Raw genomic sequence first — 114,416 nt, 5'->3', positions numbered from 1 at the left:
TCCAACCAGCCGCTGAGGCCCGTTGCGGTCGACCGCATAAACCTCGTCGGTGAGATTGCGAACATAGGCAAATACCGACCAGCCGGCATCCGACGACAGTTCGCCGCGCAAGCCGAACAGCGTATAGGAGGGCACCCGCGACGAAGCCACATTGCTCAGACGTTTGAATTCGGCGCTCTTGTGGCGCGCATCCAACGTCGTCGTGAACTCCAGCCCGCCACCAAGCTGAAGCTTGTGAACGAGCGATGCGTTGCCGGTCTTGTGCGGCGCGGCCGGAAGATCGTTGCCGAGATTCGCCGCCACCTGCGCAGGTGTGCCGATGAAGTCGGTGATCCGGCTGTCGAGCAGCGTGCCGCCCGCCTCGAAACGCAGGCTGTGCAGGTCATTGTCGATCAGATTGAACCCGACCTGCAAATCGACGCCGTAGAGGACCGATTTGCCGACGTTGATGCGAATGTTCGGCGTAGTCGTCCCCGGCGGCGAGCCGGCCGGAGGCGGAAGCTGCGTGAACGCCTGCAATTCGGACAGATCATAGTAGAAGGCGTCGACCGAGGCGTAGAAGCGGCCATCGGTCGAAACCTTCAGCCCCGCTTCATAGGCTTTGACCTTTTCAGGCCGGAGCGGCAGTGCTTCCACCGGGCTGAAGATCGACGATCCGTCGAAACCGCCCGCCTTGTAGCCCGTGCCATAGGAGGCATAGATCTTGACCTCGTCGATGGGCTTGTAAGACAGCGTCAGCCGTCCCGAGAGATTATTGTCGCTCGTCTTGTTGTCGAAGAACACCGGTATTGCGGGAAAGCGCGCGGGGGCCACCGAAACGCCATAAGGATTGAGATCGATCGTCGATCCTGCGAAGCGGGCCTTGTCGTCGGTATAGCGAAGACCGCCGGTCACCGTGAACTTGTCGGTGATCGGCCAGTCGACCTGACCGAACACAGCACGGCTCTTGCGTGTTTGCCTATAGTTGGTGCGAACGATCGACGCGGCGGAGTCGGTCTCGTCGAGGTCGGTCAGGAAATCGACCGTGTCGTTGACCCCGTAAACGCCGACAACCCAGTTCGCCGGGCCGATGTCGCCCGCGAGACGGGCCTCGATCGACTTCTGGGTCACGCGGTCGCTGAAATCATAATCGAACGCCCGGAACGGGCCGCCGGTGGTGCCATTCACGGAGCGCTTGCCACGTTGATAGCCAAGGACCGTCGTGAAGGTGATATCATCCGTAAGCGGCTGCTCGTAATTGAGCGACCCGCCGGTCATCCGGATGTCGCGCGTGGCATAGAAGGACGAATAGAAGGTGTAGGGATCATCATCGGGCTCGAGGAAGCCGTTGTTCGAGACACCCTGAACGCTGTCCGAAACCTGATTCTCGCCCTGATCGCGGCTCGTGAACACCTTGAGCTTGAGCCTGCCGTCGGTAGGCATGTTCCAGAGCAGCGTGCCGCGGATCGCCATCATGTCGCGGTCGCCCCATCCGTCGCGCGCGCCCGGATCGGGAATGGCCGGCGTGCCGGCAAAAAACTGCCTGCCGGCGAACGAGCCAGCGCCCTTGCCGTTCATATAACCGCCGCCCCAATCGCCGACCACGGCGATGCGCGCCGAGATATCGTCCGTGAGCGCGCCGCCGACCGCGGCCTCGACGCGATATCGCCCGTAGCTGCCGAACTCAGCCGTCCCATATCCGTTCAAATCCTTGCCCGGATCGCGGGTGATGACGTTGATCACGCCCGCGGTGCTGTTGCGGCCATAGAGCGTGCCCTGTGGGCCCTTCAGCACTTCGACGCGTTCGACGTCGAAGAAAGGAAGTGATAGAAAGAGGTTGGACGTCTGGTAGACATCGTCGAGGTGCAACGCCGCCGACGAACTGCCGTTCGGGCGATAATCGTCGCTGCCGCCGAGACCGCGCACCGAGATGACCTTGGACGCGCTGCCGCCGAAATCGGACGTGATGCTGACGCCGGGCGTCTGTTCGACGATCCCTTCGAAATCGCTAACCCCGCGCTCCTCGATATAAGCGCCGCTGAAGGCCGAGATCGCCGCCGGAACGTCCGCCAGGCGCGACGCGCGCTTCTGAGCCGTCACGACGATGTCCTGACTGTCGCGCTGACCTTCTGGAATCGATGATGTTTCCTGATTATCGCTCGATTGTGCATAAGCCGGTGCTGCGCCGACGAGCGCGACCGCAGCCGCCGCCCCCGCAAAAACCAGCTTTTCCTGCAAACGAAGCTTCGCCCTTTTAGACATGCCTACCTCCCATTTCCCTTTGTCTATTATCAAATCGGCCTCTTCGGACCGTCGCGATTTTCCCGGGCTGGGAGGCCTTGGCCTGCGCCACCTTCTCCGCCCGTAACCTTCACGCCCATTTTTGATACGCGATTCTGAATCAGGAATCAATACGGATTCCAAAATCACTTGCATCGGCCCATCCGCTAATCCTAGTATCGCCGCCGAGCCCGCGACGAAGGATCGCGGCAAAGGGGTATGAGGATGAGAGATCTGACGGGCACTCAAAGCGCGCCTGCCTATGGCGGACGAACCGCCATATTCGCCGTTGCCGTGCTGACGATGGTGAGCTTCTTCAACTATATGGACCGCATGGTCCTCGCCGTGGTGCTCGAGCCGATGAAGCACGAGCTCGGCCTCTCGGATTCGGAGCTCGGCCTGCTCTCGGGCGTCGCCTTCGCGGTGGTCTATGCCACGATGGGCATTCCGCTCGGCCGCCTCGCCGACCGCACGAATCGCACGCGCCTTCTCGCGGTCTGCCTCGGCTTCTGGAGCATCATGACCTTCACGACCGGCCTTGCGCGGAATTTCACCCAGGTCTTCATGGCGCGCGTCGGCGTCGGTATCGGCGAAGCCGGATGCGCGCCCGCGGCGCATTCGCTGATCGGAGATTATTTCCCGGCCCATCGACGTGCCATCGGGATCAGCCTCTTCCAGGCCGGGGGGATCGCCGGGGTGAGCATCGGACTGATGGTCGCGGGGGCGATCGCCCATTCCTATGGATGGCGCGCCGCGCTGATGGTCGCGGGCCTTGCCAGCCTGCCGCTCGTGGTCCTGCTGCTCATGTTGCCCGAGCCCACCCATGAGTCGGCCGAAGTGGGGCAAGCCACCAAGGAAAGTCTCTGGGCGTCGCTCGCGATCCTTCTTCGCCGCCGCGCCTTCCTGCATCTCAACCTCGGCCTCGGCATCAGCTCGTTCGGCATCTACGGGATCGGACAGTGGCAAACCACGTTCCTCATACGCTCGATGGAACTCGACCTCCAGGTCGCGGGCTTCTGGTCCGGGCTCTCGCATGGCACGGGCGGGATCATCGGCGTCATCGGCGTCGGCGCGCTGACATCCTATCTGATGCGCCGCGATCATCGATGGGAACTCTGGATCCCGGCCGCGGGCTATAGCGCCTCTGCCCCGGCCTTTGCCGCGGCTTTCCTTGCGACCGACTGGAAGCTTTGCGTCGTGCTGCTGACGGCAGGGGTCGCGCTGTCGCTTTCGACGAGCGGCGTCGCGCTGTCCGCGCTGCAAAGCTTCGCCGAGCCCTGGCGCCGGGGAACCGCGGTTGCCGTCGCGCTGTTCACATCGGCAATGATCGGGCTTGGCCTCGGTCCCTACAGCATCGGCTTGCTCAGCGACCTTCTCGCGCCGACGCAAGGTGTCGAGAGCCTTCGCTATGCACTCCTCGCGTCTTGCATCAGCCTGGTGTGGGCCGGCTGGCACTTCATGCTCGCATCGCGCTGGGCCATCAGAGATCGCGTATGAAAACGCACCCTTAAACAGCAAATAGCGCGCCGCAGCGCCATGCCGCTGCGGCGCAATGCGTCCGTCACTCGCGCGCCCTTGGCCCCGGGATTGCTTTAGGACGAGATAGCGGATCGGGGCCGGCAGGCGACTTTGAACGGCTGACCAAGGGCCCTTCGCTTCCGGCCTCGCCTTGCCGGGCCCGCTGGCTCCGCGAGGAGCCCGGCAATCCCGGCGTCTCCACAGAAACAGCCGCGCTGCGAGGCTTGTGCGGACGATCTCCGTGAAATGCGCTATGCCCCCGCGTGCGCGGGAAAATCGTGGACCGGGATCGATAGCGACGACGTCAAGCCGCCGTTTTCTTCCGCCGCACGATCGTCTGGGCATTGGTATATTCGAGGAGGCCATCGAGCCCGCCCTCGACGCCGACGCCCGACTGCTTCATGCCGCCGAAGGCCGCCGTCGGAGAGAGATGCTGGGTTTCGTTGACCCAGACGGTGCCGCTCGCGATGCGCTCTGCGATCGCGAACGCTTTGTCCTCGTCGCGGCCCCAGACCGAGCCGCCGAGACCATATTCGCTGGCATTGGCGCGCGCGACGACATCGTCGAAGTCGTCGAACTTGATCAGCGGCAGGACGGGGCCGAACTGCTCTTCCTGGACGATGCGGCTGTCCTCGGGCGGGTTGTCGAGGATGGTGACCGGGATGAAATAACCGGGCACATCGGCCGCCTCGCCGCCGACAAGAAATGTATAGCCCTTGTCCCTGGCATCCTCGATCAGCTCGAGAACGCGGGCGTATTGCGCGGCATTGTTGATCGGGCCGATCTGCGTCCCCTGCTCCGAGCCATCGCCGACCTTCACCGTGCTGGCATAAGCGACGAGCGCATCCTTCAGCGGCTCGTAGATGTCGCGGTGCACATACATGCGCTTGGTTGCGACGCAGATCTGGCCGTTGTTGCGGAAGGCGGCCCAGAACAATTCCTCGGCGACTTTCTCGACATCGACATCGGGCATGACGATCGCGGCATCATTGCCGCCGAGTTCGAGTGTCACGCGCTTCAGCGTCGGCGCCGCCGATTCCATCACGCGGCGGCCGGTCGCGGTCGATCCGGTGAAGCTGATCTTGTCGAAGCCTGGATGGCTCGTCATCCAGGGGCCAAGCGCATCGCCGCCGCTGATGATGTTGAGCACGCCTGGCGGCAGCAGATCCTTCACCAACTCGCCGAACTTCAGCGTCGAGAGCGGCGTGAACGGCGAGGGCTTGAGCACCATCGTATTGCCCGCGAGCAGCGCGGGGCCGACCTTGAACATCGCGAGCAGCAGCGGAAAGTTCCACGGCGAAATCGCCCCGACCACGCCGAGCGGCACGTGCCGCGTCTCGCTATAGCGCTCGGCGCTGTCCTCGTTGACCGTCACCGGCATGTCGAGGCTGGCGGCGCCCATCAGCCAATAGCCCGCTCCCATGATCTCGCCCGCAGCCTCGGCGTGCGGCTTGCCCTGCTCGGCGGTGAGCAGGCGCTTGAGCGCGTCCGCTTCTGCCATAACCGCCCGTCCCATCGCATTGAGCGCCGCCTTGCGCTCGGCGATCGGCGTTGCGGCCCAGTCCGGAAAGGCGGCGCGCGCCGCAGCGATGGCGCGATCGAGGTCATCCTTGCTCGCATCGGGGGCACTGCCGATGACCTGCTCGGTCGCCGGGTTGAGCACGTCGAAACGCGCGCTGCCTCCGTCGAGCCTGCCGCCGATCAGCATCGCATAGTCGCAGTCGAATTCCATCGTCACTCTCCGCTTGTCTGTGTTTCAGGGGATCAGCACGACCTTGATGCATTCGCCGCGCGCCTGTGCCGCGACCGCTTCGTTGATCTGGTCGAGGGGGAAGGTCTTGATGAGCCGATCGAAGGGAAAACGCCCGGCGGCGTGATGCGCGATCAGTTCGGGGATGAAGCTTTGCGGATCGCTGTCGCCCTCGATGATCCCGATGATCCGGTGCCCGGGCGTCATCAGCGCGGTGATCCGGATATTGAGCGCGGCGTCGGCTTTCGACGGCACCCCGACGAGGCCGATCGCGCCATGGCTGCCGAGCGCCGCAAGCCCCGCCTCGATGACGGGGACGACGCCGCTGGTGTCGAACGCAAAGTCGAGGCCGGCGGGGACGATCGCGCGGAGCGCCGCGGCAAGCTCGCCCGCCTCGGCGGGGTCGATGACATGCGTCGCACCAAGCTCTTGTCCGATATTGCGCCGCGCCGCGATCGGTTCGACAAGAATGATCGTCGCGCAACCCTGGATCACCGCGCCCATCACCGCCGCGAGCCCGACCGGGCCGCCGCCGAAGATCGCGATACTCGATCCCGCCGGACAGGCGAGCGAGTTCATCACCCCGCCCGCGCCCGTCTGGAAACCGCAGCCGAGCGGCCCGAGCAGTTCGAGCGCGACCTCCGACGTATCGACTTTCACGACGTTGCGTGCGCGCGTCACGGTGAGCGCCGAGAAGGAGGACTGGCCGAAGAAATGCGAGGTGACGCGTTCGTCGCCCTTGGCATAAGCCGTCGACCCATCGTCGAGCCGCATCCCCGCATAGTTCAGCGGGACAAAATTCTGGCAATAGCTCGGCAGATGCTCGACGCAGCGCGGGCAGGCACCGCAGCTCGAAAAGCCGACGACGACCGCGTCGCCCACGCTCAGCCCTTCGACGCCTTCGCCGATCGCCTCGATCACCCCGGCGCCTTCATGGCCGAGGATGCCCGGCAGCGCGAACGGTGCGAACTGGTCGCGGAAGATGAGATCGGTATGACAAAGGCCGACGCCAGCTATCGCCACGCGCACTTCGCCCGCGCGCGGTGCTTCGACCTCGATCGTCTCGAGGGTGAACGCGCCGCCGGGCTCGCGCACCACCGCCGCCACCGCTTCGGTCATTCGCGCGCTCCCTTCCCGGCTCCGGCGATGAAGTCGCCGATCGCCGCGCGGCTGCGCGCGGACGCCTGGGTGGCCGGAAACAGGGTCAGGAAGGCGTGGAAGGCACCGGGCTCCTCGTGCCGGACAACCGGCACGCCCGCCTGCGCGAGCGCATCCGCATAGCGGGCGCCCTCGTCGGCGAACAAGTCCTGCCCCGCCGTGACGACGAGCGCGGGCGGGAGATTTTCGAGCCGTCCCGCCAGCGGCGCGAAGCGGATGTCCGAGCGGTCGGCGCGATCGGGAACATAAAGATCATAATAGGCCGCGATTTCGTCCCGCCCCATCAAGGGCGGCACGAAGGCGTGCATCGAAGCCCCGTCTACATCGCCGGCGACCGAGGGATAGATCAATATCTGCCCGTCGATCCGGGGGGCGCCGCGATCGCGCGCGATCTGCGCCGTTACCGCGGCGAGATTGCCGCCGGCGCTGTCGCCGAGCAGGAACAGCGGGCCGTCGGCCTCGATCTCGCCGACCACCGCCCAGGCGTCCTCGACCGCCGCGGGAAAGGGATTTTCCGGGGCCAGCCGATATTCCACCGATACGACATCGTGCCCGGTCAACTCGGCAAGCGAGCGTGCGAAATGGTCGTAGTCGGCAACGCTGCCGACCGTCCAGCCGCCGCCGTGAAAGAGGATGATCGTGCCGCGCGCGGCTTCTTGCGGCGTGTAGACGCGGACCGGAACGCCGCCGATGTCACAATCCTCGACACGGACCATCTCGGGCCCGCCCTTGGGCGAAAGCTGCGAGAGCAGCGCCCGGATCGGGGCGACCTCGCCGCTCAGGATGCTCGGACCCGAGCCGCCGGCCAGCGCCGCCGCGATCGCGACCATTTCGGGATCGATTGCAGGCGCGCTCACTGGAGAACGCCCGATATTGCCCCGACCATGGTCATCCTTCTCACCGATATGTCTCCCATTTCTTTCGGATCCGGCGCGCCCGCGCTCATTGCGAGCGGTCGCGCTCGGCGGTCCGCATCAGATATTTCTGGACCTTGCCCGACGGCGTCATCGGCAAGGCGTCCACGAAGCGGACGATCGCGGGCGTCTTGAAATGCGCCAATTGTCCCTTGCAATAGGCCGCGACGTCCGCGGCACCGAGCGCCGATCCCGGCGCCCGAACGATCCACGCGCATACGGCCTCGCCCAACTTCGGGTCGCTCACGCCGATGACGGCGACATCGGTCACGTCGGGATGGCTGTAGAGATATTCCTCGATTTCGCGCGGGCTGATATTTTCCCCGCCGCGAATGATCATGTCCTTCGCGCGGCCGGTGATGCGGACAAATCCCTCGCCGTCGATCGACGCGAGGTCGCCCGAGTGCATAAAGCCGTCGGCATCGATCGCGTTGGCGGTGGCCTCCGGATCGTTCCAATAGCCGCTCATCACCGAATAGCCGCGCGTGCACAATTCGCCTTCGACCCCGCGCGGCACGGTGCGCCCCGCTTCGTCGACGATCTTGACCTCAAGATGCGGCATCACCCGGCCCACCGTTTCGATCCGCGCCTCGAGCGGATCGTCGGGGAGGGTCTGGGTGCTGACGGGGCTGGTCTCGGTCATTCCATAGGCGATGGTGATATCGCCCATATGCATGCGATCGATCACGCGCCGCATGACCTCCACCGGGCAGGTCGCGCCCGCCATGATCCCGCCCCGCAGCGAGCCGAGGTCATAGGCGCCGAAGTCCGGCACGGCGAGCATCGCGATGAACATCGTCGGCACGCCGTAGCAATGGGTGCATCGCTCATTCGCGATGCTGCGAAGGCTGGCCACCGGGTCGAAGCCCGGCGCGGGATAGACCATCGCCGCACCGTGCGTCACGCAGGCGAGATTTCCCATCACCATGCCGAAGCAATGATAGAGCGGGACGGGAATGCAGAGCCGGTCGCCCGCGCGCAGCCCCGCGCGAACGCCGACCGCCGCGCCATTGTTGAGGATGTTGCGGTGCGAGAGCGTGACGCCTTTCGGCCGCCCCGTCGTGCCGCTGGTGAACTGGATATTGACGGCGTCGCGCGGGTCGGGGGCGACATCGTCCAGGATCGCCAGGTCGCCCGACGATATATCGTCAAACCGCAGCCATCCCTCGGGAGCCGGTTCGTCCAGCATGATACGCCATTCCAGCGCGGGCGCCTCGATCTGTGCCAGTTCCTCGGCATAATCGATGTCCTTGAACCCCTTGACGCTGACCAGCGCGCGGGCCTGCGAGAGCGCCAGCACATGCGCGAGTTCCTGCCGGCGATAGGCGGTGTTGAAGGTGACGAAGACCAGTCCGGCGCGCGCCGTCGCAAATTGCAGCAGGGTCCAGGCCGCGCAATTGGGTGCCCAGATCGCCACGCGGTCGCCGCACCGCAGCCCCAGATGCAGGAGGCCCGCCGCCAGCCGGTCGACGCGTGCGTCGAAGTCCGCGAAGGACCAGCGCACACCCTCGGCGCTCGATATGAGCGCATCAGCTTGCGGCCAGTCCGATGCGGCCTGGCGCAGCGCTTCGCCGATCGTGATTTCCAGCAACGGGCTATCGCCGGGACCTTCGACATAAGCGTCCGCAACGCCGCTTGCCGCATCTCCGAGGCTCGTCGCGCCCGTCATCACTCTCTCCTCTTCGTCATTATTTGCCGTCAACATGGGCTGTCGGGGGTCATTCATCTTGACATATTGCGCCTCGATCATGACAAGCTGCGCCAAAGGAGAGGATCGTGGACGACGCCGACGCCGGAGCGCTGCGCCAGTTCATCAGTTTCGCGCGCATGTCGGGACTGGATCTGGATGCCATTCTCGATGACGAACTGCGCGCGATCGCGGCGTCCGCCGCGCACGCCGAACGCGTGCCGGCGCATGCGATCGTCGATATGCTCCAGATTTGTGCGGCCGTCGCGGGGCGCCCCGACCTCGGCGTCGCCTTTGCCCAATGGGGCAATATTCGTGGCTACGGCCCCTTGAGCCTGCTGTGGGACCATTGCCCGACGATGGCCGACGCGATCCGCGTGAACGCACGCTTTGGCGATCTCGAGAGCCGGGCGGTGACGTCGACGCTCGACAGGGACGGCGACGAGGTGGCGATCCGGCACGTTCTCCTGGTCCCGGCACGCTATGGAGGAACGCAGTTCATCGAGTCGATCATGCTTCTCTCGACCCGGCTCGGGCGGCTCATTCTGGGGGAAAACTGGTCGCCGCTTCGCGCCGAGTTCCAGCATTCGGCGCCGGGCGACTACCGCATCCACCGCCAGCTGTTCCGCTGTCCCCTCGAATATGGCGCCGAGCGGTCGGCCGTCGTCGTCAGCCGCGACGACATCCGTCGCCCCACCCCGCACGGCAATGCCCATCTACTGGCCTTTCTGGAGCAGCATCTCGAAAGCGTCCGGCGCGCGATGCCGGTCGATTTCGTGGGCCAGGTGGATCAGATGATCGCCGCCAATCTGGCATCGGGCGAGGCGAGCATCGCCCGCATCGCGATGCTGCTTCGCGTGAGCCGCCGCACCTTGCAAAGAAGCCTCGAGCAAAAGGGGACGAACTTCAGCGAGCGGCTCGATGCGGCGCGCCGCCGGGTGGTGGACGATTATTTCCGCACTGAAAAGCGGCCGAACCTGACCTTGCTCGCTTATCGGCTGGGATATAGCGATGCGAGCGCGGCATCGCGCTTCCTGCGCACGCATATGGACATCGGCGTCCGGCAGTTCGCCGCGCGCCAGCAGGACAGCGGCGCCGTCCCGCGCCCGTAGCGCGGCAAAAAAAGAGGAAGGGCTGGCCCGATCCCCGCCGACAGGTTCGGAACCGCCCGCAGCCCCCGCCTTCGGCCCCTTGCGAGAGCTAATCCCGAGCGCCTGTAAGGCGATCGAAAGCGGGGGCCGGCGTCATGCCAAGCTCAAGCTGCGCAAAATCCACCGTCAACGACGAGTTCGGTGCCGGTGACATAGCGCGCGTCGTCCGAGGCCAGATAGAGGCAAGCGCCGGCGATGTCGTCGGGCACGCCCGGACGCCCCATCGGCACGGCAAACGCCGCCATCGGCCCGACATCCATCGGCTCGGCGCCGACGGGCGAGCGCCGCTCATCGGCTTCGGTCGCATGGAAGATCGGCGTGTCGATGATGCCGGGATGCACCGAATTGACCCGGATATTGTCGCGCGCCGCGGCGCATTCGAGCGCCACCGCCTTGCTGAAAAAACGCACCCCGCCCTTCGCGGCGCAATAGGCCGAAAGCGCGCGCTGCCCCGTCATGCCGGCCATCGACGAGATGTTGATGATCGACCCGCCGCCGCTGCGGCGCATCAGCGGGATCGCGGCGCGCGTGCCGAGAAAAACGCTGTCGAGATCGACTTCGATGCAGCGGCGCCACTGCGCGTAGCTGAGGTCGGTGACGAGCCCGAACATCGAAATGCCCGCATTGTTGACGAGGACGTCGAGCCGCCCCCAATTCTGTTCGGCATGGCCGACCACTTCCGCCCAGCGCGCTTCGTTCGCGACGTCCTGGGGGAGAAATTGCGCATCCCCGCCGATGTCGCGGGCGACCGCCGCGCCTTCGTCCGAGATGTCGGTGAGGAGGACCCTCGCGCCTTCCTGCGCGAAGCGGCGCGCGGTCGCTTCGCCGAGCCCGCTCGCAGCGCCGGTGACGATCGCGGTTTTTCCTTCGAGCTTGCCCATATCAGAATACCTTCAATCCGGCGCGGTCGCCCGCCGCACGCCAAGCCTGCAGCAGCGCCGAAAAGGCGATCGACCCATCGCCATAAGTGTCGATCAGAAGCCCCTCGTCGATGTTGCCGTCGCCGCCATAATAGCCCGGCGTGCAGGTCGCGAGGAACTTGCGCGAGCGCTGCGATTTTTCGCGGATCGTCCGGACCCAGTCATCGACCGCATCGCTCGTCGCCTCGATGCCGGCCTTGCCCTCCGACCGCGCCGCGGCGATCAGCGCGCTAATATGCTCCGCCTGTTCCGCCAGCATGTCGGTCACGTTCGGCTTGAAGCCGTTCTGGCTCAATCCCAGCATGAAGAAATTGGGGAAGCCGTCGGTGTAGAAGCCGTGAAAGGTCCGCATGCCGTTCGCGAAATGGTCGGTCATCCGCTTGCCGTCGCGGCCCCGAACTTCCATCGCGGCGCGGCGGGCATAGTTGGTGCCGGATTCGAAGCCGGTCGCGAAAATGATGCAGTCGACGGGATATTCGACGCCGTCGAAAACGATGCCGGTCTCGGTAATCCGGTCGAGCCCGCGCCCCTCGGTGTCGACCAGCGTCACATTGGGCTGGTTGAAGGCCTGGAGATAATCGTCGTGGAAGGTCGGCCGCTTGCACAGCATGCCGTACCAGGGTTTCAATCCCTCGGCCGCCTGCTGGTTGGTGACGACATCGTCGATCCGGGCGCGGATCTTGTCGCCCTTGCGAAAGTCGGCAAGCTCGGTGAGCCGCGCCAGTTCCTCGGGAGCGACGGACGTCGGATCCTCCGGCATCCAGGACGTAACCATGTCGCGGAAGAGGTCGGTCCAGCCGTCATGCACCAGGTCGACCTCGGCACGCTGCCCCGATACGAGCACATTGAAATTGTCCATCCGCTCGCGCTGCCATCCGGGCTTCAGCCCGTTAGCCCAGTCGGGATCGGTCGGGCGGTTGCCGCGCACATCGACGGTCGACGGGGTCCTTTGCACGACATAGAGATGCGCGGCATCGCGCGCGGTATAGGGAACGCACTGGATGGCGGTCGCGCCGGTGCCGATGATCGCGATGCGCTTGTCGGCAAGGCCCGTCATCGCGCCCCGGCTGTCCCCGCCGGTATAGGCATAGTCCCACCGGCTGGTATGGAATGTGTGCCCCTTGAACGTGTCGATCCCGGGAATGCCGGGCAGCTTGGGCCGGTTGAGCGGCCCCGACGCCGACAGCACCCAGCGCGCCCTGACCGTATCGCCATGGTCGGTGGTGGCGACCCAATGCGCCGCCGCCTCGTCCCAGGTCAGATCGACGACCTGGGTCTGGAACAGCGCGCGGGAATAGAGGTCGTAATGCTCGCCGATCCGGCGGGCATGTTCGAACAGTTCGGCCGCATAGGCATATTTCTCGGTCGGGACATAGCCCGTCTCTTCGAGCAGCGGCATGTAGATATAGGATTCGATGTCGCACTGGGCGCCGGGATAGCGGTTCCAGTACCAGGTGCCGCCGAAATCGCCGGCCTTTTCGACGATGCGAATGTCGGTGACGCCGATCTTGTGCAGTTCCGCCGCCGCGAGAAGGCCGCCGAAACCGCCACCGATCACGAGTGCCTCGACCGTCTCGTCGAGCGCGTCGCGGACCAGCGGGCCGTCGACATAAGGATCGTCGATGTAGCGGCTAAAGTCGCCGGTCACCTCGACATATTGGCTGTTTCCCTTGGGGTTGAGCCGCTTGGCGCGTTCCTCGGTATATTTCCGGCGAAGAAATTCGACATCGACCCCATCATAGGTCACGTCCTGCGGTAAGGCAGCCATACCCTCTCCTTCCATTCATTATGCCGGTCTCATCACCGACGTTGGCGACAAGTCTATTCCGGAAACGCAAACCGGATTTTGTCATATCGCGCCATTTGAATGACAAAAGGCGTCAATATGCTGCACCGCCGAAGCGGCGGGAGACATATGCGCACTCGGACCCCTGGCAAGCGTCATCCATTAAATCAGGAATCATACATGATTTCCGATTCAGACCATATTTGGATGAGATAGTGCTTGCCAATCGCACCGTCGCGCATATTTTGGAATCATCGTTGATTCTAAAAGTAAAATTTGAATCGACGTCCGGCATGCCGTCCGAACGCTTGCGCCGTCCCGCGAAGGGGAGGCAATGCCATCGGCCGGCGAGCCGCCATCGGGAGAGGAAAAACCATGAGTGTCACCGAAGAATTGACCGCCCAAGAGCGCCTCGCCGAAATGGTCGAGAAGCAGGAGCTCGCGGACTATGCCACGATCAAGCCGCTGTTCCTCGAACTGGAGGGCACCACGAACGAATTCATGTTCGGCCAGTGGCGCGGCGGCAGCTTTCGCGGCGAGACCACGATCAGCAATTTCTACGGCAAGCGCTTCAACTCGCCCGAACATTGCGAACCGATGCTGCGCACCGACGACGAGGGCAAGGTCTACGCCTGGGGCGACTGGGGCGAAGCGCGGCTTCGCGAGGTCGGATATTGGGGCAAGGTCCAGTCGGCCGTGATCTATGACGACCGCGCGCTGATGGACTATTTTCGCAAGGTCAACGACGACCTGGTGATCGGACTCGGCGACTGGAAGGGCAAGCCGAAGGGCTTTTTCTGGCTGATCCGGGACAAGCAGCCCGCCTGACGGGCAGCCGCCCGCACGGCAGGACACAGGGGCGCCGCGGCCAGCCGGTGCAGCAAGAAAAATGGGAAGCATGGGCCCGCGAATGCGCAAGAGCGCGGCGCGGGACCGGGAGGCGCGCGCCCGAAGCCGGGCCGCGCTTCGCGGGACGACACCCTGACAATCGATGCATCGCAAGGAGGATTTATGAACAGGCAGACGGCGATACTGGCCGCAGGGATTGCCCTGCTGGCGCTTGCGCAAACCCATGCCGCCCATGCGGCGGAGGCAGCGCAATCCGCGAGCGAAGACGGCGCGGGCGCCGAGGGTTCGGGCGATATCATCGTGACCGCGCAGAAAAAGTCCGAAAGCATCCGCGAGGTCCCGGCAACCATCCTGGTCAAGGATGGCGACCAGCTCATCGCGGCCGGCATCCGTTCGCCCACCGATCTCGGCAACGCCTTTCCCGGCCTCGTCTTCTCGCGCCTCGCAACCTCGGCGCAGCCCGCGATCCGCGGCATCACGAGCACCGCGGTCAGCAGCGCGGGCGGCATCGAGCAGCCGGTGGCGGTCTATATCGACGGTATCTACAGTGCCTCGCAGTCGAACAATCTCGCTTTCGATCCCACGATGGTCTCGCGCATCGAAGTTCTGAAGGGGCCGCAGGGCACCGTGTTCGGGCGCAACGCGGTCGGCGGCGCGATCCTCGTCTATTCGCGCGATCCCGATCTCAAGGATTTCAAGGTCGATGGATCGGTGACGCTGAGCCGCTTCGGCGGCGGCACATCGAACGCCGTCACGAACAATGAGCAGCGCCTGTTCGTCAGCGCGCCGCTCGCCGACGACCGGCTCGGTCTCAGCCTTTCGGGCGTTCGCACCTTTCATTCGGGCTTCCTGACCGACATCAGCCCTGGCTCCGACGGCCGCTATGGCCGCTCGCTCACCGAAAATCTCGCGGCAAAACTGCTCTGGGAACCGAATGCGTCCATCCGCGTCGCGCTCAGCGCCCGCTACAGCCATCTCGACATCGAGACGGGCAGCGCGATCCAGAACCGCGGTTCGCGCGCGTTGCAGCGCGATGCGAACGGCGCGCTCGTCTATCCGGACACGGTCATCGGCGAGCAGCCCTGGCAAGTCGCCTTCGACGTTCCGGCCGTCAGCCATCTCAAATCCTATGCGCTGACGCTCCGCGCCGATTTCGACAGCGATATCGGCAAATTCACCTCGCTGACGGGCTATCAGCGGGTCATGCCGTCAGGACGCGGCGACGTCGAGGGCGCCTATTCGCCGACCTGCCTTGCCGCCCGCCGCTGCCAGGACCTTCGCTGGTTCTATCGCCAGCCGCTGTTCCTCTCGCAGGAGTTCAACTATGCCTCGCGCGACTTCGGTCCCTTCTCGTTCATCGCGGGCGTCTACGGCCTGCACATCGTCAACGAGACCGAGGCCAATCTGTGGGGAGACACCTTCCTCTACCTGGCCCGCGCCAAGACCGACTCCTTCGCGGTCTATGGCGAGGGCACGCTCAAACTGACCGATCGCCTCTCGCTGCTCGCGGGCATCCGCTATTCGTTCGACACATTGTCGCTCCGCGGCACCAACATCGAGGGCGCGCCGTTCACCGAGCCCAACGAGAAGAGTTGGAGCGCCGCGACGAGCCGCCTCGGCATCAAGTGGGAAGTCACCGACAGCCTGAACTTCTATTCGACCTTCAGCCAGGGCTACAAGAGCGGGCTCTTGTCCTATTCGTCGTTCAACCAGCGCGTGAACGGCGTCATCGTGCCGCGCGCGCCCGGCGCGCCGGTCGATCCCGAGCATCTCGACGCCTTCGAGGCCGGATTCAAATATGCCGATCGCCTCTTCGCGCTGAACCTCTCGGGATTTCACTATAAATATAAGGACCTTCAGGTCCAAAGCTATGTCAACAATGCGATCGTGACGACCAATGCGGCAAAGGCGACCATCTACGGGCTCGACTTCGACGGATCGGTCAAGGTCGCGCCCGACCTCAAGCTCTCGGGCGGCGGTTCATGGCTGCCGCGCGCCCGATACGACAGCTACGCGGCGGCGCAGACCTTTCCGCTCGTCGACGGTCAGCCGGTTTCCACGAACGCCGACGCGAGCGGGCAGCGACTGATCCGGTCGCCCGAATGGATTCTGTCGGGGGGGCTCGACTATTCGCCCGAGATCGCCGGCGGCGAGGCGGACTTCCACATCGGCTACAATTATTCGGCATCCTACCGGCACGATGTCATGGGCTATATGCGGCAGGACAAATATGGCGTGTGGAACGCGTCGGCGAGCTTCACGCCGCAAGGCAGCCCGGTCCGCGCCACGCTCTTCGTGCGCAATCTCACGAATACCGCCTATGCCGCGGGGTCGGCGGTCAACGACAATGGCTATGGGGTCGCGCATGCGCCCCCGCGCGAGGTCGGCCTGACGCTCGGGTTCAAATATTAGGACGGGGCGGCGCGCGGCGGGCGGAAATGGCGCGATGCCAGCCACCCGCCGCGTCCGCGCGAATTTCAGGAAGATCGCGCGGTCGTGCTCAACTCTTCTCGCGCATGCCGGCGCGCGCTGCAGGCGCGGGGCGAACCAGCGCATCGATCTGCTCGTTCAGCGCCGCGATCGCATAATCGATGCGATCGCCCTCGCTCACCGCGCGCTCGATCACGGCGCGTCCTTCGCCGAAGCCCGCGAGGCTCGTGATCATCAGCGCGGCGCGCACGCCGGCCTCGGCCTGCGTCAGGCGGCCGCCCGCGGCGCGCTCGACAAGCACAGCCGTAAATTCGATGCCCGGTCCCCAAAGCCGCTCGTAGAGGAAGTCGAAAGCGGGACCCCGGTTCGCCATTTCGCGCTGGATGAAGAGGTTGCGGTTCGCCGCGTCGCTCGACGCGAGAAGAAAGCGGGCAAGCGCGGCCATCAACACCTTGAGCCTTGCTGCGACATCAGCGGCGGGAAGCCCGGCTTCAAGGGCCGCCTGCGCTTCGACGGCCGCAGGGTTCAACGCCTCGGAATATTGGCCTGCGATATATTGGGCACAGGCCAGATAAAGCCCTTCCTTGCTGCCGAAATAATAGGTGAGCGCCGGCAGATTCACGCCTGCCCGGGTCGCGATCTGGCGCGTCGTGACCTTTTCGAAGCCATCGGGCCCGAAGCAGTCGAGCGCGGCGGTGAGCAATCTTGCCCGCGTTTGCTCGCCCTTGGCGTAGCCGCCTTTGGGCGCGCGAAGCGGCGGCTGGGATGGAGAAGGGTTCACAGGCACTCCCGATAACATTATTATCGCTTGATAATAAATATCGCATGATACATATCTGCGGCGGACTTGTCCACGGACCGCGCCGGCCGCGCGGCGGACATCATAGCGAACAGCCGGAGATTGAAATGGAAATGATTGCACCCCAGGCGGCCGCCGTGCCGCAAGCGAAGGCCAGCGCGCTGCTTCAGCGCGCTTCCCTCGCACTCGTCGCGACCGTCTGGGCGAGCGGCATCCTGTTTGGCGCCTACATCCTCCTCTTCTTCGGCGGATCCGCGCTCGGGGGGTTGACCGCGCGGTGGAACGACGCGCTCCAGGGCCTCCATGATCCGGCCCTGCCCTCGGCGGTCATCGCGATCGGCTTCCATTTCGTCGCCGGCGGAATCTTGCTGCTGCTGGGCCCGGTGCAGCTGATCGGCCCTATACGCCGCGCGGCTCCCCGTCTCCACCGGTGGCTCGGGCGCCTCTATGTCGGCGCGGCGGCGATTGCCGGCGTGGGCGGGCTGGGCTTCATCCTCGTCAAGGGAACGATCGGTGGAACGGTGATGGATATCGGCTTCGCGATCTACGGCGCGCTCATGATCCTTTGCGCCGAACGCGCCTTCACCCATGCCCGGCAGCGCCGGTTCGACGCCCATCGGGCCTGGGCCATCCGTCTCTTCGCCCTCACCGTGGGCTCGTGGCTCTACCGCATGGAATATGCGCTCTGGTATCTTGTTATGGGCGATCTTGGCACCGACCATTTCCGCGGCTGGTTCGACGCCATCATGACCTTCTTCTTCTATATTCCCAATCTCGCCGTGGCCGAATTCTTCATTCGGGCCGGAACCGGCAAGAGAGCCGGAAAAAGCGATACCCCGGCCGCGCTCCTGCTCCTTGCGGCAACCGCCTTCGTAGCGGTGGCGACCTGGTTCTTCACCGTCTCGCTCTGGGGACCGGGCATGGCGAAGGGCATGTCGGGAATGGCGCTCTGATCGCCAGCGCCCGGCGATGCGAAAATCGCCGGGCGCCACCGGCGCGCCGCGCCCCGCACCCCGCACGGGAGGGCATTGCCCGGCGACGCGGCCATAAAAAGCCGGGGCACCGCTCTTACACGACGATCCTCAAATACGCCTAGAGATCGGCCCAGGCCGACAGGCAGTCCTGCAAGGGATGCTCGCTGGACCGGCCGGGCTGGATCGCCCCCGGGGTCTGGCTGAAACGCGGTGCGGGCGCGGGCTGGATCACGCCGTCATGCTCGACGAAGGTCCCGCGGGCCTGGTTGTGGTGATAGTGGGGCGCTTCGTCCATCGACAAGATCGGCGCGAAGCAGGTGTCGAACGGCTCGAGCAGCCGGCACCATTCGTCGCGCGATTTCGTAAGGAGCTGCGCCCCGATCTTCTGCTTGAGGGCCGGCCAGCGGGAAGGGTCCGCCGCATCGCCGAATTCGTCCGGATCGAGGCCCAGCCGCGTGATCAGTTCGCGATAGAATTGTGGCTCGATCGCCCCCACAGCGACCCACTTTCCGTCGGCGCAGCAATAGCTGTCGTAGAAATGCGCGCCGCCGTCGAGGCGATTCGCCTCGCGTCTGTCCTTCCATCGCCCGCCGGCCCGGTAACCGTAGAGCATCGCCATGAGCGAGGCCGTTCCGTCGCTGATCGCGCAGTCGACCACCTGCCCCGTCCCCGAGACGCTGGCATGGCGATGGGCGGCGAGCAGCCCGACCGCGAGGTACAGCGCGCCACCGCCGAAATCGCCGACAAGGTTCAGCGGCGGCACGGGCTTGCCCGCCGGGCCGATCGCGTGGAGCGCGCCCGAGATCGCGATATAATTGATGTCGTGCCCGGCCCGGTCGGCGAGCGGACCCGACTGGCCCCAGCCGGTCATTCGCCCGTAGACAAGCGCCGGGTTGCGCGCGAGCGCCACCTCGGGGCCGAGACCGAGCCGCTCCATGACCCCGGGACGAAAACCCTCGATCAGGATGTCGGCACGCTCGGCGAGCATCAGGCAGGCCTCGATCGCCGCCGCATTCTTGAGGTCGAGCGGCAGATGGCGGCGCCCGCGATGGGTCACGGCGTCGGGAGCCGGCGCCGGGCGGTCCCTGCGATCGACCATGACAACGTCGGCGCCGAGATCCGACAGCAGCATCGCGCAGAAGGGCGCAGGACCAAGGCCCGCGAATTCAAGGACGCGGACCCCGGCGAGCGGCCCCCTGCCCGTGGCGGCCGCGCCCGTCACAGCGCCGACGCCGCGGCTTCGCGGGCGAGTTCTTCGCGCAGCCGCCGTTTGAAGATTTTCCCGCTGTCGTCGCGCGGCAGTTCGGCGCGAAAATGGAAGGCGCGCGGAATCTTGTAGTCGGCGATCCGCCCCTTGAGCGCATGGCGGATGTCCTCCGCCGACGGCGCCGCACCGCCGTGAGCGGGCTGGATGAAGGCCGCCACGCTCTCGCCGAATTCGGCATTGGGCACGCCGATCACCGCACAGTCCGCGACGCCGGGAAGCGTGATCAGCGCGGCTTCGATCTCGGCCGGGTAGATGTTGACGCCGCCCGAGATGACCATGTCGCTGAGGCGGTCGCAGATATGGAGGAAGCCGTCCGCGTCGAAATAGCCGACATCGCCCGTTCCAAGAACGCCGTCGACCTCGAGCGCGCGCCGCTTTTCGGCATCCTTGTGATAGGTGAAACTGGGCTGGAACGTCTCGTCGATGCAGATCTCGCCCGCCTCGCCCGCCCCGCAGGGCTTGCCGGCAGCGCCCCGGATCGACAGGCGAACGCCCTCGATCGGACGCCCCACCGTCCCGCGATGCGCAAGCCAGTCGTCCGATCCGCAGAAGGTCAGCGGCCCCGCCTCGGTCGAGCCATAATATTCGAAGATCACCGGCCCCCACCAGTCGATCATCCGGGCCTTCACGTCGGGCGCGCAGGGCGCGCCGGCGTGGAGGACATTCTCCAGCGAGCTCAGATCATATTTCCGCCGGACCGCTTCGGGAAGCGCAAGAAGGCGTACGAACATCGTCGGCACGACAAACATGTGCGTGATGCGGTGCTCCTCGACGAGCTGCAGCGTCCGCTCGGCGTCGAATCGGCTCTCGAGCACCAGAAGGCCGTTGCTGCGCACCGCGGCGAGCGAAAAGAAGTTCGGGGCGGAATGATAGAGCGGCGCCGCCAGCAGCCCGCGCATCCCGGCCCGTAGCCCATAGAGCCGCTCGCGCATCGCAGCGAGCCTCGCCTGCTGCTCGCCTTTCGCCGACGCACGGCGCACGCCCTTGGGCCGCCCGGTCGTACCCGAGGTGTAGATCATGCTGTCCACCGGCGGCGCCGGCAAGCTCACGACGGGCTCGGACGCCGCAAGCGCCGCGTCCCAGGCCCGCGCCGTTTCCGAACCCGCTCGATCGACGACGAAGACGACCATGTCGGCGGGCAGCAAGCCGCGCAGCGGGTCGAGCAGATCTTGCTCGGTAACAAGGACGCGCGCGCCGCAGTCATCGAGGATATAGACGATCTCGGCCGGCGCGAAATGCCAGTTTATCGGCACGGCATAAGCGCCGATATGCTGCGCGCCGAGCATCGCCTCGATAAAGGCGATGCTATTGGGGAGAAGGACCGCGACGCTGCTGCCGGCGCCAATGCCCGCCGCGGCGAGCAGGCCCGCGGCGCGTCGGCTGCGATCCTCGAGCCCGGTCCGTGAGATGCGGCCGTCGCCGCAGATGATGATAGGCTCGCTCATATTCCTCATTCCCTCGAAAATGCCCCGCCCGCGCCGTCAGGCCGCGCCGGCGGGATCGCCCTTTTGCTCCCCGGTGCCCGCCATCCGTTCCCGGATCGCGCGGCGAAGGACCTTCCCGGCCGGGTTGCGCGGCAGGGCCGCGACGATCTCCATCGATTTCGGCGTCTTGAAGCCGGCCAGCCTCGCGCGGCACCAGCGGCGAAACTCGTCCTCGCCGAGTGCCTCGCCCGCTTTGAGCACGATCACCGCATGCACCGCCTCGCCCCACCGCTCGTCGGGCACGCCGACGATCGCCGCCTCGCGAATGGCCGGGTGCCCCGCGATGATGCTCTCGACTTCGGCGGCGTAGACATTCTCGCCGCCGCTGATGATCATGTCCTTGATCCGGTCGCAGATGAAGAGATAGCCCTCGGCGTCGAGATAGCCGGCGTCGCCCGACAGGAGGAAGCCATCCGGGGTGAACACCTTCGCGCTTTCTTCGGAGCGCTTCCAATAGCCGGCCATCGCCGCGCCGCTCCGGATCCCGATTTCGCCGACGCCGCCGGCAGGCATTTTCCCGCCCGAGGCATCGAAGATCGCGATCTCGACGCCGGCGAGCGGCTTGCCCGCGGCGCCGCGCAGATGCGGCTTGCCCGGCCCATGGTCTTCGGGCGGCAGCGCCGCGACCGTCCCCGAAGTCTCGGTCATGCCATAGACCTGGACAAAACCGGCACTGAAGACCGCCATCGCCTCGTCGAGCAAGGCGGCCGTGATCGGGCTCGAACCGTAGAGGATATGGTCAAGGCCGCTGAAGTCGGAGGTTTTCGTCCTCGGATGGTCGAGGAGGATCCGGAAAGCGGCAGGAACGAGAAAGAGCTTCTTGATGCCGCCGCGTTCGATGTGATCGAGAACAAGGTCGGGCACGAAATCGGAGAGGATGACCATCCGCGCGCCATGATAGATGGCGGCAAGCGCCGTGCCGATCCCGCCGATATGGAAGAGCGGCATTGAGACCAGGCAGACGTCATCGGCCGTCCACCGGCTCCACGCGGCGGCGGGCGGCTGTGACAGGCGCACGCAGTTGAGGCCATGATGGCTCAGCATCGCGCCTTTCGGCCGCCCGGTCGTGCCGGACGTATAGAGCTGGATCGCGACATCGTCGGGCCGGACCGGAACCGCCGGATCGCCGTCGGAGCCGCGCCTCAGCCAGTCCGACAGGGCTCCCGGGCCATCGGAGCGATCGATTATGACGATCGGCGGTTCCTGCCCGCCGCCCTCGAGCGCGGCCCGCGCCAGCGGCAGCGACGCCTCGTCCGCAAACAGCAGGCGCGCATCCGAATCCGCAAGCAGATAGGCGATTTCGGGCGGCGAGAGCCGCCAGTTCATCGGCATGAGGACCGCGCCGGCGACGGCTGATCCGATCAGCAGCGAGAAGAAGGTGTCGCAGTTGCGCGCGAGTACGGCAACACGGTCTCCCGGCTCCAGTCCCGAAGCGATCAGCGCGTTGGCGATCCGGAATGCCCCGTCTCGAAGCTCGGCATAGCTGGTCGCGCGCCCCTCGAACTCGATCGCCGTGCGATTTTCGCAGTCGGTCGCCCTGGCGCGAACAATGTCCCCCAGCGTCGGCGGGTTCGACGGATCGGTGCTTCCCGGGGCGATCATCGAGGGGCCTGCGCTTCCGATTGCACCGGAGGCACACGCATCGCCCCGCGCGCCCGAACGACCTCGGGGCGGCTCGCATTATCCCTGGGCGGGCTGCCTCTCGTCGCTCTCACCGGTCCCTCCTCCCGGCGGCCTTTATATTGCCCCACAAAATCATTCAACATAGGAAATATTGTTATTCTGCATTCAGAATTTAAGATGGTACCGTCGACGCCTTGAGAAAAGCTCTGGCACCCGGAGAAGATTCGGTGGCAGAGCCGGGGCGGAACCAACTTCTGGAGAAGACAGTGCCCGTAGCTGCCGTCGTCAACGCGATCACGATCCTGCGATATCTTGCCGGTCACGAAGGCCAGGGCGTCAACGCGATTGCGCGCGCCACCAATCTCAGCCCGAGCACCTGTTTCGGCATCCTCAAAACGCTCGTCGGCGAGGAGTTTGCGGAATTCGATCCCGGCAGCAAGCATTACCGGCTCGGCACCGCGCCCTCGCGCCTGTTCCACGTCGACACGCGATTGAGCGACTGGAGCCGCTGGCTCGAGGACCAAATGCTCGCGCTCGCCAACGAGTTCGAGACGTGCCAGGGATTGTGGGAAATTGCCTCGGAGCGCGCGGTGCTGATCGAGGTCGCCGACAGCCCGCTCGCAACGCGCATCCATCTTTCCGTGGGCCAACGTATTCCGGCGCGGATCGGCGCGATGGGCCGCTGCATCGCGGCAAGGCAGCATCTTGGGCGCGAAGACCTGCGGCGCAACATCGAGGAACTGCGCTGGCAATCGCCGCCGGCGCTCGACGATTACGCACGTAGCGTCGCCGATGCCGGCCGAGGCTGGGCGATCGACGAGGGCAATTATATCAAGGGGGTTACGACGATCGCGGCCGCCATCGCCGACCGGCAGGAGATCGTCCGGTACTGCATCACCAGCATCCTGTTCGACGGGCAATTGGCGGGGGACGATCTCGCGCGGATCGGGCAGAGAACCGCCGATCTGGCGCGGGAGGCGGCGACGCGGCTTTTCGGCGAGCAGGCGAAGGGCTGACGGCCGAGGGTCGGCAGGGCCGGCGCCGCGACCGCGGCGGCAAGCGCCCGCTAGGCCGCGCCGACCGCGAGCAGCGTCATCCCGCGCAATCGTTCGGCATCGCGCGACGGCGGGATGCCGAACGCCCGGCGATATTCGCGGCTGAACTGCGAGGCGCTTTCATATCCCACGGCAAAAGCCGCGCGGTTCGCTTCCGATCCCGTCGCAAGCAAGCGCCGCGCGGCCTGCAGGCGTAGCGACTTTTGATATTGCAGCGGGCTCATCGCGGTCGCCGCCTTGAAGTGGCGGTGGAACGAAGCCTCGCTCATTCCGGCGATCTCGGCGAGCGTTTCGATGCGCAGCATCTCGCCATAATGGCCGCGCATCCAGCCGATCGCACGGCGTATCTGTGCGAGACGGCTGTCTTCCTGCGCGATTTGGCAGAGCTGCGCCCCGAGCGGCCCTTGCAACAGGCGATAGAGAATCTCGCGCTCGCGAAGCGGCGCCAGCATCGCGATATCGTCGGGCTGATCGAGCAGCGCAAGCAAGCCCGACCAGGCCTCGATCAGCTGGCGCGTCACCGCGCTGACGGCGAAGCCCGGCCCCTGGTGCCCGCCCGCCGCCGCGCCGATCGACGCCGCCGGCATCGCCGCAATGAGATCTGCGATCACAGCGCGGTCGAGCGTCAACGCCACCGCGATATAGGGCCTGGCGGGAGACGCCTCGATGACATGGCTGATCGCGGGCAAGTCGAGCGAGGCGACGAAATAGCTCGCATGATCGTATCGCAGCACCCGGTCGCCGATCTCCACCTGCTTGGCGCCCTGCAGGATCAGGCAGGCCACGGGTTCATAGACGCTGGCCATCCCGCTGTCGGGCAAGCTTCGCGCCGCCAGCATGAGCCGCGGGATCGCGGTTTCAAAACCCTCGCGATTTGCGTGACGCAGCGCCCTTCGCCGCATCGGATCGAGAATATCGGCCATCGGCTTCCCATCGGCCGTGGCGGCTCCTGGCGCAAGCTTCGATCGGGAATTTGAAGATCGATTGATGGCAATAGGCAAGGATACGCCATGATCGGGCAGCGGTTTTCGTGGCCGCGCCGCTATCTGTGGCAAGCCCCCTCCCTCCCCCCACCCCCTTTTCAGGAGTTCATCCCATGTCCCGCTTCGATTCCAGATCCACCACCGACGAGGTGCTCGCCGGCGTCGATCTTCGCGGCAAGCGTATCCTCGTCACCGGCGTCTCGGCCGGACTCGGCGTCGAGACCGCGCGGGCGCTCGCCGCGCGCGGTGCCGATGTCGTGGGCGCCGCGCGCAATCTCGCCAAAGCCGAAGGCGCGACCGCCGCCGTGCGGGCGGCCGCAGCTGCAATCGGGAGCAGCTTCGCGTTGATCCAACTCGACCTTGCCTCGCTCGCCAGCGTCCGGGCCGCCGCCGATGCGCTCGTCGCCGACGGCCGCCCCCTCGACATCGTGATCGCCAATGCTGGTGTCATGTCGCCGGTGCTCGGGCGGACCGCCGATGGTTTCGAAACCCAGTTCGGGACCAATCATCTCGGCCATTTCACCCTGGTGAACCGCATCGCGCCGCTGATCCGCGACGGCGGACGGCTCGTCATCGTCGCATCGGGCGGGCACCGCTTTGCCGACGTCGATCTTGCCGATCCCAATTTCGAGGCCCAGCCCTATGATCCCTGGGTCGCCTATGGCCGCTCGAAGACCGCCAATATCCTCTTCGCGGTCGAATTCGACCGGCGCCACAAGGCGCGCGCTATCCGTGCGGCGGCGGTGCATCCGGGCGCCATCGCCACCGATCTTGGCCGCGACGTTCCCCCCGAGCAGATGGCAGCCCTGTTCGAGCAGATCACGGCGGCCGCCAAAGCCTCGGGAGAAGCGCCGTTCGAACAGAAATCGATCGAGCAAGGCGCCGCGACATCGGTCTGGGCCGCGGCCGTCGCCGAGGCGGATGCGATCGGCGGTCGCTATTGCGAGGATTGCCAGGTCGGAGAAATCGACGATCGCGACGGCATCCGGCCCGGCGTGCGTCCCTATGCGCTCGACCCCGATAGCGCAAAGGCGCTCTGGGCGCGGAGCGAGGACCTCGTCGGCGAGCGCTTCCGGTAACCGCGGGCGATCGGGCGGGGCCGCGGCGCCCGCCCCTTCGCCGCGAACCCACCCGCTGATCGCCGCTATTTCGCTTGAAGCGATTATCCGGAAGCGGGCATAAGGGCGGCCATGAACGACGAGACGATTTACGGGCGCAGTTTCTCGGCCTTCCTCTTCGACATGGACGGGACCATCCTCGACAGCATCGCGGTCGCGAACCGGATCTGGACAGGCTGGGCGGAACGGCACGGTCTCGACGCCGGCGCGATATTGGCAGTCGTGCACGGCGTCAGGGCCCATGACACCGTACTGCGCTTCGCGCCGGCGGGCGTCGATCCGCGCCGCGAGGCCGAAGCGATTACCGAGGCGGAAATAGGGGAAGTCGACGGGATCGTCGAAATTCCCGGCGCGGCCGCCTTCCTCGCCCGCCTCCCCGCCGAACGCTGGGCCGTCGTCACCTCGGCGCCGCGCGCGCTTGCCTATGCCCGCATCGCGGCGGCGGGGCTGCCCATGCCGCCGCTCGTCATCGGCGCCGAGGATGTCGCGAATGGCAAGCCCGCGCCCGACGGTTTCCTCGCGGCGGCGGCGAGGCTCGGGGTCGCGCCCGGCGATTGCCTCGCCTGGGAAGATTCGCCGGCCGGCATCGTGGCCGCGAGCGCGGCCGGGATGCATGTCGTCACCGTCGGCAAGGCACACGAAGCGACCGGAACCGCCGACGTCGCTATCTTCGAATATGGGTCCCTCAATCTCGTCGCGGCGCCCCAGGGGCTCTATGTCGTACGGCGTACGCACACTGACGATCGCGGCTAGGCGACCGGTTCACGAGCGATAGCGGCGGCTAGGACTTGGTCAGCGGCTTCGGCAAGTTCAAGGTGAAGGCAGCGCCCGCGCGCGAGGGCCGCAACCCGTCGACTGGCGAAACGATCCAGATCAGGCCTCCAAAAAGCTGGGCTTCAGCCCCGCGAAAGCGGTTAAAGATCGCTTGAACGGCTGACAGCATATCCCGCCGGCGTGAGCCGGCGGGACCTATCAATCGATCTCCGCAGGCTCCGGCGAGCCGATCTCGTCGTCCGCACCCGCCCCCCGCACCTCTTCACCCGGCAATTCGTCGCGGATCGCGAGATCGCCCGGCTCCATCGCGGACCCGGCCTGAGTGAGACCATCTTCCGAGCATGCTGCCGCGCAGGCAAGGAGCGGGAGAAGGCATATAAGCTTTGCTGGCAAGACAATCCCTCCGGTTGTCGGCGAGCACGGCGCCGATCGCCGTCACAAAGGGTCGAATCCGCCTCGGCGCATTTGGTTCCCGGGATAGTGCCGGGCAAATCCCGCCCATGCGAAAGACGCGCCCCAAGAGAGGCGGAGCAAGATTGGCCGACACTGCCGCTTCCGCGTGGAGGCGGGACCGAGCCCGAGCGACCCCATAGAATTTCTGCACGGCCCGAGCGACCTCGCGACTTTCCCTTCCCCCTTCACGCGGCAAGCCGGAAAGCCGGACGCGACAATCGCTCGCGTCGAACCCGGTCCGGCGCACTGCGGCATCTCGCGAGGATATCCGGATGCCGCCCCCATTCGAATTGGGGCACGCCGCGGCGGCACGCGTGCCGAAACCGCGCACCGCAGCGCAATTCTCCTATCTGGTTAGAAGGCGGCGGCACGTCGCATGACCGAAGCTCGGAAGTCACGGTCATCGAGGTGCCGCCGCAAGTAGCGGATCCGCGGCTTTTGGCCCCGGATCGGCAGGAGCGTGAGAAGTGCCAGAAAACCTGCCCCGACAGGACGAATCCGGTCGACGCGCATCTGCTAGCGAGCCGGCTCAGCGCGAGCAAGGAAAGAGATTCCACGGGCGAAAATAGCATAAATTTCTTGTTCTTAGCTTCCGCGAGTCTCTTTGAATGACGAATGTCATATTATCTTTATATTACAGTCGTCTACTATAAGTTTCTCCTTTGACGCTTATCTGAACGGGCGGACCCGAAGCGCCCCGGAGCTGGCTTGCCAAAGCCCGCGCACCGGGCCTATTCCTCGGAAAGTTTCAAAATTAAACTGAGACAGATAGCCGCTCTCGCCGGACGGCTGAGCAAAGTTCGTCGAGGAACCATACTGGAGAAGATCATGAAGGATTTGCAGAAGAGCGCCTTGATCGTCGGTGTTGGCGCAAGCGCGGGGCTCGGCGCCGCTTATGGCCGGCGCTTCGCCAAGGCCGGCTACCGCGTCGTCCTCGCCGGTCGTTCAGCAGAAAAGGTCGAGGCCTCGGCCGCTGAAATCCAGGCCGATGGCGGGCAGGCACGAGCTCTCGTAGGCGACGCGAGCCAAGAGGAGGACGCCGCGACATTTGCCGCGGCCGCCGAAGCGTGGGCACCTCTCGCGGTCGCGGTGCACAATGCCGGCACCAACCGCCGCGATTCCTTCCTCGATCTGGAAGTTGCCCATTTCGAACAATTGTGGCGCGAGCATACGCTCGGCGCCTTCCTGACCGGGCGCGAAGCCGCCCGGCGCATGGTTCCGCGTGGTGCCGGCACCATTCTCTTTACCGGCGCCACGGGGTCGATCCGCGGAAAGGCGCTGTTCGGTGCTTTTGCGAGCGCCAAGGCCGGCGTGCGCGCCCTGTCGCAAAGTCTCGCTCGCGAGATCGGCCCGAAGGGCGTCCATGTCGCGCATCTCGTCATCGACGGCGGCATTCACGGCGACCGGCTGCTGGGTGCCCTCCCCCATTTGCTCGAGGAACGCGGCGAAGATGGCCTCCTTCGGCCCGAAGCAATCGCCGACAGCGCCTTTCTCGTCCACCGGCCGCAACGAAGCGCCTGGACGCAGGAGATCGATCTGCGCCCGTGGGCCGAGACCTTCTAGCCGGGCATGGACGATCGAGCGCCAAGCCGGGCGGCGTTCCGGCAGCCGCGGCGCTTGAAATCCCGCCGCTTCAAGGCCGCGCGCCACGTCGCCTCAATCCAATGCAGGAGCCGGAGATGAACAGAATATTGTCGGATGCCATCGACGCCCATGGCGGCTTCGAGCGTTGGCGATCCGTTGCCGCGATCGGCGTCGAATCCGATAGCGGCGGCGAACTTCTCGACCGGAAGGTTGTTCAGTCGCTCGGGCCGCTCTGGATCGTCGCGGAGACGGGCGTGCAGGAATGCCGCATCGCGCCAGTGGGAAGCAATGATCGCATTGTGATTTCCAGCGCGAACCGGACGGTGATGGAGACCGGTGAGGGAGACGTGCTAGCCGAGCGCACCGACCCCCGCGCGGCGTTCGCGGGCCATGATCTCGATACGCCATGGGATCCCCTCCACGGCATGTATTTCGCCTCCTATGCGATGTGGAGCTATCTCACGGCGCCCTTCTCGCTCGCGCTGCCGGGCGTCCAGTTGTGGGACATCGATCCGATCGAGGAGAATGGCGAAACGTGGCGCGGGCTCCGGGCCGTCATGCCCGAAGGCATCGCCACCCATAGCCGCGCACAGGAATTTTATTTCGGCGCGGACGGACTCCTGCGGCGACAGGATTATACGCTCGACATTGCCGATGGATCGAGGATCGCTAATTATGCGCTGGATATCGTCGATGTCGACGGCATCAGGATCGCCTCGAAGCGCCGGGCCTATCTCTGCAACAAGACATATGACGTGCTCCGCGACCGGCTGATCATCAGGCTCGATCTGGGCAACTTCCAGTTGAACCCGCCGCGTCCGGGGCGCGGGCCGCACCCTTGAGCTCGAAAAAGGAGGCAGCGAGCCGCGAACGCTTACAGATCGGGCCAAACGCGAAGGCCGGGCAATCCGGTACCTATATGGCAGGCAGGCGCGTCCGGAGCGGCGGGGCCTACCATCATGGCGACCTCAGGGCCGCCGTGATCGCGGCGGGCCTCAAGCGACTTGCCAAACGGAACGGCGTCACGATTGGCCTCCGGGCACTCTCGCGCGATGTCGGGGTCAGCGCGACTGCCCTCTATCGCTATTTCCCCGACAAGGAAGCCCTGCTCGACGCGCTGGCCGACGAGGGACTGCGCCGCCTCGGCGCGCAGCAGGCGCAGGCATGGGTCAAAGCAGGCGGCGGCCGCGCGAGCTTTCTTGCCGCCGGCATCGCCTATATCCGCTTCGCCCATGACGATCCCGAATTGTTTCGGTTGAGCTTCACCCGGGGAAAGGGCCTGCGTTCCCGCGAGCAAGGCGGCGACGGAGCCGAGGTCGCCTATAATCTCCTGCGCGCCGGCATCGCGCAATCGCTGCCCCATTTCGAGGACCAGGCCGACAGCGCAGCGCTCCACGCCTGGGCCCTGGTGCATGGAGCCGCGATGCTGATCCTCGACCGGCGCATCGGCTGGGACGAGGCGCTGATAGCCGACGTCGTCGGCCTGACCTTCGGCGGCGCCGATTGAAGCGACGTCCTTGCGGCATCGCTTTTCGGACCTGATCGACCCTGCACCCCTCACCAGCCTGCAAGGCAGGCCTCGGGGCTGGCAAGCCTGGACTGCCGATGGGACATTTTGTCCATCCGGCAGCTAATGACAATCGCCGCAGTGCAGCCTATGGCCAGCCTCCATGGACCGGATGCGGACCTTCTTCCATCGCCGCCGCGCGCTTGCCATGTGGCTGGTCGCGCTGGCCTTGCTGTCGAAGGCGCTGGTTCCGCCGGGCTATATGCCCGGCCGCAATGGTGCGCGCAGCTTCGACGTCATCGTCTGCTCCGATCCCTCGGGACCCGTCACGCAAACGATCATCATCCCTTTCGGCGAGGAAGGCCACAAGCAAAGCGGCGACCAGCCAGGCAAAGCGTCCTGCCTGTTCAGCGCGCTGACACATGGCGCCGGCATGGCGAGCGATCCCGCGATCCCGATCGAGGCGATCGCCATCCTTCTCGTGCGTGGCCTTTCGGCAACCGCTGATCTGCCTCTTCGCCGCGAAGCGCATCTTCGTCCGCCGCTGCGCGGACCGCCGGCCGCAGTCTGACGCCCTAAAGCGACAATCGAACGAGCCGCCCGCGCCCCCGGGGCGCGGGCGGCGTTGCCGGAGTTTCAAAATAATGATCGAGATAGCGGACCGCTCCGACGAGCGGCACCGGGCTGCCATGCTGCGCCGCCGGGCGCGGGTGCCGTCCGCAAATCGCCAGCCGTCCCCAGAGCCCGAACGCCAAGACGCCGCCGATGGCCCGCTCTCCTGCCATCCGCCCCGCCGCGGCGCGCTGCGCCGCTTTCGCCGCCGATGCTGGGCGGCGATCGGCCTCGGCCTCGTTGCGCAGGCCGGCGTCGCCGTCGCCGAAAGCCGGGCCGCACCCGCCGCAGCCCCCTTCCTTCCGCCATTTCCTTTCCGGAGACCATTTGATGAACCTTGCCAGATGCGCAGCCGCCGCGGCCCTGCTCGCCGCAGCCGCGACGCCGCTTTTCGCCAGGAGCCCGCACGCCGGCTCGCTTTCCATCGAGCGCGGCTGGTCACGCCAGACCGCGCCCGGCCAGACGGTCGGCGGCGGCTTTGTGACGATCACCAATCGGGGCGGGGCGGGCGACCGCCTCGTCGCAGCAAATTCGCCGATCTCACGCGAAGTTCAGCTTCACACCATGTCGGTTGATGAGGGCGTCATGCGGATGCGGCCGGTCGGTCGCGGCATTGCCATTCCCGTCGGCAAGACGGTCGAACTCAAGCCTGGTGGACTCCATATCATGTTCGTCGGGCTGAAGCGCCCGCTCACCCCCGGCCAGAGCTTCCCCGTAACGCTGCGCTTCCAGCTGCAAGGAGCGGTCGAGGTTGATTTCCGGGTCGTTCCGGTGGGTTCGGCAGGTCCCGGGGAGGCGCGTCATGACCGGCATTGATCCCGCCGCCCGCCCGCCGATGGCGAAAGCCCGCCCTATCCTCTGGATCCTCGTCGCGATCGCCGCCGCGGCCTGCCTGTCGCTCGCGATCACGGCGAAGTCGGGCGGCGGCAAGCGCGCGGCCCCGTCGGCGGGCGCGGGCATCGGCGGTCCGTTCACCTTGACCGGCTCCGACGGCAGGACCGTCACCGAGAAAAGCTTCGCGGGCCGGCCGTTCGCGATCTTCTTCGGCTTCACGCGCTGCCCCGAGGTTTGTCCGACCACCCTCGCGCGCATGGCGCAGCTTCGCCGCGATCTCGGCAAGGACGGCATGAAATTCGATATCGTCTTCGTTTCGGTCGATCCCGGACACGACCGGCCGGCCGACATCGGCCGCTATATCTCGCTTTTCAGGACGCCGGTCCACGGGCTCACGGGAACGGCTTCGCAGCTCGCCGCCATCCAGAAGGCCTATGGCGTCTATGTGAAGAAGGTGCCGCTCGAAGGCGGCGACTACACCGTCGACCATAGCGCCGCTGTCTATCTGATGGACCGCGACGGCCGCTTCGTGACGACGATCGATTATCACGAAGGCGACAAGGTCGCGCTCGAAAAGCTTCGGCGGATCGTCGCCTGATCCGCCGGTATCCAAAGCAAACACGAGGCCAAGCCCATGCGCATTTCCTTCGTTCCGCTTGCCGGAACCCTTCTCGCCGCGCCGCCTGCGATCGCTCGGGATCCGGCGCCGGAGCTGAGCTGGACTCCCGATATCGTCGTGACCGGCGAGCGGCCGGGATATGGCGCGCCCGCCGCGACGACGACCACTCGAACGCCGACACCCGTCGAGAAGATCCCGCAATCGATCCAGATATTGACCCGCCGATTGATCGAGGAACAGGATCTTCAAAATCTGAGCGCGGCCCTCGTCAACGTGTCGGGCGTCACGCAGACGAGCCAGTCCCGAATGGCGGTGCAACCGGCGCTCATCCGCGGCTTTGCCGTGAACTATTACATCGACGGAATGCCGACCTATCAGAACCCGGCCGGGATCGGCGACCCGGCGACGCTCGTCAATGTCGCGCGCATCGAGATCGCCAAGGGGCCGGCGGCAACGCTCTATGGCGGAGGAAGCGGCGCGCCGCTTGCGGGGCTGATCAACCTCATATCGTCCGAGCCGCTGGGCCGGTTCGCGCTGGGCTTCGCGGTCCGCGCCGGACGCTTCGATACGCGCGGCGCCGAGGCGGACGTCAACTTGCCGCTCGGCGATCGCGGCGGCTTCCGGCTAGCTGGCATGATCGCATCGGCCGGCAGTTCGATTGATTTCGTCACGAGCGATCGTCTCGCGATCTTTCCGACGCTCGCCATCGACCTCGGTCCCGATACGCGGCTTGTCGTGCGCGGACGCTATAACAGGCTGGAGCAGGCGGAATATGCGGGTCTTCCGGTCGAACTTGCAGCGCCCGCGCTGCCGATCGACCGCCAGGTCTTCGCCGGTGCGCGCGACGCGCCGCGCGCAAAGGCCCAAAACGAAGCGGCAACCGCAACGCTCACGCACCGGTTCGGCGACCGCGTCGATGCCAGCCTGTCGGCAAACCGCACGGTAAGCAGGCTGGATGAATGGGGGACCTTCCCTTACGGGCGGATCGGCGGAACGCTTTATAATTTCGGGGCCGCCAATCTCGCCTCTATCAGCCGCAAGACCTTTGTCACCGGAACGATCACCGGGCGGCTCGGCGACGGCGCTCTGCGGCAGGTGCTGCTCGCCGGGATCGACTATGACACGACGCGCTATCACGCCGCGCTGACCCTCGACGAAAGCTGGGGCGTCGTCGATTATAGCCGCCCCCTGCCGGCGCGACCTTTCGGCGTGCTGCGCTCCTCGGCGCTCGGCCAGACCGATCGGCTGAGAAGCATCGCGCTTTTCGGGCAGGACCAGATCGCGATCGGCCCCCGTCTCGATCTCACGCTCGGCATACGCTGGACACGCCTCGCGCTTCGCAGCGGCGTCGCGGGGTCGCTGACCGTGACAAGGCACGACAAGGTCACCCCGCGGATCGGCGCAACCTACCGGATCGCCGACGGGATGTCGCTCTTCGCCGGCTACTCCGAAGGGTTCAAAGGCGTCGTGGCGGGCGGCTTTCTCGGCATCAGGCCGAAGCCCGAGACATCGCAGGCGTGGGAGGCGGGGTTGAAGCTGGCCGCGCCGCTGAAAGGGCTGACCGGGACCCTGTCACTTTACCGAGTGACGCGGCAAAACAAGCTGACGGCCCACCCCGCCGCGCCTTTCTCCTATCTCCAGACGGGCGAGGAGCGCGCCCGGGGGGCCGAACTGGATCTCGTCTATGAGCCCGCTCCCTCCTTCTCGCTCCTCGTCAACTATGCCCTTACCGACGCAAAGGTCACAAGAGACGAAAGACTGCCGGTCGGAGACCGGCTGCGCGACGTTCCGAAACATGCGGGGCGGCTCGCGGTCCGTTACCGCTTTCGCAGCGGGTCGCTTCGCAGCTTCGAGGTCGGAGCCGGCGTGACCGCGGTATCTCGCCGCGAACTGGCGCTGCCGAACAGCGTCTCGGTCAAGGGACTCGCATTGGTCGACGCCCAGCTTTTCCATAATTTCGGCCCGGTTTCGATAGGCCTCTCGGTCAGCAACCTCCTGGGCGCCGAGCGCTTCGAGCCCTATCAATATCTGGCCGGCGCGCTGGTTGCCCCGACCTCACCGCGCTCCGCGTTCATGACGCTCCGGAAAAATTTCTGACCCGGACGGCATCGCCTCTGTGGTCTTCGTCATGTTCAAACCCGCAATCGGCGTGGCGATCGATGTCGCCGGGATTGCCCCGAGACATGTCCCCGCGCCGCCCGTCTCGCGATCCGGATATGTCCGGGAGCAGGAGCTTCCCCCCGAATGCCGCTCCGGGCGAGAACGGTCGGTCCGCGATGACCGTGCCCTGCTCACCCGGCCATCGCGGCGCATCAGAATTTGGCGTCGAGCGAGACACCGTAGGTGCGCGGATCGCCGAGATGAACATAGTCGAAGCCGGCCCCCGACAGGTCGAGCGTATATCGCGCATAATATTTGTCGAAGATATTCTTGGCCCAGATACCGATGCCATAGCGATCGTCGGCGAAGCGGTAGGTAAGGTTGCTGTTGACGAGGACATAGCCCTTCTGGGCGGTACGATCGGTGTTGAACAGATCGAAATATTGCTTCGAGGTGTAGCTGCCGTTCACCCCCCAGCTCAGCTTGCCGTTACGGGTCTCGATTACGTCCCAGTCGAGCCCCACCGAAAGACCGACCTTAGGCGCATTCGGCAATCTGTTGCCTTCGAGCGATACACCCGTGAGGGTTCCTTCCCGTATCTTGGTACTGAGGAGCCCAAGACCCGCGTTGATCCGCACCCCGTCGACGGGACGGACGACGAGTTCCAGTTCGCCCCCGAATATCCGTGACTTCGGGATATTGATGAGCGACTGGGTGTGCGTGGTGGAGTCCACGCTGATCGCCTGCTGGCTTCGATAGTCGTAATAGAAGATCGCGCCGTTCAAGGTGACAGCACGATCGAGGAAGCGGGTCTTGAAGCCCAGTTCGTAGGCATTGACCGTTTCGGGATCGGCGACATTCAATTCCGTCGGCGAAAAATAGGCTTGCGCGTTGAAGGCGTTCGCCCGGTAGCCACGGCTGAAGCTTGCATAGAGGAGATCGTCATCGGCGGTCTTGAAATCGATGCCCACCTTGCCCGTCACGATGCCCTTGCGAAAGCGCGCGCTTGCCGCGGCGCCGAAATCGAACGGATCGTCGCCGGGAATCGTGTTGACGATCGGCGTGCCGTCGGGACCCTCTATCTGCGCCGAATAGCCTCTCACATTTCCCACATCGCGCGTGTAACGCAGCCCGCCACGCAGGACGACTTGATCCGACAATTTATAGTTCACGTCGCTGTAGACTGCAGCGCTCTTGCGGACCTGGGCATAGCGATTGCGGTAGATGCAGGAGACGGCGAAGGCGCTGTCCACGCAATCGTCCGCATCGAGCGCGCCATCGCCATTCACATCGATATCGCTGTAGAAGCCCGCGCTCGTCGCGTTGCGAAGTTTCTCATAATTATAATAGGCGCCGAGAATGAAGTTGAACGGGCCGTCGGAATCGCTCGACAACCGCAAGTCCTGCGAGAATTGCCGGCCCGAGCCCCGCAGATCGGCCTCGAGCACGCGCAGCGGCGTGCCGTCGCCCTCGTCGAGCACAAAGAGCTTGCCATAATCGTAGGAACTCACCGACGTGACCGTCAGGCTGTCCGAGACATGCCAGTTTCCGGTGAAGGAGGCGCCATAGGTGCGGTGCCGGTGCCGCCCGACATTGTCGCTTTCGGTTTCGCGGCGCCCGAGCCCGGTCCTGAAATAGCTCGCGCCGCCGAACATTTCATAGACGCCGCCGCCGATGCCGGCGGTTCCCACGGGACGCCCCAAAATGCCATATTCGATCGGATTCTGGAGGCTGGTCGAAAGCCGCAGGACGAAATCGAGATCGTCGCTCGGCTCGAGGAGGAACGACGCACGAACGCCATATTGGCGTACCGCGCTTCCCGCGGGCTTGCCCGGAAGCAGATTCTTAAACCAGCCGTCTGCGCGCGCGAAGGTGAAGGCGATGCGCGCCGCCGCCTTGTCGCCAAGCGCGGTCTGTACCGCGCCCTCGGCGTCGATACGGTCGTAATTGCCATAGCCGATCCTCAGATAAGCCTCGGTGTCGTAGCCGGGCTTGCGGCTGATGAAATTGATCGCGCCTCCTGTGGTGTTCTTGCCGTAGAGCGTGCCCTGCGGTCCGCGCAGCACCTCGACGCGTTCGAGGTCGAACATCGCGAGCGGGAGGAGCGGAAAGCTGCCCTTGTAGACCTCGTCGAAATAGGTCGCGACGGGACCCTGCTGGTTGAAGCTGAAGTCGGACATCGAGACGCCGCGCAGCGAGAAGATCGCCAGCCCATCGCCCGCCACGGTAGATGCCTGGAGGTTGGGAATGGAACCGGCGAGATCACTGACCTGCATCAGTCGCTGTTTCTCGAGCGCCTCGCCGCCAAGCGCGGAGACCGAGACCGGAACATCCTGGAGATTTTCGGACCGGCGCAGCGCCGTCACGACGATGTCGTCTTCGCTCGCCTCCGTCTGCGGCGCTCGCTCGGGCGCGGATGCCGGCCGCGGTTCCCCATCCTGCGCCAGCGCCTGGCCCGCGAGGGCGAAGCCGCCGACACCGCACAACAGGCTATAGAATAATCTCGTCATAATCCCTCTCCCATGATGGGCCTTCGAGGAGTTTGCCCCCTTCGCGCCCGGTTTGCGTTATGTGATCAATGGCGTCTCGCTTAAGGCTGTCGGTTCGAAAGAATGAGCGAGGCGGCCGACCAGAAGAGACCGCCCACCCCCTGGACGAAGCTCGTCTCGATGCCGGGTACCTGGACCACCGCCTCGCCGCGCAGTTGCCGCATCGATTCCTGGATGGCGAACATCCCGTACATCCCGGAATGCGAGTAGGACATGCCGCCGCCCTGCGTGTTGACGGGGAGACGCCCGCCGGGCCGCGTGTGCCCGTCCGCGAAGAAGCCGCCCGACTCCCCGAAGCTCACGAAGCCCGTATCTTCGAGCATGTAGAGCGGGAGATGCGCAAAGGCGTCGTAGAACATGGCATGGTCGATATCGGCATGGCCGACCCCGGCGGTCGCGAATGCCTCGGCGCTCGCCCGGCGGAACGAGCCGAACGAGGTGAGATCGTCCATTTGCGACACGAGCACGCTCTCGCAGGCCTCGCCCGAGCCGAGCAGGTAGACCGCCCTGTCGCGGCTCGGAAGATCGCGAGCCCGCTCGGCGCTGACCAGCACCAGCGCGCCGCCACCGTCGGTGACCACGCAGCACATGTCCCGCGTGAACGGATAAGCGACGCGGGGACCCGCGAGCACCTCGTCCACGGTGACGGCGCTGCGGCGCTGCGCACGCTCGTTCGGGATGGCCCATTCGCGCTGCGCCACGACGACTTCGGCGAGGTCGCGCTGGCTCATGCCCCGCGCCTCGAGGAAGGCGAGCGCCGGCAGCGTGAACAGCGAATAGGGGGTGATCGCACCGAAAGGCTGCTCGAACTGGCCGTCGGGGCCGCGCGGGTTCATCGAATAATTGGGCATCCCGACCCACGAGCGGCCGGACTCGCCGTGGGTGATCAGGACGACATCGGCCTGTCCCGTCGCGATGGCCGCGGCGGCATGACGGACGTGGGCGAGAAAGCTGCAACCGCCGATCGTCGTGCCGTCCATCCACCGCGGGCGGATGCCGAGCATCGCGGCGACCTCGATGACCTGGGTTTCGGCAGTGGCTATCCCGTCGACATCGGCCGGCGTCAGGCCCGCGTCTTCGAGCGCGAGGCGCGCCGCATCGGCGTGCAACTGGATCATCGACATGTCGGGAACGACCCCGATCCGCGAGGATTCCGAGGCACCGACGATGGCGATATGGCCGCCATTGGGTGACATCATCGCCATAGGTCAGCTCCTCGCCGGCTTGAAGACGGGGAGGAACTGCTCGCCCCGCGGCTCGAAGGCGACCTGTAGCGCGAGACCGAGCGGAAGCTGGTCGGGATCGGGGGCGACGCCGACGATATTGGTGCACATCCGCGGCCCCTCCGCGAGCGTCACCAGCGCGATGATCTGGGGTTCCTCGGTCTGGAAATCCTCATAGGGCCGATAGTTGATGATATAGGAGGCCAGCTGCGCCTTGCCCGACACCGGCTGCCACTCGACCTCGTCCGAGTTGCACTTCGGACAGAAGGGCCTCGGATAGAAATAGAAATTCTCGCACGCGCGGCATCGCTGGATGCGAAGCTCGCCCGCCGCCGTCCCTTGCCAGAAGGCCAGGGTTTCGGGAGTGGGTTCAGGAATTGGCCCGATGGACATCATATTCTCCGTGCATCGTCATTTGGTCATGCATGCCGGCGGGCGGCCCGGATTGGCCGCCCCGACAGGGCGCCGCTACATCTGGGCATCGAAATAGACCGTCGGCGCGAGCCCGTCGGCGAGCGGCCGGAATTCCTTTTCGACCTTCGCCGCGAGATCGGCGGGATCGAGGTCGGTGACACCGTCGATCGTCTTGATCATTTCGGGGATATTGTAGAGCATGAGCTCGTCGCCCGCGGCGCCGATCGTTCGTCCCGACATCCAGCCGGATTCGGTCGATCCCAGAAACACGACGATCGGCGCGACCCGCTCGGGCGTATAGGGGTCGTCCGCGCGCGCTGGCCCGTCGACATTCTTGTCGTCGGCGACGGTGCCAGTCAGACGCGTCGTCGCGCCGGGCGCGATCGCATTCACGGTGATGCCATAACGAGCAAGGCCGTTCGCGAGTGACATCGTCAGGCCGACGACGCCCATCTTCGCCGCCGCATAATTGGGCTGGCCCGGCGACCCGTGGAGGCCCGAGGCCGAGGTAAAGTTGATGATCCGGAACTCGCCGTCGGGATTGCGGAGCGAGCGCCAATAGGCCGCGGCGGGCTTGATCGTCGCATAATGCCCTTTAAGATGAACGCGGATAACTGCATCCCAGTCCGCCTCGTCGAGATTGAAGATCATCCGGTCGCGCAGGATGCCCGCCACATTGACGACGATGTCGAGCTTGCCGAACGTCTCGACCGCGAGCCTGACGAGCCTCTCGCCCGTCGCGACGTCGGCGATATCGCCGCCGTCGGCGATCGCTTCGCCGCCCGCGGCGATGATTTCCTGCGCAACAACGGTGGCGGGCCCTGCATCGCTGCCCTCGCCCGTCGTATCGCCGCCCAGATCGTTGATCACGACCTTCGCTCCCTCCGCCGCATAGCGGCGAGCAATCGCTGCGCCGATGCCGCGTCCGGCTCCGGTGATAATTGCGACGCGTCCTTCAAGTGCTCCCATGATATTCCCTTTGCTTTTTTGTGGTTCGAATCGTCATGCCGCGGCCCGCGGCGGCGCATACAAAAGCTGGATGTCGGTGAAGCCATGAAGCCCCCAGGGGCCGTTCTCGACGCCGACGCCGCTCCATTTGCGGCCGCCGAACGGGAGGTGCGGCTGCAGGCCCATCGCGTGGCCGTTCACCTGAACCTGCCCGGCTTCGATCCCGAGGCCGACCTCGGCGGCGCGTAGCGGGTCGGAAGACCAGACCGACGCGGTCAGCCCGTGCATGCCGGCGTTGGCACGCGCGAGCGCATCGCCGATGTCGGAAAAGGGGAGAACGGGAAGCACGGGACCGAACTGCTCCTCGGTCACGACGCGCGCGCCCTCGTCGAGATCGGTGAGGATCGTCGGCTGGTAGAAATAGCCCGGGCGGTCCACCGCCGCCCCGCCCGCGGCGGCGCGTGCGCCCGTCGCGAGAGCCTCGGCGACGAGCAGCGAGACGCGGTCGAACTGCGCCTTGTTGTTGAGCGGGCCGAGAACCGCCCCGTCTTCGTTCCAGGCGCCGACCGCGACCGCCCGCGCGCGCTCGGCGAGCGCTTCGACAAGCCGGGCGTGAACGCTTTGATGCGCATAGATGCGCTTGATCGCCACGCAGACCTGGCCGTTGTTGTAGAAGCCGCCCCAGAAGAGGTCGTCGGCAACCGCGTCGATATCGACGTCGTCGAGGATGATCGCCGGATCGTTTCCGCCGAGTTCGAGCGTCACCCGCTTGAGATCCGCCGCGGCCGCCGCCATCACCTTCATGCCCGTCGCTGTCGACCCGGTGAACGTGACCTTGCGCGGGACCCGGTGCGCGGTCATTTGCGCACCGAGCGGATCGGGTCCCGATATGATGTTGACGACGCCGGGCGGAAGCACCGCCTGCAGGGCTTCACCGACCATCAACGTCGACAGCGGCGTATAGGGCGACGGCTTGAGGACGATCGTATTGCCCGCCCGGAGCGCTGGCGCGATCTTCCAGAAGGCGAGCGCAATCGGATAGTTCCAGGGTGTGATCCCGGCCACCACGCCCAAGGGACGGCGGACGATCTCGGCAAAGGCGAGCGCGTCGTTCTGGACGATCTCGGGCGCAAGCTCGAGATCGGCATAGTAAGAGAGCCATTCAGCCGCCGCCTCGAATTCGATGCCGGTGTCGGCAAGCGGCTTGCCCTGCTCCTGGGCGAGCACGCGCCCGATCGCGGGGGCGATCTCGAGCATCAGCTTCGCTGCGTCGCGCAGCGCCCGGCGCCGGAAAGCCTCGTCGCGGCGCCAGGCCGCAAAAGCGCTTTCGGCGCTCGCCATCGCCTCGTCGAGTTGGCGCGCGCTCGCGGCGGGGGCCTCGGCAAAGGGTTCGCCAGTTGCGGGGTCGATCACCGCGAAACGGCTATCCGCCTGCACCGTTCGGCCGTTGATGGTCATTCCGATTTGGGTCACTTGGTCTTCCTTCTCGATCGGGCGGATTCAGCGATAGGCATGCGGCAGGACCTGCGGCATCGGGCCGCCGACCGCGATCCCGCCGGTCGCCAGCAGATGCGCGATCGCGTCGGGCTCGACGCCCGCATCCTCGAGAATTCTGACGCTATGCTCGCCGATGCCCGGGGGCTTCAGCACCGAGCGCATTTCGGTGCGGCTGAACGACGCCATGCGTCCGGGGGTCGAAATATAGCCGCCGGCATCCGAGGGATAGACATGGGCGAAGCCGGCTTCGCCGAGGCGCGGGTCGCGGAGCACTTCGGTGACCTTGCGCACCGCGGCCGCGGGCACGCCTGCCGCGTTGAAGAGGCGCGCGGCCGCGCCCCGCTCCAGCCCGGCGACCGCGCCGCCGATCGCAGCGGCGGCGTCTCCCTCGATTAGCGCCTGTTCGGACAGCCCGAGCGCGGCCGCGATCCGTGCCGCGCCATCGCCCGGTGGCGCGGCGATCCGGATCCATCCGTCGCTCGCGCGGTACATCCGATTATGGGGACAGGATCCCCGATAGTCGGCGCCGCCGGTCGCCGCGGGCGCGCGGCCCTCGAACCGGATGATCTCGGCCGACTGGAGATAGGTCGCGGTCCCGAGAAGCGTATCCCAGCTGCGCTGCCCCTCGCCGGTGCGAAGCCGGTGGAAGAGCGCGAGGCAGATCGTCAGCGCCGAAACCGAGGCGGTGCTGATATCGCAGACCGAGATGGTGTTCACGATCGGTTCGCCGTCGCCGCCCTCCGCCGCCATCATGCCCGCCATGCCTTGGAGCACCATGTCGACCCCGCCGCGGCCGCCGAGCGGGCCCGTCTCGCCAAAGGCCGAGAGCGACATGGTGACGAGCCCGGGGTTGATCGCCGTCAGCCGCTCATAGTCGATCCCCAGCTCCCTGGTAACGCCCGGCCGGAAGCCATCGATGAAGGCATCGGCATTGGCGATAAGCTTGTAGAAGGCCTGGATGCTGTCGGGGTTCTTAAGGTCGATCGCGAGGCTCCGCATCCCCCGGTTCGCGCCGAACGCCGCCTTGCGAAACGGATCGCCGAGCACCGGCTCGACCTTGATGACATCGGCGCCGAGCGCCGAGAGCAGGCAACCCGCATAGGGGCTCGCCAGAAAAGGCCCGCTGTTGACGATCCGGAAGCCCGACAGGGGTCCCGGCCGCACCGCGGGGCGCGCGTGCGGGCCGCCCGTTGTCGAGCTATCCCATGGCTCGATACGGCCATCATGCTCGCCATGCGCCGGCGCGGGTCCGCGCACCGCGCCGGGCGTCGCGGTCAGATTGATCGGGATGCCGGGCATGACGACGGGCCCGCGGTCGGGATCCTCGAGTTCGACGCGCATGCCCATGGCGGCGACCTGCGGATGATCGAGCCAGGCGTCGCGGCTATCGATCGGACCTGCCGGTATGCCAAGCGCGTCGAGGCGATCGAGCCAATGCTGGCGCGGCTGCTTGCGGACCGCCTCGTCGACTGCCTTTTGGACCCACCCGATATTTTCGGGCGCGAGCATGTTCGCAAGCTGGCCGCCAAGCCGCGCATCGTCCGCGATCGTCCCCAGCCCGATCGCCTCCATGAACAGCGCTTCGAACCGGGGACCGAGCGCGCCGCTGGTGAACCATTTGCCGTCGCCGGCGACGAGGCGCGAATAGGTCGGATGCCGCCCCGCCCCGCCCACCGCCGTGTCCGGATCGTCGGCGTTCGGATCGACGACCAGCGAGATCATCGTGAGCTGCTGCAAGGCGTTGATGCCCGATACGATCACCCGCTGGCCGAAGCCCGAAGCCTCGCGTTCGACGAGCGCCGACACGGCGCAGACCGACGCCCACAGCCCATGGGCATAGAGCAATGTCTGATAGACCGATTCGACCGGCTCGCCCGAAACCGAGGACTGGCGCGCGAACTGCCCGCCATAAGCGCCAAGGAGCGCCGCGGACTCAATGCCCCCCGCCCAGGGACAATGGCCCGCAAGATAGGTCGGCAGCTCGAGCAGGACGAGGCACGGCTGCTCCTCGACCAGGGCGATGCCGTCGAATCCGAAGGCCGCAAGCTCGTCGCCGCCCCGCGTGATGACGATGTCGGCGCCGCGGATCTGCTCGCGCAGCCAGGCAAGGTCGCCCGGCGATGCGGGATCGACGACGACGCCCCGCTTGCCGCGATTCCACATCGGAAAACCCGGCGCGCCGCGCTCGGGGTCGCCGCCCGGAAGCTCGACCTTGACGACGTCGGCGCCGAAATCCGAGAAAAACATGCCGACGATCGGGCCCGCGACACCCGTCGCCAGTTCGATCACGCGAATATCGCCCAGTGCGTCCATTTGCTGCGACCTCTCCTGGTCTATTGCCCGGAGCGCGCGGAAGCGCGCGTCCGCGACGGCACGGCGACGAGCGCCCGGCCGGGCGAGGTGCCCTTGCCGTCCTGGTTGACGACATCGATGGCGAGATGGACGAGGGCGGCGCCGTCGGTGTCGTCGGACTTTTCGACGACCCGCGCCGAGGTGGTGAGAATGTCATCCTTCTGGTTGATGGCGCGGAACTGCATCGTCAGTTCCCTGATCTCGCCCTCGTCCCCCATCCAGTCGCGTAGCGCATTGAGGATATAGGCCCAGCGCAGATTGCCCATGCCGAATGCGCCCGGCTGGCCCGCGGCGCGGCCCGCCTCGTCGTCCATATGGACGTAGACGAATTCCTCGTTCACCGCGGCGAAGCGGTTCCATTCCATGAAGGTCGTCTTTCGCACGAAAGCCGGGATTTCGTCCCCGACGGCGATGTCCTCGAAGAAAGCAGTCACGGGCGAACTCCTAATAATGGATGAGGGTCAGGACGCGCGACTTCACCAGCTCGTGGTTCTGGTTCGTCCATTCGGTTTCGTTGAAGGTGTATAGGGTGAGCCCGTTGCGGCCCTCGCGCTCCTCCCAATGCGTGAGGCGCGAACGGCTCGAAATGACGTCGCCCGGACGCATGCGCGCGCCGAAGATGTCGGCCTGCCCGCCGTTCAGGATATTGTCTCCCTGGCGCGTCTCCTCGCCCGGAATGGCGCCCTGGAGGCGCAATTCTTCCTCGGTGAGGTCGCGGGGCAGCTGCCAGGCGAAGGGATTGAAATCTTCCGGCGCGACAATCCCGCCCCAGCGCGTCGTCCGCGCATAATCGTCGTCCCAGAACAGGCGCGGCGGCATCGCGCCCCAATAGGCCGCGATCGCCCACCGGCGAATATCGCTGGCCGCGATCGGAAAGGACCGCTCGAACGAATGCCAGACACCCTTCGACGCCTCCATCTGCGGTGTGACGAGGGTGGTCATTTCTTCCATCATGCATCCTCCAATTCATCTTTGCGGCGGCGGCGCGGCCGACACACTCGTCAGACAGTCACCGGCAGGCTCGCGATGCCGTTGATGCTCGCGTGGCTCTTGAAGGGAATGTCGGCAGGGCTGACGGCAAGCTTCAGATCCGGAAGCCGGCGGAGCACGGTTTCGAAGACGATCTGCAGTTCGATCCGTGCAAGCGGCTGGCCGACGCACTGGTGCATCCCGTAGCCGAAGGCGAAATGGTCGCGCGCGCCGCGGTGGATATCGAGCGCGGCGGCATCGGGATAATGCGCATCGTCACGGTTCGCCGAGAAGTTGAGCGGCACGATCCCTTCGCCCGCCGGGATGGTCACGCCCCCTATCTCGATGTCCTCGGTGGCGATGCGCAGGACGATGAGATGCACGATCGTGAGATAGCGCAGCAATTCCTCGATCGCCTGCGGAACGAGATCGGGCCTTGCCCGAAGCTCGGCAAGCTGCTCGGGATGTTCGAGAAGCGTGAGCATCCCCAGGCTAATCATGTTCGCGGTCGTGTCGTGGCCGGCGACGAGCAGGAGCCACGCTGTGTTGAGGACGTCCTGCCGCTTGATCACGCCGTCGCGGCTCGCCTGCACGAGGTTGCCGAGAATATCCTCGCCAGGTTCGTCGAGCGCTTCGCGAGCGGTGATCAGCCCGTCGACATAGGCATTGATGTTCCCATAGGCCTCGGTCGCCCGGTCGATCGCCTCCGGCGTGCCGAGGCTGGCGGCGAGCAGCGCGTCGGTCTCGCGATTGAAGAAGGGATGATCGGCAGGCGGCACGCCGAGCAGCCAGGCGATGACGGTCGAGGGAACCGGCAGCGCGATCTCCTCGACGAAATCGAGAGGCTCGCCCCGCTTCAACATGTCGTCGATACGCTCGTCGACGAGGGCCTGGATGCGCGGGCGCATCGCATCGAGCTTCTTCACCACGAAATGCTTCGATATCAGGCGTCGGAAGACGGTGTGCATCGGGGCGTCCATGTTGAGAAAGGTGCTTTCCTCCTCGCTCGGCCGCGGGACGAGTTCGATCTGCGGGAAGCCCGGCAGCATCTGGTTCGAGCTGACGCGCGGATCGGAAAGAATACGGCGCACGTCGTCGTAGCGCGTCACCAGCCAGGCCGGCGTTCCATCGTGAAGGACGACGCGCCGTACCGGCTCGTTCTCGCGCAGCCACGAATAGGCTTCGGGCGGGTCATAGGTGCCGCGCTCCCAGGGAAAGATCGTGTTGAGCACGCTCGGCTCGGCAAGGTCTGAGCTTGTCATTGGGGATTTCCATTCCGTGGCTGGTTCGGTGATGACGGCGCTTGCCGGCGGCGGCCGGACACGCGCCGCCCGGTAGAGGTCGGATGACATCGGCTACGCATCGGCGAATTCCGGAGTGCCGGCGAGGAGCGCGGCGCGGTGGCGAAGAAGGCTTCGCGGCAAATTCCACGACAAGAGACCCTGCGTCCGGCCTTGCGAGCGGTAGGCCATCACGAAACGGCGCTCCTCGATCGAACCTTCGATCAGCTCGGCCTCATCCGCCCCCTCGATAAGCCCATGCGCCTGGATCTTCGCCTCATACTGATCGGACCAGAAATAAGGGATCGGCGCGAAGGGCACGGCCGCTCCGAGGAGGTTTCTTGCAGCGGCCGTGCCCTGCTCGGTCGCGTTGACGCGGTGCTCGAGGCGCATGCGCCGCCCGCCGTATCGCCCGTTCGGCCAAGATGCGATATCGCCGGCCGCATACACTCCCGGCGCGGCCGCCAGACAGGCATCGCAGACCACGCCGTCGGCAAGATCGAGCGAGGAGGATTGAAGCCACCGGGTGGCCGGCGCCGCGCCCACCGCAATGATGAGAAGGTCGGTCGCGATCCGCTGGCCATTGCTCAGCAAGGCGGCCGTAACATGCCCGCCGCGTCCCTCGACGTCGGAGATCCCCGCGCCCGCTACGACCTCGACGCCATGCGCGCGGTGCAGATTCGCCACGATCCGGCCCACGACGGGCCCGACCTGCCGAAACAGCGGCGTCGGAAGCGGGTCGACCAACGTGACGTCTTGGCCCGCTTCGGCGAGGACCGCCGCGATCTCGGTGCCGAGGAAGCCGGCGCCGACGACCATCACCCGCCGCGGGCCGGTGAGCGCCGCCTGCAGCCGCGAGCAATCCTCTGCAGTCCGCAGCAGATATAGTCCGGCAAGTCCCTCGCCGACCGGGAGCCGGCGCGGTTCGACGCCCGCCGCTATGATCGCGCCATCGAAGTCGATCGCGCGGCCGCCGTCCAGAAGCAGGCGGCGGCCGGCGACGTCGAGCGCGACTGCTTTCGTCCCGAGTTGGAGATCGATGCCGTTGTCGCGGTAAAAATCGGCACCGCGCAGCAGGCATTGCGCGGCATCCCATTTCCCTGCGAGCACCTGCTTCGAGAACGGCGGCCGGTCGTAGGGCGCGAGCGCCTCGCTCCCGACCAGGGTCAGCTTGCCGCCATAGCCCTCGAGACGAAGCGTCTCGGCCGCCGCGAGCCCCGCGGCGCCGGCGCCGATGATGACATGATGATTGCGACGGCCCATGGGTCAGTCCGCCTGCGGGCCCGCGGCCGCATCGCCGGGGAGGAGAATGGGCTTGATCGCCGCGCCCGATTTGAAGTCGCGCTCGGCCTCGTTGATCCTGGCGAGCGGATAATAGGAGACGAGGCGTTCGAAGGGAAAACGGCCCTCCTTCCAGAGTTCGATAAGCTGCGGGATCAGGACGTGCGGGACCGAATTTCCCTCGATGATGAAGGATATCTGCTGGCCGGCCATCAAGGCCTCCTGGGGAAGATCGAGCGGAGCGCCGCCGCCGCCGACCAGGCCAAGCTTGCCGCGGGTCCGCAGCGATCCGAGCGCGGCGGCGATCACCGATGGCACAGCCGTCGTATCGAGTGCATGCGTCGCCCCGCCCCCGGTCAGCGCCACGATCTGCGCGGCGATGTCGGGATCATTCCCCGCGATGCAGTGCGTCGCGCCGAGATCCTGCGCGAGGTCGAGCCGATTGGGGTGGAGATCGACGGCAATGATCGTCCGCGCGCCGGCGACGCGCGCGGCCATGACCGCCGCCAGTCCCACCGCGCCGGTTCCGAAGACGACAAGGCTGCTGTCGAAGCGAACCTCGAGCGCGTTGAGCACAGCGCCGGCACCCGTCTGGATCCCGCAGCCGAGCGGGCCCAGAAGTTCGAGCGGTAGGTCCGGGTCGACCTTCACCACATTGCGCTCGGTTGCGAGCGAGTGGGTTGCGAAGGAGGATTGGCCGAACCAGCGCGTCTGGAGTTCCACGCCGCCGGCATCGCGGCCCGCGCCATTTGTTCCGGGCCGCAGCCCCAGTTCGTTGCGATCGCTGAACTCGGCGCAGAAGGACGGCTGGCCGGTATGGCATTTCTCGCACCAGCCGCAGGAATCATAAGTCAGCACGACATGATCGCCCACGGCGACGCGGGTTACTGCGGTGCCGACGGCCTCGACGACGCCCGCCCCTTCATGCCCGAGCACCGCGGGGAGCGGGGCCCATTCGGGCGGCAGGTGCCGGACCACGAGATCGGTATGACACAGGCCGGCGCCGACGATCCGGACGAGTATCTCGTGGGCGCCGGGCGCAGGAAGGTCGAGCGGCTCGAGCGTGAAAGGCGCTCCGGCGCTGCGGAGGACCGCGGCGGTGGCGCTTATGCTATGCACCGGGCGTCTCCCGCGCCGGGCTCTCGCTCTCCTCGCCCGCCGCGGCGAGCGCGATCGCGGCCGCCGGGCATACCCGGGCCGAATCCCGCACCGCGCGGGTACCCGCCTCGTCCGCTTCGTCGACCTCGTCCCGAAGAAGGACGACCACGCCGTCGTCATCCTGATCGAAGATCTGGGGAGCAAGCATCACGCACTGGCCCGAAGCCACGCATTTTTCCGGGAATATTTTCACGCGCATTGGGGCACCGCTCTCTACCAAATTCTCGAGTCGAAATGCTCGATGCGGTGCAGAATATGATTCGACAAAAAAAGATAAATACAAACATTCTTGACTGATGTTTGCGAATCTTACTCAGAATATCTAAAGTATATAAAAACAATATATGCGATCTATATTCACATTAGTGAGGGATCATAACCAAAGTTATGCATCATAACCATAGATGAATAGCTCATAGACAGAGCAAAATCATGGCCGCGCGCTTGTCGCGGCCGCCCATTCTATCGTTGACAATCGGACCAAGTACCCGCACCTTGCCGCTCATAAGCAAATACCCGCACGACAATGTCGGGGGAGAGATGGACCAAGCGCAAGCCAGCCGTGTGAGCGAACCCTGTGTTACGCCGCTGCGAGAGCGGCGCAGGCAAGAGACGATCAACGAGATACTCGATCTGTCGATCAGCGTGATCCGGCAGGAGGGGGTCGCCGGGCTCAATCTTACGACCGTGGCGCGCCAACTCGGCGTCCAGCCCACTGCGCTCTACAAATATTTTCCTTCGCTCGTCGCCGTATATGACGGCCTCTATCGCCGCGCGGGAAGCGACGTTCTCCATGAGGTGGAAATAGCGGTCGCGGCGTCGCAGCCGGGCATGACGTCGCTCCAGGACGCGATGAGCGCGGTCGACCGATGGGCGGCCATGAACCCGGAACTGGCCCAACTCCTTATCGGGCGGCCCATCCCCGGCTATTATCCGGCGCCCGACGCGCTCGATCCGAGCATTCGCATCCTCGAGATATTCCGGCGCTCGCTCGACGAGGCGATTGCCCTCAAGGAAGTCGACGCGCGGGCAACGGGGTCGCGGCCGGTGCTCATGCTGGCCGCCTTGCTCACGGGCGTGTCCACGCTCCGCATGGTCCATGCCGACGAGCCGCCCTACCAAGGCGATATCGAAGGCTTGATACCCGATCTGGTGAGCATGTTTATCAGGGCCTTCCCGCCCCAATAGCCAATCGGCCCATCCAGGGCCGCGCCCCCGCGCCCTGGCAGCAAGCAGCGCCCAGGCCGGACAGCCTGCCCATGGCCGCCATAATGCGGAAATTTGGCTGCCATATCAGCGCCGAAACTGCGCGATGTTTTCAAGGTCAGCGTGCCCCAACGGGTGCCTGAACCAGAGGCCGCCCCGGAAATCTCGCGATCAGCGGACGAGGGCCTGGCGCCCCAGTTCGCCCCCGGGCAGGAGCAGGCCGAGTTCGATGCCGGGCTCGACCGGCACGTCGCAGCGAAAGCCCGCCCCGGTATGCGAAATATCGACAAGGTCGATCGCCCGCGCGCCGTCCCCCAAGGTGATGATCGCCTCGGCTTCGACGGGCAAGCGAAGCGCGCGATATCCTTCGGCGCGCTGTTCGGCGGCCAGCGAACGAAGGATCGCCGCCGCGTCGATTTCAGCCGCAAAGGCAATGCCGCAGCGCCCTTTCTCGGCCCACACGACGTCGCCGGCGAGACCGACATTCTCGGAGAGCGATATCTCCAGTCTTTCGACGATCGCGACCGGCACGTCGGCGGCGTGCATCATTCCCGCGTTGGATATGTTGCGCACGCGCCAGAGGCCCGTATCACCGGCTCGCAGCACGCAAGCGATACGGCAGACGGCCTTGTGCCGGTCGGCGCTCCGCCGCTCGGCCACGCCGATTGCGGCAAGTCCGCCGCTTTCTTCACCAAGCCCTGAATGAATGGATAGGTCCCTCTCGCATCCTGTCCGGGTGCAGGCCCTGCCGAGGAGGGGACCCTGCACTGCCTGTGCCGAGGCCGGATTACCACCCGGCGCAAAACAGCCGCAGCGCCCCTGCGAACGGCCTCATGGTCCCGAGGTTTCAATTATCGCATTTTTAGGTTGCCGCAAGACCGCCTGCCGCGCGTTTCCAATACGATGCCCCGGCACCTTCGCTCGCGCACGCGATATCCGCCATGCAAATAATGGTTATTCATTTGGCGGTTAGGCGATCCGAATACGTTGCTTTACGCGAAAGCCCGCGCGGATTCGGCCGGCAGCGACAGCTCCAGGCCAACGACGTCCCTGCCGCCAATGAATGGATATCTTGTGCTCAAGGCTTTCGACCATCCACGGGCCGCTTGCGACCCTCTCTCGGAATTTCTCATCCGGGCGCCCGATGCGCGCAGTTTCCGGATGTGCAGGCTCGACCGGCGCCTCGTCGCGCATATGGGCCGCCATTTGCCCGCGCAAACCGCGGCATGCGTCATGGACACCTTCGGGATCAGCATCAATTCCTGGGTCAAGATGCGCGAAGATCAACCGGTCCGCCGGGCGCTTGCCGAACGCCTGATCATGCGTCTCAAGGCCTCGGGGTTGCTCCCGGAAAGCATCGGCGACGATGCGGCCATGACATGCCGATGATCTCGACGATAGCGCTTGCCTGCGCCGGGAGCGCGGCCGCGGCGATCGTCGCCCGATGGATTCCCAAGGCGCTGGTCCCAGCGCTCGTGTTCGAGATCGCCTTCGGCATCGCCATGGGTCCAAGCGGGCTTGCGCTGCTCGCCCCTGGTCCCACGATGGACATGCTCGCGCTGATAGGCTTCGCGGTGCTGATGCTGGTCGCGGGCCTCGAAATCGATCTCGGTATGCTGCTCGGACGCCAGCGAACTAGCGGCGGCGCTAGCCCGCTCGCGCTCGCGCTTGCGATGTCGCTTCTGACTGTCGCGCTTGCCGGGTTTGGCGTCCTTATACTGCTTGGCCCTGATACGCCCCTCGCGCACCTTGCGATCTACGCGGTCATTCTTTCGACCACCTCGGTCGGCGTTGTCGTCCCGGCCATCCAGGAACGCCGCCTTGCCGATAGCACATATGGGCAGACCATCCTTTCGACCGCACTTCTCGCCGATTTCGTCACGATGATCGCGATTTCGGCGCTGGCCGGCATCGTCGTGAGCGGCCGGGCCGTGGGCGCATCGGGCAGCTTCCTGCTCGTCGGCCTCGCCGCCGCCGCGATCTGGCTTTTGCCGGCTCTCCTCGCGCGCGTGCCAGCCGCGCGCCTCGACAGCCGAACGAGCCTTCCGCTGGTCCGTGCGAGCCTCGCGTTGCTCTTCCTCGCCGCGTGGCTTGCCGAGGTCATGGGATCGGAACTGGTTCTCGCCGCTTTCCTCGCCGGGCTCCTGCTCGGCCGGATCATCCCACGCGGCAGTCACCGGCGCGAGACGATCGAGGCGATCGGTTATGGCTTCATCATCCCCTTCTTCTTCATCAACGTCGGGGTCAAGTTCGACCTCGCCGCGCTCGCTGCGTCGCCGACCGCGCTCCTTCTCGTTCCGGGATTCCTCGCGGTGGCCTTCGCCAACAAGATGCTTCCCGCCCTGCTGCTCGCGCGCGCGCATGGCTGGCGGAAAGCGATCGCGGCAGGCCTTCTCCTCAGCGTTCGCCTGAGCCTCATCGTCGCAGCCTCGGACATCGCGACGCGGATCGGCGTCTTCGATGCCGCGACCAATGCCGCGATGGTACTGGTCGCGATCATCAGCGCGCTCGTGGCGCCGCTCCTGTTCAACATACTGACCGACGACGGGCCGGCACACGATGACCGTCCTGCCATGCGGCCCGAAGCGGTCACGCCAGCCGAGCCCCGGCGCGCGGCACCTGCGCGCGAACCGGTCACAGAAGCGGCAGGCCTTTGACATCGGCGTCGGCTGCCGCCCTTGGCGGGCGGCCTGACTTCCGCCGCCCGGCACTGCGCCATTTTACATGTCCTGCGTAAGGCAAAAACCCATGCAGGAGCGTGGCACCGGCGCGTACCGACGCGCCCCGGTCAGTCGAACTTCGAGAAATCCGGCGCCCGGCGCTCGGCGAAGGCGGCGAAAGCCTCCTTGGCCTCGGGGCTCGCCAGCCGCGCCGCAAATTCCCTGCCTTCGCAGTCCATCTGATCGACTACCGCAAGCGTCCGCTTCATGAGCGCCTTGGTTGCGGTGACCGACGCCCGCGGCTGGCGCGCCAGGCGCGACGCCACTTCAAGCGCAGCCGGACGCAGCGCGGCGGGTTCGACGACACGGTTGGCGATGCCCCAGGCATGCGCGTCCGCCGCGGCGATCGGCTCGCCGAGCGCGAATGCGGCGAAAGCGCGTGCGTGGCCGATCCGCAGCGGAAGAAGCAGGCTCGACGCCGCCTCGGGAACGAGCGCGAGATTGACGAAAGGCGTGGTAAGGATCGTCCCTTCGGCCAGAAGCACATAGTCGCAGTGGAGGAGCATGGTCGTGCCGACGCCGACCGCCCGCCCCTGGACCGCCGCCACGAGCGGCAGGCTACAGCCGGCAATCGCGCGGAGGAAGCGATCAACGTTGCGCGGCGCGTCGCTTGCGCCGGCGCTGGCGAAATCGCTCACATCATTGCCCGCCGTGTACATGTCGCCTTCGCCGGCGATGAGGATGACCCGCACCTCGCGGTCGCTCTCGGCTGCCGCGAATGCATCGGCAAGTGCGCCATACATGGCGTCGGTGAGCGCGTTCTTCTTGTCCGCGCGATCGAGGACCAGCTGCAATATGCCGTCCGACTTCGTGATCCTTACATGGTCCGCCATATCATTTCCTTTCGATCGCCCGCTTGGCGCGGCGCGTAAATATCCGTTGCGGTCCGGGGACGCCGCGTGCCGCATCCGGTCCGCGCGAAGCTTTAAACCGGTATCGCCCGAGAGGAGCGGATCGAGCGATCCCGGCGAAACGGAGGGCGGGCTTACGCCGCAGCGCGCGCCGGCTCCTCGACCAGCCCGGCCAGCCGGCCGGCGATGATGTCCCTCGCCTCGCTCATAATCCGCTCGACGAGTTCGCCGACCGTCGGAATGTCGTGAATGAGCCCCGCGACCATGCCGCAACTCCAGGCACCTGCGTCCATGTCGCCGTCGCGCATGACGCGGGGATAGACGCCCGCGACCTCGGGCGCGATATCGGCAAAGCCGATCGCATCGCCAAGCGCGCGCTCCTTCTCGAGCAGGCGTTCGACCCCGGCGTTGGCGAGCACGCGTTCGGTGTTGCGCAAGGGACGCATCACGAGCCGCGTGTCGAGTTCGCTCGCCGCGACGATCGCATCCTTCACATTCTGGTGCACCGGCGCCTCGACCGTCGCGACGAAGCGCGTTCCCATGTTCATGCCGTCCGCGCCCATCGCGAGCGCCGCGACCAGCGAACGCGCATCGGCCATTCCCCCCGAGGCAACGAAGGGAATTTTGAGCTCGTCGGCGGCGCGTGGCAGCAGGATCATGTTCGGCACGTCATCTTCGCCCGGATGCCCGCCGCATTCGAAGCCGTCGACGCTCACCGCGTCGCACCCGATCGCCTCGGCTTTCAGCGCGTGACGCACCGAGGTGCATTTATGGATGACCTTGACTCCGGCCTCCTTCAGCGCGGGCAGCCATTGCTGCGGATTGTTGCCCGCCGTCTCCACCGCCTTGATCCCGCCGTCGAGAATCGCCTTCACATAGCCGGGATAGTCGGGCGGCGTGACCGACGGCAGGAAGGTCAGGTTCACGCCGAAAGGCTTGTCGGTCAATTCGCGGCAGCGCGCGATCTCGTCGGCGAGTGCGGCGGGGCTCGGCTGGGTGAGCGCGGTGATTAGCCCGAGGCCGCCGGCGTTGGCGACGGCGGCGGCCAGTTCGGCGAAGCCGACATAGTGCATACCCCCCTGGATGATCGGATAACGAATTTCGAAGAGGTCGGTAATCCTCGTGCGCATTGGCCTTGCTCCCTATCCATCTCTCAATGTCAGTTCGATTATAGAATGTGACATACCGGGCACAACAGATATTCTCGTCCCTAGCCATTATGTCTGCGAATTTTTGCCGTTGCACAAGTTCTATTTTCGAACTAACTCACCTCAACCGGCCAGAGAGTCGGCGTTCCGGAAGGAGGAGGCCAAGCCATGCGACGCATTGAGTTCCACTTCGATTTTCGCAGCCCCTACAGCTATCTGGCCTTGTCGCAGCTGCCCTCGCTGGACGCCGAAATCCTCTACCGCCCGTTCGACGTGCTCAGCGTCATGGACCGGGTGGGCAATGTGCCCACCAGCGTCGTCTGCCGGCCCAAGGGGGACTATGTGCAGCGCGACATGCGGCGCTGGGCGAAGCGTTACGGCATTCCCTTTCAGCCCAACCCCGCGATGCGCGAGGCCGACATGACGAGGTTGCCCCGCGCGGCCATCGCGGCCGATCGCATCGGCGCCGCCGATACCGCCGTCGCCGCGCTCTTCGCAGCGCTCTGGCGCGAGCCCGCCCCGCTCGCCACGCGCGAAGACATATTCGCGATCCTCAAGGGCGCCGGAATCGACCCCGCATCGCTCGGCGACATCGATGCGCCGGACCTTGCGCGCGCGTTCGAGGAGGCGACCGATGCCGCCGCCAAGCGCGGCCTGTTCGGTTCGCCGACCTTTTTCGTCGGAGACGAGATGTTCTTCGGAAACGATCGTCTCGATTTTGTCTCTCAAGCCCTGGAGCAAATACATTGAAACCCCTTGCCATCATCACCGGCGTCGGCCCGGGTACGGGGGCCGCACTGGCCCGGCGCTTTCACGCGGGCGGCTACCGCGTCGCGATGCTGGCGCGCGATGCGAACCGCCTGGACGCGCTCGCCGAAGAACTGCCGGGATCGATCGCCATCGGCTGCGATGTCGGCGACCCCGCCGCCCTCGCCCAAGCGCTCGATCGGGCGGCGGCCGAAGGCGGCGATCCCAAGGTGCTGATTCACAATGCGGTCGGCGGCGCGATCGGATCCTTCCTCGATGTCGAGCCTTCGGTGCTCGAGGTCAATTTCCACGTCAACGTGATGGCGCTCTATCATATGGCGCGCTGGGGCGCCGAGCGGATGAAGGCGCAAGGCGGCGCGATCCTCGTCACCGGCAATACGTCGTCCGAGCGCGGCCGCGCGCGATTTGCCGGGTTCGCGCCGACCAAGGCGGCGCAGCGCATCCTCACCGAATCGATCGCGCGCGAACTCTGGCCGCTCGGCATCCATGTCGCCTATTTCGTCATCGACGCGGTAATCGACGTCCCCTGGACGCGCGAGCGCTTCGCCGGCAAGCCCGATGATTTCTTCATCCAGCCCGCGGACATCGCCGACGAGGCCTTTCATGTCGCGCACCAGCCCAAAAGCGCCTGGTCCTTCCGCACCGAAATCCGCCCGTTCGGCGAGGATTGGTGATGGGCGCCGCAATGCCAGCGCTCGACGGGATGATGCAGGATTGGCCGCTGACGGTCGATCGCATCATCGATCATGCCGCGCGCATGTTTCCCGATATCGAAGTCGTGACGCGTCGGCATAGCGGCGCGATCGTCCGTACCGGCTATGCCGCGCTCGCCGAAGAGGCGCGACTCCTGTCGCGCGCACTCGCCTCGCAGGGCATCGGCGCGGGCGACCGCGTGGCGACGCTCTCGGGCAATTGCGATCATCATCTCGCGCTCTGGTACGCCATCTCCGGAATGGGCGCGGTCACGCACCCGCTCAATCCGCGCCTCGCGCGCGACCAACTGGCCTGGATCGCGAACCAGGCCGGGGACCGCATCCTGTTCGTCGACCCGGGCTTCGTCGACCTTGCCGAGGCCCTTGCCCCCGATCTCGCATCGGTCGAGACCTTCGTCGTCCTCGCGCCGCGCGCCGAGGTTCCGCCGAACCGCCTAGACGCGCTCGGCCTCGACGAGTTTCTCGATCTCGGCCGCGCCGCGCCCGATGCCGGCTGGGGCGGCTTTCCCGAGAGCCGCGCCTGTTCGCTCTTCTATACATCGGGCACGACGAGCGCGCCGAAGGGTGTTCTCTATTCGCATCGGTCTTGCCTGCTCAACGCGATGCTGATCAGCCTCGGCCTCGAACTCAACACCGACGAGACGTTGATGCCCGTCGTGCCGCTCTTTCATGCGAACGGCTGGGGCTTCGGCCATATCGCGCCGATGCTCGGCAAGCGGCTCGTCCTGCCCGGCCCCGGGCTCGACCCAGCATCGCTTTTCGAGTTGATGGAGCGCGAAGCGGTGACGACGGCGGCTGGCGTGCCGACGATCTGGACCGGGCTTCTTGCCTATCTGCGCGAGACCGGCGCGCGCCTCACGCACACCCGCCGCCTGCTCGTCGCCGGGTCGGCCGTGCCGACATCGCTCATCCGCGCCTTTCGCGACGAATATGACGTGACGCTGCAACCCGCCTGGGGGATGACCGAAACCAATCCCGCGGGGACCGTCGGCGGCATCGTCCCCGCCGGTATCGAGGGCGACGAAGCCCGCCTCGCCGCCTTCGCCCGGCAGGGGCGCTTCATGTTCGGGGTCGAGATGAGCGTGCGCGGCGCGGACGAGCGCGAGGTACCCTGGGACGGCGCGAGCCCCGGACGCCTCCTCGTGCGCGGCCCCTGCGTCGTCTCGGGCTATTTCGGCGCCGACGCGCCCGCCGTCGACGGCGGCGGCTGGTTCGACACCGGCGATATTGCGGTCGTGCATCCCGACGCGGTCATGCAGATCACCGACCGCGCCAAGGATGTAATCAAGTCGGGCGGCGAATGGATCAGCTCGATCGCGATCGAGGAAGCCGCCGCCTCGCACGCCCAGGTCGAGTCCTGCGCCGTCATCGGGATCGCGCATGAAAAATGGGGCGAACGGCCGCTCCTGTTCATCAAGGCCCGGCCCTCGGCCCGTCTGTCCGAAGACGCGATGCGCACGCATCTCTCGGCGCGGCTCGACCGCTGGTGCATGCCCGACGTCATCGAATTTGTGGAGGATCTGCCGCTCGGAGCGACGGGCAAGGTCGACAAAAAGCAGCTTCGGGCGCGCAGTTCCGCCACCGAAGGGCAAGAAAAAGCGGAAGGAATAGCGTGACAATAAAAGCCAGAAACGCATCGGTCGCGATCATCGGCGCCGGAGACTATATCGGAGCGGCGATCGCGAAGCGATTTGCACGCGAGGGTTTCCTCGTCAAGGTCGGCCGCCGCGGCGGCGACAAGCTGCAACCGCTCGTCGATGAGATCGAAGCGGCGGGCGGACGGGTCGCGGCGCGCGGGCTCGACGCCCGCATCCCCGACGATGTTACCGCCTTCCTCGCCGAGGCCGAGGCAGCCGCACCGCTCGAGGGGGTGATTTTCAACATCGGCGCGAACGTCAATTTTCCGATCCTCGACACAACCGACAGGGTGTTCCGCAAGGTTTGGGAAATGGCCTGTTTTTCGGGCTTCGTCACCGGCCGCGAGGCCGCCCGCATCATGGTTCCGCGCGGCCGCGGCAAGATCTTCTTTACCGGCGCGACCGCGGGGCTGCGCGGCGGTTCAGGCTATGCCGCTTTCGCCGCGGCGAAGTTCGGCCTCCGCGCGGTCGCGCAGTCGATGGCGCGCGAACTGTGGCCGCAGAAGATCCATGTCGCGCATCTCATCATCGATGCCGGCGTCGATACCGCCTTCGTGCGCGACATCATCGCGAAGCGCGAAGGCCGCGAAGCGCTCGACAATCTCGATCCCGACCGGCTGATGCCGCCGGACGCGATCGCCGACGCCTATTGGAATCTTTTCAACCAGCCGCAGGCCGCCTGGACCTTCGAGCAGGAAATCCGTCCATATGGGGAAATCTGGTAATGACGACGACGCATATTGAATATCTCTTCGATTTCGGATCGCCGAACTCCTATCTCGTGACGCGGGTCATTCCCGAGATCGAAGCCAGCGAGCCGGTCATCTTCGATCATATCCCGGTCCTGCTCGGCGGGATTTTCAAGGCGACGGGCAACCGGTCGCCCGCCGACGCCTTTGCCGGCATCGCGGCAAAGCTCGCCTATGAGGAGCTCGAACTCCAGCGCTATTGCCGCCGGCACGGGATCGCCGACTATCGGATGAACCCCCATTTTCCGGTCAATACGCTGAACCTGATGCGCGGCGCCGTCGCCGCCCAGCATCTCGGCGTCTTCCCGGCCTATGAAGAGACGGTCAATCTCGCGATGTGGCGCGAGGGCCTCAAGATGGACGATCCCGAAGTGTTCGTCGCCGCGCTCGATGCCGCCGGCCTGCCCGGGATCGAAATCGCCGCGAAATGCCAGGATCCCGCCATCAAGGCCGAGCTGGTCGCTAACACCGAACGCGCGGTCGCGCGCGGCGCCTTCGGCGCCCCGACCTTCTTCGTCGGCGACGAGATTTTCTTCGGCAAGGACCGCCTCGGCGACGTCATCGAGGCCGCCCGGCCATGATCTAGGCAACAGCGAGTCTCGGGCGTCCGCCCGGCTCACCATTAAAAACAGGGGAATGATTATGCGAACGATTTTCGCCGGCGATGTGTCGCGCCCGGTATTCCTGGCGCTCGCGCTTAGCGGAGCCCATCCCGCCGTCGCGCAGGACAGCGATCCCGCGGTGCCCGCCGCAGAGCCCCCACAGGAGGAGGCGAGCGCGTCGGGCGTCGGCGACATCGTCGTCACCGCTCAGCGCCGCTCGGAAAACCTGCAGGACGTCACGGTCGCGATCAGCGCGCTCGGCGGCGAATCGATCGAAAAATTCGGTATCACCGATGTTCTTGATATCGCTGCGATCACCCCGGGCGTGACGATGACCGAATATAATGTCGGCGAGCCCCAGACCTATATCCGCGGCGTCGGATCGCAGACGGACTCGGCCGCATCCGAAAGCTCGGTGACGATCGCGATGGACGAAGTCTCGATCGGGCGCGGCGGTGCGAGCGCGGCCGCGTTCCTCGACGTCCAGCGCGTCGAGGTGCTGCGCGGTCCGCAAGGGACGCTCTATGGCCGCAACGCGTCGGCGGGTGTCATCGCCTTCTACGCCAACCGCCCGCGCGACCGCTTCGAGGGCTCGCTCGAGGCGTCCTACGGCAGCTTTGGCACCTATGGTGCCAAGGCCGTCGTCAACGCGCCGCTCACCGCAGACGTGGCGCTGCGCATCGCAGGCCAATATTCGCACAGCGACGGCTATGCACGGAATATCCGTACCGGCGAGAAACTGCAGGGCGGCGAGCGCTACAGCGGACGCGCCCAGCTTCAGGGCGAGTTCGGCCGGCTGACCGCGCTGCTCAGCGCCGACTATTCGCGCGACGATTTGAGCGGCGATGCGCGCTACGGCGTCCGCTCGCGCGTAGCGGTTCCGGTCGTGCTGGCGGCGATGAATGCCGACCAGGCCGATCGCACCAGCGTCTGGCAGAGCGAAGGTGTCCCGGGCACCTATCAGAAGCGGCGCAATTATGGCGTGCTGGGCCGGCTCGACTATGACGCGGACTTCGCGACGATCAGTTCGCTAACCGCCTACCGCGACAATGTCGTCGATATCGCAGCCGATCTCGGCGGCCTCCAGGCGCCGTTCCAGTTTCTCGCCGAGGATTATATCGACGATCGCTCGCACCAGTTCAGCCAGGAACTGCGCTTCTCCTCGCCGGACTCGAGTGCGGTCAAATGGGTCGGCGGCCTCTTTTATTATGAGGACCGGGTGAATCGGACCGAGCGCTTCAACGTCGTGGTCAGCGCTCCGTTTCCCGTGGGGCTCGGCGGCGACAACACGGGCATCCAGCGCGCCCGTTCGACCAGCTATGCCCTGTTCGGGCAGTTCACGCTGCCCTTCGCGTCGATCTGGGAATTGACGCTCGGCGGGCGCCTGACCCACGACCGCAAGCGCGTATTCCAGCAGGCGTTGCACAATGCTCCCGCCGGCCAGGGCCTCGGATTCCCCTTCTTCCCGGGTTCGCTTTATGCTCTCGAGACGAAGGCGAGCTTCACCAAGCCGACGTGGCGCGCGATCCTGTCGGTCGAGCCCGAGGCCGGCAAGCGCTTCTATCTGAGTTACGATCGCGGCTACAAGTCGGGCACCTACACCAGCCAGGCGCAAAATGCCGCGCAAGCGGCGTTCCTCGTCAAGCCCGAGCGGCTCGACAGCTTCAACCTCGGCGCCAAGACCTCGTGGCTCGACAATAAGTTCCGCTTCAACGTCGACGCCTTCTATATCGATTACCGCGACCTTCAGGTGTTCGAATTCGGCCAAACGCTCAATTTCGTGCTCGCCAGTGCTAACGCGAAGATCAAGGGGATTGAATTCGACGCGATGGCGGCGCCCGCGCCCTGGTTCCGCGCCGGCACCACCTTCGCCTATCTCGATGGCAAGTTCACGAGCAACCCGACCTTCGCCGGGTCGACGCTCGCATACGACGGCAATGCACTGCCGCGTGCGCCAAAGGTGAAGCTCACCCCCTATGTCGAGGTCGAAGCGACGCTGGCATCGGGCACCGTCACGGCGCGAGCCGATTATGCCTTCCAGGACAGCTACTATTACAACCCGGCGAACGACCCCGGGAGCTACCAGGGGTCCTATGGCGTTCTCGGCGCTTATCTCGCCTGGGAAAGCGACAGCGGGTACAAGATCGCGCTCACCGGCGACAATATCCTGAACGCCAGATATTCGGTCCACTCGATCAGCTTCCAAGGACTGGGCCTGCGCCTTTATGCGCCTCCCCGCTCCGTCATCCTGGCGGTCAGCAAGAAATTCTGACGATATCCGGTGCCGGCGTTCGCGCCGGCACCGGCACATCCTACCGGTTTCGCGCAGGACGAACACAGGCGGAGACGCAAATGATCGAGCATGACACGCCCGATACCCTCTGCCCGGTCACGCTGTCCCAAAGCGTCGCGGGCGACCGCTGGAACCTGCTGATCCTACGCGAGATTTTCCTCGGCAACCTTCGCTTCGAACAGATCCAGGCGCATACCGGCGCAACGCCGCAGATCCTTACGGTCCGGCTGAAACGGCTCGAGGCGAACGGCATGGTCGAGCGGCGCCTCTACAGCGAGCGTCCGCCCCGCCATGAGTATCGCCCGACCGCGAAAGGCGAGGCCTTTCATGCGGTGCTGCTCACGTTGCGTGCTTGGGGTGAGGGCTGGTGCAAGGCGCCCGGTGCCGAGCGTGCGGTCGAATACATCCATTGCGATTGCGAAGGACTGGCCGGTCTGGGCCCGGCCTGCGCCGCATGCGGCGCCCCCGTCGAATGGAAAGACCTGCGCGCCGAACCCGGCGTCGCTTACGGGAAGGAACGCGAGGCGCGCTGGCGAGCCTTCAAGGCCCGGCGCTGAGCCGGCGGCCCCGGCCCGCCAAATCGCTTGCACTATCGACGCAGACCAGCCGACAGGGATTGATCCCGGTTCGAGCCGGCGATCACGCCGCCTCCATCTCGAGCGCGACAAAGCGATCGAGATGGGCCCGGACGTCACCATGCTGCATTGTGAGCGCGATCATCCGCTTCGCATAATCGCCGATCGAGAGTTCCTGCGTCATGCCCATGCCGCCATGGATCTGGATCGCCTCTTCGGCGATCAGCCGGCCGGCCTCTGCGATCTGCACTTTCGCCGCTGACACCGCGGCGCTGCGGCGGTTCGCCATGCCGAACAGCGCCGGCAGCGTTGCGGCCATCCCTCGCGCCTCGCTCTCGGCGACATACATGTCGACGAGACGATGCTGCAGCGCCTGGAAACGTCCGATCGGCTGGCCGAACTGCTGGCGCACCTTGGCATATTCGACCGTCGCGGCGTTGAGCACCGACATGATTCCGAGCGCCTCGGCGCATTGTGCTGCGACCGCAAAATCCACCGCATCGCCGAGCGCCGCGCACGCGTCGCCGCCCGCTCCGAGCAGCGCGCCTGCCGGTACGAGGACGCCCGAAAGCGATATGTCGGCGGCGCCCCGCCCGTCGAGGGTCCGATAGCGTTCGATGCCAACGCCCGCGGCCTGGGGATCGACGATGAAAAGCGCGAGCGCTCCGTCCCCCGCAGCGCCGATGCGCGCCGAGACGAGCAGCCGGTCCGCCCACCCCGCCGCGGCGGCAACGGCCTTTGCTCCGTCGATGCGATATTCCTCGCCCTCCGGGATCGCCACCGTGCGGACATCGTCGGCGCCGTTCGCATAGCCTTCCTCATGGGCCAGCGCCCAGATCGCGTCACCCGCCATGATCGGGGGCAGAAGGTCGCTGCGCTGCGCGGCGGTGCCGAGCTTCGCGATCAGCGTTCCGGCGACGATCGCGGTCTCGGAAAAAGGCTCGACCACGAGGCGGCGGCCAAATTCCTCCATGACGACGAGGGCCTCCTCGATGCCTTGGGCGAAACCGCCCGCCTCGGCCGGGATCGCGGCGGCGAAGAGGCCGAGTTCTGCCATCTCGCGCCAGATGTCGCGCGACCATCCGGCCTCCGACGCGGCGATTTCGCGCCGGCGCTCGATGTCGTACCGCGCCCCGAGAAACTTCGCGACGCTGTCGCGGAGCAGGCCATGGTCTTCCTTATCGCTCAATGTTCGTCTCCCCTGTCCCCGCTCAAAGCCCGAGGACCTGCTTCGCTATGATGTTGCGCTGGATCTCGTTCGATCCGCCGTAGATCGTCTTCTTCCGCGCATTCAGCCATTCCTGCATCGCGGTGATGCTGCCTTCAGGGCCCGGGTGAGGGAGACGGGTGCCGCCGCGGTCCGCATGGTTGATGAGGCCGTAAACCCCGGCCGCCTCGGTCGCGAGGCGGGTGATCTCCTGATAGATTTCGGTGCCGCGGATCTTGAATAGCGACGCCTCGAACCCGGGTTCGCGCCCTTGCTCGACCGCTCTCAGCACGGCCATCTCGGTCGCCTCGAGCGCGCGGAGCGCGATTTCGGCGCGTGCAACCTTGCGGGCGAAATCGGGGTGCCGCAGGATCGGCGCGCCGGGCGGATTGGCCGCGGCCACGCGCTTCAGCAGGTCGATCGCCGCGCGCGATCGCGGCGTGCTCGCCATGCTCGTCCGTTCGTTGCCGAGCAGGAACTTGGCATAGGTCCAGCCCCTGTCTTCCTCGCCGATCCGGTTCGCGACCGGCACGCGGACGTCGTCGAAGAAGACATCGTTGACCTCGTGCGCACCGTCGAGGGTGATGATCGGCCGGACCGAGACGCCGGGCGACGCCATATCGATCAGAAGGAAGGAGATGCCCTGCTGCGCCTTCGCCGCGGGGTTGGTGCGCACGAGCGCGAAAATCCAGTCGGCGTGCTGCGCGAGAGTCGTCCAGGTCTTGTGGCCGTTCACGACATAATGGTCGCCGTCGCGCACCGCTCTCGTGCGGACATTGGCGAGGTCCGACCCGGCCCCCGGCTCCGAATAGCCCTGGCACCACCAGTCGTCGCCCGACAGGATGCGCGGCAGGAAGCGCGCCTTTTGCGCCTCGGTGCCATAGGTGTAGATAACGGGTCCCACCATCGTGAGGCTGAAGGCGAGAAGCGGCAGCGTATCGGCGGCAGCCAGTTCCTGCTCCCAGATATGCTGCTGCGCGATCGACCAGCCCGCACCGCCATATTCGGCGGGCCAATGCGGGGCGGACCAGCCCTTTTTGTGGAGGACGCGGTGCCAGAGGAGCTGCTGCTCCTTGTCGAGTTCCTCATAGGGCGCGGCGACGCGCATTTCCTGAGGATAATGGTCGCGAATGAAGCTGCGCACCTCTTCCCGGAACGCGTCGTCGTCCCGCGCTGCTGCCGTATCGGCCATGCCTGCATACCCTTCCCGGATCATCGATTCCAATTAAGTTCTAAATTCGAACTTACTGACCCCGCTGTCAAGCCATGATCCGGTCCCTTTTTTGGTTCATCGAAAGGGACATTCCATATTCTAACGGACCAACTTCAGGCTTCCATCGCGGCGTAAGCCGCGATAGAGAAGTATCGAATTCGAACCCGATGGCGCGATCAGGCTGGCGGCACGGTGGCTGGAGATTTCGATGCGGTGGAACGAACTGGACCAGGAGATTTGCTCGCTCGCGCGCACCATGTCGGTGATCGGCGATCGCTGGACCATTCTCATCCTGCGCGAGTGTTTCATGAAGGTGCGGCGTTTCGAGGATTTCCAATCGCGCCTCGGCATCAGCCGCGGGGTCCTTGCCGAGCGCCTCCACGGGCTGACCGACAATTTCATCCTGACGAAAGTCGCCTATCAGCAGGATCCGCTGCGCCATGAATATCGGCTGACGCCCAAGGGGCTGAAGCTCTATCCGGTCATCATGTCGATCGTGCACTGGGGCGATGAACATATGGCCGGCAAACCCGGGCGGCCGCTCGTTCATGTCCATGATCGCTGCGGGTCGCAGTTCGATCCGGTTCTTGTCTGCTCCGAATGCGGCGATCCGCTCGACGCGCGCGGCGTGCATATCTATCCGGGTCCAGGCTCGCCCAAACCCCATAATATCCCCCATCTGGATGACGCGGTAACCGGTCCGCCGCAGGGCATTCGCAAACGCCGCCGCGCCTAGTCGGGCGCGCCGCGCTCAAACCGATCAAAGGCAGCAACGGGTTCCGGGCTCGGTTAGCTCGCCATACCATATGGTGTTGCCAGAATCGCCGGCAATCAGCAGCGCTCCGCTCCCATGGGGCGCAAGAACGGCAGGACGACACTGCGCATCGCCCGACGATGGGAACAGAACGCCACCGCGATGCTCAGCAGCAGGTTCGCCGAAAAACCCCGGAAACTTGAATGGCTTTATTCCGGTTCCAAACGACCAAGCTCAAGGCCTTCCCACTCCTGCGGGCTCACATGCCGAAAATCGTCCGGCCCGAGAATTCGGCCGTCATCTGCGCGCAGTTCAAGAGGCGCGAGCGGCCTTCCCAGTTTGCGATCGATCATCAGATATCGTTTCTCGTCCGGCGCGAAGCAGCCATTCTCGCCCCACTGGCAGAGCGCCATAATGACTATGTAGAGTTCCTTGCCGCGCTCGGTGAGGAGATAACGATGGCTCGAGGCATTGTCTTCGTCGGGCTCGATCCGAAATATCCCATGCTCCACCAGCTTTTTCAGTCGCGTCGAGAGGATGTTCCGGGCCAAGCCCAGCGACCTGTGAAATTCCCCGAAATGCTCGAGCCCGATGAACGCATCGCGGATGATGAGCAGCGACCACCAGTCACCGATGACCCCGAGGGATCTGGCGATCCCGCATTGGGTGGTTCCAAGATCGGTGCGCTTTCCCTTCATCTCTGTCTCCTGTTACAGAGATATAGCGCACCTCCTCCATGTCAATTTGCTAAACAGACCGAAACGATCCCCATGCGCGGCATGGCGCCAGCCCCGCCCGCCCTTCTAGCCGGACCTACGATCGTACCATAAATCGCTGCGGCAACTATCAGGTACAGGGGGAAACGCGGGACGCGCCGCCCTAAGCCCGTTCGAAGATCGCAGCCAGCCCCTGCCCTCCACCGATGCACATGGTCTCAAGCCCGTATCGCACCTCGCGGCGGCGCATTTCATGAAGCAGCGTCGCGGCGATGCGGGCACCGGTCACGCCGATGGGATGACCAAGCGATATGCCCGAGCCGTTGACATTGAGCATATCGTGGCGACCATCGTCGTCGCTCCAGCCCCAGGCCTTCAGCACCGCCAGCACCTGCGGCGCAAATGCTTCGTTGAGCTCGATGAGGTCGATGTCGCCCCAGCCAATCCCGGTTCGCGCGAAGAGCCGCTCGACCGCGGGCACCGGCCCCACACCCATGCGCGCGGGGTCGCAGCCCGCCGCGGCCCAGCCCGCGAACCAGCCCGACGGCTCGAGTCCGAGTTCGGCGAGCTTGTCCTCGGCAACGACGAGACAGGCAGCCGCCGCGTCATTCTGCTGACTCGCATTCCCTGCGGTCACGACGCCGCCCTCGATCGGACGGAGGGCAGCGAGGCTTTCGAGCGAGACATCGGCGCGGTAGCCCTCGTCATGATCGAAAATCGCGGGATCACCGCGCTTTTGCGGGACCGCGACCGGCACCACCTCGTCGGCGAAGCGGCCTTCTCCCCACGCCGCGGCGGTGCGCTGGTGCGAGCGGACCGCATAAGCGTCCGACGCCTCGCGCGTGATGCCATAGTCGCGCGCGACATTTTCCGCGGTCTCGATCATGCCCGAGATCACGCCATAGCGCTCAGTCGGCTGCGACATCAGCCGCGCGCGGGTCAAACGGTCGTGAAGCTCGATGCTGCCGAGGCGCGCGCCCTTGCGAAGCGCGGTCGAATAATGCTCGACGTTCGACATGCTTTCGGCACCGCCCGCGACGACGACATCGGCCGCGCCCGTCTGCACCATCATCGCCGCCTCGATGATCGCCTGGAGGCCCGAGCCGCAGCGCCGATCGAGCTGGAACCCCGGCACCGTTTGCGGCAGTCCCGCGGCAAGCCAGGACCAGCGGCCGATGCTCGGCGCCTCGCCGCTCGCATAGCCCTGGCCGAAGACGACATCGTCGACGCGCTCGGCGTCGATGCCGCTTTTCTCGACAAGCGCGCGGATCACGGCGGCGCCGAGATCGCCCGCGGTGAGCGGCGCGAGCGCGCCGCCGAATTTTCCGACGGCGGTCCGGATGGGCGAGACGATCGCTACGCGGCGCAATTCCATAAATACTGGCTCCCTGGATTCTATGGTGTGGTGGTTCAGATCGCCCGTTCGAGCTGGCCCGCGGCCGCGCGCAAATCGGGCAGATACCGGTCGATGAGATATTCGGCGCTGTGCGCGGCCGAGAAGGTCGCGACATTGAGCGCGGCGACGGTCGCGCCGCTGCGATCGCGCACCGGCACCGCAAGCGAGCGAAGGCCAAGCTCGAGTTCTTCCTCGACGAGGCTCCAGCGCTGCTCGGCGACGCAGGCGAGTTCGGCGCCGAGCGCCGGCTTGTCGACGAGCGTGCGCTCGGTACGCCGATCCAGTGCGGCGGCGGCGAGCCATGCCGCACGCCCGGGCTCGTCCGCCGCGGCGAGCAGCACCCGCCCCATCGAGGTGCAATGGCTCGGAAGCGTGCTTCCGACCATCAGCGGCGCGGCGATGATCTGATTCCGTTCGGCTCGCGCGATATAGATGATCCGCCCCATGTCCGCGGGATCGAGCGTCGCGACCGAGACGGTTTCCTGCAAGCGGTCGCGTAGCGCATTGGCGACGGCCTGGCTCGCGCTCGCGAGCGGCGAGGAGGAGAGGAAACCGCAAGCGAGCGGCAGGAGGCCCGGCGTCAGCATATAGCGCCCGCCTGCCTCGCGCGCATATCCGAGCTTGACCAGCGTATGGAGGCAGCGGCTCGCGCTCGGCCGGTTGAGTCCGCTGATACGCGCCGCTTCGGCCACCGAGAGCGAGGGGTGGCGTTCGAAGGCGCGCAGCACTTCGAGGCCCCGCGCGAGCGAAAGCATGAAATTTGGGTCTGCCGGCTCGCCCGCACGCATCGCGATTGACCTTTTTCAAAAAACCGATTATTGATTCTTTTGTCCGATTACCGGACATATAGAGGGATCGATGACCAAGCGCAAGATATTTCCGGATGCCGAGGCGGCGCTCGCCGGCGTCCTTTTCGACGGCATGACGATCATGTCGGGCGGCTTCGGCCTTTCGGGCAATCCCGAGCATCTGATCGCCGGCCTGCTCGCAAGCGGCGTCAAGGATCTCACGATCATCTCGAACAATTGCGGCGCCGATGGCTTCGGTCTCTGGACGCTTCTCAACAACGGCCAAATCCGTAAGATGGTCTCGTCCTACATCGGCGAGAACAAGCTTTTCGCCGAACTCTATCTTTCGGAAAAGCTCGAGCTCGAACTCAATCCGCAGGGCACGCTCGCCGAACGCATTCGCGCGGGCGGCGCCGGCATTCCCGCCTTCTACACCAAGACCGGGGTCGGGACGGTGGTCGCCGAGGGCAAGCCGCATGAGGAGTTCGACGGCGCGCTCTATGTGCGCGAGACCTGGCTGCGAGCCGATCTTTCGATCGTCAAGGCGTGGAAAGCCGATCCCGAGGGCAATCTGGTCTTCCGCAAGACAGCGCGCAACTTCAACCCCAATATGGCGACCGCGGGCCGGGTTACGATCGCCGAGGTCGAGGAGATCGTTCCCGCCGGCAGCCTCGATCCCGACCAGGTCCACACGCCAGGCATTTATGTGAACCGGATCATCGAGGGCCCCGCCTACGACAAGAAGATCGAGTTCAGGACCACCCGAACGCGCGAAGAGGAGCCCGCCTGATGCCCTGGACCCGTGAAGACATGGCAGCGCGTGCGGCGCTCGAACTCCAGGACGGCTTCTACGTCAATCTTGGAATCGGCATCCCGACTCTCGTCGCGAATTTCGTGCCGTCGGACATCGAGGTCGTCCTCCAGTCGGAAAACGGCATGCTCGGCATCGGCCCCTTTCCTTATGATGATGAGGTCGATCCCGATCTCGTCAACGCCGGCAAGCAGACGATCACCGCACTTCCGACGTCGAGCTTCTTCTCGTCGGCTGACAGTTTCGCGATGATCCGCGGCGGTCATATCGATCTTGCGATCCTCGGCGCGATGGAGGTCGCGGGCAACGGCGATCTCGCGAACTGGACCGTGCCGGGCAAGATGATCAAAGGCATGGGCGGCGCGATGGACCTTGTCGCGGGCGTCAAGCGCGTCGTCGTGGTGATGAACCACGCCGACAAGGCGGGCAATCCCAAGATCGTCGAGCAGTGCAGCCTGCCGCTTACCGGCACCGCCGTGGTCGATGCGATCGTCTCCGATTATGGCCGCTTCATCCTCGATCGCGGCGAGCGCTGCCTTCGCGTGCAGGAACTCGCCGCCGGCATCGATCTCGAAATGGTGCGCGCGCAAACGGGGATAGCGGTCGCGGCGGACTGACCGCCGCCCTGGTGTCAATTATCCCCAGATCCCACGATGCAATGGCGGACCCCACCGTTAAGTCACTCGACAAAAATGGTTTCTAGGCGTCGCGTACCGGCGCCGACCGGGGCAGCGCGCACGGACCGCACGCCTCATCCGCCCACCAACCGGGAGCGCCGCTCCGTGGGCGATTGATATAATGACGATCATCATCTAAATCTCCAGCCGTCGATTCCCGGCGCCGGCATCCGCCGCGCTTCGGCCTCGTCGGATTCACGGCATTGGAGACATGAAGTGACGAAAATCAAAAGCGAACGGGTAATTCTGGCTGCACGCCCGAACGGGGCACCGCGCCCGAACAATTTCGGCATCGAAGACGTCGATTTGCCCGAAATCGAGGATGGCGAAGTCCTGCTCGCGACCCGCTATCTGTCGCTCGACCCCTATATGCGCGGCCGTATGGACGACCGTAAATCCTATTCGGCCCCGACCGCGGTCGGCGGCGTGATGGAGGGCGAGACGGTCGCGCGCGTCATCGCCTCGCGCCACCCGGACTTTGCGGTGGGTGACCATGTCGCGGCCTATCTCGGCTGGGTTTCGCACGCGATCTCGAACGGGACCGGCCTCGTGAAGCTCGACGAGCGCTTCGCGCCGCCGAGCACCGCGCTCGGCGTCCTCGGCATGCCCGGGCTTACCGCCTATGCCGGCCTGCTCGAGATCGGCAAGCCGAAGGAAGGCGAGACCGTCGTCGTGGCGGCCGGGGCCGGCCCCGTCGGCTCGCTCGTCGGCCAGATCGCGAAGATCAAGGGCTGCCGGGTCGTGGGGATTGCCGGCGGCGCGGAGAAATGCGCCTATCTCGTCGACGAGCTTGGCTTCGATGCTGCGATCGATCATCGCTCGCCGCGCTTCGCCGACGAGCTTGCTACCGCCTGCCCCGATGGCGTCGACGTCTATTTCGAACTGGTCGGCGGCGCGGTATGGCAGGCCGTGCTCCCGCTCCTCAACGAGTTCGCGCGCGTTCCGGTTTGCGGACTCGTCGCGCAATATAATGGGCTGGCCGCGGCGGAGAAGCCGCATTTCCTCGCCGCGACGCTCGGCACCATTTTGACCCGCAGCGTGACAATGCGCGGGTTCATCGTCCGCGAATTCTGGCATCAGCGCTCCCAATTTCTCGAAGAGGTCGGCGGCTGGATCGCCGACGGGCGCGTCAAGTTCAGGGAGGATGTCACCCAGGGTCTTGCCAATGCGCCCGAGGCGTTTATCGGCATGCTCGAAGGCCGCAATTTCGGCAAAGCGATTGTCGAGGTGGGCGCGCCCGTCGCGTGACAGGAATGACCGGCTAGCCCCTCTCCGGCCTTCCCCCACGCGGGGCGGCTGGAACCAGTCGGTCAGGAGCCGGACCGAAGGGTCCGGCTCCATGTCATTCGAGACGGAAGTTCGAATAGCCAAGATCGACGAAGACCGGTCCCGGCGCCGAACGGCCGTCCGGTAGCCGGGGAAGCGCCTTGCGCCGCGTCGGCATCACGAGGCCCGAAAAATTGGCATGATCATAAAGATAATGCGCGGTCGGGACCGAGTTCACGACCTCTGAATGATAATCGAGCCGGCGTAGCAGCCCCTTCGCATCGAAGTGGAAAATCTGCTCGGGGCAATGCGTCGGAATGTCCGGACTGAACCGCACTTTGAGCCGGCGCCAGATCTCCCCCTCTTCCTCCCATGGTTCGATTTCCTCGGTCTCGAAGCCGGGATAGGTGAAGAGGAAGGGGGTGGTGAGATAATTCCATCCCGCATAGCCGCAAAAATAGGCGAGATGGAGGAGATCCCAGGGATATTCGCGCGCCATGCCATCGAACACGGCGCGGGGTGAGGGCCGCCGTTCAAGCACACGCCCGGCACCCGTCTCGACCGAGACTTCGGCATCGCCATTGTAAACGACCCGGATGGCGATCTCCTCGGGCGTATAGATCGCGTGCGGACGGTGCGGATCGATCGCGAAGCGCGTGGCGGCGAGCGTGTCCTGACCTTTAAGCTGGAACAGCGTCCCCCCGATCGTCTTGTCGACCGTGATCCGCTTGAGGCCTCGCCAAAGTTCGAGGCCCCCATGCGCATCGATCGCCATGTCCAGTAGATCGCTCATCCTCACCTCGCCATTTTCATATCTTCATTTAGATTATGACCATACTATAAATTGTCAAGCACCGTCGCGGGCCGAGAGCCCCCGCACCGACCGGTCATGTTTTGGCCATTGCCATCTTTTGGATTATGATTATCATCTATCTGGACGCCGCCCGGAGAGGGCGGCGCGAGGGAAGAGGAAGGAAGCAACCGATGGCAAAGCCCGAGACCGCAGCAGCCGGGCGCAAGCCCGCGGAAAAGCAGGGCGAGGAGGCCCCGCTCGTCGAGCGCGACGTCCGCGGCGCGCTGACCGTGCTGACCATGCAGTATCGGCCCTATAATCTCGTCGGACCCAAGCTGATGCGCGTGCTGCTTGCCGAACTCGCCGCGGCGCAGGAGGCGGGCAGCCGGGCAATCGTGCTGCGCAGCGGTCTTCGCCACTTTTCCGCGGGCGCCGACCTCGACCTCTTCGATGCGCGGGCCGAGAGGCAGCAGCGCCCCGAAAAGCCCGCAGGCGACGCCCCGCGCCATTCGCCGACGGTCGAGTTTCTGCGCGCGTTCGAACTGCTCCCGATCCCGATCATCGCAAGCGTTCATGGCGTCTGTCTTGGCGGCGGCTTCGAGCTCGCGCTCGCGTGCGACTATATCATCGCCGCCCAGTCGGCGAAGATCGGCTCGGTCGAGGCGACGCTCGGCCTCCACCCGCTGATGGGCGGGGTCCAGCGCCAGGTCCAGCGCGCGGGCATGGCGCGCGCGAAGGAGATGTCGATGCTCGCACGCCGCTACGATCCCGCGACGCTCGAGCGCTGGGGGCTCATCAACCTCGTCGTCCCCGACGAGACGCTCGAGGAGGCCACGCTTGCCGTCGCCGAGGAATTTGCGAACGGCCCGACCCTTGCGCATGCCGCGACCAAGCAGCTTGCCTATATCGCCGCGAACGAGGGCGTGCTCGCCGCCGACGATGCGATGGAGGAATTGCAAAAGCCCATCTGGACCTCGGACGATCTGAAGACAGGGCTCGCCTCGTTCCGCAAGAACGGCCCCGGCCTCGCCCGGTTCGAGGGGCGCTGACCATGGCGGGCCCCCTCACCGGCATCAAGGTCGTCGACTTCTCGCGCGTGCTCGCGGGGCCGCTCTGCGCGCGGACATTGCTCGATCTTGGCGCGAGCGTGGTGAAGGTCGAGCCGCCGCGTCCCGACGTCACGCGCTTCGCCATGCCGTCGGCGAACGGCATGTCAGGCTATTATGCCCAGCAAAATGCAGGCAAGCGCAATGTCAGCATTGATCTCAATGCTCCGGGCGCCCGCGACCTCGCGTTGCGCCTTTGCGACGAGGCCGACATCGTCGTCGAGAATTTCCGCGCCGGTGCGCTCGCCTCGTTCGGCCTCGACTATGAAGCGGTCGCGGCGCGCAATCCCAGGATCATCTATGCCTCGATCACCGGCTATGGCCAGGGCGGACCCTGGCGGTCGCGCATGGCCTACGCGCCCACGGTGCAGGCCGAAGCGGGGTTCACTGCGAACAGCCTCCGTCACTATGGCGAGGCGCTGACCGCGCAGCGCACCGACAGCCTCTCGCACGCCGACGTCTATTCGGGGCTCCAGGCGGTGATCGCGATCCTCGCCGCGCTCCATCGCCGCGCCGAGAGCGGCGCGGGCGAATATATCGATGTCGCGATGGCGGCGACGCTGATGGCTGTGAACGAGCGCGCGCATGTCGATCTTGGCGATATCGATCTCGGCGCCGAGCCCGCCGTGCTCGGCGCCACCGATTGCCCCTTTTTCACCGGCCCCGGCGGCGAACGCTTCACCGTGGCGACCAGCCTCGTCGGCAGCCTCACCTTCCGCTCCTACCTCGCCGCGATGCGCCGCGCCGATCTTGCAAAAGATCCGCGCTTCGCCACCGCCGCCGCGCGCCGGCAGAATCTCGATGAATTGCATGCGATCGTCCAGACATGGATCTCGACCTTTCCCGACATGGCGGCGCTCGACGCGCAGTTCGACGAGGCAAAGATCGCGATGGGCGAGATCCGCAGCTTGCGCGAGCTGGGAGAGAGCGAGTGGGCCGATTACTGGGGCGCGGTGCAGGAAGTCCCCGACCGCCGCGGCGGCAGCTTCCGCCTTCCCGGCCGCCCCTGGAAATTCGCGTCCGAAAGCCTCGACCCGCTCGGTTCGCCCGCCTTTCAGGGCGAGCATAATGCCGAAGTGTTTGGCGAACTCGGCCTCAGCCGCGAAGACATAGCGGCGGCGCACGCCGCAGGCGCGCTCGTCGGTGGCCCCAGCGCGGAGGCGAAGGCGTGAGTATTTCGCCTCCGCCCTCATGGGTTCCCGGATCGCAGACGAGCGGCTTCTCGCTCGCCTGCCTGCCGTACGGCGTCGGCGCGCCGGACGGAGGCGATCCGCGCCTGCTCGTGGCCATCGGCGACCATGCGCTCGATCTTGCAGCGCTCGCGGAGGCTGGTCTCCTCGGACCAGGCATTCCGGCAAGCGGGCCGTGGCGGGCGGCCAGCCTTTTGCCCCTGATCGAGGCGGGAGCGGATATTCACCGCACGCTTCGCGCGCGCCTCCGGCAGATCTTGGCCGAGGGCGCCGCGGAACGCACGCTTATCGAGCCGCATCTCCACCCGCTCGGCTCGCTCGATATGTCCGTTCCGCTATCGCCGCCCGATTTCGCCGACTTTTATGCAAGCTATCATCACGCGATACGCTCGGCGGCGGCGATGCGGAGAGAGCCGGTCGAGGATGCCCCCTCCAACTGGAAGGCGATGCCGCTCGGCTATCATGCGCGGTCGGGGACCGTCACCGGCCCCAATGCGGACATTCGCCGGCCGAACGGCCAGTATCGCAGCGCCGGCACTGTCGTGACGGGCGCGAGCCGCGCGCTCGATTTCGAACTCGAGATCGGCATCATCCTTAGCCGCGCTTCAGCGCTCGGCGAGCGCGTTGCGGCCGAAGCGTTCGAGCAGCATGCCTTCGGGCTGACGCTCCTTAACGACTGGAGCGCGCGCGATCTCCAGCGTTGGGAGAGCGTGCCGCTCGGTCCCTTCGCCGCCAAATCCTTCGCGACGCAAATCGGTCCGTGGGTTATCCCGATCGAGGCGTTGCTGCCCTACGGCCATAAGACCGAGACGCAGGCCACGGCCGCCGACTATCTTCGGCACGAGGGGAAGTGGACCTTCGACATCGAGCTCGAGGTCCATCTCCAATCGGCCGAGATGCGGCGGCGCGGCATCGCTCCTGTCCGGATAACAAAAAGCAACCTCGCGCATATGTATTGGGACCCGGCGCAGCTCCTTGCGCATCTTACCGTCAACGGTGCCAGCACGCGCGCCGGCGACCTCATCGGAACCGGCACGATATCGGGCCCCGAACCAAGCAGCGCGGCCTGTCTGCTCGAACTCACCGAAGCGGGCCAGCCGCATATCGCCCTTCCCGACGGCACGCAGCGCGGATGGCTCGAGGATGGCGACGAAGTGACGCTGAGCGGCGGCGTTCGACGGGATGGCACCGCGATCCTGTCCTTTGGACAGCTTTCTGGACGCGTCGCCGCCGCGCACCCCTTTCCTTTGCCGATCGTACCGATACTTCCACGCGGATAGGGCCCGCTTTGGGCTGGGAAGCGGTCGGGCATCTATCGAAAAGGCGCGGTCCGATAGAAGGCATTCTACCGTGACGGAAACCTCTCAACGCGCCTTGTCGAACACAATCTCGATCCGCCAGCAATCTGCGGACACGCGAAGTCCGACGCGGGTCGCACCACGCCGAGTCCGATGTGAACAGCTCTGAAACATGTGATGGGCGCACGGTATTCATGGGTTTTTCGTTCATAAGGAGGCATCGAGGCTCAATGGCGATCACGTCGTGAGTCAGTGCCTGTGCTGAACAGCCCGGATGTGATGCTAGCCGACAGGCCATTTGATTTAATGTCATCCAAACTCTGAAACCGGTTACCGCTAAAATTCCTGTCATTATAGTTTGGGAGCCACGGTAGATTTCTCTCGATGCCGGCGCTTGGATCATCGCCCGTAATTTCTATCGTGATGCGGGAAACCCCCACATTGTCAGGCGACACTTCCCGCACGGTCCTAGGATTGCGTGGATCATCGAACGTGACGAATAGCGGCCAGGCATCTAGTTCTCGCGGGTTGCGGCCCGAGAAGGGATTGGGCCGGGTGCGGGGCAAATCGACCGGCCCCGCAATCTTGACCATGGCCCGTTGCGCCGCCGCCATTCGGTCGAGCGATTCCGTGCCGCGCTCGACCGCCAGCATGTCGGTTTCTGGATTGCGCCGGAACTCCGGCACTAGCGGAAGCAATGCGTAATTTGCGACCTTCTGACCATATTCCGGTTCATCGGGCTTACCCAACAACGCATAATAGGTGCGGCTATCGGCCTCGATGATGACAGCTTCACCCTTCAACGACCGTTTGACGGCTTGGCCCGACGAATCGGCGACCGAAAACACTCGCTCTTGTAAAACAGCCCGGACACTCGAAAATGGCTTGTCTCTGACATAGACTGTCATGCGGTAGCGATAGTCAGGAAACTGATCGTCGCCGCACCCGCCCAATGACAATGCCACTGGGAGAACTGACACTGAGGCAAGAAATGTCCGACGATCCATCAAATATCAGCTCTAGTATTCCCAGTGCCGCGCGATCTCGGCTGTATGCGTCCTAAAGGGAACTCGTTAAGAAACGCCGGGTCTAACGGAAAACGGGCAATTTTCGTTAGCTTCGACTTTTTAGATGGGCGCAAAATCTTTGCGAAAGACCGGCTTCGGTCGTTTGCCGCCGTTCCTAAGGGCCTCAATCCTTGCCTCCTCCAGAGGATGCTCTCCCGTTTCAGGGGGCGCTGCTCACTCGGGGAACTCAATCCGCTTTTTTCACCGGCACCGGACCAAAGGGCGGTGAGCCCGAGGGGACGGCATGGACGAGCTTGCGGTTCACGAACTCGCCGAAACCGAGTTCCGCAAGCTCGCGCCCGAAGCCCGATCCCTTGACGCCGCCGAAGGGCAGATGCGGCGCCGTCCAGGAGGCCTGATTGATGAAGACCATGCCGCTTTCGATCCTTTCGGCGAGCGCCTCGCCATGCGCGATATCGTCGGTAAAGATGGCGGCGCCGAGCCCGTAGGGCGTATCGTTCGCAAGAGCGATCGCCGCCTCTTCGTCCTCGACGACGAAGAAGGAGGCGACCGGACCGAACAGTTCCTGGCGGTAGACGGGATTGTCGGGCGCGATATCGGTCAGAACGGTCGGCTGGAGATAGAAGCCGGGGCGATCGTAACGTTCCCCGCCAAGCACGACCTTGGCTCCTCCCTCGCGCGCGGCGGCGATCTGTTCCAGGAGACCTTCGAGCGCGCGCTCGGACGAAAGCGGCCCGAGGCGCGTCGTCATCTCATTGGGATCGCCGGGCTGGAGCGTGCTCGCCTTGCGCGTGAAGAGCTCAAGGAAGGCCGCGCCCCGCTCCTTGCCGACGACGATGATCCGCTTCGCCGAAATGCAGCTTTGCCCGGTGTTGAACAGGCGGCCAAGCAGCGCCGCATCGACCGCCGCCTCGAGCGGCGCGTCGGGCAGCACGATGAAGGGATCGCTGCCTCCCAGTTCCATGACCGTTTTCTTGAGATTGCGGCCCGCGCGTTCGGCGACCGCCGCGCCCGCGCGCTCGCTTCCGGTAACGGTGACCCCGACGACGCGCGGATCGTCGATGAGCCGGGCGATCTGGTCGTGCGAGGCGAAAATATTGGTGAAGACTCCGGGTGGCGCGCCTGCGCTTTCGAGGAGCTCGGCAAAAGCGAGCGCGCATTGCGGAACGTTCTCGGCGTGCTTCAGCATCACGACATTGCCGACCATGAGCTGCGGGCCGACGACGCGGGCGACCTGATAATAGGGAAAGTTCCAGGGCTCGACCGCGAGCAATATGCCAAGCGGCAGCGTCAGCACCTTCGCGCCGGGAGCGCCGGGAACGGACGCGGGCGTCATGAAGGCTTCGCCGTGCTGCGCATAATAATCGAGGATCGCCGCGGCGAGCGCGACCTCGCCATGCGCGCCGCCGGCGACCTTGCCCATTTCGAGGGTGAGGAGGCTCGCATAGTGCGGCGCCTCCGCGCGCAGCTTCGCGGCCGCGCGCGCGAGGATCGCGGCGCGCTCGGCGACAGGCGTCTGCCGCCAGCCGGCATAAGCGCCGTGCGCGGCGGAGACGGCCGCATCGAGTTCGGCATCGGACAGGGTCGGGAAAGTCTTGAGCGCCTCGCCGGTTGCGGGGTTCACGGTCTGATAGATCATGGTCTTCACCTTGAACTTGCTGTTGCCGTCGCTCGCGGGGACGGCCCTTCCGCCCCGGCTCCCCGGGCGCCGAGCGCCCGGGGAGCCGGGAAACGACATCGAGCGATCAGTCGTGCGTGCGCGCCGACGCCTTGTTCTCCGCCATCCAGCGCTTCTCGTCCTCGGTGCCTTCGCGCGGCGGGAAATAGCCCTGGATCGTCCAGAGATCGAACGGCGTCTCGTCGACATGCAATTCCCAGTCGAACCCGCGGTCGGCGATGAAGGGCGCGAGGAGCTTGTTCACATAGGTGAAGAAGTTCACCCGCATCTCGTCCGACTGGAAGGTTCGCGCGATATGATCGACCCAGATGCGAATGAAGCGCGGGTGCGGTTCGCCGCCGATATAGAAATTGTCCTCGGTCACTTCCTGGAACACGACGCCGACGTAGAATTTCGGCATGACCCGGCCATAGATGCCGGTCAGCGCCTGCGCGATGCCCTTCTTGTCGTCTGCGGTGAAGGCATCGACCGGGTGATAGATTTTCCAAAGCGGCATGGATTGAGCTCCTTGATCAAAGAGGGCGGACGCTCTCGACGCTTATGCGTCGAGGAACAGCGCCGCGTGCTTCACGAAAAGATCGGGGTACTGAAAATGGGCGCCGTGCCCCGAGTCCGGATAGAGGATGAGCTGCGCGTTCGGGATATGCTGCGCGAGCGTGTACGAGTTGATCGTCGGGATCATCACATCGTTGCTGCCGTTCACGACCAGCGTCGGCTGGCCGATCCGCTTCAGCTCGGCGAAGCTGTCGTCGCGCGCGCCAAGCCAGGCTTGCATCGCGGCGAGTTGCGCACCGATTGCCTGCATCCCGGCAGGGACGTCCTTGTTCTCGGTGCGGCGATGCCGCCGCTCCCAGAATTGCTCGCCGGCCTTGCGCCCGGCATCCGAAGGCGAGAAGAAGAGATAGAGAAAGGCCTCGAGCGGACTGTCGCCGGTCTTTTCGTCGGTCGAGCGCGCATGAACCGGCATCTCGGGGTCCTGCGACGGCACCCCGCCACGCGGTCCTGTTCCGACCAGGACGAGCTTGCGCACGCGCTCGGGAAATTGGAGCGCGACCGACTGGGCGACGAACCCGCCCATCGAGAAACCGAGCAGGTCGACCTGGGCGAGATCGAGCGCGTCGAGGAAATCGCCCGCGCGCTGCGCCATATCGTCGAAGCTCGGCGGCGTCGCGCCGCTTGAGCCGGCAACGCCCGCGTTGTCGAAGAGAATGATCGGACGGCCGGCGCCGAGCCCGTCGGTAACCGCGGGATCCCAATGGTCCATGCCGCCGCGAAAATGCTGGAAGAAAACAAGCGGAACGCCGCTCTCCGCGCCGAAACGGCGATAAGCATAGCGAACGCCGTTCGCTTCGACATATTGGGTCGGCGCATTCACATGGGGCATTGGAACCTCTCCTTTTGGCTACGCCCGAAACGAACCACCCCGAGGCCGCTCCGTCTTTCGGTTCGTCCTCGCAAGCGATTGCCCGCGCTTGATGATGTCATTTAGATTATGTTCAACATCTATTCAAGAGGCAACCGACGTCCGAGGCAAGAGCCCACTCCGGACACCTTGAGCGAATGCGCATCGGCCAGCCCTTGCAAAATTGGATGATGATAATAATATATCGCTGCATACGCTGGGCAGCGGAAGGATCGGTAATGGATGGCGCCCCGATTTCAGCAAGATTGATTGATAGCGACGAGCTGGCAATAGCCGGCGCATTGTCCAGCGAAGAAGCCGAACTGCTCGGAGGGCGCTCCTTCTGGGCGCGCGCGTTCGAGACCATTCTCCGCTACCCGCTGGCACCCGAACAGCTCGAACTCGAGGTCCTGCGCTATCTCCAACAATATGCGACCGCCGTGCGACGTGACGATCAGGAAGCGACGTGACGCTTGCCTCGCAAGGCCAAAGCGCTGCGCAGGCCAAGACCGCTTGGCAGGCGACACGTTCCCGGGGCGCCGGTCCGCGCGATCTTGTCGACGGCGCAGCGCCGCTGAACGGCCCCAATCCGCATGCGCGCAAGAAAGCGCCCGAGACGGTGCGGCGCGCGCTACTCGATGGCGCCGCAGCAATCGCGGCCTCGCGCGGTCTTGCCGCGATGAGCGTACAAACGGTTGCCGATAGCGCGAAGGTGACCAAGGGCGGCCTGTTCCACCATTTCCCGAACAAGCAGGCGCTCGTCGAGGGCTTACTGGCCGATCAGTTCGAGAAGCTCGACGCGGTGCTCGACGATATCATCGCGGCCGATCCGCTGCCATATGGCCGGTTTACGCGCGCCTATGTAACATTGATATTCGATCACCCGCGCGCGGGGTCCTGGGCAACGATGGCCGGGATGATGATTGCCGATCCGGCAATACGCGCCCGCTGGGCGACATGGATTGCCGAGCGCCTGACCCGGCACGCCGACACCGACAGTGGTATCGAGTTCGAACTGACAAGGCTTGCCGCGGACGGCGCCTGGCATCGCCATCTGGTAGATGGCGGGCTCGGTCCGCAGCTCTCCGCCATCCGTCGACGGCTGATCGAGGCGACGCAGCCCGCCGGGACAAGAAGCTGACGCGAATCCAGCCGGTCACGCCCGAACGGAAATATCGCAGGCGCGCCGAGGCTCAAGCAACGGGCGTGTAGCGCTCCGCGACGCGGCCGCCGACGACCTCGGCAAGAAAGCGCGCCCTCTCCTTTTCGATAGCATCCCAGATCCCGGCATCGACGAGGGTCGGGACCGTCACTTTCTCGCCGCTTGCAAGACCCGCGAGCGCTGCCTCGACGAGCGCGTCGGGACCGATATAGGCGCTTGCCGGAAACACCGAATCGTCCAGCCCCTGCGCGGTGAAGAATTCGGTTCGGATGGGACCGGGCAACACCGCCTGGATGCGGATGTCGGTCTTTTCATATTCGAGCTGCAGCGAACGCGTGAAGTTGAGCACAAAGGCCTTCGATCCGCTGTAGGTGGCGCCCGCCGCCGAAGGCGCGAAGGCGATGACCGACGCGATATTGACGAGCGTCCCGATGCCGGTCTTGCGAAAGCCGGCCAGCGCCGCGATCGAGAGGCGGGTGAGCGCGACGATGTTGAGCCGGATAAGGCTTTCCTGGGCATCGGCCCCCTTGATCGCCGTGGGGCCGAGCGCGCCCGCCCCCGCATTGTTAATGAGGACCGCGACGGGATCCGTCTCGAGCCGCGCCGCGAGCGCTGCAAGATCCGACGCATCCTCAAGATCGGCGACCAGCGTTTCGGCCGACACGCCATGCGTGTCGGCAAGGCGGCCGGCGAGGTCCTGCAGCCGGTCGGCGCGGCGCGCGACGAGCAGGAGGTCATAGCCTTCGGCCGCAAGCCGTTCGGCATAGGCTGCACCGATGCCCGAAGAGGCGCCCGTGATCACGGCGACATTTGTCTGGCTCATTACTGTCCTTCCATTCGGCATGCACAGCGAGCCGCATGCCTAGCCTCTCCCGTTCGAAGAGAATGGATAGATTATATACATAATCCTTATCCCGCAACGAAATTGCTGCAGGCACCGTCTCCAGCATCTCCATATCTGCGCAAGCTTGTCGGCAGCGGGCGCGCTCTCTCCGCGATCTTGCAGCCCGCCGCCTTCCGCAAGCCCGTCCCTTGTCGCGAGGCTGCCGCCCACCATATCGAGCCTGACCAATTCCATCACAACCGGGGCAAGACCATAGCGATGCGCAATCCCTATTATGAAGGCCCCGTCTCTGATCATTTCGATGGAATCCGCTTCCTCAACCCTGCGGGCGAGCCGGAGACCGATCGATCGTTCGGCGAATTCCTGCGGTGGCGAAGAAGTGCGCCCGACAACCGATGGCCCTCGTCGGTCGACGTCACGCCCGTGACGCCGGAAGCGCGCGTGGACGGGCTACGTGTCACCATGGTCGGCCATGCAACGCTCCTCGTCCAGATCGCTGGCCTCAACATCCTTACCGATCCGGTCTGGTCGGACCGCGCAAGCCCCGTCGCTTTTGCCGGTCCGCGCCGCGTGACCTCGCCTGGCATCGAACTCGTCGCCCTGCCCCAGATCGACGCGATATTGCTGTCGCACAATCATTACGACCATCTCGACATGGCGTCGCTGCAAGCCCTTCACGCGCGGCACGACCCGCTCATCGTCACGCCATTGGGCAACGATGCGATCATTCGTCGCCGGCTTCCGTCGGCGCGGATCGAGGTGGGCGATTGGGGCGATCATTTCGAGATCGCGCCGGGCGCGAGGGCATATATCGTGCCCGCGCTGCACTGGTCGTCGCGCGGACCGCGCGACCGACGCATGGCCTTATGGGGCGGTTTCATGCTCGAAGCCGCCGGCAAGCGGGTCTATTTCGCGGGCGACACCGGCTATGGCACGGGCAATATCTTCCGCGATATCGGCGCGCGCTTCGGGGCGGTCGATCTCGCGATCCTGCCGATCGGGGCCTATGATCCGCGCTGGTTCATGGCGGCGCAGCATTGCGACCCCGAAGAAGCGATCCGGATCATGCTCGATGTCGGGGCAAAATCTGCTCTCGGCATGCACTGGGGCACCTTCAAGCTGACCGACGAGGGCCGGGTGGATCCCGAGCGGCGCCTTGCGGAAGGATTGGCGGCACGGGGGATCGAGCCCAGGCGTTTCAGGGCCCTTCATCCAGCCGATGTCGCCGACTTCGGCTAGGTCATCGCGAGCGCGCCACCCGGGGATCGCTTCCGGCAAACGGTCAGACGGCTTCCAATATCGTCGCGATGCCCTGCCCGCCGCCGATGCACTGCGTCGCCAGCGCATAGCGTCCGCCCGAGCGGTTCAGTATCTGCGCCGCCTTGCCCGTGATGCGCGCGCCGGTAGCCCCCAGGGGATGACCGAGCGCGAGAGCGCCGCCATCGATATTCACGAGCTCGCGCGGTATCCGAAGTTCGTTGATGCAGGCGACCGCCTGGCTGCCGAAGGCTTCGTTGATTTCGACCACATCGAGATCATCGACAGAAAGACCCGCACGCGCGAGCGCTTTGCGCGTGGCCGGGACCGGCCCCATTCCCATATATTCGGGTTCGACGCCCGCGACCGCGCTCGCGCGGATACGCGCCAGCACCGGCAATCCGTGCTTCGCGGCGAACGCGTCGGACGTCACCAGAGTGGCGACGGCGCCGTCGGTGAGCGGCGAGGCCGTCCCGGCGGTTACCGAGCCGTCCTCGGCGAATGCCGGTTTGAGGCCGGCGAGCACCTCGAGCGACGTGCCCGCTCGAATGCAGCCATCCTCCTCGACCCTCGAGCCGTCGGCGAGCACGACCGGGACGATTTCCCCCGCCAGCAGGCCATCGGCCTGTGCGCGGGCCGCTTTCGCATGCGAGTCCACCGCGAGCTGCTCCTGATCCTCGCGGGCAATGCCATGACGTGCGGCGACATTCTCGGCGGTCTGCCCCATCGAGATATAGGCGTCGTAAAACTGATCGGTCCCCGGCTGCCCATCGAAGGCGAAGCGCGGATTGGGCGAGAAGTTGAAGCCGCCCTGCGGCACCATCGTCATGCTTTCGACGCCACCCGCGATGAAGGCATCGCCGGCGCCCATCGCGATCTGGCCGGCGGCCACGTGAATGGCATACATCGAGGATCCGCAAAAGCGATTCATCGTCGCTCCGCCGAGCTCCTTCGGAAGTCCGGCGAGCAACGATGCGATCCGCCCGATATTATTGCCCTGCGCAGCTTCGGGATAAGCGCAACCAAAGAGCACGTCCTCGATCAGCAGTGGGTCGAGCCCGCTGCGATCGACGAGCGCCCGCAAGACGAGCGCCGCGAGATCGTCGGGTCGGCTGTCCTTCAGTCTCCCCTTGCGCGCGAAATGGAAGGGCGTGCGGACATATCCCGCAATAACCGCATGCGTCATAATCAGGTCCTTCAAGATAAGTGCTATTAGCCCGCGCGATCGGACGGCTTGTCCGCGAGCGGCGGTCCGACACGCGACGACAGCGATCGCAATTCGGCTTCGAGGCCGTCGATGCGCCGGCCGAGCCAATAGGCTTCATCGACTTCCATCGCATAGGCAAAGTCCGCGAATTTGCGGAGCGCGCGCCGCCACAAGCTCGTGGAAGACGCAGGATCGGGATCGGCAGTCATGGTCAGACCTCTTTAGATTTCGATCATAATCTTTCCTATATGGCGTGCCGCCGCGGCGAGGTCAATATGCTGCCAAGAAGGAAGGCATATTTGCGAAGCGCCTTGCTATATATTATGTTCATAATATAATCGTCGGTCATCTCAAGCGGAGTCGTCGCAGCACAGGCTGTCGCGGCAAGGGATGAAGATCGCAAGGCTCCGGAGAAGCGTCTGCGTTTTGCAAGACGGCGCCGCAAGCGACGGGAGAGGTTCAATGGCACGCACGCGATGTTTCGACGTGGACCGGATTCTTCAGCTATGCCGCAAAGCCGCGCGCGACGCCCCGGCGCGCCAAACGCGGCCGCGCGCGGTCGCGCGCGAAGCAGGCCGCCCCCTTCCCCGCGCCGCCGACCGGATGCGTAGCGCACCGACGGGCGCCGAATCTGTCGGTGGCGGCCGCTCGCCTCGCCGAAGGTAAGCGGGAGGCGAAGGAGCGGACATCATGGTCGAACGCTGCAGGCAGAAAGAGCTGACGCGAACGCGGATCCTCGACGAGGCGGCCCGGGCCATACGCGAGCAGGGAGCGGGCGGCATCGGTGTCGCCGCGCTCATGCAGCGCGCGGGGCTGACCCATGGCGGCTTCTATGCGCATTTCGAGAACCGCGACGATCTCATTGCCATGGCCTTCGAGCGGATGCGCACCGATAGCCGCGAGATGTTGAGGCGCAACCTAGACACGCAGGACGGGGCCGACGGGCTCGACAGGCTGATCGACGATTATCTGTCCGACCGGATGATGCATCGCATCGAAGCGTCCTGCCCACTCCCCCTGCTCAGTCAAGAAGCGCGCCGCCTCCCCCCCGCCGCGCGGTCGGCTCTCAGCGACACGATCGATAATTTCCGTCGCCGCCTCATCGAGACGCTCACCGAACTCGGACGGCCCTCGCCATCGACGCTCGCCGATTCCGTTGTCGCCGAACTGGTCGGCGCAATGACGCTGGCACGCGCAATGGACGATGAGGAGAGCGCGATGAGGCTGCTCGAGGCGTCCCGGCTCGAACTGAAGCGGCGCGCCGGCCTCATTCCCTGAACCCGGGATTCGGAATCCCGCGAACTGGCTCGCGGCATATCGCTCCCGAAGAGACGGGGAGAGCGGCACACGAGGCCCGCCCGGAGCGGCGCGGGGCATTTGCAGTCCGCTCGTCATATAATGGCCTGTACGGGCACAGCATGTCGCAGTAGAGCGGTCCGCACCCATATAGGAGAAGATCGTGGCTCGCTATGCCAGGGGGCACAAGGATGCCTCGCGCGACAAGATCGTCTCGCACGCTTCGGCGCGGCTTCGCAAGGAAGGCATCGCCGCAGTGGGCGTCAGGACGCTGATGGCCGAGGCGGGCCTCACGCATGGCGCCTTCTATACTCATTTTCCGGCGCGCAGCGATCTCGTCGTTGCGGCCATCGATCACGCTCTTGACAGCGCGGCGGCGCATCTGCGCCACATCGTCGAACAGGCTCCCGCCGGCCGCGGTCTCGAGGCGCTGGTTCGATCCTATCTCAGCATCGGCCACCGCGACCGGGCCGAACTCGGCTGCGCCGCGTCCGCCCTCGCCCCCGAAATCGCACGGGAGTCCCTTCCCGCACGCGAGAGCTTTATGCGGCGAACGCGCGAGATGACGGAACTGATTGCATCGACACTTCCTGCCGACTGGGCTGCCGACATACGCACCGAACGCGGCTATGCCATTTTCGCGTCGATGATGGGAAGCCTGCAACTCATGCGGACCGCTTCCGATCCCGCGGAGATAGAGGCCATCATGATGGGCGGTCGGAAGGCCGCACTGCTGCTCGCCGAGGCTCAGTGACCGAAAAGCGCATTTCGGCCGAAGCCTTCGGCAATTAGCGGGTCTTTTTACCGCTCTTCAGGATTTCCTCAGCGAGTTCGCGCCGGCGCACGGCGCGCGCCAGAACGAGGCTCCCGACCATCTGCGCCATGCCTCGGATCGCTTCGGCGCGGGCGTCTTTCGAGCCATCATCGTCCGGCACGAGGCGTGCGATCGATTCCTCGAAGGCGTCCTCGAAGACCTGTTGCAACGCCGCGCCGTGGCGCGGCGCCTCGGCAGCGAGCGCCGCATAGGCGCACCCGTCGCCGACCCGGTCGATATGCTCCTTCGACAGATACCATTGGCGCAATGTCCCGAGGGGATCGCCCGGCGCTTTTGCAATCGCCTCGCCCCAGTTACCCAGATTTTCGGCGAGAGCCTGCTCTGTCGCCTCGACGACCAGCGCCTCCTTGTCGGCAAACTGCTTGTAAAAGCCGCCATGCGTCAGGCCAGCGGCTTCCATAAGACCCACGACGCCGATCCCGTCATAACCTCGCTGCCTGAATTTCTCGGCCGCGGCCTCCACGACTTTCGTCCTGTTCCGCGCGGCCTCGTCACGACTGACTCTCATGCGGCAACTCCATAATATTCGAACGCAAATCGCGATCCGAATGATGATCGACATATAATTATTGACAGCTTAGATTGCAATGATAATCCAATTTAGGGCGGTTTGCACGCATTGCGTCATCCGTGCCCCGCGCATTCCAGCCCCAACGAGTGGACGGATGCGCCACCGACAGCGAGGAAGGATCATCATTTGCCCGACGCCGTGCCCGCCGAAGAGAAAATGCCGCTCTTCGAAACAATCGAGAGGCTCCACCACAATTACGGGCTGGCCGACCCCGCCACGATCAAGGGTCTGGACGGGTTCGAACAGCTTCTCGAGATCCAAGAGGGCAATGTGCCGGCGCCGCCCATGGCGCGCACGATGAACTTCGTGCTCGGCCAAATCGAAAGAGGCCGGGTCGACCTGCGCGGCGAACCCGGAGCCGACCATCTCAACCCGATGGGCATCATCCATGGCGGCTGGATGATGACGTTTCTCGATTCTGTGCTGGGCTTTGCCGTGCAGACGGTGCTCGAGGCCGGCGAAACCTATGTGTCGCTCAGCACCGAGGTGAAGTTCGTGCGGCCCTTGCTGGCCGAAGGCGGACAGGTGCGCGCAATCGGCGAACTCGTCAGCCGCAGCACACGGACGGCGACCGCGACCGCGGTGGCGGAAGATCGCGAGGGACGGATCATCGGCACTGGGACGTCGACCTGCTTCATCCAGTCGCGGCGCTAGCCGCGGCCGCGTTAGCGCTTCCGGGGCGGCCGGAGTGATGCCGCCGGCCGCCATCTGGCGGCGATCCCGGCGGACGCGATCGAAAACGTCCGGGCGGGATCGGATGCCCCGCCCGGAACCAGTATCTGCTCAGGCCGCGACTTCAAGCCGCGGATAGTCGATATAGCCCTTCTCCGCTCCGCCGTAGAAAGTGGAGCGATCCCAGGGGTTGAGGTCCGCGCCCGCAGCAATGCGGTCGACGAGGTCGGGATTGGAGATGAAGGGCCGCCCAAAGGCGATGGCATCGGCATGGCCTTCGCGCACCGCGCCTTCGGCGAGCGCGGGATCATATCCGCCCGCCGCGATCAGCACGCCGGGCCAGAGCGGCCGGAAGAATTCGCTGGCCGAACGCGTATCGGCCGGCGAACCGTCGGGCTTGGGGGCGAGGTTGGCGCGCCCCTCGATCAGGTGAAGGTAGGCGGGGCCAAGCTCGGCGAGGCTCGATATCGCGTGGCTGTAGAGCGGAACGGGATCCTGCTCGCCGCTGTTGTTGGTCGTACCGAAGGGCGAGAGCCGGACGCCGACGCGCTCGGCGCCGACTTCCTCGATGAGCGCGGCCGTCACCTCGAGCATCAGGCGCGACCGGTTGGCGATCGATCCTCCATATTCGTCGGTGCGAAGATTGGTGTGCGACTGCAGGAATTGCTCGATCAGATAGCCGTTCGCACCATGAAGTTCGACGCCATCGAAACCGGCGGCGCGGGCATTGCGCGCGCCGGTCCGGTAGGATTGGACGAGATCGGCGATCTCCGCGGTTTCGAGAGCGCGCGGCGCCTCGAACGGGACCTGGCCCCAGGCCGCGTTGAAATGGTTGCCGGCCGCGGGAACCGGCGACGGTGCGACGGGGAGCGTGCCTCCCGGCTGGAAACTCGAATGCGAGATGCGGCCGACATGCCAAAGCTGGAGGAAGATGGCGCCGCCTTTCGCATGGACCGCGGAGGTCACCTTGCGCCAGCCCTCGATCTGCTCCGCGGAATAGATGCCGGGCGTCGCGGGATAGCCTTGCCCCGACGGCATGACCTGCGACGCCTCGGCGATAAGGAGACCGCCCGGCGTCGCGCGCTGGGCATAATATTCGGCGTTGAGTTCGCGCGGAATATTGTCGGGCTGACCCGCGCGCATGCGCGTCAGCGGCGCCATGACAATGCGATGCTTAAGGTCGGCAGCGCCAACCTTGATCGGCGTAAAAAGTGCGGATTTGGACATGGAAGCGCTCCTTCAGGCAGCCTTGACGTCGTGGATATCGATCGAAACGAGCACATTGTCGCGAAGCGGCAGGTTGTTCTCGCCGATCCGGTAGACACGGCGCTGGGTCGGATAGACGAGACCATCGAATTCGCGGGGCTCGAGCGCATAGTTGGCGCTCGACGTGCCTCCGAACACGCCCATGATCTCGACGCTGTAATCGTGGCGCCGCAGCACCCCGTCCGGGCCGAAATAGAAGGTCTGCTCCGCCGAATGGCTAGGGACATCGGGCGGAAATTTGACGCGCAGGCGGCGCCAGACCTCGCCCTCGCCGTCCCACGGATCGATCTCCTGGACCTCAAACCCCGGGCGCGCGAAGAGGAAGGGCGTGGTGAGATAGGTCCAGATCGCATAACCGCTGAAATAGATGATGTGCTGGCTGTCCCACGGCGTCGTCACCTTGTGATCGGCGAAGGAGGCCCGGGGCGACGTCCGTTCGCCGACAAGCTGGCCGTCGTCAGCCAAGATCGACGTGCGGTCGGGCTCGTAGATACTGCGCTGCCCGGGGGCAGCGCCGGATCGGTATTCGACATGCTGATGCTGCGCATCGACGGTGAAGCTCGCATCTTCAAGATGCCCTTCCCAGCCCTTGAGCGGCCAGATCGCGCCGCCGACCGACGCCCGCGCTTCCAGCGTCTTTACCTTCTGCCAGCGATCGAGACCGCCGTGCGCCTTCAGCGCCAAATTCAGTAGATCCGTCACTTGAGCTACTCCGCTTATGTGTCCGCCGGGGAATCGGCATTAGGTTTAACTTTGCAACCTCTCGACACATTGACCAAACTAGTTTAACTTTGCAACCCTCTTTGAACGGCATGAGCAAGGCAGAAAATGATGAAGGGAAAAAGGACCGATCTCGGCGGAGCAGCCTGCGGCATCGCGCGCGCGCTCGAGGTCGTGGGCGACTGGTGGTCCCTGCTGCTCGTGCGCGAAGCCTTTCACGGCCAACAGCGCTTCAGCGACTTCGAGAAGCGCCTCGGAATCGCTCGCAATATCCTCTCGAAACGGCTCAAGAAAATGATCGAGGAAGACATATTCCGTACCGAGCCCGATCGCGACGGCCGCAGCCGGCGTTATATTCTCACCGAAAAGGGCGAGGATCTCTACGTCCTCCTCATCGCGCTCTGGCAATGGGGCGAGGAACATTGTTTTGAGACCGGCGAACCGGGGCATGTCCTGGTCGACCGGATCGGCGGCCGGCCGCTTCCCCGCATGCGCCCGCTCTCGGCGAACGGCAAGGTCGTCCGGCCGCGCGATTTTCAGCTGAGCGCGCGCGAGAAGCCCCCGGTCGCGGCCGAATAGGCAACAGCGCCCGCGGGGAGCGCGCTGCTGGCCGGCTGGCTGGCGGCCAGGGGAAGGCCACGACGCGGAGCCTTCCAGGCCGGGCGGCAGCGGCGCCTTGCCCGAACCGACTTTAGCCCGCCGTCCCGGCCCTTCGTTCCGCGCGCGCTCCAAGCAGAGCGATCCGCCGGCCGCGGGCAGCTTCGCCCTTCTCGACACCTTCGGACGCCGTCGACGAGGACCGCCGGAGCCAGGCCGCGCCGTTTCAGACCCTCCCGGCAACCGGACGATCCGTCCGGACAATCTTCCGTCTGCCATGCGCTGTTCGAGCGCGCCCTTCCAACCCAAATCGCGCTTTCATTCTCTATGTGGAATAGAATAATTCTTTATATTGAATAATAACGATACGCGCTCTAGGAGGGCGCTATCAACTGGTGGAGGATTGATTCGTGACCATGCTTTCAGGAAAGGTCGTGGCGGTAACTGGCGGCGGACGTGGGATCGGGCGCGAGATCGCCCTTCTGGCCGCGCGCGAGGGCGCATCCGTCGTCGTGAATGATCTGGGCGGCTCGCAGGACGGCGAAGGCCGCGACGCCGGGCCTGCCGAAGAGGTCGTCGCGGAAATCCGCGCCGCGGGCGGTCAGGCGATCGTCAACGCCGCGGATATTTCGGACCCCGCCGCTGCAGCCAGCATCGTCGAAGATGCCCTGGGCGCCTTCGGCAAGCTCGACGCGGTGGTAAACAATGCCGGCATTCTGCGCGATCGCATCTTTCACAAGATGAGCCAGGTCGACTGGGACGATGTGATCCGGATCAACCTCAATGGCTATTATTATGTATCCAAGGCCGCCGCGCTCCATTTCAAGGATCAGGGCGCGGGCGCCTTCGTCCACTTCACCTCGACCTCGGGGCTGATCGGCAACTTCGGGCAGGCCAATTATTCGGCGGCGAAGATGGGCGTCGTGGGGCTCTCCAATTCGATCGCGCTCGATATGGCGCGTTCGGGCGTCACCTCGAACTGCATCGCCCCTTTCGCCTGGAGCCGTATGACGGCGACGATCCCGGCCGAGACCGAAGCCGAGCGCGAACGGGTCGAGCGCTTCAAGGCGATGTCGGCAGACAAGATCGCGCCCCTCGCCGTCTTCCTCGCGTCGGATGCGGCGAAGGAAGTCAGCGGCCAGATTTTCGCGGTCCGCAAGAATGAGATTTTCCTCTTTTCGGTGCCGCGCCCGATCCGCTCGATGCACCGGTCCGACGGCTGGACGCCCGAGACGATCGCCTCGGAACTGCTGCCCGCCTTCCGTCCGAGCTTCCATTCACTGACCCGCTCGAGCGACGTCTTCGCCTGGGACCCCGTCTAAGCGATGTCGTTCGATCGTGATCGCCTGCTCTCGCTCCCGCCCCGCGTTACACATCATCGCTATACGCGCCGCGACACGATGCTGTACGCGCTCGGGGTCGGCGCGGGACAGCAGTCGGACAAGGACGACCTCCGCTTCGTCTATGAAGAAGGGCTGCAGACGCTGCCGACGATGGCGGTCGTTCTAGCCTATCCGGGCTTTTGGCAGAAGGAGCCCGAATATGGCATCGACTGGAAGCGCGTGCTTCATGCCGAGCAATCGGTCGTCTTCCACGCCCCGCTTCCGGTCGAGGGCGAGGTCCGCGGCGAGCTCACCATCGACCATATCGTCGACAAGGGTGCCGATAAGGGCGCCCTCCTCTATTCGACGCGCAAGATTTTCGACGCCGCAACCGGCACCCTGCTCGCCAGCGTAACCCAGGTCTCCTTCCTGCGGGGCGACGGCGGCTGCGGCGGGCCCTCGCTTCCCCCGCGTGCACCGCACCAGGTGCCGTCCTCGGCCGCGGACGAGCGCGCCGAACTTGCAACCCGGCCCGAGCAAGCGCTGATCTACCGCCTCTCGGGCGACTATAATCCGCTCCATGCCAACCCCGCGGTCGCCGCCGCGGCGGGCCTCGACCGGCCGATCCTCCACGGGCTTTGCACCTATGGCATCGCCGGGCGCGCGCTCCTCGCCGCGCTGTGCGGCAACGATCCGGCGCGGCTCGCGCGGCTCGACTGCCGGTTCACCGCCCCCGTCTTTCCCGGCGACCGGCTCGAACTCGCGCTATGGCGCGGCGCGCCCGGCGAGGCCTCCTTCCAGGTCCGCGCACCCGAGCGGAACGCCCTCGTTCTCGACAATGGCTTTGCGGAGTTTACGATCTGATGTCCGGTATCCTGTCCATTGGCGCCTATGTGCCGCTGATGCGCCTCCAGCGCGCTGCCGTCTATGAAGCCAATAAATGGTTCGCGCCCGGTCTGAGGGGGCTCGCCCGCGGCGAGCGCGCGATCGCGAACTGGGACGAGGATGTCGTTACCATGGCGGTCGAGGCCGCACGCGATTGCCTCGTGGGGCAGGATGCGGCCGATGTTTCGACCCTCCTGCTGGCCTCGACCAGCGCGCCCTTCGCCGACCGCCAGAATGCCGGCATCGTCAAGGAAGCGCTGACGCTGCCCGATGCCGTGCTGACGCTCGACGTCGGGACGAGCCAGAAGGCCGGCACCGGCGCCTTGATCCAGGCTTTCCGTTCGGCCGATAGCGGCTGCACGCTGGTCGCCGCCTCGGAGAAGCGACGCGCGCGTCCGGCCTCCGAAGACGAACTCGCCAATGGCGATGCTGCCGCCGCCTTGCTCGTCGGCCCCGGTGAGGGTCTCGCGCGCTTCATCGGCAGCCACAGCGTGTCGGCAGATTTCGTCGATCATTTCCGCACCACCGCCGCCGAGTTCGACTATGGCTGGGAGGCCCGCTGGATCCGCGAGGAAGGCTATGCGAAGCTCGCCGGCGAAGCGGTGAGCGGCCTGCTCGCAGCGCAAGGGTTGAGCGGCTTGGACATCGCCCATTTCGCGGCCGCAATTCCGGCGAAGGGCGCCGCGGGTGCGCTCGCCGCCAAGGCGGGCATCGCCGCCGAAGCGGTGGTCGACGATCTGGCCGCGAACCTCGGTTTTGCCGGCTGCGCGCATCCGCTTTTGATGCTAGCGGCGGCGCTCGAGCGGGCAAAGGCCGGCGAGAAGATCCTCGTCCTCGGTTTCGGCCAAGGCGCCGACGCGCTCCTTCTCGAGGCGACCGGAGCCGCCGGCCAGGCTGCGCCCGCGGGCGGGCTGACGGCGGCGCTCGCGCGATCGCGCAAGGAAGAGAATTATCTTAAATATCTGGCCTTTGCGGGCCATCTCAACCTCGAACTCGGCAAGCGCGCCGAATTCGACCAGAAGCCGGTGCTCACGGCCCTCTATCGCAACCGCAAGGCGGTGCTCGGCCTTGTCGGCGGACGCTGCACCGTCACGGGAACGGTCCAGTTCCCGCGCTCGGAAATCAGCGTCAACCAGAACGAACCCGCGATCGGGACGCAGGAGGATTATCCCTTCGCGCACCGCCGCGCGAAGGTGCTGACCTACACCGCCGACAGTCTGACCTACACCCCCGATCCGCCCAATTATTACGGCATGATCGAGTTCGACGGCGGCGGGCGGATGATGATCGAATTCACCGATGCCGATCCCGCGAGCATCTACGTTGGCGCGCCGGTGCGAATGATGTTCCGCATCAAGGCGCATGACGAGCGTAGCGGGTTCGTCAAATATTTCTGGAAAGCGGTTCCGGCCGCGGAGGGCAATTGAGATGGCTAGCGGTATCAGGGACAAGGTGGCGATCCTCGGCATGGGCTGCGCCCGCTTCGGCGAGCGCTGGAACGACGACGCCGAGCAACTCATGGTCGAGGCCTATGTCGAGGCAATGGCCGACGCCGGCATCGAGCCCTCGCAGATCGATGCCGCCTGGCAATCGGTCGGCTTCGACGCGATGAACGTCGGGCCCTCGGGCATCCCCGCCGCCATCGCGCTGCGCTTGCCCAATTGCGCGGTCACCAAAGTCGAAAATTATTGCGCGAGCGGCACCGAGGCGTTTCGCGGCGCGGTCTATGCCGTGGCATCGGGCGCCGCGGACATCGCGCTCGCAGTCGGCGTCGAGAAGCTCAAGGATACGGGCTATGGCGGGCTTCCCGTCCGCACGCGCGGGACCATGTTCGACATGATCGGCGTCGTGGGCTCGGCGCCCGGTAATTTCGCCCAGCTCGCCTCGGCCTATCAGGCAAAACATGGCATCGCGCCCGATGACCTCAAGCGCGCGATGGCGCATGTGTCGGTCAAGAGCCACGCCAATGGCGCGAAAAACCCCAAGGCGCACCTCAGGAAACCCGTCGATATCGAGACGGTGATGAACGCGCCGATGATCGCGGCACCGCTCGGTCTTTATGATTGCTGCGGCGTCTCGGACGGCGCCGCCGTCGCGATCGTCACCACGCCGGAGATCGCACGGTCGCTCGGCAAGACAGATCTCGTCACGGTAAAAGCACTCCAGCTTGCCGTCTCGAACGGCTGGGAGCTGCAGGGCGCCGGCTGGGACGGAAGCTATCTCCACACCACGCGCATCGCCGCCGCCAAGGCCTATAAGGAAGCGGGGATTAGCGATCCCGGCAGCCAGGTCAGTCTCATGGAGGTGCACGACTGCTTCTCGATCACCGAACTGGTGACGATGGAGGATCTTGCCATTTCGCGCGAAGGCCAGGGCTGGAAGGATGTTCTCGACGGCCGGTTCGACGCCGACGGGAAAAACCCGTGCCAGATCGACGGCGGCCTCAAATGTTTCGGCCACCCGATCGGCGCATCGGGCATCCGCATGATCTACGAAAATTACCTGCAGCTCCTGGGCCGCGCCGGAGACCGGCAGGTGGCGGGCACGCCGACCTTCGGCCTCTCGCATAACCTCGGCGGCATGCCGAACCAGAATGTCGCGGCGATTGCGATCGTCGGCCTCGAAGGAGCCTGATCATGGCAGTCGATCCAGAAACGCTCGACCAACTTGTCGATACCGTCCGGCGCTATACCCGCGAGAAGCTCGTTCCGCTCGAGGCGCGCGTCGCCGAGGACGACGCCATCCCCGAGGAAATTCTGCGCGACTTTCGCGAGATGGGGCTGTTCGGCCTGACGACGCCCGAGGAACATGGCGGGCTCGGTTTGAGATCCTCGGAGGAAATCGAGGTCATCATGGAACTGACCTGGAGTTCGGCCGCGTTCCGCTCGATCGTCGGCATCAACCTCGGCCTCGGATCGCAGGCGCTTCTGATCGACGGAACGCCGGACCAGCAGGCCGAATGGCTTCCGCGCATCGCGACGGGCGAGGTGATCGTGAGCTTCTGTCTCACCGAACCCGGTTCGGGCTCTGACAGCGCAGCTCTCATCACCAGCGCCGTGCGCGACGGCGACGACTATCTGCTGAGCGGAACGAAGCGTTTCATCACCAACGCGCCGCTCGCCGGACTGTTTCTGGTGATGGCGCGAACGTCGAGGGAGCGCCTCCCCAAAAACGCCCATATAAGCGCCTTCCTCGTGCCCGCCGATGCCGAGGGCATCGAGGTCGGCAAGATCGAGAAGAAGATGGGCCAGTCGGGCGCGTGGATCAGCGACGTGATCTTCAAGAATGTCCGCGTCCCCGCGACTTCGATCATCGGCGGCATCGAAGGCCGCGGCTTCGCGACCGCTATGAAATCGCTCGATCGCGGCCGGATCAATGTCGCCTGCGTCGCCGTCGGCCAGGCGCGGCGCATCCTCTACGAGGCGACGCGCTATGCCGCCGATCGCGAGCAGTTCGGCGAACCGATCGGCCATTATCAGCTCGTCCAGGCGATGCTCGCCGACAGCCAGGCCGATCTCTATGCGGCCGAGTGCATGCTGCGCGACGTCGCGCGGCGCTACGACGCGGGCGAGCGCGTGTCGCTCGAGGCCTCGTGCACGAAGATGTTCTGCACCGAGATGGTGGGCCGGATCGCCGACAGGGCGGTCCAGATCCATGGCGGCGCCGGCTATATGCGCGAGACCGCGGTCGAGCGCTTCTTCCGCGATGTGCGTGTCTTCCGCATTTACGAAGGCACCACGCAAATCCAACAGCTGATCATCGGCAAGGAACTGGTGCGCCGAATGGAAGACGCCTGAGACCTGATCGAACCGACAGGTTGGCGGCTTCCCCTCGCCCGCCCATCCGGTTTGGCGGTCATGGCTGTTCGGGAGTGTCCCCTTGTCGGGATTCTCCCCTTAGCTCAACGCGCATCAACGCTTCTTCAAACTTCGCTCGGGACCTCGCATTCTTCGCAAGATCGGCGGATACATTCACCGCGGGCGCGAGCATGACAGCGAGATCATCCCGCTGCGCATTGCTCCCGTCCTGCCGGAACTCGGTAGTCTCCTGTTCCTTGCCAACCGCCGTGCCTTCGAACCGGACGCAGCAACGGACGAATATATTTCAGAAACGACGAGAGAAGCTGATTCCGGTGAAGCCGTAATGTGAATTGAGGGTCGTCCCTGCGCTTGGCCCCGTCCCCTTCACCTTGCCATTCAGTTCATAGTCGGCGCTAAACGAGATTTCGCTTTTCTCTCCCAACCGCTTGGTGAACCCGAAGGTCAGCGAACGGGATGCCGTGCCGGGCGTGTTGACATTGGCAAGGACGAAATCGCTGCCGAAATGCCGCTTGGCAAGGCTTGTCCCGGCTCGAACCGTCAGCCCGGGCGTCAGATCGTAGGACGCGCCGAACTTATAGATGTTGTGATCCCGCCAGCCGAAGCCTGCCTGCTCGCTGAAGGCCTTGACGCCGCTCCAATTGGTCCGGACGAAGTCGAACCCGATGGTCAGTCGCGCGTTCGGCTTGACCGAGATTCCCGCGCCAAACTGTTCGGGTGCATCTATGCTTCCGCCCGACCCGGCCAGAAGATCCTCGTCATAGCCTTTGAAGCGAGACATCCGCACTTTGGTCATGTAAGTGGCGCCAACGGCCACAGAGGGCGTCGGTTTCCACAGGACACCGAACCTCCCGCCCACTCCGAATGCGTGGCTCCATCCGTGATTTGGCAATTGGGCCGGTCCAGTGGCTGTCGGCACGATGACGCCCCTCGCCCGGAAGAATTCGTTGATCAGTCCGATTCCGGCACCGACCGCAAGATTATCGCGAACCTTGTAGGCGAGGGTAGGTGCGATCCCAGCTTGAATGAAATTGGCGCGCTCCTTGGAAAAGCCATGGTCCGGCACGAACGGCTGGTCATAGCTCTGGCCCAAACCGCCGCCAAACGAGGTGACAGCGAGCGTCACCCTGTCGGTTAGATGCAGGTTGATCCCGAAGTCGGGAATCGGCTGGTATTGATGCCCGCTGACATCGTTGCCGGGGAAGAACAGGTCGGTGGTTCGGGTCTTGAGGATAAAAACCTGAGTGCCGATCTCGAAACCACTCTCGACGAAGGACGCTCCAGCTGGGTTGATAGTCGCGGCCTCCGGTCCTTGAGGCAGAGCGATGCCAACCCCGCCCATGCCCATGGCCCGTGTGTTTGCACCAGTGAGATAATATCCGTCTGTAGCATGGGCCGGAAATGAGCCAGTCAGTCCGATAAAGCAGAATCCTATCCCGAATATGTTGAAATTTTTCATAACTCTCCGCTTGAATATTATATGCTTATAAAATTTCGTGACGCTCCTCAAGTAACAGATAAATTATGGCGTAAATATTTACAACTAGGACAATTTTACTTTATATCTTTTTATATTTGTCCCGATATAACCGCAATTACTACTAAATGAATATTCGTCACTCAAAGGCAGTATCACTGCAACCGCTGGGTTCGAGACCATTTTGTGAATAACCATCATTCAGATTGTAGATGGACCGCGTGAGATCGGGAGGGCGCGGCCTGTGGATCAGGGATTCCCGCATTTTTTGATAAGGCTGCGGCAACATTCCGGAGATGGATGATGATCATTCACCATCGGCAGGATAACCGTTCAAATCGCCCGCCGATCGAAATCAGGTTCACCAAACTCGCTTTCGGCTCGCGAGTCTCGACATGGACTATCTCGGACCTATCGCTTCTGCGATTTCGAGATAATCAGCCCGGGTCTTGCCGCGTATGAACGCCTATGATCTCCGATCGCGGCTCATGAACATTATATCGATTTTTTTGTATAAAATAGATAATCATTGCATCCTGCTCTTGCAGTGCTAATGCGGCCAGGTGGTCGACCAAATCGCATTGCTTGGCACCGGGCTGATGGGCGCGCCCATTGCGCGCAACCTCGCGCGTTCGGGTTTTCCGGTCACCGTATGGAACCGCACCGCGGCGAAAGCCGTGCCGCTCGCAGCCGAAGATGTCGCGATTGCCGCCTCCGCCGCCGAGGCCGTCAGTGGTGCCGATCTGGTGATTTCCCTCCTCAGCGACGGGCCGACGACGAGCGAAGCGCTGTTCGGCGAACGAGGGGTCGCGCGCGCCATGCGCGCCGGCGCCACCGTGGCGATGATGAGTTCGATCAACCCCGAGACCGCGACCGAGCAGGCCGCACGGCTGGCGGAGCTTGGCATCGACTATATCGACGCACCCGTGTCGGGCGGTGAGCGGGGCGCCATCGCGCGCGCGCTGACAATCTTTGCGGGCGGCTCAGTCCGGTCGATCGACGCCGCGCGCCCCGCGCTCGAATTGCTTGGCCGGGTCAACCGCGTCGGCGGGGTGGGCGCGGGCCAGCTGGTCAAGCTTGCCAACCAGATCATCGTCGGAATAAGCATCGAGGCGATCGCCGAGGCGCTGCTGCTGATTGAACGCGGCGGCGGCGATCCCGAGGCGGCCTTTGCCGCACTCAAGGGCGGTTTTGCGGATTCGACGGTGCTGCGCCAGCACGGCGCGCGCATGCTGTCGCGGAACCATGCCCCGGGTGCGACGATCGCCACCCAGCGCAAAGACCTGCGCATGGCGACCGGCCTCGCAGCGAAGCTGGCATTGTCGCTGCCGCTGTTGGATCAAGCGGCGGCATTGTATGAGCAAGCGGCCGCAGGCCCCGACGGCGAGCTTGACCATAGCGCCATCCATCGCACCCTGCGCACGCAGCAGCAGCGGGACAGTGGCGAATGACGCTGAAGATTGGCGCCAGCGTGTCGATGATGTTCCGCGAGCGTCCGCTGCTCGACCGTTTTTCCGCCGCCGCAGACGCCGGGTTCGACGGGGTAGAAATCCAGTTTGTCGAGGAAGGTGATCCTGCGGAAATGGCACGCGCGGCACGCGCAGCGAATATGCCCGTCGTCCTTATAAACCTGCCGCTCGGCGACCTGATGACCGGCGGCCTCGGCCTGTCCGGCATTCCGGGGCGCGAGGCGGAGTTTGCCGCCGCGGCCGAGCGCGGCCTTGCCGCTGCCGGTGAGCTGGGCGCGGCGTTCGTCCATCTGGGGCCGTCCCGCATGACGCCGGGAACCGACCGTGCCGAATGCCTCGCGACCTATGCCCGCAACGTCGAGACCGCGCTCGCCATCGCCGACCGACTCGAACTTGGCGCCGCATTGCTGGTCGAACAGTCGAACCCGAACGACTTTCCTGGTGCCTTGTTCGCCACGATCGGCGAAGCAGCCGCCATGGTACGGCAGATCGGTGCACCGCGTTTCGGCTTGCTGTTCGACCTTTATCATGTCGCGATGACCGGCGACGACATCGCCGCGGCATGGACGGCACACGGCGATGTCGCGCCCCATGTACAATTCTCGGACGCCCCCGGCCGGCATGAGCCCGGGACAGGCGCCGTCGATATCCTCGCCGCGATCTCCGCTATTCGGGCGTTAGGTTACGCCGGGTGGTTCGGCGCGGAATATCGGCCCGCGGCTGACACCATCGATGGGCTAGGCTGGCTGGCCGAATGGCGCGCGCAACATTCATCACGATATGGAGAGACAGCATGACGGCGACCCTAATTTCGGGTGATCGTACCCTTGAACCCGCCGCCTTCGAACGTCAGATCGAGCGGGCAGCGGCTGCCATGCTGGCGTCGGGCATCGGCGCGGGCGATGCGGTCGCGATCCTGCTGCGCAACGATTTTGAATTTTTCGTCGCCAGCCTTGCCGCGCGCTGGATCGGCGCTTTCGCAACGCCGATCAACTGGCACGCGACCCCCGACGAGATCGGCTATGTCTTGGCGGATAGCGGAGCGCGCCTGATAGTGGCGCACGACGATCTCGCGGCGCCGCTCGCCGGACAGCTCGGGCAGACCCGGCTGGTCAGCGTGCCCACTCCGCCCGAGATCGCCGCCGCTTATGGCTTGGCCGTTTCGGCGCCCTTGCCCGAAGCCACTCCCTGGGCCGACTGGCTCGCCGACGTGGCGAGCGGGGCGCCCCCGCAGGGTCCGGGCGGGGCGTCGGTCGTCATCTATACGTCCGGCACCACGGGCAAGCCAAAGGGCGTGCGCCGCCGTCCGCTCCAGCCCGAACATCTTGCCGCGCAGGTCGACATGCTCATCCATGGCTATGGCCTCCAGCCCGGCGAGACGATGCGCATCCTGATGACCGGGCCGATGTATCATTCGGCGCCGAATAGCTATGGTCTCGCCGCCGCGGGCTTTGCCGCGACGATCGTCCTGCAACCGCGTTTCGATGCCGAGCAATTGCTTGCCTTCATAGCCGAGCATCGCATCACCCATATGCATGTCGTGCCGACGATGTTCGTGCGCCTGCTGAAACTGCCCGCTGACGTACGCGAAGCATATGACACATCGTCGCTCCGCTTCGTCGTACATGGCGCGGCCCCCTGCCCGATCGAGGTCAAGCGCCAGATGATCGACTGGTGGGGCCCGGTCATCCACGAATATTACGGGTCGACCGAAACCGGGCTGATCACCGGCCATGGATCGGCGGACGCGATTGCCCGACCGGGCACCGTCGGCCGCGCGCTGCCCGGTATCAGCATTCGCGTGTTCACCGAGGCGGACAACGAAGCCACGCCGGGCGAGATCGGCGATATCTATGTAAAATCGCGGTCGGTGCCCGACTTCACCTATCACGGCCGCGACGACGAGCGGACGGAGATCGAGCGCGACGGCTTCATCACCGTCGGCGATATCGGATGGATCGACGAGGACGGCTTCCTGTTCCTCTGCGACCGCCGCCGCGACATGATCATATCGGGCGGGGTCAACATCTACCCCGCCGAGGTCGAGGCCGCGCTGCTGGCGATCGACGGCGTTCGCGACGCCGCCGTCTTCGGCATCCCCGACCCCGAATTCGGTGAGGCGGTCTGCGCCTATGTCCAGCCCGAAGAAGGGGTGACGCTCGATGCCGGCGATGTCCACGGGCGGCTGGCCGAAACGCTGTCGCGCTACAAATTGCCCAGGACGATCGAATTCGCCGCCGACCTGCCGCGCGAGGATTCGGGCAAGATCTTCAAGCGCCGCCTTCGCGAGCCTTATTGGACCGATGCCGGGCGGACGATATGAGCGCCGCCGGCCCGCGGGGTCAGGCCGCGGATTCCAGCGTGCCCCAGCGGCCGACCGCGTCGGCGACATAAGGCTGCGACACCGGCACCGTCATATCGTTCGACAGGATCAGCTGCGCCGTGCGGCCCGACCGGCGCAGCGTTCGCACCGCGTCGTTCGCCACCCACCAGCTGCGATGTACCTGCGACCCGGCGATATGGTCGAGCCCGCGCATCGCATCGGAAAAACGGATCAGCACCATCGCACTGCCCTGCGCCGCATGGACGCGGACATAATGATCCTCGACTTGGAGGCACAGAATGTCGCTGCGCAATGGCGGCGGCAGGCGATCGAACAAGCCGGGGTCACTGGGGTCGCTGTCGCTTATCGAAGGCCCATTGTCGTTATCGGATCCCAGAACGGCAAAGGACGCGGACCGCGCCGGCGCCAGCTGCAACCCCGCCAGCACCCGCTCAGCGAGGAACACATAAGCACCGCCGATCAGCGAGATCGAGAAGAAGAGTTCGATCACTTCGGTCGGCAATGGCTGCCAGCCATGCAGGATATGGTTCGACGTACCCGTTACGACGAGCTGCGGCAGCGCCGCCATGACGGTCGCCGCGATCTTCTGCACCGTCGGGCTGGCATCGCGCAGCCTTGGCAAGCGCTCGACCAGCACTCCGCTCGCCAGCGAGAAGAGGACCCACGCGGTCATCTGCACCGTCCAATAGCCGATGCGCTCGATGGGATCGAAACGATAGGTGCCGAACGGCGAAAGGAAAGAGAGCAAGGCCACGAACAACATGGTCAGCCCGGCGTGCCCAATCAGCCGCACCAGCCCATTCTCCATTCGGGAATTCGCGAAATCGCGCATCGTGAACCATACTCCAAGCCTGCGCTATTTAGATTATACGAAGTAAACTACGCAACCGCGAATGCGCGGTGGCCCGTATTTTTCCGTCATCCTAGTCGCTGCTTCGAACGGCCGGCCGCATCGGACTGGTTGTCGCAAGGAGCAAAAAAGATGAAACAGGCAACTCTCCCCTTGGCGGTGCTCGCTGCCGCCCTCTTCAGCCCACCCGCCCATGCGCAGGAATCGCCCGGCAGCCCCAGGGTCGCCGAAGGGCCCGGCGATGACAGCGACGACGAGGACAAAAAGAGCGGCGGTATCGACGGCTTTTTCGCGATCGGGCCGGGCATGGTCCCCGTCTACGACGGCTCGAAGAAATATGAACTCGTGCCGCTGATGATCGCGGACGTCGAATGGAAGGGCGTCGCGCTCGAAATCCGCGGCCTTGGCGCGCGGCTCGACCTGCTCGGCAACAGCCCGGTCCAGATCGGTCCGGTGTTCAACTTCCGCGGCAAGCGCAACAGCGACAAGGACGGCAACGGCCGGGTCAAATTGCTCAACGACGTCGACTCGGCGATGGAAGTCGGCGGGCACATCGGATACCGCTTCGGCGGCAACCAATATGGCCAGGGCGAGATCGAATTCGACCTCAGCCTCGTCAAGGACGTCTCCGACGGGCACGACGGCCTGCTCGGCACCGCGCAGGTCTCCTACGCCGCGCACCGCAGCCAGAAGTGGTTCGTCAATCTCGATGCACAGACGACCTGGGCCGACAAGAAATATACGCGCGCCTATTTCGGCGTGACCCCGGCCGAGGCGGTCGCGTCGGGCCTCGCCGCCTATCGCCCCGGCGGCGGCATCCGCGACATCGGGATCGGCACGACCATCGGTTACCAGTTCAACCAGCGCTGGGGCGTCATCGCCCGCGCCGGCGCCAATTATTATGTCGGCGACGCAAAGGACAGCCCCATCGTCGATGAGGGTTCGAAGATCCAGGCCGTCGGCGGACTTGCCGTCTCATATCGGTTCTGATCGCCGTGCCGCGCTTCTTCGCCGGATTTCTCCCCTTCAACGACGAAGGCCGCGCGGCATGACATACGGATCCGGACCATATGAGCCGACTAGCCGGGCTGGCACGCGGGGTATCCCCGCCGCGCCTGCCAGTCCGGCCCCCTTGGGCAATCCCGCTCAGTGGGACCAATTTTTAGCGAGCCGCCGCAGCGCCGGCACCAATCAAAACAACAGGGAGAGGCATATGAGCGTGACATCGAAAAGACATCTGGATGAGGCCTGTTACGGCGTCGGGGCCCTGGCGAGCGCCAGCTTCTCGACCGTACCGGGGCTCATCCTGCTCTATTATCTGACCGATACGCTCGCTGTCCCGGCGGGGCTCGCGGGGCTGATCGTCTTCATCCCCAAGCTGTTCGACGTCTTCGCCAACCCGCTCGTCGGCCGCCTGTCCGACCGCACGCGCACCCGCTTCGGTGCCCGCCGTCCATGGATCGTCTTCGGGGGACTCGTCTTCCCGCTCGCCTTCATGGCGACCTTCTGGACGCCCTATTCGGGCAATGCCGCCGCGCTGTGGGTTGCGATCAGTTTCACGCTCGCAAGCATGACCTTTTCGACCTTTGTGGTTCCCTGGTCCTCGCTTCCCGCCGAGATCGCCCCGCACACCCGTGCCCGCGCGTCGATGGCGGCGTGGCGCATCGCGTTCCTCGCGATCGCGGTGCTCATCTCGGGCGGCCTCGCCCCGACCATCGTCGAAAATGGCGACAATGCCCGCGACGGCTATCGCGACATGGCGCTCTTTATCGGCACGATGATGATCGCCGCGACGCTGATCGTCGCCTTCGTCGGCGCGCGGCGCTCGACCCCGGCGACGACGCAGCCCGCCGCGCCCACCGCATATAAGGCGAGCATCGCCATATTGAAATCCAGCCCATCGCTGCGCGCGATGCTGTGGCTGGTCGCGCTGACCGAGATCGCCTCGTCGGTGTCGCTCGCGAGCACGCCCTACCTTGCCGACTATGTGCTCGGCGATCCCGAAGCGGTGGCGCCGATGTTCATCATCCTGACCATCCCGCTGCTCTTGACCATGCCGCTTTGGCGCATGTTCGCGGTGCGCCGCGGCAAGCGCGCGGCGCTCAGCACCGCGCTGATGCTCTATGCTCTCGGCGCGCTGCTGCTGGCGGCCTTGTCGGTGGCCCCCGCCGATATGCGAACGGGGCTGACCTTTGTCTCGGTGTTCATCATCGGCACCGGTTTTGCCGGCACCTCGATGCTGCCGCAGGCGATGTTCGCCGACGCGCTCGCCTATGAAACCTCGGTGCGCGGCGAATCGAGCGTCGGCGCGATGGTCGGCCTGTCGAACGCGACGGAGACGATCTCGGGCGGATTCGGCGCCGCATTGTTCGCGCTCGTCCTGACCTTTACCGGGTTCATTTCGACCGCCGACGACACGGTCGTCCAGCAACCCGCGGTCGCGATCATGGGCATCGTTTTCGCGGCCAGCCTGATCCCGGCCTGGGCCGCGCTGATCGCGCGCTGGCCGCTCCGCAAGTTCGATCTGGCGGAGGAGGATGTCGACAAGGCGACGCGCGGCGCTGAGCAGGACAGGCGGGCCCGTGGCCTTCAGGGTGAATAGTAGCGCCCGGGTCGCGCGCGAGACGCTCGGCGGCGCGGACCGATGGTTCGCGCGCCTGTCGCAGCGCTCGCGCGACTTCGTCCAGGCGCAAGTCAGCCTGCGGCATTTCCCCGACCGCGCCCGCGTCTATTCGGCGGGCGACGCGGGCGACGGCCTCTACCGCGTGATCGACGGCGAGGTCCGGCTCATGGCCTATCCGGCAGTAGGGCGCGAGATGGTGACCTTCGTCGCACGCGGCGGGCAATGGTTTGGCGAATTGTCGGTGATCGACCATGGCCCCCGCCCGCACGATGCGGTTTGCCACGGACCGGTTTCGCTGCTGCATCTACCGGCGTCCGCCATCGCCGCGCATGCCGGGAACGATCCGGCCTTCATCGGCCAGGTCGCACTGATCGGCTGCGATCATCAGCGCGCGGCGCTCGCCTATATCGGGTCGACGACGGGCCGGCCGGGCCGCGAACGGGTGGCGGGCATGATCCTCGCGATGGCCGGCCCCGATCCGCGCATCCCGCATCCGGTTCTGCGGATGAGCCAGGAGGATCTGGCGGGCCGTGTCGGCCTGTCACGCCAGCATCTCGGCAATCTGTTGTCGGAGCTGAAGGAGGGCGGCGTCATTGCGATCGCTTATGGACGCATGGAGATACTCGACCCCGAACGGCTGGCGCAGCACGCCCGGCCGGATGGCGTCCGATGACGGCTCGCTCCCACGTACCGCGCCAATTGCCATATCCTTGGCAGTCTCGCGCCGCGCCCCGCCCTACCCCGTTTCCCGCCAAGCAGGAGATATGACATGGCTAGCTTATTGGAGATTCCCCAGCCCAGCGACACCGCCATTTCGGCGGAGGAATGGGCGCTGCGCATCGATCTGGCTGCGGCCTATCGGCTCGTCGCCCATTTTGGCTGGGACGACCTTGTCTTCACCCATTTGTCAGCGCGGGTGCCGGGCCCCGATCATCATTATCTGATCAACCCCTATACGCATATGTTCGACGAGATCACTGCGTCGTCGCTGGTCAAGATCGACCTCGACGGCAACAAGGTCGGCGATTCCCCGGCGCCGGTGAACCGGGCCGGCTTCGTCATCCATTCGGCGATCCATGCCGGGCGCGATGATGCCGCCGCGGTCATTCACCTGCATACGCCGCACGGACAGGCAGTGTCGGCGATGGCGAGCGGCCTGCTGCCGCACACCCAGACCGCGATGGCGGCCATCCACGACATCGCCTATCACGACTTCGAGGGCATCGCGACCGACATCGGCGAGCGCGAACGGCTCCTCGCCGACCTTGGCGCCAGACATGCGATGATCCTGCGCAACCACGGCACACTCACCGTCGGCCGCACCGTCTCGCAAGCGTTCATACGCATGTATTTCCTCGAGCGCGCGTGCGAAGCGCAGGTTCTGATGCTAGTCGCCGGCCGCGACGGGCTCAACGAGCCCAACGACGGCGTCGCCGAAAAAGTCGCCGAACAGGTCGCCTCGCCCGCCAGCGCAGAGGGCATGCGCAATCTCGCCGAACATCTGATCTGGCCGGCGCTGCTGCGCAAGCTCGACCGGATCGACCCCGGCTTTCGCACCTAGCGAAAGGGGCGCCGCGGCCGGTTGTTCTGCTTTTCTGGCCGCGGCTCCGATGAACGAAAAGGATCCCGATTTGCGTATCTGTATTTTCGGCGCTGGGGCCGTTGGCGGCCATTTTGCCGCGCGGCTTGCTGCGGCCGGTCAAGATGTGTCGGTGGTTGCACGGGGCTCGCAGCTGCCGGCGATTCGGGAAAACGGGCTCACGCTTATTTCGGGCGAACAAGTCATTCAGGCATCGGTGGCGGCATCCGATAATCCCGCCGACCTCGGACCGCAGGACTTGGTGATATCGACGGTGAAGGCAACCGCCCTGCCCGTCCTCGCCGACGGCATCGCGCCGCTGCTCGCCGACCATACGCCGGTCATCTTCGCTCAAAATGGCATACCATGGTGGTATGGAATGGGCCTGTCGGGCTCCGAATGCGGGGCGCCCGACCTCGGATGGCTCGATCCGGATGCCACGCTGGCGGGAGCTATCGGCCCTGCGCGGACGATCGGCGGGGTCATTTTCTCGTCGAACCAGCTCGTCGAGCCCGGCGTCGTCCACAATGATTCCCCAGCGCGCAACGCGCTGGTCGTCGGTGAGATCGACGATCGCGCCAGCGAGCGGATCACCGAAATCCGCGCCGCGCTTACTGCAAGCGGCATCGACTCCCCGTCCGCCCCCGATATTCGCGCCGTGCTCTGGTCAAAGCTGATCAACAATATGACGGCGTCGGTGCTCTGCCTTCTCACCGGGCGCAAGGTCAGCGACCTCGCCGCCGATGATCAGCTGGCCGAAACCTTGCTGGTCCTGATGGCCGAAGCGCGCGCGGTCGCCGCGTCACTCGGCTATGATTTCGGCCCGGTCGATCGCGAAGGGCTGCGCCGGGCCGCGCCCGATCACAAACCGTCGATCCTTCAGGATTACGAGGCCGGCCGCGCGATGGAAATCGATGCGCTGGTCCGTGCACCGCTGGCCTTTGCCCGCCACGCCGGCGTCGCGACCCCGGCGCTCGACGCCGTCGCCGCCCAGGCGATCGCCCTCGCCGACCGCGCCCGCGCCCGCTAAGCGGCCGCGCGCTCGCGAAATTCGGCGGCGAGCGCTGCATATTCTTCGAGGCTCTCTGGATTGGCCATGGCCGACGGGTCGATCACCTTGTCCAGATCGGCGCCCTCGAACAATCGCTTGATCGGCAGTTCCTGCTTCTTCGACGACAGCGTGCGCGGGATCGCGGCGACCTCGATGATCCGGTCGGGCAGGAAGCGCGGCGACAGGCCGGTGCGGATCGCATCGCGTATCTTTGCGGTCAGCGCGAGGCCGCGCACGGCACCGGGTGCGGGCAAGACGAACAGCAGCAATTCGCTGTCGCTGTCGTTCGTGCGCGCGTCGATCACCAGCGTGTCGGCAACATCGCCCAGCCGTTCGACCGCGTCATAGATTTCGCTCGTCCCCATCCGGTGCCCGCCGCGGTTAATTGTCGCATCGCTGCGCCCGAAGATTTCGCACGCGCCGCTCGCCTCGATGCGGAGCCAGTCGCCATGGCGCCAGATGCCGTCGTAAGCGTCGAAATAGGATTCGCGGTAGCGCGACCCGTCGGTGTCGCCCCACAGGAACAGCGGCATGCTCGGCAACGGCCGGGTGCAGACCAGCTCGCCAACTTCACCGAGCAACGCGCGCCCCTCCTCGTCCCATGCCTCGACCGCGGCGCCAAGTTGGCGGCATTGCAGCTTGCCCGGTGCTTCGGGCAGTTCGCGGTTGCCGGTGCAGAAAGCCCCGCAGATGTCCGTGCCGCCCGAGCTGTTGAACCACCAGACACGCGCCGCGCCCGCCTGCGCGATCATATGCGACAGGTTCGTCTGGACCAGTGCGGGAAGCGGCGACGCTGTGCTGCCGAGCGCGCGCACCGCCGACAGGTCGCCAGCCTTGGTCAAATCGACACCCGCCTTGACCGCTAGGGTATAATATTGGGCCCCGGCGCCGAAAAAGCTGACCTTGTTGCGCGCCGCAAAGCGCCAGAGCAGTCCCCAGTCGGGCGCGTCGCGCGATCCCGTCGGGCTGCCGTCGAAGATGCAGATCGTCGTCCCGCCGAGCAGGCCGCCGACCTGCAGGTTCCACATCATCCACCCCGTCGAGCTGAACCAGTGGAAGCGCTCGCCGGGTGTCCGCGGGTCATAGCTGGCGCCGAGGTCCGAATGGATACGGCCCGCCGCCGACATCATCAATATGCCGCCATGGCCGTGGACGAGCGCCTTGGGCTTGCCCGTCGTCCCGCTCGAATAGACGATCCACAGCGGATGATCGAAGGGCAGCCATTCGGGTTCGAAGCCGTCGAGGTCGCGACCCTCCGCCGCCAGCAAGCTGTAAAAGTCGATCGCGCCGGGAAAATCCTGCGAGCCGAGCCCCGACGGCACGAGGATGAAATGATCGAGCGAGGGCAGCGCCGCACGAATCTCCGCCACCGCGCCGCTGCGGTCGAGCGGCTTGCCGCCATAGGTCACGCCGTCGGTCGCGATGAACAGCTTGGGATCGATCTGACGAAAGCGTTCGAGGATCGCGGGAATGCCCATGTCGGGCGAGCAGATCGCCCAGATCGCGCCGATCGACGCGCAGGCGAGGAAGGCGACGATCGCTTCGGGCCGGTTGGGAAGATAGGCGACGACCCGGTCGCCGCGCGTGATGCCGAGTTCCTTCAGCGCCAGCGCAATCGCTGCGACACGATCGCGTAGATCGCGCCAGCCCATCTGCGCGATCGGCCCAAGCTCGTCCTCGGCGACGATCGCGGGGTGCCCCGCGGCCTCGGCCGCGTCGACATGGCGCAGGATTTGCGCGGCATAGTTGACGCGGCAGCCGGGAAACCAGGTGGCGCCGGGCATCGCCTTGCCGATGAGGACGCGGTCGGGCGGCGTGTCGGGCGACACGATGCCATCAAAATCCCACACCGCGCGCCAGAAGGCATCGGGCTTTTCGACCGACCAGCGATGGAGGTCGTGATAGCTGTCGAACCGGCGCCCGGTCCGGCCGGAGGCGAATTCGCCAAACAAGCGCATCACCGGGACAGGCTGCGCCGTTCCCGTTTCGCGATGTGCATCCACCTCGGCGATCCTCGCTTTCATTGTCCGCATCCTCTCCGTTTCTCGTTCGACATAAATAAATTATACATCGTATATGTCAATCTTGACAAAGCCGCCCAGATTTTCATATTTACGTCGTAAACATTTTGAAGGGACAGGATATGCGTACACGAATCACCGAGCTTTTCGGCATCGAGCGGCCCATCGTGCAGGGGGGCATGCATTATGTAGGCTTCGCCGAAATGGCAGCCGCCGTCTCCAACGCCGGCGGGCTCGGGATGATCACCGCGCTGACTTTTCCCAATGGCCCCGCGTTGCTCGAAGAGATCAAACGCTGCCGCAAGATGACAGACAAGCCGATCGGCGTGAACCTGACCTTCTTGCCGTCGGTCAATCCGCCCGATTACCCCGGCTATGTCGCCGCGATCATCGAAGGCGGGGTGAAGGCGGTCGAGACCGCGGGCAACAATCCCGCCGAAATCCTGCCCGCGCTCAAGGCTGCGGGGATCAAGGTTATCCACAAATGCACTTCGGTTCGCCACGCGCTGAAGGCCGAGGCGATCGGCTGCGACGCGGTCAGCGTCGACGGCTTCGAATGCGGCGGCCACCCGGGCGAGGACGATATTCCGAACTTCATCCTGCTGCCCGCCGCCGCGCGCGCGCTGTCGGTCCCCTTCATCGCCTCGGGCGGGATGGTCGATGGGCGCTCGCTTGTCGCGGCGCTCGCGCTGGGAGCGGACGGCATCAACATGGGCACGCGATTCATCGCAACCGAGGAGGCGCCGGTGCATCCCAACGTCAAGCAGGCCATCCTCGACGCGACCGAACTCGACACGCGGCTGGTGATGCGCCCGCTACGCAACACCGAACGCGTGCTCAACAATGTCGCGGTCGAGCGTATCCTCGTCCGGGAAGAAGAAATGGGGTCCAAGTTGCGCTTTGCCGACATCGCCGACGAGGTAGCGGGCGTCTATCCGAAGGTTATGCGCGACGGCATCGTCGACGCCGGTGCCTGGAGCTGCGGCATGGTCGCGGGACTGATCGACGATATTCCGACGGTGCAGGCGTTGCTCGACCGGATCATGGCTGAGGCCGAGGCGATCCTGATGCTCAACGCGCCTGTTCCGGAGCCGGCCTGATCGCGTCAGCCCCCGATCGACGGATCGTCGTAAATGAGGCGCAGCGTGATCTGGTTATGCTCGGCCAGCCAAGCACACGCGCCATCGGCGTCGCGCGCAAGCGCCAGCTCGGCGAGTTCGCGATGCTCGTCATAAACGTTCGGGCTGACGTCGCGCATGCGCAGCATCAGGTTGCGATACCGCTCGGCCTGCCGGTGCAAATCGTCTGCCATCGCGATCAGCCGCGGCGAGCCGCAGCCCGCGAGCAGCGCCTTGTGAAAACCGAGGTTGAGCCGCTCGAAGGTCGCCACCCGCTCCTCGACCGACGCGGGCGGGTTGGCGGAGAAATATTTGAGCCGCTGCAATGCCGCCGCGACCTCGGCCTCCCAATCGGCGTCGCCGCGCGCGATCGCCTCGCGTAGCGCGCCCGTCTCGATCGCGTTGCGCGCGCGAATGAGGTCGAGCAGATCCTGACGACTGACCTGCGCGACGCGAAAGCCGCGCTGCCCATAAGCGACGACGAGCCCGCGTCCGGCGAGGCCGGTGAGCGCTTCGCGAATGGGGGTCGGGCCGATTCCCAGCTCGGCCGATAGATCGCGGATCGCTAGCCGCGATCCTGGCGCCAGATCGCCGCCCACAATCGCTGAAGAAATCGTGTCGGCGGCAGACGCCGACAGGGTCGAGCTGCCCGGCTCGCTCAATTGGTTCATCGCATATCCCTCCGGACGCACCTTAGAGCCCCAATATCCGGCCCTGCAAGGCGCTCCATTCATGCCGTCCTACCATGATTGCGTCGCCGATATCGCGGTTGATGTAAATCGGTTTTTTTTACTAATATCGATTTTAATTGACCGTCTTCGATTTTTTCGATTACACCGTACATCCGATTGCTGCCCAGCAGCATCGAGGGAGAGCCGCCCAAGCGGCCGGAGAGCGGATGCGATCCTGCACCGCTCCACGAGAGGGAGAGATCATCATGGGGAAGAAAGCCTATTTCTTGGCGGGAGCGATGACCTTGTGCCTGGCGGCCGAAGCGCAGGCGCAGGAAAGCGAAAGGGCGAACGAGGCCGGCGTGTCCGAAATCGTCGTGACCGCGCAGCGCCGCGCCGAAGCGCTGCAGGACGTGCCGCTGGCGATCAGCGCCGTTTCGGGCAGCGACCTCCAGGAGCGCGGCCTCAACGATGTGCGCGATATCCTCGCCCTCACTCCCGGCACCGCTTTCACCTCCTATAATGCCGCCGAACCCGTGCTGTCGGTGCGCGGCATCGCGTCGGGCGGCGAAGGCGCCGCGTCGGATTCGGGCGTGCTGATGATGATCGACGGCGAGGTCATTTCGCGCGACTTCATGCGCTCGGCGCCGATCTTCGATGTCCAGCGGGTCGAGGTGCTGCGCGGGCCGCAGGGCACGACCTATGGCCGCAACGCCACCGGCGGCGTCTTTCATGTGATCAATCGCCGGCCCGGCGACACCGCGGGCGGTGACCTCTCACTCGACGTCGGCACCTATGGCACGGTCAAATTCGACGCGGGATTCGACATTCCGGTTGGCCCTTCGACGCTTTCGCGCTTCGCCTTTCAGTACAGTCGCCGCGATGGCTATTTCGAGGATGTGGCGACGGGCCGCGACGTCGACGACCGCGCCTCGCTCGCCGGCCGCCTGACGATCGAGCAGAAATTCGGCGAGAATGTCATCTCGACGCTGCGCGTCCATGGCAGCTTCGAACGCCACGACGATACCTCGCCGCTGAAGGCCTATGACCCGACCTTGCCGGTCCTCGGCCCGCCCTTCTCCGACCCGATCTTCGAGCCGAGCACCGATCCGTACAAGATCATGACCACGCCAGGCGGCAGCTTCTTCGACCGCGACATCTGGGGAATATCGAACGAGCTGGTCATCGATTTCGGTTGGTCAAAGCTTACCGCGCTGACGTCGTACCGGCACGGCGACAATCATTTTTTTCAGAGCTCGCCGCTTGCTTACAATAATCTCGACGTGCGCAACAATGCCAAGGTCTTCACGCAGGAAATCCGGCTGGAAGGCGATGCCGCGAACGACAGCATCTATTGGGTCGCGGGCCTCTTCTATCTCGACGAGACGATGCGCTACGGCTTCGACCGGTTCGGCGGCGCCGCGACCAATTTCGGGCCGACGACGCAGCAGCTTCGCCAGTCGAGCGAGGCTCAGGGCTATGGCGTCTTCGGCGAAGTCGCGTGGGACATTACGCCGCAACTGACGCTGACCGTCGGTGGCCGTTATTCGCACGACGAAAAGGATTTCGCGATCGACAGCCGCGCGCAGGGGCCGTTCGCGGGCTTCTTTGTCGAAGATCCGTCACAGCCGCTGATCGCGGCGGTCAGCGACAGCTGGGGCAAGCCGACGGGTCGCGCCTCGCTGCAATTCCGCCCGAGCGACGCCTTCATGATCTATGGCGCCGTGTCGCAAGGCTATAAGTCGGGCGGGTTCAATTCCGAACCGCTCAATATCGTCTCGGCAACGACGCCGTTCGACGAGGAAACAGTGCGCAATATCGAGGCTGGGGTGCGCACCAAGCTCTTCGACAACCGCCTGCACCTGAACCTCACCGCCTTCGACATGCAATATGATGATATCCAGGTGTCGGCCTTCAATTCGAACAGCATCGAGATCACCACCAACGCCGCCAGCGCCACGATCCGGGGGATCGAGATAGAAGCCGTTGCACGGCCCAGCCGCAATCTGACGCTGTCGCTGGGTGCTGCCCGCTATGACGGCGAATTCGACGACTATGTCGATCTCGACGGCAATGATCTCGCGGGCACGCGGCTTGCCAAAATGCCCAAATGGACGCTCGCTGTGTCGGCGGTGGCGGACTCGCCCCAGATCGCCGGGGCGGGCGTGGTTCGCCTGCGCGCCGATTACAACACGCGCAGCAGCATCGCCAACGATGCCCCCGCCGACCTGGAATTCGGCATCCGCAAGGGCAAGGACATCGTCGACCTCCGCCTCGCCTGGGTGCCCGATTCGGGCAAGTGGGAGGCGGCCATCTTCGTCCGCAACCTGCTCGACAAGGCCGAGATGAACTATGTCTTCCCGCAGGGCATCCTCGAGCAGCGCTTCGTTTCCTACGGCCCGCCGCGCACCTGGGGCGCCAACCTCTCCTTCCATTTCTGACCATTAGACAAGGAAAATATCCTGCATGAGCCGCCTCACTTCCGCCATCGCATTTCCGCTGCCGCTGAGTGCCGATCGATCGACGCGGTCGAACCAAATCTCGCCGGAAGCGAAGCCGATAGCGCCCCGTCTCGCTCCCGCGTCGGTCGCCTTCACCCTTGCACAGACGGTGAACGACGCGGGCGAGACTGTGACCTTGCTGGTGACGACCTATGAAGGCGGCGACACCATCGAGGCGATCGACCTGACGACAGAAGGCGCGCCTGCCGGCGCCGATATCTTCGACGCGATCGCCGCTGTCGGCGACGACAAGCTGCATGCGCTGCAGATGGCCGGCGGATCACAATCGCGCTATGCGCTGGGCAACCTGCTTCCTTCGGGTGCGATGACCGATCGCCATCTTGCGACGGGCACCAATTTTGCAGAACATGCCAAGGAAGCGGGGAGCAACACGGTCTTCAACTTCCCAAAATTCGGCAAACCGTCCCCGGCGCGCACGACGCTGGTCGTTCATCCCGGGACGCTAATGGATTATGAGGTCGAGATCAGCGTGCGCTTCGACCGCGACGTCGCCTCGCTCGCCGATTTCGAAGCCGCGCGGAAAGGCTTTTTCCTCTGCGGCGATTTCACCGACCGCGCGACCTTGCTGCGCGAGATCGATCCGCAGAACGTTCCGTCAGGTCGTGGGTTCAGTGACGCCAAAAGCGGCCCCGACTATTTCCCGACCGGACCATTTCTCGTCGTCCCGCACGACTGGCGCGCCTTCGTAAAGGACGAACGCATCGTGACGCGCGTCAACGGCACGGTGAAGCAGGACGCCCGCGGCAGCGCGATGATCCTCGATTTCGAGGCGCTGGTCGCAAAGGCCCTGACGAACGGGGGCGGCGGCAACTACACGTACAAGGGCAGCAAGGTACCGCTGCTCGAACAGGACACGATCCCCCGCGGCGCGGCGGTGATGTCGGGGACGAGCGAAGGTGTGCTCTTCATGCCCCCGATGCCCGAGGACAAGAAAGGCGGGATCATCGACCACATCCTGCTCGGCCGCTTCCTGCGCGGAAAATCGCCGTTCTTCTCGGTTATCAATCGCTTCGTGCGGAATGAGCTCAAGGCCGGGCGTTACATGAAGGTCGGCGACACGGTCGAACATCTGTCGTCGACGATGGGCGCGCTGGTGGTCCGGCTGGTCGCGCCATAACCCGTATTCGCCTTGCTCGAGAGAGCAACCGCGCCGCTTCATTGCCCAGCAATGATTTGCCAACCGCAGGCGATGCCGAATAGAGTCTCCAGACGCCGGACACGCCGGCGACTTGGAGAAGGGGCAATCTTGTCGGCGGTAGAGAAAACTGGTGACGCAGTGCCGGTCAAGCGGCGGCGCGGGCGCCCACCCGCGTCGGCGGACGATCTGCGGGTCGCACACAGCGCCGCGCGTGACCGGATCTGCGGCGCAGCGCTGACATTGTTCGACCGCGGCGGGATCGATGCGATTTCGATGCGGGAGATTGCGGGCGTGATCGGCGCTTCGCCGATGATGCCCTATAAATATTTTCCCACGAAGGACCATTTGCTCCAGGAACTGCGCACGCACGCATTCCTGCAATTCGAGGCCGCGCTGCGCGACGCGGTGGCCGATGCCGGCACCGGCCGCGAAAAGCTTGAGCGAATGCTGATCGCCTATCTGGAGTTCGGCCTGCGCGAGCGCCGCTCCTACCGGCTGATGTTCGATTATTGGGTCTATGACAGCCCGAGCCGGATGCTCGAAGATTTCGGCGACGCGATCCGCCGTCAGTCGGGCGCGTGGAATGTCGTGCTCGAAGTCGTCGAGGCCTATTTCGCCGACACGGGCGAGGACGACG

General features: G+C 65.2%; 103 protein-coding genes and 1 pseudogene (2 of these 104 cut by a window edge). 57 read left to right on the top strand and 47 right to left on the bottom strand.

Annotated elements, in window-relative coordinates; genetic code table 11:
• A protein-coding gene (locus VSX79_RS05865; protein WP_326914759.1) for a TonB-dependent receptor crosses the window boundary here: on the bottom strand, positions 1–2,415 show its 5' portion. Its footprint begins 42 nt before the window's first position; 2,415 of the gene's 2,457 nt are visible here — the first part of the coding sequence; it begins with the start codon at positions 2,413–2,415; its stop codon lies beyond the left edge, outside the window.
• 69 nt (positions 2,416–2,484) lie between these two features.
• On the opposite strand from VSX79_RS05865, the gene VSX79_RS05860 reads away from it, so the two are divergent.
• On the top strand, positions 2,485–3,756 hold the full coding sequence (locus tag VSX79_RS05860) for a spinster family MFS transporter (RefSeq protein WP_326914758.1): 1,272 nt from the start codon (positions 2,485–2,487) through the stop codon (positions 3,754–3,756).
• Positions 3,757–4,081: 325 nt separating this feature from the next.
• On the opposite strand, the gene VSX79_RS05855 is transcribed toward VSX79_RS05860, so the two are convergent.
• The 4 genes from VSX79_RS05855 to VSX79_RS05840 form a co-directional block, all read right to left on the bottom strand.
• On the bottom strand, positions 4,082–5,509 hold the full coding sequence (locus tag VSX79_RS05855) for an aldehyde dehydrogenase family protein (RefSeq protein WP_326914757.1): 1,428 nt from the start codon (positions 5,507–5,509) through the stop codon (positions 4,082–4,084).
• A gap of 24 nt (positions 5,510–5,533) precedes the next feature.
• Positions 5,534–6,646 (bottom strand): NAD(P)-dependent alcohol dehydrogenase, encoded by a 1,113-nt coding sequence (locus VSX79_RS05850; protein ID WP_326914756.1) that lies wholly within the window; start codon positions 6,644–6,646, stop codon positions 5,534–5,536.
• Entirely contained in the window at positions 6,643–7,542 is a 900-nt protein-coding gene (locus VSX79_RS05845) for an alpha/beta hydrolase (RefSeq protein WP_326914755.1), read from the bottom strand. The genes VSX79_RS05850 and VSX79_RS05845 overlap by 4 nt, the downstream gene beginning before the upstream one ends.
• Before the next feature lie 85 nt (positions 7,543–7,627).
• On the bottom strand, positions 7,628–9,268 hold the full coding sequence (locus VSX79_RS05840) for an AMP-binding protein (protein WP_326914754.1): 1,641 nt from the start codon (positions 9,266–9,268) through the stop codon (positions 7,628–7,630).
• A gap of 107 nt (positions 9,269–9,375) precedes the next feature.
• Between VSX79_RS05840 and VSX79_RS05835 the strand changes: the two genes are divergently transcribed.
• Entirely contained in the window at positions 9,376–10,398 is a 1,023-nt protein-coding gene (locus VSX79_RS05835) for an AraC family transcriptional regulator (protein ID WP_326914753.1), read from the top strand.
• 143 nt (positions 10,399–10,541) lie between these two features.
• On the opposite strand, the gene VSX79_RS05830 is transcribed toward VSX79_RS05835, so the two are convergent.
• Both VSX79_RS05830 and VSX79_RS05825 read right to left on the bottom strand, forming a co-directional pair.
• Positions 10,542–11,318, bottom strand: coding sequence for a glucose 1-dehydrogenase (locus tag VSX79_RS05830; RefSeq protein WP_326914752.1), 777 nt, complete (start codon positions 11,316–11,318; stop codon positions 10,542–10,544).
• Position 11,319: 1 nt separating this feature from the next.
• Positions 11,320–13,125 carry a flavin-containing monooxygenase gene (locus VSX79_RS05825; RefSeq protein WP_326914751.1) on the bottom strand — a complete coding sequence of 602 codons (1,806 nt, stop codon included), beginning with the start codon at positions 13,123–13,125 and terminating at the stop codon, positions 11,320–11,322.
• 393 nt (positions 13,126–13,518) lie between these two features.
• On the opposite strand from VSX79_RS05825, the gene VSX79_RS05820 reads away from it, so the two are divergent.
• A complete protein-coding gene (locus tag VSX79_RS05820) occupies positions 13,519–13,971 on the top strand; it encodes a DUF4334 domain-containing protein (RefSeq protein ID WP_326914750.1) in 453 nt (150 codons plus the stop codon).
• Between the two features lie 183 nt (positions 13,972–14,154).
• On the top strand, positions 14,155–16,404 hold the full coding sequence (locus VSX79_RS05815; RefSeq protein ID WP_326914749.1) for a TonB-dependent receptor: 2,250 nt from the start codon (positions 14,155–14,157) through the stop codon (positions 16,402–16,404).
• Between the two features lie 88 nt (positions 16,405–16,492).
• Here the strand turns inward: VSX79_RS05815 and VSX79_RS05810 are convergent, their stop codons facing one another.
• Positions 16,493–17,203 (bottom strand): TetR family transcriptional regulator, encoded by a 711-nt coding sequence (locus tag VSX79_RS05810; RefSeq protein ID WP_326914748.1) that lies wholly within the window; start codon positions 17,201–17,203, stop codon positions 16,493–16,495.
• Positions 17,204–17,328: 125 nt separating this feature from the next.
• On the opposite strand from VSX79_RS05810, the gene VSX79_RS05805 reads away from it, so the two are divergent.
• Positions 17,329–18,174 (top strand): DUF2306 domain-containing protein, encoded by an 846-nt coding sequence (locus VSX79_RS05805; RefSeq protein WP_326914747.1) that lies wholly within the window; start codon positions 17,329–17,331, stop codon positions 18,172–18,174.
• Positions 18,175–18,313: 139 nt separating this feature from the next.
• On the opposite strand, the gene VSX79_RS05800 is transcribed toward VSX79_RS05805, so the two are convergent.
• Genes VSX79_RS05800 through VSX79_RS05790 form a run of 3 tightly spaced genes read right to left on the bottom strand, consistent with a single transcriptional unit; the run spans position 18,314 to position 22,548 of the window.
• Entirely contained in the window at positions 18,314–19,417 is a 1,104-nt protein-coding gene (locus VSX79_RS05800; RefSeq protein ID WP_326914746.1) for a CaiB/BaiF CoA transferase family protein, read from the bottom strand.
• On the bottom strand, positions 19,414–20,907 hold the full coding sequence (locus VSX79_RS05795; RefSeq protein WP_326914745.1) for an AMP-binding protein: 1,494 nt from the start codon (positions 20,905–20,907) through the stop codon (positions 19,414–19,416). Before VSX79_RS05795 ends, VSX79_RS05800 begins: the two co-directional genes overlap by 4 nt.
• A gap of 36 nt (positions 20,908–20,943) precedes the next feature.
• Positions 20,944–22,548 carry a long-chain-fatty-acid--CoA ligase gene (locus VSX79_RS05790; protein WP_326914744.1) on the bottom strand — a complete coding sequence of 535 codons (1,605 nt, stop codon included), beginning with the start codon at positions 22,546–22,548 and terminating at the stop codon, positions 20,944–20,946.
• A 287-nt stretch (positions 22,549–22,835) separates the two neighbouring features.
• On the opposite strand from VSX79_RS05790, the gene VSX79_RS05785 reads away from it, so the two are divergent.
• On the top strand, positions 22,836–23,585 hold the full coding sequence (locus VSX79_RS05785) for an IclR family transcriptional regulator (protein WP_326914743.1): 750 nt from the start codon (positions 22,836–22,838) through the stop codon (positions 23,583–23,585).
• A 50-nt stretch (positions 23,586–23,635) separates the two neighbouring features.
• Here the strand turns inward: VSX79_RS05785 and VSX79_RS05780 are convergent, their stop codons facing one another.
• Positions 23,636–24,547, bottom strand: coding sequence for an AraC family transcriptional regulator (locus VSX79_RS05780; RefSeq protein ID WP_326914742.1), 912 nt, complete (start codon positions 24,545–24,547; stop codon positions 23,636–23,638).
• Positions 24,548–24,720: 173 nt separating this feature from the next.
• Here VSX79_RS05780 and VSX79_RS05775 point away from each other — a divergent pair, with 173 nt between their 5' ends.
• The 10 genes and pseudogenes from VSX79_RS05775 (at position 24,721) to VSX79_RS05730 (ending at position 34,205) form a co-directional block, all read left to right on the top strand.
• On the top strand, positions 24,721–25,686 hold the full coding sequence (locus VSX79_RS05775) for an SDR family NAD(P)-dependent oxidoreductase (RefSeq protein ID WP_326914741.1): 966 nt from the start codon (positions 24,721–24,723) through the stop codon (positions 25,684–25,686).
• 111 nt (positions 25,687–25,797) lie between these two features.
• Positions 25,798–26,478, top strand: a complete 681-nt coding sequence (locus tag VSX79_RS05770; RefSeq protein ID WP_326914740.1) for an HAD-IA family hydrolase — start codon at positions 25,798–25,800, stop codon at positions 26,476–26,478.
• Between the two features lie 38 nt (positions 26,479–26,516).
• Positions 26,517–26,662: pseudogene (locus VSX79_RS05765) on the top strand (HU family DNA-binding protein); the annotation flags it as partial.
• A 998-nt stretch (positions 26,663–27,660) separates the two neighbouring features.
• Complete coding sequence (locus tag VSX79_RS05760) at positions 27,661–28,515, top strand: SDR family NAD(P)-dependent oxidoreductase (protein WP_326914739.1); 855 nt, start codon at positions 27,661–27,663, stop codon at positions 28,513–28,515.
• Positions 28,516–28,631: 116 nt separating this feature from the next.
• Positions 28,632–29,378, top strand: a complete 747-nt coding sequence (locus VSX79_RS05755) for a hypothetical protein (RefSeq protein ID WP_326914738.1) — start codon at positions 28,632–28,634, stop codon at positions 29,376–29,378.
• A gap of 77 nt (positions 29,379–29,455) precedes the next feature.
• Positions 29,456–30,043: a TetR/AcrR family transcriptional regulator gene (locus VSX79_RS05750; RefSeq protein WP_326914737.1), complete on the top strand. Its 588-nt coding sequence runs from the start codon at positions 29,456–29,458 to the stop codon at positions 30,041–30,043.
• 163 nt (positions 30,044–30,206) lie between these two features.
• Positions 30,207–30,614 carry a DUF2946 family protein gene (locus tag VSX79_RS05745; protein WP_326914736.1) on the top strand — a complete coding sequence of 136 codons (408 nt, stop codon included), beginning with the start codon at positions 30,207–30,209 and terminating at the stop codon, positions 30,612–30,614.
• 371 nt (positions 30,615–30,985) lie between these two features.
• On the top strand, positions 30,986–31,471 hold the full coding sequence (locus VSX79_RS05740; RefSeq protein ID WP_326914735.1) for a copper chaperone PCu(A)C: 486 nt from the start codon (positions 30,986–30,988) through the stop codon (positions 31,469–31,471).
• On the top strand, positions 31,458–32,087 hold the full coding sequence (locus VSX79_RS05735) for an SCO family protein (protein ID WP_326914734.1): 630 nt from the start codon (positions 31,458–31,460) through the stop codon (positions 32,085–32,087). Before VSX79_RS05740 ends, VSX79_RS05735 begins: the two co-directional genes overlap by 14 nt.
• A 36-nt stretch (positions 32,088–32,123) precedes the next feature.
• Positions 32,124–34,205, top strand: coding sequence for a TonB-dependent siderophore receptor (locus VSX79_RS05730; RefSeq protein ID WP_326914733.1), 2,082 nt, complete (start codon positions 32,124–32,126; stop codon positions 34,203–34,205).
• 215 nt (positions 34,206–34,420) lie between these two features.
• Here the strand turns inward: VSX79_RS05730 and VSX79_RS05725 are convergent, their stop codons facing one another.
• From VSX79_RS05725 to VSX79_RS05670, 12 genes are all read right to left on the bottom strand, one after another.
• Positions 34,421–36,718: a TonB-dependent receptor gene (locus tag VSX79_RS05725; RefSeq protein ID WP_326914732.1), complete on the bottom strand. Its 2,298-nt coding sequence runs from the start codon at positions 36,716–36,718 to the stop codon at positions 34,421–34,423.
• Positions 36,719–36,798: 80 nt separating this feature from the next.
• The gene (locus VSX79_RS05720; RefSeq protein WP_326914731.1) at positions 36,799–37,962 is read right to left on the bottom strand and encodes a thiolase C-terminal domain-containing protein; all 1,164 of its coding nucleotides are present in this window, start codon (positions 37,960–37,962) and stop codon (positions 36,799–36,801) included.
• A gap of 3 nt (positions 37,963–37,965) precedes the next feature.
• Positions 37,966–38,373, bottom strand: a complete 408-nt coding sequence (locus VSX79_RS05715) for a Zn-ribbon domain-containing OB-fold protein (protein WP_326914730.1) — start codon at positions 38,371–38,373, stop codon at positions 37,966–37,968.
• A gap of 75 nt (positions 38,374–38,448) precedes the next feature.
• On the bottom strand, positions 38,449–39,363 hold the full coding sequence (locus VSX79_RS05710) for an SDR family NAD(P)-dependent oxidoreductase (protein WP_326914729.1): 915 nt from the start codon (positions 39,361–39,363) through the stop codon (positions 38,449–38,451).
• Positions 39,364–39,396: 33 nt separating this feature from the next.
• Positions 39,397–40,815, bottom strand: a complete 1,419-nt coding sequence (locus VSX79_RS05705) for an aldehyde dehydrogenase family protein (RefSeq protein ID WP_326914728.1) — start codon at positions 40,813–40,815, stop codon at positions 39,397–39,399.
• A 27-nt stretch (positions 40,816–40,842) separates the two neighbouring features.
• Entirely contained in the window at positions 40,843–43,152 is a 2,310-nt protein-coding gene (locus VSX79_RS05700; RefSeq protein ID WP_326914727.1) for a CaiB/BaiF CoA-transferase family protein, read from the bottom strand.
• 20 nt (positions 43,153–43,172) lie between these two features.
• Positions 43,173–43,625, bottom strand: coding sequence for a hotdog family protein (locus tag VSX79_RS05695; protein WP_326914726.1), 453 nt, complete (start codon positions 43,623–43,625; stop codon positions 43,173–43,175).
• Between the two features lie 10 nt (positions 43,626–43,635).
• Positions 43,636–44,145 (bottom strand): FAS1-like dehydratase domain-containing protein, encoded by a 510-nt coding sequence (locus VSX79_RS05690; protein ID WP_326914725.1) that lies wholly within the window; start codon positions 44,143–44,145, stop codon positions 43,636–43,638.
• A 47-nt stretch (positions 44,146–44,192) separates the two neighbouring features.
• On the bottom strand, positions 44,193–45,422 hold the full coding sequence (locus VSX79_RS05685; RefSeq protein WP_326914724.1) for a cytochrome P450: 1,230 nt from the start codon (positions 45,420–45,422) through the stop codon (positions 44,193–44,195).
• Positions 45,423–45,515: 93 nt separating this feature from the next.
• Positions 45,516–46,703 (bottom strand): NAD(P)/FAD-dependent oxidoreductase, encoded by a 1,188-nt coding sequence (locus VSX79_RS05680; RefSeq protein WP_326914723.1) that lies wholly within the window; start codon positions 46,701–46,703, stop codon positions 45,516–45,518.
• Between the two features lie 3 nt (positions 46,704–46,706).
• A complete protein-coding gene (locus tag VSX79_RS05675; RefSeq protein ID WP_326915225.1) occupies positions 46,707–47,831 on the bottom strand; it encodes an NAD(P)-dependent alcohol dehydrogenase in 1,125 nt (374 codons plus the stop codon).
• A gap of 1 nt (position 47,832) precedes the next feature.
• Positions 47,833–48,078, bottom strand: a complete 246-nt coding sequence (locus VSX79_RS05670; protein ID WP_326914722.1) for a ferredoxin — start codon at positions 48,076–48,078, stop codon at positions 47,833–47,835.
• A 233-nt stretch (positions 48,079–48,311) separates the two neighbouring features.
• Between VSX79_RS05670 and VSX79_RS05665 the strand changes: the two genes are divergently transcribed.
• A complete protein-coding gene (locus VSX79_RS05665; protein ID WP_326914721.1) occupies positions 48,312–49,067 on the top strand; it encodes a TetR/AcrR family transcriptional regulator in 756 nt (251 codons plus the stop codon).
• 189 nt (positions 49,068–49,256) lie between these two features.
• Here VSX79_RS05665 and VSX79_RS05660 read toward each other — a convergent pair whose 3' ends face one another.
• Positions 49,257–49,691: a PilZ domain-containing protein gene (locus VSX79_RS05660; RefSeq protein WP_326915224.1), complete on the bottom strand. Its 435-nt coding sequence runs from the start codon at positions 49,689–49,691 to the stop codon at positions 49,257–49,259.
• A 468-nt stretch (positions 49,692–50,159) separates the two neighbouring features.
• Between VSX79_RS05660 and VSX79_RS05655 the strand changes: the two genes are divergently transcribed.
• Together VSX79_RS05655 and VSX79_RS05650 are read left to right on the top strand one after the other, a co-directional pair.
• Entirely contained in the window at positions 50,160–50,474 is a 315-nt protein-coding gene (locus VSX79_RS05655) for a hypothetical protein (protein WP_326914720.1), read from the top strand.
• Positions 50,471–51,742: a cation:proton antiporter gene (locus VSX79_RS05650; protein WP_326914719.1), complete on the top strand. Its 1,272-nt coding sequence runs from the start codon at positions 50,471–50,473 to the stop codon at positions 51,740–51,742. The genes VSX79_RS05655 and VSX79_RS05650 overlap by 4 nt, the downstream gene beginning before the upstream one ends.
• A gap of 131 nt (positions 51,743–51,873) precedes the next feature.
• Here the strand turns inward: VSX79_RS05650 and VSX79_RS05645 are convergent, their stop codons facing one another.
• Both VSX79_RS05645 and VSX79_RS05640 read right to left on the bottom strand, forming a co-directional pair.
• Positions 51,874–52,638: an enoyl-CoA hydratase-related protein gene (locus VSX79_RS05645; protein ID WP_326914718.1), complete on the bottom strand. Its 765-nt coding sequence runs from the start codon at positions 52,636–52,638 to the stop codon at positions 51,874–51,876.
• A 152-nt stretch (positions 52,639–52,790) separates the two neighbouring features.
• Positions 52,791–53,786, bottom strand: coding sequence for an NAD(P)H-dependent flavin oxidoreductase (locus tag VSX79_RS05640; RefSeq protein ID WP_326914717.1), 996 nt, complete (start codon positions 53,784–53,786; stop codon positions 52,791–52,793).
• A 186-nt stretch (positions 53,787–53,972) separates the two neighbouring features.
• Here VSX79_RS05640 and VSX79_RS05635 point away from each other — a divergent pair, with 186 nt between their 5' ends.
• The 7 genes from VSX79_RS05635 (at position 53,973) to VSX79_RS05605 (ending at position 61,123) form a co-directional block, all read left to right on the top strand.
• The gene (locus tag VSX79_RS05635) at positions 53,973–54,554 is read left to right on the top strand and encodes a 2-hydroxychromene-2-carboxylate isomerase (protein ID WP_326914716.1); all 582 of its coding nucleotides are present in this window, start codon (positions 53,973–53,975) and stop codon (positions 54,552–54,554) included.
• A complete protein-coding gene (locus VSX79_RS05630) occupies positions 54,551–55,246 on the top strand; it encodes an SDR family NAD(P)-dependent oxidoreductase (protein WP_326914715.1) in 696 nt (231 codons plus the stop codon). Before VSX79_RS05635 ends, VSX79_RS05630 begins: the two co-directional genes overlap by 4 nt.
• Complete coding sequence (locus tag VSX79_RS05625; protein ID WP_326914714.1) at positions 55,246–56,901, top strand: long-chain-fatty-acid--CoA ligase; 1,656 nt, start codon at positions 55,246–55,248, stop codon at positions 56,899–56,901. Before VSX79_RS05630 ends, VSX79_RS05625 begins: the two co-directional genes overlap by 1 nt.
• Positions 56,898–57,647 carry an SDR family NAD(P)-dependent oxidoreductase gene (locus VSX79_RS05620; RefSeq protein ID WP_326914713.1) on the top strand — a complete coding sequence of 250 codons (750 nt, stop codon included), beginning with the start codon at positions 56,898–56,900 and terminating at the stop codon, positions 57,645–57,647. Before VSX79_RS05625 ends, VSX79_RS05620 begins: the two co-directional genes overlap by 4 nt.
• On the top strand, positions 57,647–58,252 hold the full coding sequence (locus VSX79_RS05615) for a 2-hydroxychromene-2-carboxylate isomerase (RefSeq protein ID WP_326914712.1): 606 nt from the start codon (positions 57,647–57,649) through the stop codon (positions 58,250–58,252). Before VSX79_RS05620 ends, VSX79_RS05615 begins: the two co-directional genes overlap by 1 nt.
• 61 nt (positions 58,253–58,313) lie before the next feature.
• Entirely contained in the window at positions 58,314–60,545 is a 2,232-nt protein-coding gene (locus tag VSX79_RS05610; protein ID WP_326914711.1) for a TonB-dependent receptor, read from the top strand.
• Between the two features lie 80 nt (positions 60,546–60,625).
• Positions 60,626–61,123, top strand: a complete 498-nt coding sequence (locus VSX79_RS05605) for a winged helix-turn-helix transcriptional regulator (protein WP_326914710.1) — start codon at positions 60,626–60,628, stop codon at positions 61,121–61,123.
• Between the two features lie 82 nt (positions 61,124–61,205).
• Here the strand turns inward: VSX79_RS05605 and VSX79_RS05600 are convergent, their stop codons facing one another.
• A complete protein-coding gene (locus VSX79_RS05600; protein WP_326914709.1) occupies positions 61,206–62,330 on the bottom strand; it encodes an acyl-CoA dehydrogenase family protein in 1,125 nt (374 codons plus the stop codon).
• A 22-nt stretch (positions 62,331–62,352) separates the two neighbouring features.
• Positions 62,353–63,540: an acyl-CoA dehydrogenase family protein gene (locus VSX79_RS05595; RefSeq protein ID WP_326914708.1), complete on the bottom strand. Its 1,188-nt coding sequence runs from the start codon at positions 63,538–63,540 to the stop codon at positions 62,353–62,355.
• 229 nt (positions 63,541–63,769) lie between these two features.
• Between VSX79_RS05595 and VSX79_RS05590 the strand changes: the two genes are divergently transcribed.
• Positions 63,770–64,297 (top strand): winged helix-turn-helix transcriptional regulator, encoded by a 528-nt coding sequence (locus VSX79_RS05590; RefSeq protein WP_326914707.1) that lies wholly within the window; start codon positions 63,770–63,772, stop codon positions 64,295–64,297.
• A gap of 227 nt (positions 64,298–64,524) precedes the next feature.
• Here VSX79_RS05590 and VSX79_RS05585 read toward each other — a convergent pair whose 3' ends face one another.
• The 3 genes from VSX79_RS05585 to VSX79_RS05575 all read right to left on the bottom strand — a co-directional run bounded on the left by VSX79_RS05585 (position 64,525) and on the right by VSX79_RS05575 (position 67,182).
• The gene (locus tag VSX79_RS05585) at positions 64,525–65,013 is read right to left on the bottom strand and encodes a winged helix-turn-helix transcriptional regulator (protein ID WP_326914706.1); all 489 of its coding nucleotides are present in this window, start codon (positions 65,011–65,013) and stop codon (positions 64,525–64,527) included.
• A gap of 181 nt (positions 65,014–65,194) precedes the next feature.
• Complete coding sequence (locus VSX79_RS05580; protein WP_326914705.1) at positions 65,195–66,406, bottom strand: acetyl-CoA C-acetyltransferase; 1,212 nt, start codon at positions 66,404–66,406, stop codon at positions 65,195–65,197.
• Between the two features lie 35 nt (positions 66,407–66,441).
• The gene (locus VSX79_RS05575) at positions 66,442–67,182 is read right to left on the bottom strand and encodes an IclR family transcriptional regulator domain-containing protein (protein WP_326914704.1); all 741 of its coding nucleotides are present in this window, start codon (positions 67,180–67,182) and stop codon (positions 66,442–66,444) included.
• Between the two features lie 103 nt (positions 67,183–67,285).
• Here VSX79_RS05575 and VSX79_RS05570 point away from each other — a divergent pair, with 103 nt between their 5' ends.
• The 3 genes from VSX79_RS05570 (at position 67,286) to VSX79_RS05560 (ending at position 69,951) form a co-directional block, all read left to right on the top strand.
• Positions 67,286–68,005, top strand: coding sequence for a CoA transferase subunit A (locus VSX79_RS05570; RefSeq protein WP_326914703.1), 720 nt, complete (start codon positions 67,286–67,288; stop codon positions 68,003–68,005).
• Entirely contained in the window at positions 68,005–68,643 is a 639-nt protein-coding gene (locus tag VSX79_RS05565; RefSeq protein WP_326914702.1) for a 3-oxoacid CoA-transferase subunit B, read from the top strand. Before VSX79_RS05570 ends, VSX79_RS05565 begins: the two co-directional genes overlap by 1 nt.
• Positions 68,644–68,919: 276 nt before the next feature.
• Positions 68,920–69,951 carry an NADP-dependent oxidoreductase gene (locus tag VSX79_RS05560; RefSeq protein ID WP_326914701.1) on the top strand — a complete coding sequence of 344 codons (1,032 nt, stop codon included), beginning with the start codon at positions 68,920–68,922 and terminating at the stop codon, positions 69,949–69,951.
• A 94-nt stretch (positions 69,952–70,045) separates the two neighbouring features.
• Here the strand turns inward: VSX79_RS05560 and VSX79_RS05555 are convergent, their stop codons facing one another.
• On the bottom strand, positions 70,046–70,762 hold the full coding sequence (locus VSX79_RS05555; protein WP_326914700.1) for a hypothetical protein: 717 nt from the start codon (positions 70,760–70,762) through the stop codon (positions 70,046–70,048).
• Positions 70,763–70,953: 191 nt separating this feature from the next.
• Here VSX79_RS05555 and VSX79_RS05550 point away from each other — a divergent pair, with 191 nt between their 5' ends.
• Genes VSX79_RS05550 through VSX79_RS05540 form a run of 3 tightly spaced genes read left to right on the top strand, consistent with a single transcriptional unit; the run spans position 70,954 to position 74,338 of the window.
• A complete protein-coding gene (locus VSX79_RS05550) occupies positions 70,954–71,811 on the top strand; it encodes an enoyl-CoA hydratase/isomerase family protein (RefSeq protein ID WP_326914699.1) in 858 nt (285 codons plus the stop codon).
• Between the two features lie 2 nt (positions 71,812–71,813).
• Positions 71,814–73,040 carry a CaiB/BaiF CoA transferase family protein gene (locus VSX79_RS05545; RefSeq protein WP_326914698.1) on the top strand — a complete coding sequence of 409 codons (1,227 nt, stop codon included), beginning with the start codon at positions 71,814–71,816 and terminating at the stop codon, positions 73,038–73,040.
• Complete coding sequence (locus VSX79_RS05540) at positions 73,037–74,338, top strand: fumarylacetoacetate hydrolase family protein (protein ID WP_326914697.1); 1,302 nt, start codon at positions 73,037–73,039, stop codon at positions 74,336–74,338. The genes VSX79_RS05545 and VSX79_RS05540 overlap by 4 nt, the downstream gene beginning before the upstream one ends.
• 245 nt (positions 74,339–74,583) lie before the next feature.
• Here the strand turns inward: VSX79_RS05540 and VSX79_RS05535 are convergent, their stop codons facing one another.
• The 4 genes from VSX79_RS05535 to VSX79_RS05520 all read right to left on the bottom strand — a co-directional run bounded on the left by VSX79_RS05535 (position 74,584) and on the right by VSX79_RS05520 (position 78,446).
• The gene (locus tag VSX79_RS05535) at positions 74,584–75,264 is read right to left on the bottom strand and encodes a hypothetical protein (protein WP_326914696.1); all 681 of its coding nucleotides are present in this window, start codon (positions 75,262–75,264) and stop codon (positions 74,584–74,586) included.
• A gap of 346 nt (positions 75,265–75,610) precedes the next feature.
• Positions 75,611–77,023, bottom strand: a complete 1,413-nt coding sequence (locus VSX79_RS05530; RefSeq protein ID WP_326914695.1) for an NAD-dependent succinate-semialdehyde dehydrogenase — start codon at positions 77,021–77,023, stop codon at positions 75,611–75,613.
• A 106-nt stretch (positions 77,024–77,129) separates the two neighbouring features.
• On the bottom strand, positions 77,130–77,558 hold the full coding sequence (locus VSX79_RS05525; protein WP_326914694.1) for a tautomerase family protein: 429 nt from the start codon (positions 77,556–77,558) through the stop codon (positions 77,130–77,132).
• 42 nt (positions 77,559–77,600) lie between these two features.
• Positions 77,601–78,446 (bottom strand): alpha/beta fold hydrolase, encoded by an 846-nt coding sequence (locus tag VSX79_RS05520; RefSeq protein WP_326914693.1) that lies wholly within the window; start codon positions 78,444–78,446, stop codon positions 77,601–77,603.
• Between the two features lie 257 nt (positions 78,447–78,703).
• Here VSX79_RS05520 and VSX79_RS05515 point away from each other — a divergent pair, with 257 nt between their 5' ends.
• Both VSX79_RS05515 and VSX79_RS05510 read left to right on the top strand, forming a co-directional pair.
• The gene (locus VSX79_RS05515) at positions 78,704–78,934 is read left to right on the top strand and encodes a hypothetical protein (protein WP_326914692.1); all 231 of its coding nucleotides are present in this window, start codon (positions 78,704–78,706) and stop codon (positions 78,932–78,934) included.
• Positions 78,931–79,605: a TetR/AcrR family transcriptional regulator gene (locus VSX79_RS05510; RefSeq protein WP_326914691.1), complete on the top strand. Its 675-nt coding sequence runs from the start codon at positions 78,931–78,933 to the stop codon at positions 79,603–79,605. The genes VSX79_RS05515 and VSX79_RS05510 overlap by 4 nt, the downstream gene beginning before the upstream one ends.
• Positions 79,606–79,657: 52 nt before the next feature.
• On the opposite strand, the gene VSX79_RS05505 is transcribed toward VSX79_RS05510, so the two are convergent.
• Positions 79,658–80,449 (bottom strand): SDR family NAD(P)-dependent oxidoreductase, encoded by a 792-nt coding sequence (locus tag VSX79_RS05505; protein WP_326914690.1) that lies wholly within the window; start codon positions 80,447–80,449, stop codon positions 79,658–79,660.
• 279 nt (positions 80,450–80,728) lie between these two features.
• On the opposite strand from VSX79_RS05505, the gene VSX79_RS05500 reads away from it, so the two are divergent.
• Positions 80,729–81,709, top strand: coding sequence for an MBL fold metallo-hydrolase (locus tag VSX79_RS05500; protein WP_326914689.1), 981 nt, complete (start codon positions 80,729–80,731; stop codon positions 81,707–81,709).
• A gap of 43 nt (positions 81,710–81,752) precedes the next feature.
• On the opposite strand, the gene VSX79_RS05495 is transcribed toward VSX79_RS05500, so the two are convergent.
• Together VSX79_RS05495 and VSX79_RS05490 are read right to left on the bottom strand one after the other, a co-directional pair.
• Positions 81,753–82,913, bottom strand: coding sequence for a thiolase family protein (locus VSX79_RS05495; protein WP_326914688.1), 1,161 nt, complete (start codon positions 82,911–82,913; stop codon positions 81,753–81,755).
• A 26-nt stretch (positions 82,914–82,939) separates the two neighbouring features.
• Positions 82,940–83,143: a hypothetical protein gene (locus tag VSX79_RS05490; RefSeq protein ID WP_326914687.1), complete on the bottom strand. Its 204-nt coding sequence runs from the start codon at positions 83,141–83,143 to the stop codon at positions 82,940–82,942.
• A 481-nt stretch (positions 83,144–83,624) separates the two neighbouring features.
• On the opposite strand from VSX79_RS05490, the gene VSX79_RS05485 reads away from it, so the two are divergent.
• Together VSX79_RS05485 and VSX79_RS05480 are read left to right on the top strand one after the other, a co-directional pair.
• On the top strand, positions 83,625–84,212 hold the full coding sequence (locus VSX79_RS05485; RefSeq protein WP_326914686.1) for a TetR/AcrR family transcriptional regulator: 588 nt from the start codon (positions 83,625–83,627) through the stop codon (positions 84,210–84,212).
• Positions 84,213–84,393: 181 nt separating this feature from the next.
• A complete protein-coding gene (locus VSX79_RS05480; protein ID WP_326914685.1) occupies positions 84,394–84,984 on the top strand; it encodes a TetR/AcrR family transcriptional regulator in 591 nt (196 codons plus the stop codon).
• A 34-nt stretch (positions 84,985–85,018) separates the two neighbouring features.
• Here the strand turns inward: VSX79_RS05480 and VSX79_RS05475 are convergent, their stop codons facing one another.
• Positions 85,019–85,573 (bottom strand): TetR/AcrR family transcriptional regulator, encoded by a 555-nt coding sequence (locus VSX79_RS05475; protein WP_326914684.1) that lies wholly within the window; start codon positions 85,571–85,573, stop codon positions 85,019–85,021.
• 189 nt (positions 85,574–85,762) lie between these two features.
• On the opposite strand from VSX79_RS05475, the gene VSX79_RS05470 reads away from it, so the two are divergent.
• Positions 85,763–86,290, top strand: a complete 528-nt coding sequence (locus VSX79_RS05470) for a PaaI family thioesterase (RefSeq protein WP_326914683.1) — start codon at positions 85,763–85,765, stop codon at positions 86,288–86,290.
• Positions 86,291–86,419: 129 nt separating this feature from the next.
• On the opposite strand, the gene VSX79_RS05465 is transcribed toward VSX79_RS05470, so the two are convergent.
• On the bottom strand, positions 86,420–87,535 hold the full coding sequence (locus tag VSX79_RS05465; protein WP_326914682.1) for an alkene reductase: 1,116 nt from the start codon (positions 87,533–87,535) through the stop codon (positions 86,420–86,422).
• Between the two features lie 12 nt (positions 87,536–87,547).
• Positions 87,548–88,276 carry a hypothetical protein gene (locus VSX79_RS05460; protein WP_326914681.1) on the bottom strand — a complete coding sequence of 243 codons (729 nt, stop codon included), beginning with the start codon at positions 88,274–88,276 and terminating at the stop codon, positions 87,548–87,550.
• A 129-nt stretch (positions 88,277–88,405) separates the two neighbouring features.
• On the opposite strand from VSX79_RS05460, the gene VSX79_RS05455 reads away from it, so the two are divergent.
• The 6 genes from VSX79_RS05455 to VSX79_RS05430 all read left to right on the top strand — a co-directional run bounded on the left by VSX79_RS05455 (position 88,406) and on the right by VSX79_RS05430 (position 94,895).
• The gene (locus VSX79_RS05455; protein WP_326914680.1) at positions 88,406–88,873 is read left to right on the top strand and encodes a winged helix-turn-helix transcriptional regulator; all 468 of its coding nucleotides are present in this window, start codon (positions 88,406–88,408) and stop codon (positions 88,871–88,873) included.
• A 434-nt stretch (positions 88,874–89,307) separates the two neighbouring features.
• Positions 89,308–90,213 carry an SDR family NAD(P)-dependent oxidoreductase gene (locus tag VSX79_RS05450; protein WP_326915223.1) on the top strand — a complete coding sequence of 302 codons (906 nt, stop codon included), beginning with the start codon at positions 89,308–89,310 and terminating at the stop codon, positions 90,211–90,213.
• A gap of 3 nt (positions 90,214–90,216) precedes the next feature.
• Positions 90,217–91,077 carry a MaoC/PaaZ C-terminal domain-containing protein gene (locus VSX79_RS05445; protein ID WP_326914679.1) on the top strand — a complete coding sequence of 287 codons (861 nt, stop codon included), beginning with the start codon at positions 90,217–90,219 and terminating at the stop codon, positions 91,075–91,077.
• On the top strand, positions 91,077–92,525 hold the full coding sequence (locus VSX79_RS05440) for an OB-fold domain-containing protein (protein WP_326914678.1): 1,449 nt from the start codon (positions 91,077–91,079) through the stop codon (positions 92,523–92,525). Before VSX79_RS05445 ends, VSX79_RS05440 begins: the two co-directional genes overlap by 1 nt.
• A 1-nt stretch (position 92,526) precedes the next feature.
• Entirely contained in the window at positions 92,527–93,732 is a 1,206-nt protein-coding gene (locus tag VSX79_RS05435; protein WP_326914677.1) for an acetyl-CoA acetyltransferase, read from the top strand.
• A 2-nt stretch (positions 93,733–93,734) separates the two neighbouring features.
• Positions 93,735–94,895, top strand: coding sequence for an acyl-CoA dehydrogenase family protein (locus tag VSX79_RS05430; protein ID WP_326914676.1), 1,161 nt, complete (start codon positions 93,735–93,737; stop codon positions 94,893–94,895).
• 307 nt (positions 94,896–95,202) lie between these two features.
• On the opposite strand, the gene VSX79_RS05425 is transcribed toward VSX79_RS05430, so the two are convergent.
• Complete coding sequence (locus VSX79_RS05425; protein ID WP_326914675.1) at positions 95,203–96,375, bottom strand: OmpP1/FadL family transporter; 1,173 nt, start codon at positions 96,373–96,375, stop codon at positions 95,203–95,205.
• A 581-nt stretch (positions 96,376–96,956) separates the two neighbouring features.
• On the opposite strand from VSX79_RS05425, the gene VSX79_RS05420 reads away from it, so the two are divergent.
• Genes VSX79_RS05420 through VSX79_RS05410 form a run of 3 tightly spaced genes read left to right on the top strand, consistent with a single transcriptional unit; the run spans position 96,957 to position 100,185 of the window.
• Complete coding sequence (locus tag VSX79_RS05420) at positions 96,957–97,844, top strand: NAD(P)-dependent oxidoreductase (protein WP_326914674.1); 888 nt, start codon at positions 96,957–96,959, stop codon at positions 97,842–97,844.
• On the top strand, positions 97,841–98,659 hold the full coding sequence (locus VSX79_RS05415) for a hydroxypyruvate isomerase family protein (RefSeq protein WP_326914673.1): 819 nt from the start codon (positions 97,841–97,843) through the stop codon (positions 98,657–98,659). The genes VSX79_RS05420 and VSX79_RS05415 overlap by 4 nt, the downstream gene beginning before the upstream one ends.
• On the top strand, positions 98,656–100,185 hold the full coding sequence (locus VSX79_RS05410) for an acyl-CoA synthetase (RefSeq protein WP_326914672.1): 1,530 nt from the start codon (positions 98,656–98,658) through the stop codon (positions 100,183–100,185). Before VSX79_RS05415 ends, VSX79_RS05410 begins: the two co-directional genes overlap by 4 nt.
• A gap of 19 nt (positions 100,186–100,204) precedes the next feature.
• On the opposite strand, the gene VSX79_RS05405 is transcribed toward VSX79_RS05410, so the two are convergent.
• Positions 100,205–100,999 (bottom strand): LytTR family DNA-binding domain-containing protein, encoded by a 795-nt coding sequence (locus VSX79_RS05405; RefSeq protein ID WP_326914671.1) that lies wholly within the window; start codon positions 100,997–100,999, stop codon positions 100,205–100,207.
• A gap of 189 nt (positions 101,000–101,188) precedes the next feature.
• On the opposite strand from VSX79_RS05405, the gene VSX79_RS05400 reads away from it, so the two are divergent.
• The 5 genes from VSX79_RS05400 to VSX79_RS05380 all read left to right on the top strand — a co-directional run bounded on the left by VSX79_RS05400 (position 101,189) and on the right by VSX79_RS05380 (position 106,288).
• Positions 101,189–102,046: a MipA/OmpV family protein gene (locus VSX79_RS05400; protein WP_326914670.1), complete on the top strand. Its 858-nt coding sequence runs from the start codon at positions 101,189–101,191 to the stop codon at positions 102,044–102,046.
• Positions 102,047–102,269: 223 nt separating this feature from the next.
• Positions 102,270–103,658: an MFS transporter gene (locus VSX79_RS05395; protein ID WP_326914669.1), complete on the top strand. Its 1,389-nt coding sequence runs from the start codon at positions 102,270–102,272 to the stop codon at positions 103,656–103,658.
• The gene (locus VSX79_RS05390) at positions 103,639–104,352 is read left to right on the top strand and encodes a Crp/Fnr family transcriptional regulator (protein WP_326914668.1); all 714 of its coding nucleotides are present in this window, start codon (positions 103,639–103,641) and stop codon (positions 104,350–104,352) included. Before VSX79_RS05395 ends, VSX79_RS05390 begins: the two co-directional genes overlap by 20 nt.
• 96 nt (positions 104,353–104,448) lie before the next feature.
• Positions 104,449–105,240 carry a class II aldolase/adducin family protein gene (locus tag VSX79_RS05385; RefSeq protein ID WP_326914667.1) on the top strand — a complete coding sequence of 264 codons (792 nt, stop codon included), beginning with the start codon at positions 104,449–104,451 and terminating at the stop codon, positions 105,238–105,240.
• 49 nt (positions 105,241–105,289) lie between these two features.
• Positions 105,290–106,288, top strand: a complete 999-nt coding sequence (locus VSX79_RS05380) for a ketopantoate reductase family protein (protein ID WP_326914666.1) — start codon at positions 105,290–105,292, stop codon at positions 106,286–106,288.
• Here VSX79_RS05380 and VSX79_RS05375 read toward each other — a convergent pair.
• Complete coding sequence (locus VSX79_RS05375) at positions 106,285–108,333, bottom strand: acetoacetate--CoA ligase (RefSeq protein ID WP_326914665.1); 2,049 nt, start codon at positions 108,331–108,333, stop codon at positions 106,285–106,287. The two genes, VSX79_RS05380 and VSX79_RS05375, sit on opposite strands and share 4 nt — an antisense overlap.
• A gap of 119 nt (positions 108,334–108,452) precedes the next feature.
• On the opposite strand from VSX79_RS05375, the gene VSX79_RS05370 reads away from it, so the two are divergent.
• Positions 108,453–109,430, top strand: coding sequence for an NAD(P)H-dependent flavin oxidoreductase (locus VSX79_RS05370; RefSeq protein WP_326914664.1), 978 nt, complete (start codon positions 108,453–108,455; stop codon positions 109,428–109,430).
• A gap of 5 nt (positions 109,431–109,435) precedes the next feature.
• On the opposite strand, the gene VSX79_RS05365 is transcribed toward VSX79_RS05370, so the two are convergent.
• Entirely contained in the window at positions 109,436–110,119 is a 684-nt protein-coding gene (locus tag VSX79_RS05365; protein ID WP_326914663.1) for a GntR family transcriptional regulator, read from the bottom strand.
• 266 nt (positions 110,120–110,385) lie between these two features.
• Here VSX79_RS05365 and VSX79_RS05360 point away from each other — a divergent pair, with 266 nt between their 5' ends.
• From VSX79_RS05360 to VSX79_RS05350, 3 genes are all read left to right on the top strand, one after another.
• A complete protein-coding gene (locus VSX79_RS05360) occupies positions 110,386–112,560 on the top strand; it encodes a TonB-dependent receptor (protein WP_326914662.1) in 2,175 nt (724 codons plus the stop codon).
• Positions 112,561–112,585: 25 nt separating this feature from the next.
• Complete coding sequence (locus VSX79_RS05355) at positions 112,586–113,758, top strand: fumarylacetoacetate hydrolase family protein (protein WP_326914661.1); 1,173 nt, start codon at positions 112,586–112,588, stop codon at positions 113,756–113,758.
• Positions 113,759–113,887: 129 nt separating this feature from the next.
• Positions 113,888–114,416, top strand: the 5' portion of a protein-coding gene (locus tag VSX79_RS05350; protein ID WP_326914660.1) for a TetR/AcrR family transcriptional regulator. 155 nt of this gene lie beyond the right edge of the window; 529 of the gene's 684 nt are visible here — the first part of the coding sequence; it begins with the start codon at positions 113,888–113,890; its stop codon lies off the right edge, out of view.

Source organism: Sphingopyxis chilensis (assembly GCF_035930445.1).
GTDB classification, from domain to species: domain Bacteria; phylum Pseudomonadota; class Alphaproteobacteria; order Sphingomonadales; family Sphingomonadaceae; genus Sphingopyxis; species Sphingopyxis chilensis.
Note: the sequence above shows the minus strand (reverse complement) of the source record. Positions and strands in the feature narration are given on the sequence as shown.

Excerpts from the sequence above, each read along its gene's own strand:
- VSX79_RS05860 (WP_326914758.1), top strand. The coding sequence starts at position 2,485 with ATGAGAGATCTGACGGGCACTCAAAGCGCGCCTGCCTATGGCGGACGA.
- VSX79_RS05855 (WP_326914757.1), bottom strand. The coding sequence starts at position 5,509 with ATGGAATTCGACTGCGACTATGCGATGCTGATCGGCGGCAGGCTCGAC.
- VSX79_RS05850 (WP_326914756.1), bottom strand. The coding sequence starts at position 6,646 with ATGACCGAAGCGGTGGCGGCGGTGGTGCGCGAGCCCGGCGGCGCGTTC.
- VSX79_RS05840 (WP_326914754.1), bottom strand. The coding sequence starts at position 9,268 with ATGACGGGCGCGACGAGCCTCGGAGATGCGGCAAGCGGCGTTGCGGAC.
- VSX79_RS05830 (WP_326914752.1), bottom strand. The coding sequence starts at position 11,318 with ATGGGCAAGCTCGAAGGAAAAACCGCGATCGTCACCGGCGCTGCGAGC.
- VSX79_RS05825 (WP_326914751.1), bottom strand. The coding sequence starts at position 13,125 with ATGGCTGCCTTACCGCAGGACGTGACCTATGATGGGGTCGATGTCGAA.
- VSX79_RS05820 (WP_326914750.1), top strand. The coding sequence starts at position 13,519 with ATGAGTGTCACCGAAGAATTGACCGCCCAAGAGCGCCTCGCCGAAATG.
- VSX79_RS05815 (WP_326914749.1), top strand. The coding sequence starts at position 14,155 with ATGAACAGGCAGACGGCGATACTGGCCGCAGGGATTGCCCTGCTGGCG.
- VSX79_RS05805 (WP_326914747.1), top strand. The coding sequence starts at position 17,329 with ATGGAAATGATTGCACCCCAGGCGGCCGCCGTGCCGCAAGCGAAGGCC.
- VSX79_RS05795 (WP_326914745.1), bottom strand. The coding sequence starts at position 20,907 with ATGAGCGAGCCTATCATCATCTGCGGCGACGGCCGCATCTCACGGACC.
- VSX79_RS05790 (WP_326914744.1), bottom strand. The coding sequence starts at position 22,548 with ATGATCGCCCCGGGAAGCACCGATCCGTCGAACCCGCCGACGCTGGGG.
- VSX79_RS05780 (WP_326914742.1), bottom strand. The coding sequence starts at position 24,547 with ATGGCCGATATTCTCGATCCGATGCGGCGAAGGGCGCTGCGTCACGCA.
- VSX79_RS05775 (WP_326914741.1), top strand. The coding sequence starts at position 24,721 with ATGTCCCGCTTCGATTCCAGATCCACCACCGACGAGGTGCTCGCCGGC.
- VSX79_RS05770 (WP_326914740.1), top strand. The coding sequence starts at position 25,798 with ATGAACGACGAGACGATTTACGGGCGCAGTTTCTCGGCCTTCCTCTTC.
- VSX79_RS05755 (WP_326914738.1), top strand. The coding sequence starts at position 28,632 with ATGAACAGAATATTGTCGGATGCCATCGACGCCCATGGCGGCTTCGAG.
- VSX79_RS05750 (WP_326914737.1), top strand. The coding sequence starts at position 29,456 with ATGGCAGGCAGGCGCGTCCGGAGCGGCGGGGCCTACCATCATGGCGAC.
- VSX79_RS05745 (WP_326914736.1), top strand. The coding sequence starts at position 30,207 with ATGGACCGGATGCGGACCTTCTTCCATCGCCGCCGCGCGCTTGCCATG.
- VSX79_RS05740 (WP_326914735.1), top strand. The coding sequence starts at position 30,986 with ATGAACCTTGCCAGATGCGCAGCCGCCGCGGCCCTGCTCGCCGCAGCC.
- VSX79_RS05735 (WP_326914734.1), top strand. The coding sequence starts at position 31,458 with ATGACCGGCATTGATCCCGCCGCCCGCCCGCCGATGGCGAAAGCCCGC.
- VSX79_RS05730 (WP_326914733.1), top strand. The coding sequence starts at position 32,124 with ATGCGCATTTCCTTCGTTCCGCTTGCCGGAACCCTTCTCGCCGCGCCG.
- VSX79_RS05725 (WP_326914732.1), bottom strand. The coding sequence starts at position 36,718 with ATGACGAGATTATTCTATAGCCTGTTGTGCGGTGTCGGCGGCTTCGCC.
- VSX79_RS05720 (WP_326914731.1), bottom strand. The coding sequence starts at position 37,962 with ATGGCGATGATGTCACCCAATGGCGGCCATATCGCCATCGTCGGTGCC.
- VSX79_RS05715 (WP_326914730.1), bottom strand. The coding sequence starts at position 38,373 with ATGTCCATCGGGCCAATTCCTGAACCCACTCCCGAAACCCTGGCCTTC.
- VSX79_RS05710 (WP_326914729.1), bottom strand. The coding sequence starts at position 39,363 with ATGGGAGCACTTGAAGGACGCGTCGCAATTATCACCGGAGCCGGACGC.
- VSX79_RS05700 (WP_326914727.1), bottom strand. The coding sequence starts at position 43,152 with ATGGACGCACTGGGCGATATTCGCGTGATCGAACTGGCGACGGGTGTC.
- VSX79_RS05690 (WP_326914725.1), bottom strand. The coding sequence starts at position 44,145 with ATGATGGAAGAAATGACCACCCTCGTCACACCGCAGATGGAGGCGTCG.
- VSX79_RS05685 (WP_326914724.1), bottom strand. The coding sequence starts at position 45,422 with ATGACAAGCTCAGACCTTGCCGAGCCGAGCGTGCTCAACACGATCTTT.
- VSX79_RS05680 (WP_326914723.1), bottom strand. The coding sequence starts at position 46,703 with ATGGGCCGTCGCAATCATCATGTCATCATCGGCGCCGGCGCCGCGGGG.
- VSX79_RS05670 (WP_326914722.1), bottom strand. The coding sequence starts at position 48,078 with ATGCGCGTGAAAATATTCCCGGAAAAATGCGTGGCTTCGGGCCAGTGC.
- VSX79_RS05665 (WP_326914721.1), top strand. The coding sequence starts at position 48,312 with ATGGCCGCGCGCTTGTCGCGGCCGCCCATTCTATCGTTGACAATCGGA.
- VSX79_RS05650 (WP_326914719.1), top strand. The coding sequence starts at position 50,471 with ATGATCTCGACGATAGCGCTTGCCTGCGCCGGGAGCGCGGCCGCGGCG.
- VSX79_RS05645 (WP_326914718.1), bottom strand. The coding sequence starts at position 52,638 with ATGGCGGACCATGTAAGGATCACGAAGTCGGACGGCATATTGCAGCTG.
- VSX79_RS05640 (WP_326914717.1), bottom strand. The coding sequence starts at position 53,786 with ATGCGCACGAGGATTACCGACCTCTTCGAAATTCGTTATCCGATCATC.
- VSX79_RS05635 (WP_326914716.1), top strand. The coding sequence starts at position 53,973 with ATGCGACGCATTGAGTTCCACTTCGATTTTCGCAGCCCCTACAGCTAT.
- VSX79_RS05625 (WP_326914714.1), top strand. The coding sequence starts at position 55,246 with ATGGGCGCCGCAATGCCAGCGCTCGACGGGATGATGCAGGATTGGCCG.
- VSX79_RS05615 (WP_326914712.1), top strand. The coding sequence starts at position 57,647 with ATGACGACGACGCATATTGAATATCTCTTCGATTTCGGATCGCCGAAC.
- VSX79_RS05610 (WP_326914711.1), top strand. The coding sequence starts at position 58,314 with ATGCGAACGATTTTCGCCGGCGATGTGTCGCGCCCGGTATTCCTGGCG.
- VSX79_RS05605 (WP_326914710.1), top strand. The coding sequence starts at position 60,626 with ATGATCGAGCATGACACGCCCGATACCCTCTGCCCGGTCACGCTGTCC.
- VSX79_RS05595 (WP_326914708.1), bottom strand. The coding sequence starts at position 63,540 with ATGGCCGATACGGCAGCAGCGCGGGACGACGACGCGTTCCGGGAAGAG.
- VSX79_RS05590 (WP_326914707.1), top strand. The coding sequence starts at position 63,770 with ATGCGGTGGAACGAACTGGACCAGGAGATTTGCTCGCTCGCGCGCACC.
- VSX79_RS05585 (WP_326914706.1), bottom strand. The coding sequence starts at position 65,013 with ATGAAGGGAAAGCGCACCGATCTTGGAACCACCCAATGCGGGATCGCC.
- VSX79_RS05580 (WP_326914705.1), bottom strand. The coding sequence starts at position 66,406 with ATGGAATTGCGCCGCGTAGCGATCGTCTCGCCCATCCGGACCGCCGTC.
- VSX79_RS05575 (WP_326914704.1), bottom strand. The coding sequence starts at position 67,182 with ATGCTTTCGCTCGCGCGGGGCCTCGAAGTGCTGCGCGCCTTCGAACGC.
- VSX79_RS05570 (WP_326914703.1), top strand. The coding sequence starts at position 67,286 with ATGACCAAGCGCAAGATATTTCCGGATGCCGAGGCGGCGCTCGCCGGC.
- VSX79_RS05565 (WP_326914702.1), top strand. The coding sequence starts at position 68,005 with ATGCCCTGGACCCGTGAAGACATGGCAGCGCGTGCGGCGCTCGAACTC.
- VSX79_RS05555 (WP_326914700.1), bottom strand. The coding sequence starts at position 70,762 with ATGAGCGATCTACTGGACATGGCGATCGATGCGCATGGGGGCCTCGAA.
- VSX79_RS05550 (WP_326914699.1), top strand. The coding sequence starts at position 70,954 with ATGGCAAAGCCCGAGACCGCAGCAGCCGGGCGCAAGCCCGCGGAAAAG.
- VSX79_RS05545 (WP_326914698.1), top strand. The coding sequence starts at position 71,814 with ATGGCGGGCCCCCTCACCGGCATCAAGGTCGTCGACTTCTCGCGCGTG.
- VSX79_RS05535 (WP_326914696.1), bottom strand. The coding sequence starts at position 75,264 with ATGACAGTCTATGTCAGAGACAAGCCATTTTCGAGTGTCCGGGCTGTT.
- VSX79_RS05530 (WP_326914695.1), bottom strand. The coding sequence starts at position 77,023 with ATGATCTATCAGACCGTGAACCCCGCAACCGGCGAGGCGCTCAAGACT.
- VSX79_RS05525 (WP_326914694.1), bottom strand. The coding sequence starts at position 77,558 with ATGCCGCTTTGGAAAATCTATCACCCGGTCGATGCCTTCACCGCAGAC.
- VSX79_RS05520 (WP_326914693.1), bottom strand. The coding sequence starts at position 78,446 with ATGCCCCATGTGAATGCGCCGACCCAATATGTCGAAGCGAACGGCGTT.
- VSX79_RS05515 (WP_326914692.1), top strand. The coding sequence starts at position 78,704 with ATGGATGGCGCCCCGATTTCAGCAAGATTGATTGATAGCGACGAGCTG.
- VSX79_RS05505 (WP_326914690.1), bottom strand. The coding sequence starts at position 80,449 with ATGAGCCAGACAAATGTCGCCGTGATCACGGGCGCCTCTTCGGGCATC.
- VSX79_RS05500 (WP_326914689.1), top strand. The coding sequence starts at position 80,729 with ATGCGCAATCCCTATTATGAAGGCCCCGTCTCTGATCATTTCGATGGA.
- VSX79_RS05495 (WP_326914688.1), bottom strand. The coding sequence starts at position 82,913 with ATGACGCATGCGGTTATTGCGGGATATGTCCGCACGCCCTTCCATTTC.
- VSX79_RS05490 (WP_326914687.1), bottom strand. The coding sequence starts at position 83,143 with ATGACTGCCGATCCCGATCCTGCGTCTTCCACGAGCTTGTGGCGGCGC.
- VSX79_RS05485 (WP_326914686.1), top strand. The coding sequence starts at position 83,625 with ATGGTCGAACGCTGCAGGCAGAAAGAGCTGACGCGAACGCGGATCCTC.
- VSX79_RS05475 (WP_326914684.1), bottom strand. The coding sequence starts at position 85,573 with ATGAGAGTCAGTCGTGACGAGGCCGCGCGGAACAGGACGAAAGTCGTG.
- VSX79_RS05465 (WP_326914682.1), bottom strand. The coding sequence starts at position 87,535 with ATGTCCAAATCCGCACTTTTTACGCCGATCAAGGTTGGCGCTGCCGAC.
- VSX79_RS05455 (WP_326914680.1), top strand. The coding sequence starts at position 88,406 with ATGAAGGGAAAAAGGACCGATCTCGGCGGAGCAGCCTGCGGCATCGCG.
- VSX79_RS05450 (WP_326915223.1), top strand. The coding sequence starts at position 89,308 with ATGCTTTCAGGAAAGGTCGTGGCGGTAACTGGCGGCGGACGTGGGATC.
- VSX79_RS05445 (WP_326914679.1), top strand. The coding sequence starts at position 90,217 with ATGTCGTTCGATCGTGATCGCCTGCTCTCGCTCCCGCCCCGCGTTACA.
- VSX79_RS05440 (WP_326914678.1), top strand. The coding sequence starts at position 91,077 with ATGTCCGGTATCCTGTCCATTGGCGCCTATGTGCCGCTGATGCGCCTC.
- VSX79_RS05435 (WP_326914677.1), top strand. The coding sequence starts at position 92,527 with ATGGCTAGCGGTATCAGGGACAAGGTGGCGATCCTCGGCATGGGCTGC.
- VSX79_RS05430 (WP_326914676.1), top strand. The coding sequence starts at position 93,735 with ATGGCAGTCGATCCAGAAACGCTCGACCAACTTGTCGATACCGTCCGG.
- VSX79_RS05425 (WP_326914675.1), bottom strand. The coding sequence starts at position 96,375 with ATGAAAAATTTCAACATATTCGGGATAGGATTCTGCTTTATCGGACTG.
- VSX79_RS05415 (WP_326914673.1), top strand. The coding sequence starts at position 97,841 with ATGACGCTGAAGATTGGCGCCAGCGTGTCGATGATGTTCCGCGAGCGT.
- VSX79_RS05410 (WP_326914672.1), top strand. The coding sequence starts at position 98,656 with ATGACGGCGACCCTAATTTCGGGTGATCGTACCCTTGAACCCGCCGCC.
- VSX79_RS05400 (WP_326914670.1), top strand. The coding sequence starts at position 101,189 with ATGAAACAGGCAACTCTCCCCTTGGCGGTGCTCGCTGCCGCCCTCTTC.
- VSX79_RS05395 (WP_326914669.1), top strand. The coding sequence starts at position 102,270 with ATGAGCGTGACATCGAAAAGACATCTGGATGAGGCCTGTTACGGCGTC.
- VSX79_RS05385 (WP_326914667.1), top strand. The coding sequence starts at position 104,449 with ATGGCTAGCTTATTGGAGATTCCCCAGCCCAGCGACACCGCCATTTCG.
- VSX79_RS05380 (WP_326914666.1), top strand. The coding sequence starts at position 105,290 with ATGAACGAAAAGGATCCCGATTTGCGTATCTGTATTTTCGGCGCTGGG.
- VSX79_RS05375 (WP_326914665.1), bottom strand. The coding sequence starts at position 108,333 with ATGAAAGCGAGGATCGCCGAGGTGGATGCACATCGCGAAACGGGAACG.
- VSX79_RS05370 (WP_326914664.1), top strand. The coding sequence starts at position 108,453 with ATGCGTACACGAATCACCGAGCTTTTCGGCATCGAGCGGCCCATCGTG.
- VSX79_RS05365 (WP_326914663.1), bottom strand. The coding sequence starts at position 110,119 with ATGAACCAATTGAGCGAGCCGGGCAGCTCGACCCTGTCGGCGTCTGCC.
- VSX79_RS05360 (WP_326914662.1), top strand. The coding sequence starts at position 110,386 with ATGGGGAAGAAAGCCTATTTCTTGGCGGGAGCGATGACCTTGTGCCTG.
- VSX79_RS05355 (WP_326914661.1), top strand. The coding sequence starts at position 112,586 with ATGAGCCGCCTCACTTCCGCCATCGCATTTCCGCTGCCGCTGAGTGCC.